Source organism: Brachymonas sp. KE5 (assembly GCF_057773645.1).
In genome coordinates this window covers 2,595,199-2,707,447 of sequence record NZ_CM173463.1, presented here as the reverse complement: position 1 = coordinate 2,707,447, position 112,249 = coordinate 2,595,199, and the positions used below count along the sequence as shown (strand labels likewise).

The following is a 112,249-nucleotide window of genomic DNA, read 5'->3' as shown; positions in this document are numbered from 1 at the left end:
TCATTAACCCTGAGATGGATCAAGAAATATTTCTGTCATCTTGTTTTTTGCCGGGGGCAGCCGCATAGTAGAGACAACGGACGGGTGGATGTGACGGCACCTCCCGCCGGGCGGCCCCGACCTTTCAGGCGGGCCGGAATTGAAGAAGTGCAAGGCCAAAAGGCCAAGGAGGACTTTATGAATCTGACCATCAGTGGACATCACCTGGAAGTGACCCCTGCCCTGCGCGACTACGTAACCACCAAGCTTGATCGCATCACCCGTCATTTCGATCAGGTCGTCGACGTTCGCGTGCTGCTGTCCATCGACAACACCAGCGACAAGGACCGCAGGCAGCGTGCCGAGTGCAATATCCGCGTCAAGGGAAGCGACATCCATGCCGAAAGCAACCAGCAGGACATGTACGCAGCCATCGACGACTTGATGGACAAGCTCGATCGACAGATCATCCGCCACAAGGACAAGCTGACCACGCATAATTCCGAGGCCCAGCGCCGCATGATCCAGGAAATGCAGCAGCAATAATCCCGGCGCAACCCAGGATGCAGCCTGATGCCGTCGCATCAGGCTGTTTTGTTTTTTCTGTACCCCACTTTGTCGCCGCATCCGCACGAAAGCGGCGTTTGACCCCGGTTGTCCGACAAGGCTTGTCGCGCATGACAGGGTTTTTACCGACCAAGGTTCTACAATGTGTGCATAATCGGGCAAAGTCTGCGTTAACCAATGAATCGTCTCGCCTCCATCCTGCCAGCCTCCCAGGTCGTCGTCGACGTCGACGTCACCAGCAAGAAGCGCGCCTTCGAAGAAGTCGGCCTGCTGTTCGAAGACCTGCACAACCTGAGCCGTGCCACCATCACCGACAGCCTGTTCGCACGCGAACGGCTGGGTTCCACCAGCCTGGGCCACGGGGTGGCGATCCCGCATGGCCGCATCAAGGGCCTGAAGGCGCCCATGGCGGCGCTGTTCCAGCTGGCCCGCCCGATCGGTTTCGATGCGCCGGACGACAACCCCGTCAGCCTGCTGATCTTCCTGCTGGTGCCCGAAACGGCCACGCAGAAGCACCTCGAAATCCTCTCCGAGATCGCCGAAATGCTGAGCGACAGCGAACTGCGCGAAAAACTCATGACCACGCACGACTCGCTGGCCCTGCACCAGCTGGTGTCCGACTGGCAGTCGATCCAGCCGAACTGATTGCGGCCAGAATCAACCGGGCGACCTGCGGGTCGCCTTTTTCATGGGCGCCTGCCCGGGATGGAGGGGGCGCGCATCCTGGCAAAACCGCTGCCGGCGCTGCTGCAGCCCGCGTGGTGCTGGGTTACATTAGGTTATCCGGCTGCGGCTGGCCATCACGGATGGGCGGCCCGGCATTTCTTCCGTTTTCCGCGATCGCCATCATGAAACACACCGTCATCAGTGCCGACGTGCTGTTCGAAGATTTCCGTACCACGCTGCGCTGGCAGTGGCTGGCAGGCCTGGGGGCCTCGGAGCGCCGCTTCGAGGAAGTGGCGGTGATGGAAGCCGCCTCCGGCGCCGACCTGGTGGGCTACCTGAACTACATCCATCCCTACCGCGTACAGGTGCTGGGCGAACGCGAGGTGCATTACGTGACCAAGGCCACGCCCGAGGACGTTGCGCGCCGCATCGCGCGCATCGTCACGCTGGAGCCGCCGGTGCTGATCGTGGCCGATGGCCAGACGCCGCCCGAGGCGCTGCTGCAGATGTGCGAGCGCGCCCAGATCCCGCTGTTCACCACCGACGAGTGCGCCGCCTACGTGATCGACCTGCTGCGCACCTACCTGTCCAAGCATTTCGCCAACCGCGACACCATGCACGGCGTGTTCATGGACATCCTGGGGCTGGGCGTGCTGATCACCGGCGAATCGGGCCTGGGCAAGAGCGAGCTGGGGCTGGAGCTGATCTCGCGTGGCAACGGCCTGGTGGCCGACGATGCGGTCGATTTCTACCGCATCAACCAGACCACCATCGAGGGGCGCTGCCCCGAGTTGCTGCAAAACCTGATGGAGGTGCGTGGCATCGGCCTGCTCGATATCCGCGCCATCTTTGGCGAGATCGCGGTACGCCGGCGCATGCGGCTGCGCATGATCGTGCACCTGGTGCGCAAGGAAACCATGGAGCGTGACTACGAGCGCATGCCGGCCGAGCCGCTCTACCAGGACGTGCTGGGCGTGCCGATCCGCAAGACGGTGATCCAGGTGGTGGTGGGCCGCAACATCGCCGTGCTGGTCGAGGCGGCCGTGCGCAACACCATTCTCGAGCTGCGCGGCATCAACACCTACGAGGAATTTGCCGCGCGCCAACGTGCCGCCATGCTCAGCGGCTTCCAGGACGACTGAGCGATTCCGGCGAATGGCTCCCTCGGCAGGGGGGCCTCGCCGCGGCCGGACCGTCCGGCCCGGCCTGCGCGCGACCTGGCTCAGCCGCGGCGCGGCGCCTGCCACATGCCGGGGTCGAGCTGGCCGGCTACTTCCGGCAGATCGCTTGCCTGGAAGTGCGGCAGCTTGCCCTCGCGTTGCTGGGCCAGATACTGGCGCAGCAGCTTCACCACCAGCCCGGACAGCAGCACGATCGCCACCAGGTTGATGCTGGCCATCATGCCCATGGCGGCATCGGCTGCGTCGAACACCACGGCCACCGTCTGTACGGCGCCCCACAGCACCATGCCCAGCGCCAGCAGGCGCAGCGTGGTGATGCCGGCAGGTGTGGCCAGCTTCAGGTAGGTGAGTGCGTTCTCGGCATAGGCGTAGTTGCCGATGATGGAGGTGAAGGCGAAGAAGAAGATGGCCACCGCAATGAAGTAGCGGCCCACGTCGCCGATGTGGGCGGTCATGGCGGCCTGCGTCAGCGCCATGCCGGTCAGGTCGCTGCCCGGCTGCAGCACGCCCGAGAGCAGGATCATCACGGCCGTGGCGGTGCACACCAGCAGCGTGTCGATGAACACGCCCAGCGCCTGCACGAAGCCCTGCGCACACGGGTGATGCGGATTGGGCGTGGCGACGGCGGCGATGTTGGGGGCAGAGCCCATGCCGGCCTCGTTCGAGAACAGGCCGCGCTTGATGCCGTTGAGCATGGCGCCGGCAATGCCGCCGGCGGCTTGCTCGAGGCCGAAGGCGCTCTTGACGATCAGCGCCAGCATGCCGGGCACGGCGTCGTAGTTCACGATCAGCACGTAGACGGCCACCAGCAGATAGGCACCGGCCATGAAAGGCACGATGTATTCGGCCACGCGCGCGATGGTGCGGATGCCGCCAAAGATGATCACGGCAGCCAGCAGGGCCACGGCGCCGCCTGTCACCAGCTTGGGCACCTGGAAGGCCCCCTGCATGGCTTCGGCAATCGAGTTGGACTGCACCGCATTGAACACCAGGCCGAAGGCCAGGATCAGGCACAGCGAGAACAGCGTGGCCGCCCACGGCGCCTTCAGGCCGCGCGCGATGTAGAAGGCCGGGCCGCCGCGCAGCTGGCCGTGCTCGTCACGCACCTTGTACAACTGCGCCAGCGTGCTTTCGGCAAAGGCCGTGGCCATGCCGACCAGCGCCACCATCCACATCCAGAAGATGGCGCCGGGGCCGCCCAGCGCAATGGCGACGGCCACGCCGGCCAGGTTGCCGGTGCCCACGCGCGAAGCCAGGCTGGTGCACAGGGCCTGGAACGGCGTGATGCCGCCGGAATCCTGCTCGGGCGAGCGCAGCACCGAACGGAAGAATTCCGGGAAATGGCGGAACTGGAGGAAGCCCAGCCGCAGGGTGAAGAACAGGCCTACGGCCAGCAGGCCGTAGATGAGGATGTATCCCCAGAAGATGGTGTTGAGAAAACCGATGATGGCGGTCATGTGCTCCCTTTCACTGGGCTTGTGGCTGCAGAAAATGGGGGGACTATAGGGGCAGAGGCCGTTTTTGTCTCAAAAAGCCGTCAAACAAATTTGATAATTTTTCATTTTCTTACGACTGCCCCATGCGCTGGAACAGCCCGCCGGGCAGCCGGCCCACCTGTCCGTCCAGTTCCAGTTCGAGCAGCCGGGCCTGCAGCGCGGCGGTGTCCAGGCCGGTGCGCGCCAGCAGCGCGTCCAGGCTGACCGGGTCGTAGCCGAGCGCGTCCAGCAAGGGATCATCGCTGGCGCGGCAGGCCACTTCGTCGGCGGCATTGCGCCGTACCAGGCCGGGCCGCAGCTCCTCCAGCACATCCTCGGCCGACTCGACCAGCTTGGCGCCCTGGCGGATCAGCGCATGGCAGCCGCGTGACTGCGGCGAGTGGATGGAGCCGGGAATGGCAAACACTTCCTTGCCCTGCTCGCTGGCCTGGCGTGCGGTGATCAGCGAGCCGGACTGCGGCGCCGCCTCCACCACCAGCACGCCATGGCTGAGCCCGGCGATGATGCGGTTGCGCTGCGGGAAATGGTGCGCCAGCGGCGGCGCGCCGAGCGGGCACTCGCTCAGCAGCACGCCGCTCTGGGCAATGCGGTGCGCCAGCTCGCGATGCTGGCGCGGGTAGACGCGGTCCAGCCCGGTGCCGACAACGGCAACGGTCGAAGGGCCGGCGTGCACGACGGCGTCAAAGCCGCTCAGGGCACCCTCGTGGGCGGCCGCATCCACCCCGAGGGCCAGCCCGGAGATCACCGTCCAGCCCAGATCGGCAAAGGCGCGCGCGAACTGGCGCGCATTGATGGCGCCCTGCGGTGTGGGGTTGCGGCTGCCGACCATGGCAATGCCCTGGCTGGCGGCCAGCCGGTCGCACTGGCCGAGCGCATACAGCAGCACCGGCGGATCGGCCATCTGCAGCAGCGAGGCGGGATAGCCGGGGCTGCCCAGCGTGAGCACGCGGCGCTGCAGGCCGTCGTCCGGCTGCTGCAGCCAGGTCCAGGTGGTGTCGATCAGGGCCAGGGTTTCGGGGGCGGGGTTACGCAGCGCTTCGGCCTGTCGGCTGCTGACCACCTGTTCCAGCGCAGGGCGCGACTGTGCCAGGATTTGTTCAGGCAGGCCGAAGGCTGCCAGCAGGCGCCGTGCGCTGTCGGGGCCGATGCCGTCGGCCTGTACCAGTTGCAGCCAGGCTGCCAGTTCTTCGCGGGTCATGGATGGGAACAGGGGAGAGAGGGATGGCGGGCAGTATCCCGCGCAGGGGCGGAGCTGTCCAGCGGCAGCAACAGGTCGCCGGGGCGGATGGCATCGGCGGCCTGCGCGATGGCGAGCAGGGCCTGGGGAGCATCGGCAGACTGGGTGCTGTCGGGAGCGGCTGCCAGTGTGGCAGTGCCAACGGGCTGGACCAGGATGCCTTGCGCGGTGGCCGCAGCCGCTGAGGTGCGCAGCTGTCCAGCTGAAGCGGGCAGGACGCGCAGGATGCGGTAGCGCGCGGTGCCTTCTCCTGCTGCATCGGTCTGGGTGGCGCAGGTACTTTCTGGCGCGATTGCGGCGCCCGGCGCGTGGGTGCCGGCGGCACCTGCCGGTTCGGTGCGAGATGCCGGCCACTGTGCCAGCACCGTGTCACCGACGCCGAGCAGGCTGTGCATCCCGCCGCTGCCGCCCACAATGCGCCCGGCTCCTGCCTGGGTGTGCGCATCGATCCAGAACGGTGCCGGCATGGCCTGCGCCGTCATGGCAGTCAGCAGACACAGACAGGAACATCCCAGGCGGAGCAACGGCCGGCGTGCCTGGAAGTTGCAGAGGTGAAAGGAAATAAAATTAGTCATAAAGAACTAATTATGCGGTATTTTCACGGCATGAAGCCGAACAAGACAACGGCGGCAACCATGTCCCCCATCCGCCTTTGCCGCCAGCCCCGGCGCGCTGCGCCAATTCGCGCGAAAATGGGGCATCCGCGCGCTCCGCGTGACGCTGCTGCATTTCCGAATCCAACCGTTTTCCGCATTCCCATGGCCCAGCTCCCCATCCTCGTCTATCCCGATCCCCGCCTCAACACGGTCGCCAAGCCCGTGGCTGCCGTGGATGACCGCCTGCGCGGCATCATCGCCGACATGTTCGACACCATGTACGAGGCCAAGGGCATCGGCCTGGCCGCCACGCAGGTGGATGTGCACGAGCGCCTGGTGGTGATCGACGTATCCGAAGAACGCAACCAGCGCATGGTGGTGATCAACCCCGAGATCGAGTGGATGAGCGAGGAACGCATCAAGGGCGACGAGGGCTGCCTGTCGGTACCGGGCATTTACGATGGCGTGGAGCGTGCCGAGCGCATCCGTGTGCGCGCGCTGGACGAGCACGGCAACAGCCGCGTGATCGAGGCCGAGGGCCTGCTGGCGGTGTGCCTGCAGCACGAAATGGACCATCTGGCCGGCAAGGTGTTTGTCGAATACCTCAGCCCGCTCAAGCGCAACCGCATCAAGACCAAGCTGGCCAAGGCCCAGCGCGAGGCCGAGCGCGAAGCGCGCGCCCAGTAATCCCGCACAAGGCAGTTCCGAAATGAAAGTCGTTTTCGCCGGTACGCCGGAGTTTGCCCAGGTAGCGCTGGAGCGCCTGCTGGCCGCCGGTTTCGAAGTGCCGCTGGTGCTGACCCAGCCCGACCGTCCCGCCGGACGCGGCATGAAGCTGCAGGCCTCGCCGGTCAAGCAGACGGCACTGGCGCACAACATCCCGGTGGCGCAGCCGCTCAGCCTGCGTCTGGATGGCAAGTATCCCGACGATGCCGCCGCTGCGCGCGAGGCGCTGCTTGCCGTGCAGCCCGACGTGATGGTGGTGGCCGCCTACGGGCTGATCCTGCCGCAGTGGGTGCTGGATCTGCCGCGCCTGGGCTGCCTCAACATCCACGCCAGCCTGCTGCCGCGCTGGCGCGGCGCCGCGCCCATCCACCGCGCCATCGAGGCGGGCGATGCCGAGACAGGCATTACCATCATGCAGATGGACGCAGGGCTGGACACCGGCGACATGCTGCTGGTGGAGCGCCTGCCAATCGCGCCGGAGGACACCACGGCCACGCTGCACGACAAGCTGGCCGCCCTGGGTGGCCGCCTGATCGTGGAGGCGCTGGAACTGGCTGCCTGCGGCGGCTTGCAGCCGGTCAGGCAGCCGGAGCAGGGCGTGAGCTATGCGCACAAGATCGAAAAGGCCGAAGCGCTGGTCGACTGGAGCCTGCCCGCCGATCAGATCGGCCGCCGCGTGCGTGCCTTCAACCCCTTCCCCGCGGCGCTCACGCATGCGCGCACCCCCGAGGGCAAGAGCGAGCCGGTGAAGATCTGGGGCGCACAGCCTTCCGCCATGGCGGTGCCGGCGGGCGCACGACCCGGGCAGGTGCTGGCGCTGGATGCCTGTGGCATTCACGTCGCTTGTGGAAGCACGCGTCTTGCAGACGAAACCAGCCGCTCTACCCTGTGCCTGACCGAACTGCAACGCGCCGGCGGCAAGCGCCTGCCGGCGGCAGACTGGCTGCGCGGCTTTGCCCTGCCGGTGGGCAGCATTCTCGGCGAACAGGCCTGAACCATGCCATCCACCACCGAAGTGCAGCAGCTGCACGGCGCCACGGTGCCGCGCGACTTCGCACTCGAGCCGCGCGTGCTCTCGCGTGCCATGCTGCGCCAGCGCGCCTTCTGGGAGGGCTCGCGCGCCTACCGTCCGCTCTGGCTCGGCATCGCCTCCTGGGGCCTGATGACCGGGGTGGCCATGACCAACTCCGGCCTGAGCCTGTTCGAGGGCCTGTTGATGACGCTGCTGGTGTTTGCCGGCACCGCGCAACTGGCTGCCATTCCGCTGATCGCCGCGGGCGCGCCGGTGTGGGTGGTGCTGGCCGCGGCCTTCTGCGTGAACCTGCGCTTCGTCGTCTTCAGCGCTCACTTGCGTGACTATGTGCGGCACCTGCCGTTCCGCGAGCGCGTGCTGTTCGGCTATCTCTCGGGCGACATCAACTACGTGCTGTTCGTGCAGCGCTATCCGCATCCGTCCGATGAGCCGCAGCTGCGCGGCGAGCAGATTGCCTGGTACGTGGGCAGCACGGCCACCAACTACGTGGCCTGGTGCACTGCCTGCACGCTGGGCGTGCTGGTGGCGCATGCCTTGCCGCTCTCGTGGGGGCTGGGCTTTGCCGGCACGCTGGCGGTGCTCGGCGTGCTGTGCGCCACGCTGGACAACCGCATGCGCATCCTCGCCACCACGCTGGCCGGCGGCGTGGCCGTGCTGGCCTGGAACCTCCCGCTCAAGCTCAACCTGGTGGCGGCCATCGTGGTGTCGGTGGCGGTCTGTCTGGCGCTGGAATACACGGTGCTGCGCCACAGCTCCGACGAGCGTGATGCACGCGAGGCCCGGCGATGAGCTTTGACACCACCCTGCCGGGCCAGACGGACTGGACCACGCTGCTCATCATCCTGGGGCTGACCGTGGTCACCATCGTCTCGCGCAGCCTGTTTTTCCTCTCCAGTCGCGAGCTGCCCATGCCGCGCTGGTTCCGCCGCGGCCTGCAGTACGCGCCTGCGGCCGCCCTGGCGTCCATTGTGATTCCGGCCATCGTGATGACGCCCGACAACCAGCTCGCCAGCTGGAACGACGCCCGCCTGTATGGCGCGCTGGCCGGTGCCGCCTGGTTCTTCTACCGCCGCAGCGTGATGGGCACCATCCTGGTCGGCATGGCCGTCTACCTGCCGCTGCACCTCGGACTGGGCTGGTAGATGTTGCAGCGAACGATCGTGCCAAATACGGGATTCTGCTGACCTTGCAACATTGAAAAACCCGGTTACACTGCGCTTCCATATTGCTTACGCGGGTGCCGGCCCAGGAGGCTTGGTGTGCGCATGGCAATAGATCCCGATACCCCCTTAGGAGACACCCCATGCAACGTTCCCTTTCCCTGAGCCTGAATGTCCTGGCTCTGGCCGCCCTGACTGCTGTCGTCGGCTGTTCCAAGCAGGAGCCGGCTGCCGGCGCCAGCGCCGGTGCCAGTGGCGCCGCCCCCGCTGCAGCGGCTGACGCCGGCGCGGTCGAAGTGCCCTTCGGCACCGTCGGCCCCATCTCCGGCGGCATTGCCCACATCGGCAAGGACGTGGAAAACGGCGTGCGCCTGGCGCTGGACGAGGCGAATGCGGCCGGCGTGAAGATCGGCGGCAAGCCGGTGCACTTCAAGATCGTGGCCGAAGACGATGCCGGCGATCCGAAGCAGGCCACGGCCGTGGCCCAGAAGATGTGCGACTCCAAGGTCGCTGCCGTGGTCGGCCACCTGCAGTCCGGCACCACCATCCCGGCATCCGACGTCTACGCCAAGTGCGGCATCCCGATGATCACCGCCTCGGCTTCCAACCCGGATCTGACCAAGCCCGGCCACAAGAACGTGTTCCGCCTGATCGCCAACGACAATCAGCTGGGTGAAGCCGTGGCCGTGCATGCCGCCAAGAACGGCGTCAAGACCGTGGCCATCGTCGATGACCGTACCGCCTTCGGCCAGGGCCTGGCCGTGGTGTTCAAAAACGCTGCCGACAAGAACGGCATGCAGGTCGTGGCCAACGAGTTCACCACCGACAAGGCCACCGACTTCATGGCCATCCTGACCGCCATCAAGGCCAAGAAGCCGGACGCCATCCTGTTCGGCGGCCTCGACGCCCAGGCCGGCCCCATGCTGCGCCAGATGGGCCAGCTGGGTCTGGACAACGTCAAGCTGTTCGGCGGCGATGCCATCTGTACCGAGAAGCTGCCCGAGCTGTCCTCCAACTCCAAGACCGTGGAGAACGTGATCTGCGCCACCGGCGGCTCTTCCGTGCAGAAGATGGACGGCGGCCCCGACTGGCTCAAGGGCTACGAAGCCAAGTATCCCAAGCAGTTCCAGATCTACAGCCCCTACGCCTATGACGCCGCCCGCGTGCTGATCGAAGCCATGAAGGCAGCCGACTCCACCGATCCGGCCGTGTACCTGCCCAAGCTGGCAGCCACCAACTTCAAGGGCCTGACCGGCGAAATCAGCTTCACCGACAAGGGCGAGCTGCAGAAGCCGGCCGTGACGCTGTACACCTACAAGGACGGCAAGCGCGTCGAAATGTAAGGCTGCAAGCGCGACGCTCCCTGCGGGCGTTGCGTGTGTATTCCTGCGCCGCACGGCGCACCCGTTCCTGGGCCCTGCTGCAGGAACCGTGGTGCACCGGGCGGTTTTTTTGTGCCCGCAATAACCCGTCCGGCAGGGTGGCCTCCCGTTGACAGGCGGATTGCACCCAATAAGATGTATATGAAATATATCTTTATCCCGTGGATCTTCAGGGAGAGCTGCCATGCGCCTTGCCACCATGACCGATTACGCCTTGCGCCTGCTGATGTACGTGGCGCAGCAGCCGGAGCGCCTGTGCACCATTGCCGAAATTGCGCATGCCTACGGGGTGTCCGAGGCACACCTGATGAAGATCACCCATCAACTCGGTCGCCAGGGCTGGCTGGAGACGGTGCGTGGCAAGGGCGGCGGCATCCGCCTGGCCGTGGCGCCGGACGACATCGGCATCGGAGCTGTGGTGCGCGGCATGGAGCCCGATTTCTACCTGGTGAACTGCCTGACGCAGGACGTGAGCTGCGCCCTGGCCGGCAGTTGCCGCCTGACCGGCATCATGAGCGGCGCCCTGCAGCAGATGCTGGACTATCTCGACGACTACACCCTGACTGACCTGCTGCCGCCCGATCCGGCCGAGTTTCCGGTGCAACCGCCCGCACCCTGGCAGCCGCCGCCTGCCATCCGGGTGCGCAACGCCCGGCGTTGACCCGCCTGCGTCCATCGCCCCTGACGGAGAGAGCCATGACCCATGTCGTAACCGAAGCCTGCATCAACTGCAAATACACCGACTGCGTGGACGTCTGTCCGGTGGATGCCTTCCGCGAAGGCAAGAACATGCTGGTGATCGATCCGGACGAGTGCATCGACTGCGCGGTCTGCATCCCGGAGTGCCCCGTGGCCGCCATCTTTCCCGAGGAAGATGTGCCGAAGGACCAGCGCAAGTACATCCCCATCAACGCCGATCTGGCGCGCAAGTGGCCGGTGATTGCGCGCACCCACGCGGCCCTGCCGGATGCGGACGACTGGGCCAAGGTGGAAGAGAAGGCGCAACTGCTGGACGAGCGCAGCGCCAGGGATCCGGACTGAACGCTCAGGCTTCGTCAGCGCCGTCCTGGCCTTCGATATCGTAATCCTCGACTTCCGGCGGCTTCACCAGCAGTACCGGCACGGGCGAGTCCTGCACCAGCTTGCTGGAGGTGGAGCCTTCCAGGGCGGTGCGCACCAGGCCCAGCGCGCGCGAACCCATCACCACCATGTCGCAGCCGTAGGACTCGATCAGTTCCAGGATGGCCGGCACCGGATCGCCGGTGAGCACAGCGGTTTCATACGGCACATTGAAGGATTCGAGCAGCCGGGCCGATGCCGCCATGCTGTCGGCACCGGCTTCGAGCGCCACGTTGGCCAGCATTTCCTGGTCGTCGCGTGCGGTCAGGCGCTCGTAGAACGAGGCGGGCTCCTGCACGTTGGCCAGCACGAACTCGGCCTTCAGACCCTCCTGCACCAGACGCAGGGCAAAACGGGTTTCATGCAGCGACAGGGCGCTGCCATCGACGGGGAGCAGGATCTTCATGGCTTGTTCCTTCCTCAACGGGATTGCGTGCCGAACCGGCGCACGTCACAAGTCCATTGTGCCAGCGTGCGGCATCAAAACGGTGCACATTGGCTTGCTCCGGCGTGGATGCTTCCTATAATCGCCGCAGTCATCCAGTTTTCATGATTTTCTGCCCACACAGGAACCCGCCATGCAATTCATCCGCTTCTCCGACCTCTGCGCCAACGGTCAGGCCAAGGGCAAACGCGTCTTCATCCGCGCCGACCTGAACGTGCCGCAGGACGATAACGGCAACATCACCGAGGACACCCGCATCCGTGCCTCGCTGCCCTGCATCCAGATGGCGCTGGACGCCGGTGCTGCCGTGATGGTCACCTCCCACCTGGGCCGCCCGACCGAAGGCGAGTTCAAGCCGGAAGACTCCCTGTCGCCCGTGGCGGCGCGTCTGTCCGAGCTGCTCGGCCGCGAGGTGGAGCTGGTGAGCAACTGGGTGGACGGCGTCGACGTCGAGCCCGGCCAGGTGGTGCTGCTGGAAAACTGCCGCCTGAACGTGGGCGAGAAGAAGAACAAGCCCGAGCTGGCCGAGAAAATGGCCAAGCTGTGCGACATCTTCGTGCACGATGCCTTCGGTACCGCGCACCGCGCCGAAGGTACCACTTACGGCATCGCCCAGTTCGCCCCGGTGGCCAGCGCCGGCCCGCTGCTGGCCGCCGAAATGGACGCCATCAGCAAGGCCCTGGCCAATCCCAAGCGCCCGCTGATCGCCATCGTGGCCGGCAGCAAGGTCAGCACCAAGCTCACCATCCTGCAGAGCCTGGCCGACAAGGTCGACGGCCTGATCGTGGGTGGCGGCATCGCCAACACCTTCATGCTGGCTTCCGGTCTGCATATCGGCAAGTCGCTGGCCGAGGGCGAGCTGGTGGAAGAAGCGAAGAAGGTGATCGAGGCCATGAAGGCGCGCGGCGCGGAAGTGCCGATCCCGGTGGACGTGGTGACGGCCAAGGAATTCAAGGCCGATGCCAAGGCCGAAGTGAAGGATGCCAAGGACGTAGCCGAGGACGACATGATTCTGGACATCGGCCCCAAGACGGCGCAGCTGCTGGCCGACAAGCTCAAGGCCGCCGGCACCATCGTCTGGAACGGCCCGGTCGGCGTGTTCGAGTTCGACCAGTTCGCCCACGGCACCGAAACCATTGCCCGCGCCATTGCAGCCAGCGATGCCTTCAGCATTGCCGGCGGCGGCGACACGCTGGCCGCCATTGCCAAGTACGGCATCGACAAGGACGTGAGCTACATCTCCACCGGCGGCGGCGCCTTCCTGGAAGTGCTGGAAGGCAAGACGCTGCCGGCCTTCGAAATCCTGGCCAAGCGCGCCAACGGCTGACGGACCGCGCGCCCCGGACTGCAAGTCCCCGCCGGGGGCTTTGCTTTTTTCAGGTTCTAGACGACTGGTCTAATTCTGTGTATACTGCCCCCATGCACAAGGATTACGCCTGCAGCCGTCAGCACATTCTGGATACGGCAGCTCCCATTATTCAAGGCAAAGGCTATGCCGCCGTCGGGCTGGCCGAGATCCTGAAGGCGGCTGGCGTGCCCAAGGGCTCGTTCTACCATTACTTCAAGTCCAAGGAAGCCTTCGGGCAGGCCCTGCTCGAAAGCTATTTCGACAGCTACCTGTCCCGCCTGCAGGCCATCCTGACCGACTGTCACGGCGGCACGGCTGCGCAGCGCCTGATGCGCTACTGGCAGCTGTGGGTCGAGACGCAATCCGCAGAAGGCACCGAGCACAAGTGCATGGTGGTCAAGCTGGGGGCGGAAGTTTCCGACCTGTCCGACCCCATGCGCCAGGCCCTGGCGCAAGGCACGGCGCAGGTCATCCGGCAGTTGCGCGACTGCGTGGACGAAGGCATCGCCGACGGCTCGCTGCCGGCGGATCTTGACGCGGCGCAGACCGCACAATCTCTCTATGAACTGTGGCTGGGCGCCACCATGCTCACCAAGGTCCGGCGCGACCGCAGTGCCCTGGAAACTGCCTTGCGTACCACGCAGCTGCTGTTGCGGCTGCCGCCTCAGCCCGCGGCATGAACCATGCTGCATGGGTGTGCCATTTTTTATGCCTCTGTTAGACGACCGGTCTACTCATAGTGTTCCCTCTCCCCTCCCAAGAAAGACTTCTCATGACTGATACGAACTCCCGGCGCCCGCACCTGAACAGCCCCACGCAGCTCGGCGCCCTGCAACTGCGCAACCGCGTCGTCATGGCGCCGCTCACGCGCAGCCGGGCCGACGCCGGCGACGTGCCCGGCGCCTTGATGGTGGAGTATTACCGCCAGCGCGCCGGCGCGGGCATGATCATCACCGAGGGCGCCCAGGTCTCGCCCCAGGGCAAGGGCTACCCCGGCACGCCGGGCATCTACAACGCCGAACAGGTGGCCGGCTGGCGTCAGGTCACCGATGCCGTGCATGCGGCGGGCGGCACCGTGGTGCTGCAGCTGTGGCATGTCGGGCGGGCTTCGCATCCCTCGGTGCAGCGGAATGCCGCCCTGCCGGTGGCCCCGAGCGCCATCCAGCCCTCCGGCCAGATCTTCACCGAAACCGGCCTGCAGCCCTTCGTGACGCCGCGGGCGCTGGAGGAGTCGGAACTGGCGGGTGTGTTGGACAGCTACCGCACTGCAGCGCGCCATGCGCGTGATGCCGGCTTCGACGGCGTTGAAGTGCACGGCGCCAACGGCTACCTGCTGGACCAGTTCCTGCGCGACGGCTCCAACCAGCGTACCGACGGCTACGGCGGAGCGGTGCAGAACCGCGCCCGCCTGCTGCTGGAAGTGGTGGATGCCGTGTGCGGCGTCTGGGGTGCAGACCGCGTGGGCGTGCGCCTGTCGCCCAACAACCCGTTCGGCGACATGCGCGACAGTGACCCCATGGCTACCTTCGGCCATGTGATCCGCGCGCTGGACGAGCGCGGCCTGGCCTATCTGCACATGGTCGAGGGCGAGGCCGGGCTGGCCGAAGTCGATCCCAACGTGCCGCATGCTGACATTCTGAGCCTGCGCCAGCTGTGGCACGGTGCCTACCTGGCCAACGACCGCTACACCGGCGAACTGGCCGAAGAAGCACTGGCCAGCGGCTATGCGCAGGCCGTATCGTTCGGCAAGGCCTTCATCGCCAACCCCGACCTGCCGGCGCGCCTGGTGCAGGGCGCGCCGCTCAACACGCCGGACACGTCCACCTTCTATGGCGGTGGCGCGAAGGGCTATACCGACTATCCCGCGCTCGCCGCCTGAGTCCCTTGTCCCCTTGATGTGAGGAGAAAACCCATGACCCCCGATTTCCAGCAGCTTCGCAACACGCAAATCCAGCTTGCCTCGCGCCCGGTGGGCGCACCCACGCCCGACAACTTCCGCCAGGTGGACGTTCCGGTCAGCGCACCGGGCGAGGGCGAAGTCCTGATCGAGCACCTGTTCCTGTCGCTTGACCCCTACATGCGGGGCCGCATGAGCGATGCCAAATCCTATGCCGCCCCCACCGCCATCGGCGAGGTCATGCCCGGAGGTACGGTAGGCCGTGTGCTGGCTTCGCGCCACCCGGACTTTCAGGAAGGCGACCTGGTGCAAGGCATGGGCGGCTGGCAGCGCTACAGCCTCTCCGACGGCAAGGGTCTGTTCAAGCTCGATCGCGACATGGCCCAGCCCTCGATGGCGCTGGGCGTGCTGGGCATGCCCGGCTTTACCGGCTACATGGGGCTGCTCGACATCGGCCAGCCCAAGGCGGGTGAAACCGTGGTGGTGGCGGCCGCCAGCGGCGCGGTGGGCAGCGTGGTGGGCCAGATCGCCAGGATCCGCGGCTGCCGCGTGGTCGGCGTGGCGGGCGGCGCAGAGAAGTGCCGCTATGTCACGGAAGAGCTGGGCTTCGACGCCTGCATCGATCACCGGGCTGCAGATTTTGCCGCGCAACTGGCTGCTGCTTGCCCCAACGGCATCGACGTGTATTTCGAGAACGTCGGCGGCAAGGTGTTCGATGCGGTGCTGCCGCTGCTGAACGTGGGCGCCCGGGTGCCGCTATGCGGCCTGATTGCGCAGTACAACGCCACCAGCCTGCCCGCCGGTCCGGACCGCCTGCCGCTGCTGATGGGTACCCTGCTGACGCGCCGCATCCGCATGCAGGGCTTCATCATTTTCGACGACTACGGCGACCGCTACCCGGCGTTTGTGCAGGAGATGGGCCGCTGGGTGCAGGAAGGGCGCGTCAAGTTCCGCGAGGACCGCGTGACCGGTCTGGAGCAGGCGCCCGAGGCCTTCATCGGCATGCTGCAGGGGAACAACTTCGGCAAGCTCGTGGTGCAACTGGGCGACGCACAATAAATGGCACGCTGGTGCTATTGCTACAGCAGAATGCCAAACCCCGGCGGCAGAAGATGCCGCCGGTTGGACATTAACAATCCGGACGGGGCCGCTCTGTACATCATCCGCAGCACAAGTCTTACCCTCCGGTTACGCCTTGGTTTTCCTGTAATACTGGCGTAATCCGGGGGAAATTCATAGAATGTAGCAGCAGTCCTATAGCGGGAAGGGCAGAATTGTGCAAAGCATTCGCCTTTCACGAGCAGGGCTGCGCCCTGCACACTGTTGTGCCTTGTTGTACCGGATATGACTGAGACTACTGCTGTACCCCCCGCCCCGATGCCGATTGGCCCCGGCGAGCCGATGCCGCACCGCAAGGTGATCCGCTCCTGGACCAACCCGTTTGCCCAGCGCGACAACTGGCACGCCTTCGTGCTGCTGGTGCTGGACTACATCCTGTTTTCCGCGCTGGTCGCCGGCGCGGTGCTGTTCGACGCCTGGTGGCTGCAGCTGCTGAGCGGTCTGGCAGCCGGCTTCGTCATCGGCCGCCTGTTCATCATCGGCCATGATGCCTGCCACATGAGCCTCACGCCCAACCGCAAGCTCAACAAGTGGCTGGGCCGCATCGCCTTCATGCCCTCGCTCACCGCCTACAGCCTATGGGACGTGGGCCACAACGTGGTGCACCACGGTTACACCTGCCTCAAGGGCGTGGACTTTGTCTGGGAACCGCTCACCAAGGAGGAGTTCGACGCCCTGTCGCCCACGCAGCGCCTGCTGCAGCGCATCTACCGCAGCGGCTGGGGCGCCGGCATCTACTACATGATCGAGATCTGGTGGAAGCGGGAATTCTTCCCGAACAAGACGCACATGCCCACCCGCCGTCCGGTCTTCTTCTGGGACAACATCCTGGTAGTGGCGTTCTGGATCGTCTGGGCCGTGGCCATCACGGCGCTGGCGCTGGCCTATGAGCAGCCGGTGTGGCAGGCCTTCCTGTTCGGCATGGCCGCTCCGCTAATGTTCTGGTTCTACATGATCGGCTTCGTGGTGTATGTGCACCACACGCACGAGAAGGTGACCTGGCAGAACGACAAGACGGCCTGGGGCAAGGCGGCACCGTTCGTGTCCACCACCGTTCACCTGACCTTCCCGTTCAAGATCGGCGCCGCCATGCACCACATCATGGAGCACACCGCTCACCACGTGGACATGAGCATCCCGCTGTACCAGCTGAAAAAGGCACAGGCCAAGCTCGAAGAGCTGCTGCCGGGCCGCATCGTGGTGCAGGCCTTCTCCTGGAGGTGGTACTTCGATACTGCGCGCAAGTGCAAGCTGTACGACTTCAAGCAGATGTGCTGGACCGACTTTGCCGGCCGCGCCACCAGTGTGCCGCGCACCGACGTGACGGTGGTGCCGGCCTGATGGTCTGCCCCTGAACGCTGCGCCGAGCGCACGCCAAGACCCGCCCGCTTGCTGCCGGCGGGTTTTTTGTTGTGGGGCGTGCTGTAAGGGATTCCGCCATGTGCCTGTCACATCCATCATGCAAGAATGGACCTCTGCACGCCTTGCCCTGAGCAGGGCTTTCCACATACTTCCGGATTCACCATGCGCCACCACGCCACCAAGATCGTCGCCACCATCGGCCCCGCATCCAGCACGCCCGAAATGCTGGAGGCAATGATCCAGGCGGGGGTGAGCGTGGTGCGTCTCAACTTCAGCCACGGCACCGCGCAGGACCATATCGACCGCGCCCGCATGGTGCGCGAAGCGGCGCAGAAGGCAGGGCGCGAAGTGGCCATCATGGCCGATTTGCAGGGCCCCAAGATCCGCGTCGGCAAGTTTGCCGATGGCAAGGTGCAGCTCGAAACCGGCCAGCCTTTCATGCTCGACGCCGGCCGCCACGAACCGGGCGATATCGAAGGCGTGGGGCTGGATTACAAGGAACTGCCGAATGACGTGAAGTCAGGCGACGTGCTGCTGCTCAATGACGGCCTGATCACGCTGAAGGTGGATGCCGTGCGCGGCCAGGCGGTGCACACCACGGTGCTGGAGGGCGGCGAGCTGTCCAACAACAAGGGCATCAACAAGCAGGGCGGCGGCCTGTCCGCGCCGGCGCTCACCGGCAAGGACATGGAGGACATCAAGACCGCCATGGCGTTCGAGGCCGACTATGTGGCGGTGAGCTTTCCGAAAAGCGCCACCGACATGGAAATGGCGCGCCAGCTCTGCCATGTGGCGGGTGCCGGGTTGGGTCACCGGCCGTTCCTGATCGCCAAGATCGAGCGCGCCGAGGCCATTCCGCGGCTCGAATCCATCCTGCAGGCCAGCGACGGCATCATGGTGGCGCGCGGCGATCTGGCTGTGGAGGTGGGCAATGCGGCCGTGCCGGCGCTGCAGAAGCACATGATCCGCCTCGCCCGCCAGCTCGACAAGGTGGTGATCACGGCCACGCAGATGATGGAGAGCATGATCAGCAACCCCATCCCCACGCGCGCCGAGGTGAGCGATGTGGCCAATGCGGTGCTGGACGGCACCGATGCGGTGATGCTCTCTGCCGAGACGGCGGCCGGCAAATATCCGCTGCAGACGGTGCGCGAAATGGCGCAGATCTGCGAGGCGGCCGAGCGCTTCGACCCGGCCATGAATACCGATGCGGACTTCACCGGGCAGAACTTCACCCGCATCGACCAGTCGATCGCGCTGGGTGCGCTGTTCACGGCGCAGCATCTGGGTGCCAAGGCGATCGTGGCGCTGACCGAATCGGGTTCCACCGCGCTGTGGATGAGCCGCCATCGCGTCAACATCCCCATCTACGCGCTCACGCCCAAGGTGGCCTCGCAACGCCGCATGGCGCTGTACCGCAACGTGCAGACCATGCTGATGGACACCCATGCCGACCGCGACACCGTGCTGCACCAGGCCGAACGCCAGCTCAAGGCCGGCGGGGTGCTGCAGAGCGGCGATATCTACGCCATCACCTGCGGCGAGCCGATGGGCGCGCCGGGCGGCACCAATATGCTGAAGATCTGCCGCGCGGCCTGAAGTGTGCGGGCTGCCCGGTGCAGCTTGCGCCAGCGCAAGGGGCGCGCACTTGTCCCTGCTGCGCCCTGCGACAAGGGTGCCCGAATCGCCCCGGCAGGCTAAAATGGCGCAAATTTCATCGCAATGACATCCAGGCCTGCCCCGGAGGGCGGGTTGTATCGCTTTTCAACTTCTGAGGGGACTCTTCCATGGCACTCGTTTCCATGCGCGAACTGCTGGACCACGCCGCCGAAAACGGCTACGGCATCCCGGCTTTCAACGTCAACAACCTGGAGCAGGTGCAGGCCGTGATGTCTGCCGCCGATGAAGTCGGCGCCCCCGTGATCCTGCAGGCCAGCGCAGGCGCGCGCAAGTATGCCGGCGAGCACTTCATCAAGTACCTGATCCAGGCCGCCGCCGAAGCCTATCCCCACATTCCGCTGGTGATGCACCAGGACCACGGCACCAGCCCCGCCATCTGCCAGGGCGCGCTCGATCTGGGCTTCGGCTCCGTGATGATGGACGGCTCGCTGCGTGAAGACGGGAAGACCCCCGCCGATTTCGCCTACAACGTGGACGTGACCAAGCAGGTCGTGGCCATGGCGCACAAGATCGGCGCCACCGTCGAAGGCGAGCTGGGTTGCCTGGGCAGCCTGGAAACCGGTGAAGCCGGTGAGGAAGACGGCGTGGGCGCCGTCGGCAAGCTGGACCACAGCCAGATGCTGACCGACCCCGAGGAAGCCGCACAATTCGTGGCCGCCACCCAGCTGGACGCACTGGCCATCGCCATCGGCACCAGCCACGGCGCCTACAAGTTCACCCGTCCGCCCACGGGCGACGTGCTGGCCATCAGCCGCGTGAAGGAAATCAACGCCCGCATTCCCAACACGCACCTGGTGATGCACGGCTCCTCCAGCGTGCCGCAGGACCTGCTGGACATCATCAACCAGTACGGCGGTGCCATGAAGCAGACCTACGGCGTGCCGGTGAAGGAAATCCAGGAAGCCATCAAGTACGGCGTGCGCAAGATCAACATCGACACCGACATCCGCATGGCGATGACCGGTGCGGTGCGCAAGTTCATGCACGAGAACCCCTCCAAGTTCGACATGCGCGAATGGATGAAGCCGGCGCGTGAAGCCGCCAAGGCCGTGTGCAAGCAGCGTTATCTGGAATTCGGCTGCGAAGGCCAGGGCGCAAAGATCAAGGGCATCCCGATGAGCGTGATGGCCGAGAAATACGCCAGGGGCGAGCTGGCGCAGCAGGTGCGCTGAGCGGTGGGGGGCGCCGCCTGACGGCGCTTGCTGCTGAACAAAAAAGTGCCACCGGAGACTCGGGAGAGTCTTGCGGTGGCTTTTTTTCGTGTGGCCGCGTTCCAGCGCAGGAAGGCGATGAACCATTCAGTCCGGACTGATGGCGGGCTTTTTCATGTGGGCAAGCGCCCCTGCACCGCCCGGCTTTCCTTCCACGCCTGGTGCACGAACGGATCGGTGATCGCATACAGCCCGTGCGCCTTGCGCAGCACGATGTTTTCATCGAGCATGGCATTGATGGTGGGCTGCACCTCTTCCATGCGCACGGGGCGGTGCAGGTGTTCGCCATAGGCAGTCAGGGCATCGGGCGTGAACAGGCCCTTGGATTCGCCGGCTTCGGTGGCGGCGATGCGGGCGAAGATGGCTTCGGCCAGGCCGCCCAGGCTTTCCAGCCGGCGCAGTTCCTCGCCGGCCAGGGCATTGCGCAGGGTGGAGGCAACTACCGGAAACACCTCATCCGGCTTGAGCTGCGGCTGCTCCTGCAGCGCCACCAGTTGCTGGCGCAGGGCGCGCAGCATTTCCTCCGGGCGCTGGCCCAGCGTCTGGAAGGCGTGCCAGGCCACTTCGGGCGAAGGCATCTGCGGGCCGAGCCCGCCATCGGCGGCCTGCCGCAGCAGGTGCTCCACATAATCGCGTCCCAGCAAGGGAAACGGCACGCTCACGGCGCCGGCAAAGGCCTGGTTGCGTCGCGCCGTCAGCTCGTTGACCATGGCGCGGTGCGAGCCGGTGCCGACGAAGTAGAAGCGCCCCTGCGACTGCGGATTCTGGTTGATGGCATCGCGCGCCGCCTTGAGCGCCAGCAGCAGGCCGTGGCCGTTTTCGGAGGTGATGGCGTGCTGCACCTCGTCGATGATCAGCACCACATCGGTCTGGGCCTGTTCCACGATGGCGGCAATGGCCTGCGCCAGCGTGGTGCCGTCTTCCTTGCCCAGGCTGTCGAGCGAGAAGCCGAACTTGAAGCCCAGCGCGCCCACCTCGGCGCCCTTCACGCGCGCCAGGGTCTTGCGCATGCGCGAGCCCTGGTTCTGCAACTCGGCCAGCGCCTGCTTTACGGCGGCATGCACCAGCGAAGTGGGCGAGGCCTGTACATCGCTCCACAGGTCCACATAGATCACCAGCGCACCCATGGCCTCCAGCGCGGGAATGAGGTCGTGCTGCAGGAAGGTGGTCTTGCCGGTGCGGCGCTGGCCGGAGAGGAACAGGCCGGATTGCAAGGACGCATCCAGCGGGCCGGGGCGCAGCAGCTGTGTGGCCATCTGGCGGCCAAGGTCGGGGCGAGGGTAGACGCTGGACATGGCGATTTACCAAAAATTATGAAATTCGAATAATTATATGGATTGCATAAAAATTTTAATAGCCCTCATGGAAAACCAGAGCCGCCGGGAAAATCCCCAATGAAACCTCCGTGCAGAGCATGCACAGTGGATGGTGTCCTACCTTTGCCGGTGCGCGTTCTGCGTACAGTCTGGCCTGTTGTCCATTCCCGCCATGCTGCCTGTGTCGATCTTCAAGCCTTCCTCTCCTGCGCCCAGCGTGCTCTGGGTGGTGCGCCACGGCCAGAGCGCCGGCAACGTGGCCAGCGATCTGGCCAACTCGCGCCAGCTGCCCATGCTCGATATCGGCACGCGCGACATGGACACGCCGCTATCGTTGCTCGGAGAGCGCCAGGCCGATGCGCTCGGGTACTGGTTCAGTACGCTGCCACCGGAGGAACAGCCGGATGTGCTGTTGTGCTCGCCCTATCTGCGCGCTGCAGAAACGGCGCGCCGCATGCTGCAGGTGAGCGAGATGCCGACCACGCTGCGCATGGACGAGCGCCTGCGCGAAAAGGAGTTCGGCGTGCTCGACCGCTACACGCGCTTCGGCATTCAGCAGAAGTTTCCGGACCTGTTCGAGCAGCGCGCCCAGGTGGGCAAATTCTATTTCCGGCCGCCTGGCGGTGAGAGCTGGTGCGATGTGATCCTGCGCCTGCGCAGTTTCATGGAGATGACGGCGCGCGAATACGATGGCCAGCGCGTGCTGGTGGTGGGCCACCAGGTGATCGTGAGCTGCCTGCGCTATCTGCTGGAAGGGCTGGCCGAACAGGAGATTCTGGCGATCGACCGAGAAGGCGATGTGCCCAATTGCGGCGTGACGTCGTACCACTTCCATGCGGAGGGGTTCCGCGACGGCAAGCTCATGCCGCGGCTGGTGAACTTCACGGCGCCGCTGGAGCAGGCCGGCACGCCGGTGACGGCCGCCAAGGATGTGCCAGTGGCTCCCAAGGCGTAAGCCATCAGGGCGACCTGATGGCTTCCCCAACGCCAAGGCCAAGGCCCAGGCAGCGCAAGGCAAGGTGCCGGGCCGCACCGTGGGCCCGGTGGGCTATCTGGCGCGGGAACTCTCGCACGAGTTTCCTGCGCTGCTCAAGGAGCTGCAGACCGGGGGCTGAATCATGCCCCGGGCGGGCTTATTTGCCCCACACCTGCGGCAGCTTGTAGCCGGGGAAGCGCTTGACGGCATAGGCCTTGAACGCGGGCGACTGGTAGGCGGCAATCACGTCGCGCGCCCAGGGCTTGTTCACGTCAGCCGTCCTGATCACGCCCACGTTCACATAGGCGTTGCTCTTTTCCTGGTACAGCGCCGTGGTCAGCTTGATGCCGCTGCTCACCGCATAGTTGCCGTTGATCACGGCAAAGTCCACATCGGCGCGCGAACGCGGCAGTTGGGCCGCTTCCAGAGGGCGCAGCACCAGCTTGCGCGGGTTGGCGGCAATATCGCGCTCGGAAGCCGTCACCGGGTTGATGCCGGGTTTGAGCGAAATCCAGCCCAGATCGGCCAGCATCACCAGCGCGCGTGCCAGGTTGCTGGGGTCATTCGGCAGGCTGACGGAGCTGCCCGGCTTCACGTCGGCCAGCGCCTGGCGCTTGCCGGCGTAGATGCCCAGCGGGGCCGTCGGTACCTGGAATACCGGCGTCAGGTGCAGCTTGTGCTGGGCGCTGAATTTGTCCAGATAAGGGCGGTGCTGGAACACGTTCAGGTCCAGCGAGCCCTCCTGCAGCGCCAGGTTGGGGCGCACGTAGTCGGTGAACTCGACCAGCTTGACCTTGTAGCCCTGCTTCTCGAGGAGCGGGCGGATGCTCTGCCTGACCTGGTCGCCGAAGTCGCCGACGGTGGTACCGATGACGATCTGCTGCTTGGCCGGATCGGCGGCAAGAACGGCGCCGCTGGCCGCCAGGGCCGTGGCGAGCAGGGCGGACTGGATCAGGATGCGCTTGGATTGCTGCATGGGATTCTGTCTTTCTTTGTGGGAAATGGACGAAAAAAACGGGGATGGGCGCTTCAGCGCTTGTCGAGCCGGGCGGCGGCGTAGTTGCCGGCCAGCTGGATGAGTTGCACCAGCACGATCAGCAACAGCGACATGGCCACCAGCACCACTGTGTCGTAACGCTGGTAGCCGTAGCGGATGGCCAGATCGCCAATGCCGCCGCCGCCCACCACGCCGGCCACGGCCGAGTAGCTCAGGAAGCTGATGGTGAGTATGGTGAAGCCCGCAATCAGGCCGGCGCGTGCCTCCACCAGCAGCACCTTCACGATGATCTGCAGCGGGCTGGCACCCATGGCCTGCGCTGCCTCCAGCACGCCGCGCGGAATCTCGCGCAGCGACTGCTCGGCCAGCCGGGCAAAGTAGGGGATGGCGGCAAACGACAGCGGCACGGCGGCGGCCAGCGGGCCGATCGAGGTTCCCGCCACCATGCGGGTGAAGCCGCTCAACACCACCATCAGGATGATGAAGGGGAAGGAGCGCACCAGGTTCACCACCCAGCTCAGCAGGCCATGCAGCCAGCGGTTGTCGGCCATGTTGCCGCGGCGCGTGAGATAGAGCAGCACGCCCAGCGGCAGTCCGAACAGCAGCGCCGCACCCAGACCGATGCCCAGCATCAGCGCGGTCTCGATGGCGGCCTGCACGATCTCGTCCTGCATGTCGGCCAGATGTTCCCAGGCGCCGGCCCAGGTGATGGGCGTCTCTTCGTCCAGGGTGCCAATTACTTCGTCTTCCATGCTCATGCCTCCTCGAGCAGTGCGCGCGTTTGCGGATGGTGGGTAGTGATGTCGCGGTCCTGCACCTCCACCACATCGACGACGCGGCCGGCCGACAGCACGGCGGCCCGCTGGCACAACGCACGCACCACCTGCATCTCGTGCGTGACGATGACGATGGTGACGCCGAAGCGCTGGTTGATGTCCTTCAGGCAGTCGAGCACGGACTGGGTGGTCTGCGGATCCAGCGCGGACGTGGGTTCGTCAGCCAGGATGACGGCGGGATGCGGCGCCAGCGCGCGCGCGATGCCCACACGCTGCTTCTGTCCGCCCGAGAGCTGGGCCGGATAGTGCTGCGCGCGCTCGGTAAGGCCCACGATCTCCAGGCATTCGGCCACGCGGGCGCGGATGCGTTCGGCGCTCCAGCCGGCGACTTCCAGCGGAAACGCCACATTGCCCGCCACGGTGCGGTTGGCCATCAGGTTGAACTGCTGGAACACCATGCCGATCTTCTGGCGCATCTGGCGCAGGGCACGGGCATCGAGCTGCATCAGATCCTGCCCGTCGATGCGCACGTGGCCGGCATCGGGCCGCTCCAGCAGGTTGATCAGGCGCAGCAAGGTGGACTTGCCCGCGCCCGACTGGCCGATCAGGCCGAAAATCTCGCCTTGCGCAATGCGCAGGCTGGTGGGATGTACCGCATCGAACCATCCACCGCCCTGTGGGGCCGGATAGCGCTTGCGTACCGATTCCAGTTCAATCATTTGCCGACTTCTTGGTGTGCAGGAGCCGGCTTGCGGCCGGCCAAACGGACTATGGGGTAAACCCGAAGTTGGGATTATGGTCCGGACGGAAAGTTATATGCTTATTTTTGTATAAAAAATTTTTTCTTATGCTTTTTAAAGAAATTGCATAAGGCTTGTACGAGCGCTTCAACGTGCCCTGCCACGGAGGCTTGCGGGGGGTGTGGCGGCATAAAATAGGACAGCCCGATTTTTCTCCTCCCTGCGAAGGAAACGCCCGCATGAGCAACGCACTCCACACCTCTTCCATCACCTCGCTGCCGCTGCTGGCTCGCGGCAAGGTGCGCGACAACTACGCCGTGGGCGACGACCGCATCCTGATGGTGGCCAGCGACCGCATCAGCGCGTTCGACGTCATCATGGGCGAGCCGATTCCCGGCAAGGGCGCGCTGCTCACGCAGATGGCGCTGTTCTGGTTCGACAAGCTCAAGGACATCGTGCCCAACCACCTGACCGGCGATGCTCCCGAAAGCGTGGTGGCCCCCGAGGAAGTGGCCCAGGTGCAGGGCCGCAGCATGCTGGTGAGGCGCCTCAAGCCCCTGCCGGTGGAGGCTGTGGTGCGCGGCTACCTGGCCGGCAGCGGCTGGGCCGAGTACCAGCAAAGCCGCAGCGTGTGCGGCGTGCCCCTGCCCGAAGGCCTGAGCAATGCCGCCAAGCTGCCCGAGCCCATCTTTACCCCGGCGGCCAAGGCCGAAGTGGGCGAGCATGACGAGAACATCAGCTACGAGCAGGTGGAAAAAACCATCGGCCCGGCACTGGCGGCGCAGATGCGCGACGTGAGCATTGCGCTGTACAAGGCCGCGGCCGACTATGCGCTGACCAAGGGCATCATCATCGCCGACACCAAGTTCGAGTTTGGTCTGGACGCCGACGGCAAACTGACCCTGATGGACGAAGTGCTGACGCCCGACAGCTCGCGCTACTGGCCGCTGGATGGCTACGAGGCTGCCTACAAGGCCGGCAAGAATCCGCCGAGCTATGACAAGCAGTATCTGCGCGACTGGCTGGAGACGGCGCAGGTGGATGGCAAGCCGTGGGGCAAGACGGCGCCTGCGCCGGTGTTGCCGCAGGAGGTTAGCGAGGGGACCAGTGCGAAGTATCGGGAGGCGTTGGAGAGGTTGACGCGCTGAGCCGAGCCCTGGAGCAAAAAAGATGAAAGCCCGGCACTGCCGGGCTTTCCATTTGGTGCATCTTTCAGCTTGTTAGCGTCCAGAGCTCATTTCCCAATAAGCTGGTGGAATCATTGTACGCTTGATTTGGTTTATATTGCAATAAATTAGTTCAAGATTGCGAGGGGGAGGCAATGGCGGGAACCAAAACGATGTCGTATAGGTTGGCGATAGACCTAGGTTCTACCTCTTTGGGGTGGGCGGTACTTAAACTGGCTCCAGCTCAGGTTGAAGGATATAGACTGCGTCCTACTGCCATTGTCAAGGCCGGCGTGAGAATTTTCAGTGATGGCCGAAACCCTAAAGATGGGTCTTCATTGGCCGTCACCCGGCGTAATGCGCGCGCCATGCGTAGACGTCGGGATCGGCTCCTGCGTCGCAAAGTCAGGCTGATGGAAAAGTTGGTCGACTACGGATTTTTCCCCGCTGATGCGCGCGAGCGTAAGAAACTCGAATTGCTTAACCCGTATGAGCTAAGAGCAAGAGGGTTGCGTGATCCGCTTTCCGCAGGAGAGTTCGCACGTGTCCTTTTTCATATCAACCAGCGGCGTGGCTTCAAGAGCAATCGAAAAACCGACAAAAAGGAGACTGACAGCGGTGCACTGAAGGCGGCAATAAACGGGTTGCGCCAAGCCTTGATGGATCAAGGTTGTCAAACAGTCGGCGAACTGCTTTATCGTCGACTGACGGATTCGAGCAAGCCTTCGCATGAGCGTACCGTTCGTGCGCGCTACCGCGAGACGCGCATTCCACGAGAGGACGGCAAGACAAAAATCGAAAAAAGCTACGACCTCTATATTGATCGACAGATGATCGCCGAAGAGTTTGATGCACTCTGGGCAAAACAATCAGAGTTCAATCCAGCTCTTTTCAACGAGGTTGCTCGTGCGGATTTGCGGGATACCTTGTTGTATCAACGCAAATTGCGTCCAGTCAAGCCGGGCCGTTGCACTTTGCTGCCAGAAGAAGAGCGTGCGCCCCTAGCTTTGCCTAGCACCCAGCACTTCCGCATTTTGCAGGAGGTGAACAACTTACGCATCTTGGGCCAAGACCTGCAAGATCGCCCACTGACAGAAGCGCAGCGTGACCTGATTGTCGATGCACTGGAAAACAATACCAAGGTGACCTTCAAGCGGATGCGAAAGCTTCTCCAGTTGGGCAGTCTGGGCCAGTTCAACCTGGAAGACGAGAAGCGCACAGAGCTCAAGGGGAATGCCACTACGGCATCGCTCGCTCGAAGCGAGCATTTCGGTGACGCGTGGTTCGACCTTGATGCGGAAACGCAGGACGAAATCGTCTGGAAGCTCTTGAATGAAGAGAGCGAACCATTTCTTGTGGAGTGGCTACGAGCACGTACTGGTATCGACGAGGTCAACGCTCTCCGCATCGCCAATGCCGGCTTGCCTGAAGGATACGGAAGCTTGAGTCGCAAAGCGCTCACGTTGATCCTCCCTGCGCTACGCGAATGCGACTTGCTTGACGGTGGGAGCGTGCCGCGAACTTATGACAAGGCAGTACTGGCCGCTGGATTTGCGCACCATAGCAAGCTTGGATTCGATTTTGACTTTAACGATGCAGACGTTGAGCACGCCGTTGATCCAGACACTGGCGAGATCACACCAGTGTTTCAACAGTTGCCGTACTATGGCAAAGCCTTGCAGCGCCACGTAGCCTTTGGATCGGGAAAATTGGAAGATCCGGAAGAGAAGCGATACGGCAAGATTGCCAATCCCACCGTGCACATCGGTCTGAATCAAGTTCGCACCGTGGTGAATGCATTGATTCGCAGGTATGGCCGACCTACCGAGATCGTCGTGGAGTTGGCGCGCGATCTGAAACAAAGTCGGGAGCAAAGGCAGGAGGCGCACAAGCGACAAGCTGAAAACCAGAAGCGTAACGAAGGCATCCGTAAAGAAATCGCAGCGATTCGTGGCATTCTTGAGCATAACGTTAAGCTCGCGGATTTGCAAAAGTGGATTCTTTGGGAGGAGTTAAGCTCTGATGTGGCTGATCGTCGCTGTCCGTATAGCGGTGAGCAAATCAGTGCGGCGATGCTGCTGAGCGATGAAGTCGAGATGGAACATGTATTGCCGTTCTCATCGACTTTGGACGATACGCTAAACAATCGCGTCGTGTGCATGCGCCGGGCAAACCGGGTCAAAGGAAATAGAACACCCTGGCAGGCCCGTGAAGACTTCGAGGCCCAAGGCTGGAGTTATGACGGGATACTGCTGCGCGCTGAGCGCATGCCCAAGAACAAGCGCTATCGCTTTGCAGCGGATGGTTATGAGCAGTGGCTACGGGATGACAAGGGATTCCTGGCCCGGGCATTGAATGACACGCGCTATCTGTCGCGCGTTGCCAAACAGTATCTGAACCTGGTGTGTCCAGGTAGTGGTGTCCGCGTTATTCCAGGACAGATGACCGCACTGCTTCGCGCAAAGTTCGGCTTGAATGACGTGCTCGGTCTGGATGGAGAGAAAAACAGGAACGATCATCGTCACCATGCCGTGGATGCTTGTGTAATTGGCGTGACGGACCAAGGGTTGCTGCAACGATTCGCCATTGCAAGTGCGGATGCGCGCAACAAAGGATTGGGACGCCTGGTCGATAACATGCCACTCCCATGGTCAACCTATCGCGATCATGTGGAGCGAGCGGTTCGACAGATTCGGGTCAGTCATAAGCCTGACCATGGCCATGAAGGAGCTATGCATAACGACACCGCTTATGGTTTGCTCGGTGAGGGCAAGGTATTTGTGCACAAGCGAGTTGAAAACAGGCGCGAGCGAGTGGAAGAGAATCTTAAAGTGTTGCGGTTCTCCAATCGCAAGGCAGTGCATGCCACGAACCGACCATGGTTTGGATCGAGCCACAACCAGCCGGAAGACGCATACAAAGGCTACAAGGGTGACAGCAACTATTGCATCGAGATAGTCCGTAATGGCAAAGGTAAATGGGAGGGAGAAGTCATCTCTACCTTCGACGCCTATCAACTCGAGCGAAAGTTGATCGCAGACTTCCGTGCGACTCACGGCAGGTCAGTGCGAGTGCCTGGGTTCCTGTCTCTGCTTAGCCAAACTGAGTCACTGAGCGGCAAGCCGCTTGTGATGCGATTGATGCGGGATGACTTTGTCAAGCTGTTGGCAGAGACGGGGGAGGTTGTTTTGTTGCGCGTCAATACGATCAAGGGTAGTGGCGAGATCCTGCTTGCGCCTCATGATCAAGCCAATGTGGATGCTCGCAATCGAGACAAGGAGGACAGTTTCTCCTATATATCGAAACGAGCAGGATCCTTGCAGAAGGCCCATGGCCGTCATGTCACCATCTCCCCGATTGGCGAAGTTCGCGATCGGCGTTATCCGGGTTAAATGAGCTCGGCATGATTGGCCGCATTGTCGAAATCGCCGATGACAAGCGGCATCTGTTCGTAAATCGCGGCTTTCTGGTTGTGCGTGACACGGATGGCGAACGGAAGGAATTGGGTCAAATACCGTTGGACGACATTGCAGCGGTGATCGCAAACGCACATGGCATCACTTATACCAACAACCTCCTCGTAGCATTGGCGGAGCGCGGCGTGCCATTCGTGCTTTGTGCGCCGAATCACAATGCGGTTGGTATGCTGCTTACCCTCGATGGTCATCACGTCCAGTCGAAAAGGATAGAGGCTCAGCTGAAGGCATCACAGCCTACCCATAAACGCCTGTGGGCAGCCGTAGTCAGATCGAAGCTGGAACAGCAGGCTGCCGCATTGGAAGCGGCTGGTGGGCCCGTCGCACCGCTTTCCGCACTGGTAAGCAAGGTGCGAAGTGGCGACCCTGAAAATCTTGAAGGGGTGGGCGCTCGGCGCTATTGGCGGTTGCTCTTCGGTGAAGATTTCAGGCGTGATCAGGATGCTGGTGGTGCGAATGCACTTCTGAATTATGGGTACACGGTTGCTCGCGCTTCGACGGCCCGTGCTGTGGTGGCGGCCGGATTGCACCCGAGTATTGGCTTACATCACAGCAATGATGCAAATCCACTGCGACTTGTGGATGATCTGATGGAGCCGTTTCGGCCCATCGTGGATCTGAAGGTTTGGCAGTTGGTTCGTAACGGTGAGGGGCAGGTGACGCCAGATACCAAACGTGCGCTGGTGAGAACGCTATACGACGACATGCAAACCAGTGTAGGGGCTACACCTGTAATGGTGTGCATGCAGAAGCTGGCTACTTCGCTCGCTCAAGTTTATCTGGCGGAACGAGACAAGCTGGACTTACCGTTTCCAGGGTTGCCCATTGCATTGGCAAGTAGCCTGGGGACTGACTGATCATGCTTACAGGGTATCGGCTCATGTGGATGCTCGTCATGTTTGACCTTCCGGTGCTCGAAAAGGCAGAGCGGAAAGCCGCAACCGATTTCCGTAAGTCGTTGCTGGATATGGGGTTTGAGATGAGTCAGCTGAGCGTTTACATGCGCTTTTGTACGAGTCCTGCACAGATCGACACCTACGCCAAACGCGTGGAAAGCTGCCTGCCGCAAGGTGGTAAAGTGAACATCCTTCAGTTCACTGACAAGCAGTACGAGCGTATCGTCACCTACCATGGGCAGACCAAGCAAGCACCCAAAAAAACTCCGGATCAGTTCGACCTCTTCTGATGGATTGCAATGATTTCTGACCTCCGAAAAGCACAAAACCCCATGATAAATCAAGGGGTTAGTGCAGCTAGAGTCTAGCTTATTGGGAAATGAGCTCTGGCCGGAACCAACGAAATCGACCATGAAGGGCTGTTCGCAGTCTAGCTTATTGGGAAATGAGCTCTGGCCGGAACTGATTCAGGCTCCTTTCAGCGTGTGTTGGGAGTCTAGCTTATTGGGAAATGAGCTCTGGCCGGAACAAGTGGCCCAAGAAATGGCCTTGTCGATCCAGTCTAGCTTATTGGGAAATGAGCTCTGGCCGGAACCTTCTCCAGCTTGGCCCGACCGCCACGCTTAGTCTAGCTTATTGGGAAATGAGCTCTGGCCGGAACATGCACGGCAATGCGCACCGGATTGCCGTCAGTCTAGCTTATTGGGAAATGAGCTCTGGCCGGAACGTCTGAGGTGACGCATGACTGAAAAGACAAAGTCTAGCTTATTGGGAAATGAGCTCTGGCCGGAACTCCGCATCGATGCAAACATCGTCACACAAGAGTCTAGCTTATTGGGAAATGAGCTCTGGCCGGAACTGCATGGACTGTGGCGAGTTTTCAAAGGGCAGTCTAGCTTATTGGGAAATGAGCTCTGGCCGGAACCCCAGCGCCACGCGCCTCGAGCGCGCCATGAGTCTAGCTTATTGGGAAATGAGCTCTGGCCGGAACCCATTGATTGACCGGCAGCAGATTGCCACCAGTCGTAAGCGCGCGGTGATCCCATGTTGACCGCCACCGGCGGACGTGGCTGAGACTTAGATGGCGCCTGGTTGCCAGCGGTGCGGCAAGAGTTCGTCGATGCGACTGGCTTTGTGCGTGGGCAGCCGCGTGAGCACTTCCTTGAGGTAGGCATACGGGTCGTGCCCGTTCATGCGCGCCGACTGGATCAGGCTCATGACGGCGGCGGCCCGCTGGCCCGCGCGCAAACTACCGGCAAACAGCCAGTTGTTGCGACCGACGGCAATGGGCCGGATCTGGTTCTCGATCCAGTTGTTGTCCACGGGCAGTTGTCCGTCACCCACGAATCGGGTCAGCGCATCCCATCTTCGCAGGCTGTAGTCCAGCGCCTTGGCGGTTGCCGATCCGTCGGGCACCTGTCGCCGTTGCAGTGTCATCCACTCGTGCAGGGCATCCAGGATGGGCCTTGTCTGCTGCTGTCGAACGATTTGCCGTTGTTCGGCGCCCAGATCCTTGACCTCGCGCTCGATGTCATAGACCCGGGCGAACTGTTGCAGGGCGAGCTCGGCGATCTGGCTCTGGTTGGCCGCGTGCAGATCGTAGAACTTGCGCCGGGCATGCGCCAGGCAACCCACCTCGGTCACGCCGCTGGCGATCAGGGCCTTGTAGCCACTGAAGTCGTCGCAGGTCAGACTTCCCTTCCAGGCCTTGTCGGTGCCATGGCCCAGGAAGCGCCGGGCATGCTCGCCCGAGCGAGACTCGCAGAAGTCGTAGACCACGGCCTTGATGTCTTCAAACGCCCCCGGCGCATAGGCCCAGAGGTAGGCGCGGTGCGTCTTGCCATCACCGGGCTTGAGCATGGCCACCGGAGTCTCATCGGCGTGCAGCACCCGGTGGCTGAGGATCTCGTCCTTCAAGGCATCGACCAGCGGCTGCAACCGCACGCCGCAGGTGCCTACCCATTGCGCCAGGGTCGAGCGCGGGATGGCCAGGCCGGCGCGGCCGAAGATCGCCTCCTGCCGGTACAGCGGCAGGTGATCGGCGTACTTGCCCACCAGCACCTGGGCCAGCAGGCCGGCGGTGGGGATGCCTTTGTCGATGACGTGCGCGTCGACCGGCGCCTGTTGAATGCTCTGGCACTGGGCGCATGCCCACTTGCCGCGGATGTGGCGTTCGACGCTGAACACGCCAGGCACGTAGTCCAGCTTCTCAGCCACGTCCTCCCCGATGCGTTTCATCTGGCAGCCACACGAGCAGGTGGTGGACGCGGGCTCGTGGCGGATCTCGCGACGTGGCAGGTGGGCGGGCAGTGGCAAGCGCTTGGCTTGTTTCTTCTCGGGGGTAGTCGGCGTTTGCGCCTGCGACAGCCCGTCGATCTCGCTGGCCACGGCCGCCAGGTCCGCTTCGATCTCGTCGTCGAGCAGGCTCTTCTGCTCAGGGCTGAAGCGCTCTGACTGGGCGGCGAACTTCATGCGCTTCAAGAGCGCGTTCTCGTGCGTGAGCTTGTCGATGAGGGTCTGCTTGAAGGCCAGTTCCTGGTCCTTGGCAGCAGCGGCTTGCAGCATGGACAGCAGCGCCGAGCGCAGTTGCTCGGGACTCAGACTATCAAGGGATTGCGGCTCGACCACCATGGGCATGACTGTGCCAGCGCCGGCAACGCCACGCCATTGGCACATGCACCGATTGGCAGGCAGCAGGCCTGCGATCAGATTCAGAGCATGGTGATGACGCCACCATCGCCCAGGCGCTGCCAAGGCAACCCGAGCACCAGAGCGTCGAACTGCGAGCGGCTGAGATTGGCGATCAATGCCCCCTCACGCGGCCAGACGAATTTGCCGCTATTCAGGCGCCGCGCCGCCAGCCACACACCAATACCATCGTGCACCAGAACCTTCATGCGGTTGGCTCTCCGGTTGGCAAACAGGTAGGCGTGATGCGGGCGTGCAGCACCGAAGACCGCCACCACGCGGGCCAGAGCCGATTCCGTTCCGGCGCGCATGTCCAGCGGCTCGGTGGCCAGCCAAAGGGCATCAATACGGATCATCGCAGCAACTCACGCAGTGCCTGGGCGCATTGAGCAGCCACCGTCACCGGCCAGGTAATCGTGATGGTGGCGCCGGTACGCTGCAGTTCGATACGAATGAACTCGCCCTCCGCGCCCGAGGCAGCCCCTGCCGTCTGAGCAACGCGAACATCGCTGACGCCCGTCGGAACAGGTAGGGCAACGAAGGCCGGCAGTTGCTGCTGGACGTGTGTACCCGTCAAGCGCTCTTCGCGTAACCAGCGGTGCACCATATTCGGGTGCAGGCCGTGACTCAAGGCTACACCGGCCACAGATGCACCCGGCCCACGGGTTTGAGCCAACACCAGCGCCTTGAAATCAGCGCTGTACTCGCGCCGCAGTCGGCGCTGTCCATCGATCAATCGTTCCATCGTCCCCACGATCTCCTTCGTGGGGACGATCGTCGATTACCGTCCTCGACTCAAGATGGGTTCACCGAACGCATACCACCAGTCTAGCTTATTGGGAAATGAGCTCTGGCCGGAACTGCGCTGCGCCTCCACGCATACCAGCCAGCAGTCTAGCTTATTGGGAAATGAGCTCTGGCCGGAACATGCCATCCCCGAACCAGAACAGCTCTATGAGTCTAGCTTATTGGGAAATGAGCTCTGGCCGGAACTGCACGGCGATGCTGTTCTGGGTCATGTTCAGTCTAGCTTATTGGGAAATGAGCTCTGGCCGGAACTGCTTGTTGCTGCCATGCTTTTTCTCGACTAGTCTAGCTTATTGGGAAATGAGCTCTGGCCGGAACTGACTTCTTCGGCGGCATCGCCGGGGGCATAGTCTAGCTTATTGGGAAATGAGCTCTGGCCGGAACGCGAACCATCCGCAGACGCTGCACTACACGAGTCTAGCTTATTGGGAAATGAGCTCTGGCCGGAACCCATGCCGTGCGTGCTGCAGGGCTGCCGCGAGTCTAGCTTATTGGGAAATGAGCTCTGGCCGGAACCCCGTCCATGACGCTGTTCTATGCGGACGAAGTCTAGCTTATTGGGAAATGAGCTCTGGCCGGAACTATGTGACCGTGGCAACTGGCGCAGCATCCAGTCTAGCTTATTGGGAAATGAGCTCTGGCCGGAACTATACCAGCAAGCTGTATAAGGCGCTCCCCAGTCTAGCTTATTGGGAAATGAGCTCTGGCCGGAACATCCCCATCGTCAAGTGGTCGGATGCGAGCAGTCTAGCTTATTGGGAAATGAGCTCTGGCCGGAACGTCAAGCAGAGCATCGTGCTGCAGGCCAACAGTCTAGCTTATTGGGAAATGAGCTCTGGCCGGAACCCGACAGTCTGGGTGCGGCCGCGATACAGCAGTCTAGCTTATTGGGAAATGAGCTCTGGCCGGAACTGGACCGAGAAGCCCTGCCCGAGCAGTTCGAGTCTAGCTTATTGGGAAATGAGCTCTGGCCGGAACGCCTCCAGCGACTCTCCCAACGGCATATATAGTCTAGCTTATTGGGAAATGAGCTCTGGCCGGAACGACCCGCTTCAACTCCACCTCCGTGGTGTAAGTCTAGCTTATTGGGAAATGAGCTCTGGCCGGAACGGTTGCCGACGCGAGGCGCTGCGGCATTGAAGTCTAGCTTATTGGGAAATGAGCTCTGGCCGGAACGCGCACATCAAAGACAGTGAACGTCAGGCCAGTCTAGCTTATTGGGAAATGAGCTCTGGCCGGAACCGTGCTGGCCGGTGATGACGTTGCATCCACAGTCTAGCTTATTGGGAAATGAGCTCTGGCCGGAACGGAAGTGACAGAGGGGTATTCCGCTCCCTAAGTCTAGCTTATTGGGAAATGAGCTCTGGCCGGAACCCATGCCGTGCGTGCTGCAGGGCTGCCGCGAGTCTAGCTTATTGGGAAATGAGCTCTGGCCGGAACCTGCCGAAGACGCAAGAAAAGCTGATCGCGAGTCTAGCTTATTGGGAAATGAGCTCTGGCCGGAACGGGCTTGTGCTCGTACTCGCAGCGGTAGCCAGTCTAGCTTATTGGGAAATGAGCTCTGGCCGGAACCCGCGTATCGGTGACGCAAGACGCCATGACAGTCTAGCTTATTGGGAAATGAGCTCTGGCCGGAACCACGCATTCGGTTGGTAGATGGACATTGCCGAGTCTAGCTTATTGGGAAATGAGCTCTGGCCGGAACCGTTTCATGGCGATCAGGCCATCCACGCTGAGTCTAGCTTATTGGGAAATGAGCTCTGGCCGGAACAAGACGAGGGTGCAACGCGAAGCGCTGGACAGTCTAGCTTATTGGGAAATGAGCTCTGGCCGGAACCTCTACAAAAGCCGTAAAGAGGGCACGCCCAGTCTAGCTTATTGGGAAATGAGCTCTGGCCGGAACACGGCGCGCCATGGTCCGCATCGCAAGCCAAGTCTAGCTTATTGGGAAATGAGCTCTGGCCGGTATGCGTTCGGTGAACCCATCTTGAGTCGAGGACGGTAATCGACGATCGTCCCCACGAAGGAGATCGTGGGGACGATGGAACGATTGATCGATGGACAGCGCCGACTGCGGCGCGAGTACAGCGCTGATTTCAAGGCGCTGGTGTTGGCTCAAACCCGTGGGCCGGGTGCATCTGTGGCCGGTGTAGCCTTGAGTCACGGCCTGCACCCGAATATGGTGCACCGCTGGTTACGCGAAGAGCGCTTGACGGGTACACACGTCCAGCAGCAACTGCCGGCCTTCGTTGCCCTACCTGTTCCGACGGGCGTCAGCGATGTTCGCGTTGCTCAGACGGCAGGGGCTGCCTCGGGCGCGGAGGGCGAGTTCATTCGTATCGAACTGCAGCGTACCGGCGCCACCATCACGATTACCTGGCCGGTGACGGTGGCTGCTCAATGCGCCCAGGCACTGCGTGAGTTGCTGCGATGATCCGTATTGATGCCCTTTGGCTGGCCACCGAGCCGCTGGACATGCGCGCCGGAACGGAATCGGCTCTGGCCCGCGTGGTGGCGGTCTTCGGTGCTGCACGCCCGCATCACGCCTACCTGTTTGCCAACCGGAGAGCCAACCGCATGAAGGTTCTGGTGCACGATGGTATTGGTGTGTGGCTGGCGGCGCGGCGCCTGAATAGCGGCAAATTCGTCTGGCCGCGTGAGGGGGCATTGATCGCCAATCTCAGCCGCTCGCAGTTCGACGCTCTGGTGCTCGGGTTGCCTTGGCAGCGCCTGGGCGATGGTGGCGTCATCACCATGCTCTGAATCTGATCGCAGGCCTGCTGCCTGCCAATCGGTGCATGTGCCAATGGCGTGGCGTTGCCGGCGCTGGCACAGTCATGCCCATGGTGGTCGAGCCGCAATCCCTTGATAGTCTGAGTCCCGAGCAACTGCGCTCGGCGCTGCTGTCCATGCTGCAAGCCGCTGCTGCCAAGGACCAGGAACTGGCCTTCAAGCAGACCCTCATCGACAAGCTCACGCACGAGAACGCGCTCTTGAAGCGCATGAAGTTCGCCGCCCAGTCAGAGCGCTTCAGCCCTGAGCAGAAGAGCCTGCTCGACGACGAGATCGAAGCGGACCTGGCGGCCGTGGCCAGCGAGATCGACGGGCTGTCGCAGGCGCAAACGCCGACTACCCCCGAGAAGAAACAAGCCAAGCGCTTGCCACTGCCCGCCCACCTGCCACGTCGCGAGATCCGCCACGAGCCCGCGTCCACCACCTGCTCGTGTGGCTGCCAGATGAAACGCATCGGGGAGGACGTGGCTGAGAAGCTGGACTATGTGCCCGGCGTGTTCAGCGTCGAACGCCACATCCGCGGCAAGTGGGCATGCGCCCAGTGCCAGAGCATTCAACAGGCGCCGGTCGATGCGCACGTCATCGACAAAGGCATCCCCACCGCCGGCCTGCTGGCCCAGGTGCTGGTGGGCAAGTACGCCGATCACCTGCCGCTGTACCGGCAGGAGGCGATCTTCGGCCGCGCCGGCCTGGCCATCCCGCGCTCGACCCTGGCGCAATGGGTAGGCACCTGCGGCGTGCGGTTGCAGCCGCTGGTCGATGCCTTGAAGGACGAGATCCTCAGACACCGGGTGCTGCACGCCGATGAGACTCCGGTGGCCATGCTCAAGCCCGGTGATGGCAAGACGCACCGCGCCTACCTCTGGGCCTATGCGCCGGGGGCGTTTGAAGACATCAAGGCCGTGGTCTACGACTTCTGCGAGTCTCGCTCGGGCGAGCATGCCCGGCGCTTCCTGGGCCATGGCACCGACAAGGCCTGGAAGGGAAGTCTGACCTGCGACGACTTCAGTGGCTACAAGGCCCTGATCGCCAGCGGCGTGACCGAGGTGGGTTGCCTGGCGCATGCCCGGCGCAAGTTCTACGATCTGCACGCGGCCAACCAGAGCCAGATCGCCGAGCTCGCCCTGCAACAGTTCGCCCGGGTCTATGACATCGAGCGCGAGGTCAAGGATCTGGGCGCCGAACAACGGCAAATCGTTCGACAGCAGCAGACAAGGCCCATCCTGGATGCCCTGCACGAGTGGATGACACTGCAACGGCGACAGGTGCCCGACGGATCGGCAACCGCCAAGGCGCTGGACTACAGCCTGCGAAGATGGGATGCGCTGACCCGATTCGTGGGTGACGGACAACTGCCCGTGGACAACAACTGGATCGAGAACCAGATCCGGCCCATTGCCGTCGGTCGCAACAACTGGCTGTTTGCCGGTAGTTTGCGCGCGGGCCAGCGGGCCGCCGCCGTCATGAGCCTGATCCAGTCGGCGCGCATGAACGGGCACGACCCGTATGCCTACCTCAAGGAAGTGCTCACGCGGCTGCCCACGCACAAAGCCAGTCGCATCGACGAACTCTTGCCGCACCGCTGGCAACCAGGCGCCATCTAAGTCTCAGCCACGTCCGCCGGTGGCGGTCAACATGGGATCACCGCGCGCTTACGATACGCCGGCTACTCGGATGTCAATCGGTGTCGCGCCCCGTGCGGGCGCGTGGATTGAAACTCGGCCACTACCCGCCGATGGCAATGGTGCGTGACCGGTCGCGCCCCGTGCGGGCGCGTGGATTGAAACAGCAGCACATCCTGGCCGCCGGTGGCGTGGCGTCCGTCGCGCCCCGTGCGGGCGCGTGGATTGAAACTCGAAGTTGCGCATGTGGCTCACGGTAGGCCAGGCCGGTCGCGCCCTATGCGGGCTCATGCATTTGATCAAAGCGATTTGCCGAATGCCCCTCAGCCTGTTCGCGCACTTTGTATTACCGAACAGGTAGAAAAAAGCAGATGCTGAGCGTAGATTCCATTAGGGTAGGTTTGTCAATCAACTGTTTTGAAGGAGACACCGTGTCCAAAACCCCAACTTCCGCCACCAAGCACCCCCCAACACCGCCCAGGTCGCCAATAACACCAACAAACAAGGCGACAAGCCCCCCACCCAGCTCAATCAGCCCCAGCGCACACCGGAAAGCCGGAATGACCGAGAATCCCTCCTAGGCGGCAACAACCAGTCGCAGTCGCGACGCGGTGCCTACTCCAGCAACCCCTGATCGATTCTCCACCCCATGCCCCAACTCTTCGACACCTACCCCCTAGCAGGCCGCACCCTCCCCAACCGCATCGTCATGGCCCCCATGACCCGCGCCCGCTCCCCCAGCCACGTCCCCGACGAGCTGCTCGCCACCTACTACAGCCAGCGCGCCAGCGCCGGCCTGATCGTGACCGAGGGTGTGCCGATATCGCCCGCAGCGCACGGCGTGCTGTATGTCCCCGGCCTCTACACCCCCGCGCAGATCGCCGGCTGGCGCACAGTCACCGAAGCCGTGCATGCCGAAGGCGGCACCATCTTTGCCCAGCTCTGGCACGTGGGCCGCGCCTCGCACGCCTCGCTGCAGCCCAATGGCCAGGCCCCGCTCAGCTCCACCAGCCAGGCCTCCGACAAGATCATGACCTTCGCCCTGGATGCCGAAGGCAAGCCCGGTTTCGTGCCCGCCACGCCCCCGCGCGCCATGACCACGGGCGAGGTGCAGCAGACCGTGCAGGACTTCGCCCAGGCCGCCGCCAACGCCATCGAAGCCGGCTTTGACGGCATCGAGATCCACAGCGCCAACGGCTATCTGCTGGAGCAGTTTCTCAACCCGCACGTCAACGACCGCACCGACCAGTACGGCGCCGACACGCTGGAAAACCGCTGCCGCTTCGTGCTCGAGGTGGTGGATGCCATCATCGAGCGCATTGGCGCGCAGCGCACCGGCATCCGCTTTTCGCCCTGGGGCAACTTCAACGACATGCCGCCCTACGACGAAACCGCCCAGACCTACCTCTATCTGGCCGGCGAAATGGCCAACCGCGAGGTGGCCTATATCCACCTGATGGACCAGCACCTGGGCCAGGGCCGCGAGGACGTGTCGGGCATCAACCTGGATTTTCTGCAGCTCATGCGCGCGGCCTATCCGCGCGGCGCGCTGATTCTGGCCGGCAACATGACGCTGGAAACCGGCAACCGCCTGCTCGAAGCCGGCGTGCTCGATCTGGTCGGCTTTGGCCAGCCTTTCATCAGCAACCCCGATCTGGTGGCGCGTCTGCGCAATGGCTGGCCGCTGGCCCAGCCGGACCGCAAGACCTATTACGGCGGTGGCGCCGAAGGCTATACCGACTACCCCGTCTGGAATCCGGCCGCAGTCTGACGACTGCTGGCAACACGGGCGGGTGCGGGGTATGCTCTGCAGGAGTCTGCCAGACACGAGGAGATTGCCATGCCTCCCCCTTTCCGTCCTGATCGCCCCCGGGCCGTCCAGCTGCTTGCCGGTGCCGCCTTGCTGTCCGGAGCCAGCGTAGCGCAAGCGCAAACGCTCGCTGCCCCGGTGCCCGCGCCGCAGGCCGCCGTGGCCGAAACCGTTGCCACCGGCCTGGAGCACCCCTGGGCCGTGGCCTTCTTGCCCGAAGGTCGCTTCCTCGTCACCGAGCGCCCCGGCCGCATGCGGATCGTGCAGGCCGATGGCCGCATCAACCCGCCGCTGCAGGGCGTGCCGGAGGTGGCCGCCGGCGGCCAGGGCGGCATGCTCGACGTGATCACCGACAGCGATTACGCGCGCAACCGCACCATCTACTTCTGCTACGCCGAACCCGGCCCGGGCCGCAGCAACAGCACGGCGCTGGCACGCGCGAGGCTCTCCAATGACGGCCGCAGCCTGGAGCAGCTGCGCGTGCTGTTCAGCCAGAAACCCAAGTACGCCAGCAGCGCCCATTTCGGCTGCCGCATCGTCGAGCGCAAGGTGGGTGGCAAGCCCGATGGCACGCTGTTTCTCACGCTGGGGGACCGCTTCAGCCGGCGCGACGACGCCCAGACGCTGGACAACCACCACGGCAAGATCGTGCGCGTGGGCAAGGACGGCAGCATCCCCAAAGACAACCCCTTCGCCGGCAAGCCCGGCGCGCTGCCCGACATCTGGAGCTACGGCCACCGCAATGTGCAGGGCGCCACGCTGGCCCCCGACGGCACGCTCTGGACGCACGAGCACGGCCCGCGCGGCGGTGACGAGATCAACCTGCCGCAACCCGGCCGCAACTACGGCTGGCCGGTCATCACCTACGGCAAGGAATACAGCGGCGCCACCATCGGCCGCGGCCTGCGCACGCAGGCGGGCATGGAGCAACCGCTGTACTACTGGGATCCGTCCATTGCCCCTTCAGGCATGGCTTTTGTCACCAGCGAGCGCTATCCGGGCTGGAAGGGCGACCTGATGGTGACAGCGCTCAAGTTCCAGTACCTGGCACGGCTGCAGCTGAAGGACGGCAAGGTGGTGGCCGAGCACAAGCTGCTGCCCGACGTGGGTCAGCGCCTGCGCGATGTGCGCCAGGGGCCGGATGGCTGGCTCTATCTGGTGACCGACAGCAGCGAGGGCCGCCTGTTGCGCGTCAAGCCGCGCTGAGCCGGTCTGCAACGCCGGTGCGGGGGCAGGATGTTGGCCCGCCCCATGGCGATCAGTCCGCCGGCGGGCTGAAGGTGTGCACCCGCACCTCCGGCCCTTGCGGCGGCGGCACCGCATCGCCCAGCCGCAGGCCATAGGCCACCAGCGGTGGTCCCAGCGTTTCCAGGATCGCGACCGCCGCCAGCACAATGGCACTGACCTCGGTGGCGATATGCGGGGCCATCGCATTGGTGGTCTGCACCAGGCCGATGGCCAGCCCGGCCATGGGAATCAGCGTGAGGCTGATGGCGAAGGACTGGTTCCACGGATAGCCGAAATAGCGCGCCCCCGCCACCACGCCCACGCCCTTGCTCAGGCTCCGTACGGCCACCAGCGCCAGCGCAAACGGCGCATAGCGGATCACGTCGGTGATGTTGAGCTTGGCCCCGGCATAGACGAACAGCACGATGAAGAACAGGTCGGCCCCGCTGCCCAGGTCGGTATTGGCCAGGCGCGCGCGGCGCTGCAGGCCGCGGCAGGCGATGCCCAGCGTGAGGTTGGCAAACAGTGGCGATACGCCAAACGCCACTGACAGGCCCAGCACCAGCATCACCGCGCCCACGATCAGCGCAAAGCGGTAGTGCGCATCGTCGCTCTGCGTGAAGCGGCCGATGCTGGTCACCAGCACCGCCACCAGCAGGCCCAGCACCATGGCGCCCAGCATCTGGTAGGCGGGCAGGCCGATGGCTACCAGCCAGCTGGTTTCGCTGTTCCACAGCGCCACCGGCATGGCCAGCGAATACAGCACGAAGGCGAACACGTTGTTGAGCGCCACCAGCGCCTTGGCCGCATCCACCACGAAGCCGCGCGCATGCAGTTCGTGCGCCACGTGGATCAGCACGGCGGGCGAGGAGGAGACGGCAATGGCCGCTGCAATCACGGCCGCCAGCGGGCTGGTGCCCAGCCACACCATCAGGCCGAATACGCTGGCGAAGGTGAGCAGGCTCTCGGCCAGGCTGGTGACGATCAGCTTGGGCGTGCGGATCACCATCCAGGGGTGCAGCGCAGTGCCCAATTTGAACAGGATCAGGCCCAGGGCCACATCGACCAGCACCTGCGTCTGGCCCAGCATGTCGTAGCTGAGCAGGCCCAGGCCGCTCGGGCCCATCAATGCCCCCACCGCCATGAAGCCGGTGATGGTGGGCAGCCAGCGCACGCGCTTGGCCAGCAGCCCGCCCAGCGTGCCGATCAGCAGCAACAGGCCGAACAGCGCGGCGGTGTGCAGCGGCGGCCAGCTGGCGGGCAGAAAGGGGATCACCGTATTCATCGGCGGTGCTTGCTGCGTATGGCCCCGTGCGCGCCACCGGGCCGGCGCGCAGCAGCGGGGACGCTTCGTCCGCTCAGCTCAGTACCACGCTGCTCAGGCGGCGACGGTAGGTGGCGATGACGGGGTCCTCGGGTGGAATTTGGCCTTCGGCCACGGCCACCTTGGGCGGCTCCATGATGTCGAGGATGGCGATATAGGTCTTGCGTGCCTGCTCCTCGTTCCAGCTCTTGTCGCGCATCAGGATTTCGAGCAGTTCGTCCATGGCGTCCGTCCACTGCTGCTGTGCCATCAGCGCCTGAGCGCGGGCAAAGCGGGCGGCAAAGTCGCGCTTGTTGGCGGCGATGGCGGCGTCGAGCGCGGCCAGATCGACGTTGTCGCTGGCGTCGATGGCGTCCATCCAGCGCTGCAGGCTATCCAGGCGGCGCACGCCGGCGGCCTTGGCGATCACCGGGGCAAACGCCACCTTTGCATCGTCCGTGCGGCCGAGCTGCAGCAACAGTTTGACATAGTCGAAGCGGGTGTCGTCATTGGCCGGGTCGGTGGCGACGGCATGCTGCAGCTTTTCCAGCGCGGTGTCGGTGTCGCCGGCTTCCAGCGCCTGCTGGGCCTCGTCTTCTTCCTGCGCGGCTTCCACCTGCTCGGGGCTGGGCAGGTTCTTGTCGAGGAAGGCGCGTACCTGGCCTTCGGGCAGGGCGCCCATGAAACCGTCCACCGGCTGGCCATTGACCATCAGCACGCAGGTGGGGATGCTGCGCACGCCGAACATGCCGGCAATCTGCTGCTCCTCGTCGGAGTTGATCTTGGCCAGGATGAAGCGGCCGGCGTATTCCGCTTCGAGCTTTTCCAGCACCGGGCCGAGCGACTTGCACGGGCCGCACCAGGGGGCCCAGAAGTCCACCAGCACCGGGGTGGTGGCAGAGGCCTGGAGTACGTCGATTTCGAAATTGGCTGCGGTGATGTCGATCATGTCGGTGTGGTGCGTATTCGGTGGAACGGTTGGCCGCTGGCGGGCCGAACCTTACAATACCAGCATTGCCGGCTCTCCATCCTTTGTTGGGCCGTAAGCAGATATTTCAAGGCGGGCGCTTCCGTGCGGAGCGCGCCGCCGGTTGCGCGTTGCCGCAACCCCTCACACATTCAAGGAAAAGGAACACGCTCATGGCAGAGGTGCAAGTCGGCGTCATCATGGGGTCGAATTCGGATTGGGACACCATGCAGCACGCGGTAGAGATCCTGCAGGGCTTTGGCGTGCGCTTCGAGGCGCGCGTGGTATCGGCCCACCGCATGCCCGACGACATGTTCGCCTACGCCGAAACCGCGGCCGAGCGCGGCCTGCAGGCCATCATCGCAGGTGCCGGCGGTGCTGCCCACCTGCCGGGCATGGTCGCCGCCAAGACGCCGGTGCCGGTGCTGGGCGTGCCGGTGGCCAGCCGCCACCTGCAGGGCGTTGATTCGCTGCACAGCATCGTGCAGATGCCCAAGGGCGTGCCGGTGGCCACTTTCGCCATTGGCGCGGCCGGTGCGGCCAACGCGGCGCTGTTTGCCGTGGCCCTGCTCTCCAACAACGACCCGGCCTTGCGCCAGAAGCTGATCGACTTCCGCGCCCGCCAGACCGAGGCCGCGCGCGGCATGACGCTGCCCGTGAACGAAGCGGGAGCGGCTTGATGCAGGAAGCGCCAACATCGGCAGCGCCGGCGCTGCACACCGTCCGCTCCGCTACGGATACCGACAGCCTGCATACCACGCTGGGCGTGCTCGGCGGCGGCCAGCTCGGCCGCATGCTGGTGCATGCCGCGCAGCGCATGGGCTATGCCACCGTGGTGCTCGATCCGGCGCCCGACAGCCCGGCCGGGCAGGCCAGCCACAATCAGATCGTGGCCGCCTACGATGACCAGGCCGGCTGGAACCAGCTGGCCGAGGCCTGCGATGGCCTGACCACCGAATTCGAGAACGTGCCCGCTGCCGCGCTGGAGTATCTGGCCACGCGCAAGCCGGTCTCGCCACCGGCGCAGGCCGTGGCCAAGGCGCAGGACCGCATCGAGGAAAAGCGCCATTTCAGCGCCTGCGGCGTGCGTTGCGCGCCCTGGCTGGCGGTGCAGCAGCAAGCCGATCTGGACGCCGCCGCAGCGCTGCTGCCCGGCATCCTCAAGACGGCGCGCCTGGGCTATGACGGCAAGGGCCAGGCCGTATGCCACACGGCCGACGAGCTGCGCCAGGCCTGGGACGGCATGGGCCGCGTGGCCTGCGTGCTGGAGCAGAAGCTGGCGCTGGCGCTGGAGTGTTCGGTGATCGTGGCACGCGGCGCCGACGGCCAGATCGTCAATTTCCAGCCGCAGCGCAATGTGCACCATGGCGGCATCCTGGCCACCACCTACGCCTTTGCCGGCGCCGTGCCGGTCGCGCTGGCCGATGCGCTGGTCGAGGCCACGCGCCGCATCGCCGAAGGGCTGGAGTATGTGGGCGTGCTTTGCGTCGAATACTTCGTGCTGCAGGACGGCAGCTGGGTCGTCAACGAGATGGCGCCGCGCCCGCACAATAGCGGCCACTACACCATCGACGCCTGCGAGCACAGCCAGTTCGACCTGCAGGTGCGCACCACCATGAACCTGCCACTGGTACAACCGCGCCACCACAGCCCCTCCATCATGCTCAACCTGCTTGGCGATGCCTGGTATCTGCACGGCGAGCGCATCATCCCGCCGTGGGAGCAGATCCAGCAACTGCCGGGTGTGCAATTGCACCTCTACGGCAAGCAGGATGTGAAGCCGGGGCGCAAGATGGGGCATGTGACCATCACCGCAGCCACGGTGGACGAGTTGCAGGACAAGGCGGCGCAGGTGGCCCAACTGCTGCGCCTGCCGTTCGAGCGGCTTGCCGTGGCGTGAGAGTGCCTGCAGGGCGCTCATTGTGAGAAATTGAAGACCTCGCCCCTTGCCGGATGCGGGGGGCGTTTTCGACAGGTTTCTCCGCACGGAGGATGTGCGGAGATACGGATAAATGGAGTCAGGATGCTGCTGGATGCCACACTTTGGGCGACCGATGCCACGCGCGATGCCGCCATCGCCGAAGGTGCACGCCTGCTGGCAGCTGGCGAACTGCTGGGGCTGCCCACCGAAACCGTCTATGGCCTGGCCGCCCGCGCCGACCAGGACGCTGCGGTGGCGAAAATCTTCGCCGCCAAGGGCCGCCCGGCCGACCATCCGCTGATCGTGCATGTGCCGGATCGCGCCGGGGCCGAGCAGTTCGTGGCCGAGGGCTTTCTGCAGCAGATGCCGGACCATGCGGCGCGCCTGATGGATGCGTTCTGGCCCGGGCCGCTCACGGTGATCGTGCCGCGCCGCCCGGGCGTGGGCGCGGCTGCCGCAGGAGGCCAGGATTCGGTCGGCCTGCGCTGCCCCTCGCATCCGGTCGCGCTGGCCGTGCTGCGCGCCGCCGCCGCCCTGGGGGTGCCCGGCGTGGCAGCGCCGAGCGCCAACCCGTTTGGCCGTATCAGCCCGACCACGGCACAGCACGTGGCGCAGGAGTTTGGCGACAGTCTGACCGTGCTCGATGGCGGCGCCTGTCAGGTCGGCATCGAATCCACTATTGTGGACTGCACCCGCGGCCAGCCGGTGCTGCTGCGACCCGGCATGATCAGTATCGAGAAGATTGCCGAAGTTACGGGGATTTCGGTGCTGTTGCCGGCAGAAGTGACTGAAAAGAAGGCGGCGCCGCGCGCTTCGGGCACGCTGGAATCGCACTATGCACCGCGCGCCAGGGTGCGACTGATGACGGCCGAGGCTCTGCAGGCAGCGCTGGATGCGCTGACGCAGGCGAGCACGGCGCACCAGCCCCCGCCTGTCGCCGTCTGGAGCCGGACGCCCCTGCGCAGCGCCGCGTCTGCAGCCACCCTCCACGCCATGCCCACCGATCCCGAACAGGCCGCGAAGATGCTGTTCGCCCAACTACGTGCCTTCGATGACGCTGGCGCGCAGGAAATCTGGATCGAAAGCGTACCGACCAGCGCCGCCTGGGCCGGCGTGGCAGACCGCCTGCGCCGCGCGGCAGCCTGATTCGCGCCATATTCAGTTCGCCCTCGCCCGCTATTCAGCTCGCCCCCGGGCTATCCATGGGGCGCGTGTGAGCACAGTACGCAAGCAGCAAGGCAGCAGCTTGCCAGCTTCACCCGCCGAGCACCGGAAAAATCTTCTTCAGCCCCTCGCTCATCACCTCCACGCCCAGCGCGGCCAGGATCAGGCCCATCAGGCGCGTCATCACGTTGATGCCGGTCTGGCCCATGGCGCGGGCAATGCGCGGCGCGGCCATGAAGCTCACGTACACCGCCATGGCCACGATCACGGCATAGCCGATCAGCTGTGCCATCTGCACCCAGTTGGCCGTGCGTTCGGCAAAGATCACCATGGTCGACATGGTGGCCGGGCCGGTGAGCAGTGGAATGCCCAGCGGCACCACGCCGATGCTGGCCTGGCGCGCCGCGTAGGAGGTTTCGCTGGCGGTGGTGCGCGCCTCGGCCGGCTGTGCGTTCAGCATCTGCAGCGCGCTGATCAGCAGCAGCATGCCGCCGCCCACCTGGAAGCTGGCCAGGGAGATATTGAAGAATTCCAGGATCTGCATGCCCAGCAGCGCGCCCGTCGCCAGCACCGTCAGCACCGTGAGCGTGGCGGCGCGGATGGTGCGCATGCGCTGCTCGTCGCTGAAGCTTTGCGTGTAGTGGATGTAGAACGGCAGGATCGCCAGCGGATTGACCAGCGCCAGCAGCGTGATCAGGGGCTTGAGACTGAGCAGGGTGGGGAGAGTCATGGTGACGGCGGAGCAGGGCAGTGCGCAGTCTAGCAGCCCGTGCCGGATCGGGCAGGGACCGCTGCGTGAAATCCTCTCAAACGCCGGGTCAGGATTTGCTGCCGCTCGATGCCACCGGCTGCGTGATGATCCACTCCATCAGCGCCTGGAAGGCCGGCCGCGCCGACTGGGCATTGGCACCATTGGCCATCGCCACCATCACGTAACGCCGGCCCGTGTCGGACAGCACATAGCCGGCCAGCGCCGAGGCATCCTTGAGCGTGCCGGTCTTGAGATGGGCGTTGCCCTTGTACGCGGTGTGCGTGTGGCGCAAAGTGCCATCCACGCCGGCAATCGGCAGCGAGGCGACGAACTCCGGCATGCCCGGCGTGCGCCACACGCGCTGCAGCATGGCGCCAAGCGAAGAGGCACTCACGCGGCCATCGCGCGACAGGCCGGAACCATTCTGCACCGCCGGCAGCGGCGTATCGCCCAGGCGGTGCTGCCACCACTGGGTGAGCGCCTCGTTGGCACTGGCCAGACTGCCCACGCCCGAATGCTCCAGCCCCAGCGTCAGAAACACCTGCTGCGCCATCACGTTGTTGCTGAACTTGTTGATGTCGTGCACCACCTCGGCGACCGTGGGCGAGGCACTGTCGGCCACCGGGCGGCGCTTGCGCACCGCTTCGGGCACGGCGCCATCGCGGATGCTGCCCTGCAGCTCGCCACCAAGCGCCTTCCACATGCCGGCCACGGCGCGTGGTGCGAACTGTTCCGGAGCCGGGTGCGCCAGTGTCAGTTGCTGGATGCCGCAACTGGCGGGATAGGGATCGGCCGGCAGCACCAGATTGCGGTCCTTCAGCGTGTCCGCTGCGAGCTTGTTGAGCCAGGGGGCGCACTTCCCTTCGGCCAGCGGCAGGCTGGGCGGCAGCGTCACGCCTTCCAGCGGCGGCTCCAGGCCGACATGTGCCAGCTTCTGGCTCTCATCGGGCGTTATCTGCAGCGTAAATGCCTTGAAATTCACCAGCAGCGCGTCGGGGCGCGCATTGTACGGACGCAGCGGGTCGTTGTCGAAACTGCCGGGATCGACCGGCGGCACGTCGAAGGCGCTGCGGTCCAGCACGATGTCGCCGCCGATGCGGCGGATGCCGGCATGCTGCAGTTCGCGCATCAGCAGCCACAGCCGCTCCACCACCAGCTTGGGATCGCCGCGGCCCTGCACATAGACATTGCCGTTAAGCGTGCCGTTCTGCAGCGTGCCGTCGGTCCAGATGCGGGTATGCCAGCGGTAGGACGGGCCGAGCAGGTCCAGCGCGGCGGCCGTGGTGATCAGCTTCATCACCGAGGCCGGATTCATCTGCTCGGCCGTGCGGTGGTTGACCAGCGGCGGGCCGCCATCGACCGGCACCACCAGCAGCGCCACGTGCTCGGGCGAGACCTTGGCCTTGTCCAGTTCCTGCTGCACGATGGGCGGAATGGTGGTGCTGGCTGCCTGGGTGGCCAGCGACGGCGTCGGGTCGCGCGGCTCTGCCAGCAGCGCCGATGCGGCGGCCACGGGGCTGGAGGCGGCGCTGTCGGCCGTCGATGTCAGGCCGGCGCCGGAGGCCGCCTCCTCGGGCGTGCCGGATTTCTGGCAGGCCGTCAGGGTGGACAGGCTCAGCGCGAGCAGCAGGGCAGGCCAGCCGGCGCGGCGGGCAAACAGGGATGGGGGGAGAGGGGCGGGCATGGACGGTGGCAGGAAGGCAGGCGAGCAGTCTACTGCAGCGCGTCGCAGACACCCCTCGGGATTTGCATCCATCTGTGAACGGCTTGTGGAACAATGCTGCCATGTCTGCAAGCCAGCCCGAAATTTCACCTGATTCTTCCCTCGCCAGCATCCCTGCGCCGCATGCCGGTGCGCCTGCCGTCGCCTGGCGGCCGGATGCCGCCCTGCACCTGCTGGCCATGGATACCAGCACCAGTGAAATGTCGGTCGCGGCAGGGCGCTGGCCTGCGGGGGCTGCCGCACAGGGCGCTGCCCCGCAGCAGCGGGATTACACCGGCGCGGGCGCAGCGCAATCCTCCGCCACGCTGATCCCCACCGTCCAGCGCCTGCTGGACGAGGCCGGGCTGGGCCTGGCGCAGCTCGATGCCATCGTGTTCGGTGCGGGGCCGGGCTCGTTCACCGGCCTGCGCACCGCCTGTGCAGTGGCACAGGGGCTGGCCCTCGGCGCGGAGCGCCAGGTGCTGCCCATGGACACCTTGCTGGCCGTGGCCGAAGACTGGCGCAGCCGCCAGCCGGCATTGGAGCGCGGTACCCTCGTCTGGGCCCTGCTCGATGCGCGCATGGACGAGATCTACGTCGCCGGCTGCCGCTGGCAGCCGCGCGGCGGCATGCCGGCCTGGGAACTGGCGCAGCCGGCCGTGCTGGCACGCCCGGAAGACCTGCTGCAGGTGCCCGGCTTGACGCCGGATGCCGTCTGCGCCGGCAATGTGCAGCCCGTGTATGGCGAGCGCCTGCCGGTTACCGTGGCGGCCGCCATGCCCAGCGCCAGTGCCATGCTGCGGCTGGCGCCGGCTCTGTTGCAGGACGGCGCCGCCATCGATCCGGCCCTGGCATTGCCGCGCTACGTGCGCGACAAGGTGGCGCAGACCACGGAAGAGCGCGAGCAAGCCAAATTGCAGGCTGCGCAGGCCCGGCAGCCATGAAAGGCGCTCCCGTGCTGCCGGCCACGGGCGGCCCGCTGGCGCGCCTGCAGCCCGCCACCGTGCACGACGTGGACGCCATCATGGCGCTGGAGCAGGCCGCCTACCCCCTGCCCTGGACTCCGGGCAACTTCCGCGACATCCTGCTGGACCAGACCGGCCGCTACTGCATGCAGCTGCTGCAGTTGCAGCAGGCCGGCGGCCGCTGGGAGCTGGCGGGCTACTTCGTTGCCCTGCTCGGGGTGGAAGAGGCGCATCTGCTGAACGTGGCAGTGCATCCGCAATACCAGGGGCAGGGCTGGGCGCGTCTGCTGCTGGAACAGCTGCGGCTGTGGGCCATGAGCCAGGGCGCCGAGCAGATCTGGCTCGAAGTGCGCCTGAGCAATCCGCATGCGCGCCAGGTGTACGAGCGCTTCGGCTTCGTCCTGATGGGTCTGCGCAAGAACTACTACCCGGCTGTGGGCGGCGGGCGCGAGCATGCCGAGGTGATGTGCCTGCGGCTCAAGGATGCGGCCGGCAACTGGGCCGGTTCTTTGCGACAATAGCCCTTCCATGCCGATCCGGACCGATTCTTCCTGCCGCCTTGCCTGCGGCCTGCTGCCATGACGCTGCACCTCGATGCGCGCCGCCGCGCCATGCTGGCGGAGATGGGCGTGCGCGTCTGGTTGCCAGCGCCGAAGGAGGTGCCTGTTGTGGTGGATGCGGGGGCGCAGGCTGTGCAGGCAGCACAGGCAGAGCCGCTGGCGCCGATCCGCACTGCGCCAGCGCGTTTTGCGGGCGCCCCGGTGCCGGATGCCGCTGCCAGCACTGCCGCAGAAATTGCCGAGCAGCAGGCAGAGCGCGAGGCGCCGCCGGTGGTCCAGCCGATGGCAGCAGCCCCGCAGCCGCGTGGTACACCGCCCCAGCCGATGACTGCCTCGACGGAGCCGGAAGCGCTGCCCCGAGCGCCGCACCAGGACACCGCAGGCGCACCAGCCCTGTCCCTCACCCGCCTGAACTGGCCCGCCCTGCAACAGGCTGCGGCCAGCTGCACTGCGTGCACCCTGCACAGTGGCCGCCAGCACAGCGTGTGGGATGCCAGTGCCGCCAGCGAGCCCGACGGCCTGCCGCGCTGGCTGTTCGTGCTCGACCCTCCCGGCACCGCCGAAAACGCCACGGGCCAGCCGCTGCAGGGTGAGGCCGGCACGCTGCTGGTCAACATGGCCGCCGCCATCCGGCTGCAGCCGGCGCAGGTGCTGCGCAGCCACGCCACGCGCTGCGCGCCTTCCGGCCGGCCGGCCACATTGCCCGAAGTGGCGCAATGTGCCGCCTTCCTGCGCCGCGAAATCGCGCTGCTGCGCCCGCAGGTGGTGGTGGCCCTGGGCCGCAACGCCGCCTGGAGCCTGCTGCAGCGCACCGAACCGCTCGGCCAGCTGCGCGGGCAGTTGCACCACATCGCCGTGCCGGAGGCAGAAGCCGACCTGCAGCCGCTGCTGGCACCGGTCCCGGTCATCGTCAGCTACCCGCTGGACTACCTGCTGCGCAACCCGCCCGCCAAGGCGCGCGCCTGGGAAGACCTGTGTCTGGCTGCCTCGCATGTGGCGGCCTGAAAACCCCTCGCAACGGGCGCCAGCGCCTACAATTCGGGCATGACTTTCCTCGACATGCTTGGCGCGGCGGAACAGCGCAACCAGTCCCTGCTGTGCGTGGGGCTGGACCCCGATCCGAAACGTTTTCCCGGCGCCATGCAGGGCGATGCCGGCCGCATTTTCGATTTCTGCGCGGCCATCGTCGAGGTCACGGCGGATCTGGCACTGGCCTTCAAGCCGCAGATCGCCTACTTCGCCGCCCACCGTGCCGAGGACCAGCTCGAACGCCTGGTGCAGCACATGCGCCAGGTCGCGCCGCACGTGCCGGTGATCCTGGACAGCAAGCGCGGCGACATCGGCAGCACGGCCGAGCAGTACGCCATCGAGGCCTTCGAGCGCTACGGCTGCGATGCGGTCACGCTGTCGCCCTTCATGGGCTTCGATTCGGTCGAGCCCTATCTGCGCCGCCACGGCAAGGGGGCCTTCCTCTTGTGCCGCACCTCCAACCCCGGCGGCAACGACTTGCAGGCGCAGCCGCTGCGCGACGTGGAAGGCCAGCCGCTGGTGTACGAGCATATCGCCCGCCTGGCGCAAGGCCCATGGAACCTGAACGGCCAGCTCGGCCTGGTGGTGGGCGCCACCTACCCGCAGGAACTGGCCCGCGTGCGCGAACTGGCGCCGACCGTGCCGCTGCTGATCCCCGGCGTGGGAGCCCAGGGCGGCGACGCGGCTGCCACCGTGCGCTCCGGCTGGCGCGGCACGCGCACGGCGGACGGCAAGGTGCAGAGCAGCGGCTTTGCCATCGTCAACTCCTCGCGCGCCATCCTCTACGCATCTTCGGGCGAGGATTTCGCTGCAGCCGCGCGCCAGGAAGCCGAGCACACCCGCACCACGCTGGCGGCTGCGCAGCAGGCATAAGGCGGACACAAGGGCGGCAAGCCCTGTTGCGGCCACCGGGAAAAACCGTTTTGCTGGCAGCACGGCAACCCGCCGCCGGCTCCCGCGAGGCGCGTAGGACGACGCCGACACGCCAATGCGGGAAAGTCCTATGCACACAGTCCTGCAGCAGGCATACAGTGAAGTCGTGCCCTGAATGCAAGGCCGTCAAGACGGACCAACGCATGCTTGGAAAGCCAGTCATACCCTGCAATTGCAGCCACGACCAGCAAGGCCAACGGGGACGGAGGATCGAAGCACACCATCTTCTGAGGATAGGGACGCTGCTTCACAAGATCGGAAGTCCGGCCAAGATGCTGATCGATAACGGCTGATAGCTGCAGAAGCAAGACACAGGTTTCCGAATCATGCAAGTCGGTACCAGTTTTCTCCGCCGCATTCAGGGCATTCCCGTTTCTGCTTCCCGGTTCCGGCAAGGCGGCCGAAGAAATCGCTGCTGTCCTACAGGCGAGCCCCTGCTACTGCCCGATACTGTCTGCATGTCAATGCGCGGCCCGCGTGCCAGGCGCCCGGGCATGAAGACAGACCAACAACGGGAGGACATCATGGAACTGCTCTACTTCCTGCTTATCGGCCTGATCGCCGGCTGGCTGGCCGGGCTGCTCGTCAAGGGCGGCGGCTTCGGCATCGTGGGGGATATGGTGATGGGCGTGCTCGGCGCCTTCCTCGGCGGCTTCCTGTTCAACTCTCTCGGCCTGTCTGCCGGCGGCGGCATGCTCGGCTCCATCATCGTGGCCACCATCGGTGCCATCGTGCTGATCCTGCTGCTGCGCCTGATACGGCGCGCCTGAATCTGCGCCGCGCAGCCGCTGCACGGTGGCGGCTTGGCGGCCCCCAGGTCTCCAAGGTGGTTGCGAACATGGTCCAACCTCCGAATTGGCTCCGCTTGCGGAGCCTTTTTTGCGACCGACACCCCTGCAAGCCGCCTGCCTGCGCGCTTTCCCGGCCTGCGACGTCCTTGCGGGCAGCTTACAATGCCTGAATCAAGCACTGGCCCCGGAGATGGGCCACACGGGAGTGGAAGGCATGCGGATCCTGATTGCGGAAGATGACCATGTACTGGCCGACGGGCTGATGCGCAGCCTGCGTGCTGCCGGTGCAGCAGTCGATCATGTCAGTACCGGCAGCGAAGCCGAGGCCGCCCTGCTCACCAGCCAGGAGTTCGACCTGCTCATCCTCGATCTGGGCTTGCCGCGCCTACATGGTCTGGATGTGCTCAAGAACCTGCGCGCGCGCGGCTCCAACCTGCCGGTGCTGATCCTCACCGCCGCCGACAGCGTGGAAGAGCGCGTCAAGGGGCTGGACTACGGCGCCGACGACTACATGGCCAAGCCTTTCAGTCTGCAGGAACTCGAAGCGCGCGTGCGCGCCCTGGTGCGCCGCGGCATGGGCGCCGCCAGCACCGTGATCCGCCACGGCCCGCTCAGCTACGACCAGACCGGCCGCGTCGCCACCATCGACGGCAAGATGATCGACCTGTCAGCGCGCGAACTCGGCCTGCTCGAGGTGCTGCTGCAGCGCAGCGGCCGCCTGGTCAGCAAGGACCAGCTGGTCGAGCGCCTGTGCGAGTGGGGCGAAGAGGTGAGCAACAACGCCATCGAGGTCTATATCCACCGCCTGCGCAAGAAGATCGAAAAGGGTCCGATCCGCATCGCCACCGTGCGCGGCCTGGGCTACTGCCTCGAGAAAATCCCCGGCTGAGGAGGCCGCACGCACGCCATGGGCATTTTCCGGCGCGAGCAACGGTCGCTGTTCGGGGAGATCCTCGACTGGATGCTCACGCCATTGCTGCTGCTGTGGCCGATCAGCCTGGCCCTGACCTGGCTGGTGGCGCAGGGCATTGCCAACAAGCCGTTCGACCGAGCGCTGGTCTACAACGCGCAGGCGCTGGCGCAACTGGTGCAGATGCGCGACGGCAAGATCCAGCTCTCGCTGCCGCAACAGGCCAGCGAGATGCTGCGCGCCGACGATACCGACCAGGTGTTCTTCCAGGTCATGGGGCCGCGCGGCGAACTGCTGGGCGGCGAGCGCCTGTTCCCGGCCAACCGCATCGATTACGAGGTACCGACGGAGCAGGACTACGTGCTGCGCGACGACACCCTGCGCACGGCCCAGGGCCAGACGCTGGATGTGCGCGTGGTGATGCTGCGCGTGCTGGCCGGCGAATACACGCTCGGCCCCTACGCCACGCCCGGCGAGCGCGCCGACCGGACCGTCACCATCCAGGTGGCCGAAACGCGCGAGAAGCGTTCCGTGCTGGCCACCGAGATCATCAAGGGCGTGATGCTGCCCCAGTTCATCATCCTGCCCATCACCGTGCTGCTGATCTGGCTGGCGCTGGCGCGCGGCATCCGCCCGCTGAGCGAACTGGAAGAGCGCATCCGCGCGCGCAACCCCGACGACCTGAGCCCGCTCGACCAGATGGCCGTGCCGATGGAAGTGTCGCCCCTGGTGGGTTCGGTCAACGAGATGATGGAACGCCAGAAACAGGTCGCCGAAAACCAGAAGCGCTTTCTGGCCGATGCCGCGCACCAGCTCAAGACGCCGCTGGCCGGGCTGCGCATGCAGGCAGACCTGGCCCAGCGCACCGATGCCAGCGCCGATGACCTCAAGCGCTCGCTGCAGCAGATCGGCCTGTCCAGCGTGCGCGCCACGCACTCGGTGAACCAGCTGCTGGCCATGGCGCGCGCCGAGGGCGGCACCATGGTGCGCGAATACTGCAACATGCCGCGGCTGGTGCAGGAGGTGGTGCAGGACTGCTTCCCGCGCGCACTGGCCAAGCGCGTGGACCTGGGTTACGAGGGCGCCTATGCGCACGACGCCGGCGTCTGGGTGCTGGGCAACCCGATCCTGCTGCAGGAGATGCTGCGCAATCTGGTCGACAACGCCATCAACTACACCCCTTCGAGTGCCGACGGCATGCCGGCCATGGTGACGGTGCGCGTGCTCGCCGATGCCTATGGCGAGGTGCTGATCGTGCAGGTGGAAGACAACGGCCCCGGCATCGCGCCGGGCGAGCGCGACCAGATTTTCAAGCCCTTCTACCGCACGCTGGGCACCGATGCCGACGGCTCCGGCCTGGGCCTGCCCATCGTGCAGGAGATCGCGCGCCGGCACGATGCCGTCATCACGCTGGAAGACGCGCAGCCACGTGCGCGCCGCAAGGGGGCGCTGTTCTCGGTGCGCTTCCACTCGGTGCCGCCACCCGAAGAAAACGCTCCCGGCGCGTGAGGGCGTCTCCGCGGCCGGCTACACTGGCACCGGCGCCGCAGCAATGTGGCAAGGATGCACAGGCGGGCGCATCTGCATCTGGACAGCGCCCCCGCGCCGGCGCATAGTTAACCATCCACAACAAGAAGGACGCATCGACCGCTCTGCGCCGTTCCCGTGGCAACACGGGCGGGTGGGGATGTGTGGGCGAAGTACTTTGGACAAACACCACCCTCAAGTCGGCAGGTCCACGCTGGGCGCACTGGTCCTTGGCGCCATCGGCGTCGTGTTCGGCGACATCGGCACCAGCGTGCTGTACTCGGTCAAGGAAGTGTTCGGATCCGGCCATGTGCAGTTCACCATCGACAACGTCTACGGCATCCTGTCCATCTTCTTCTGGACGCTGACCATCATCGTCTCGCTCAAGTACGTGACGCTGGTGCTGCGCGCCGACAACAACGGCGAGGGCGGCCTGGTGGCCATGCTCACGCTGGCTTCGCAGGCGGTGCAGGACCGGCCCCGGCTGCGCAAGGTGATGCTGCTGGTGGGCGTGTTCGGCACCTGCCTGTTCTATGGCGATGGCGTGATCACCCCGGCCATTTCGGTGCTCTCGGCGGTGGAAGGCCTGGAAGTGGTCTCACCCACCTTCAAGGAATACGTGATCCCGCTCACCCTGCTGGTGTTGTTCCTGCTGTTCTGGGTGCAGAAGCACGGCACGCATGGCATCGGCAGGTTCTTCGGCCCCATCATGGTGCTGTGGCTGATCGCCATTGCCTCGCTGGGCGTGCTGCACATCGCCGGCCATCCGGAGATTCTCTGGGCCGTCAGCCCGCACTATGCGCTGAGCTTCATGTGGAACTACCCGGGCACCACCTTCATCATCCTCGGTGCCGTAGTGCTGTGCGTGACCGGTGGCGAGGCGCTGTACGCCGACATGGGCCACTTCGGCAAGAAGCCGATCCGCGTCTCCTGGTTCTTCATCGTGATGCCGGCGCTGGTGCTCAACTATTTCGGCCAGGGCGCGCTGCTGCTGGAGAACCCCGAAGCCGTGAAGAACCCCTTCTTCATGCTGGCTCCCAAATGGGCGCTGCTGCCCATGGTCGGTCTTGCAACCGCGGCTACGGTGATCGCCTCGCAGGCGCTGATCTCCGGTGCCTTCAGCGTCACCAAGCAGGTGATCCAGCTCGGCTACCTGCCGCGCCTGCAGGTGCAGCACACCAACGTGCATGAAACCGGCCAGATCTACATCCCCTTCGTCAACTGGGGCCTGTTCGTGCTGATCGTGCTGGCGGTGGTGCTGTTCCGCTCCTCCAGCAACCTGGCGGCGGCCTACGGCATCGCGGTGACGACCGACATGCTGATCACCACGGTGCTGACCTTCTTCGTCATCCACTACGCCTGGCGCATGCCGCTGGTGCTGGCGCTGGCCGCCACCGGCTTCTTCTTCGTGGTCGACATCGCCTTCTGGGGCTCCAACCTGCTCAAGCTGGTGCACGGCGGCTGGTTCCCGCTGGTGATCGCCTCCTCGATCTTCCTGCTGATGGTGACCTGGCGCGATGGCCGGGCGCTGCTCAACCGCAAGCTGGTGTCGGAAGGGCTGGACCTGAAAAGCTTTCTGGAGGCGGTGTTCTTCAGCCCGCCGGCCCGCGTGGAGGGCACGGCCGTGTTCCTGACGGCCAACATCGACAACGTGCCCAATGCGCTGATGCACAACCTCAAGCACAACAAGGTGCTGCACAGGCAGAACGTGTTCGTCACCGTGCGCAGCCACGAGGTGCCCTGGGTCGAGCCCGAAGAGCGGCTGTCGGTCGCGCCCATGGGCAATGACTGCTGGACCGCGGTGGTGAACTACGGTTTCATGGACGACCCCAACCTGCCGCGCGCGCTCGAGCCGCTGCAGCAGCACGGCTGCAAGCTCGATCCGATGCAGACCAGCTACTTCCTGTCGCGCGACAGCGTGGTGCCGACGCTGGGTGAAGGCATGGCGCCCTGGCGCGAGAAGCTGTTTGCCCAGATGCACCACAACGCCAGCGGCGCGGCCGACTTCCTGGGGCTGCCGAGCAATGCGGTGGTGGAGCTGGGGTCGAAGGTCGAGATCTGATCGCGGGGGGCTGCCTGCTTACAGCCCTTGCTGCTCGCAATGCCGCCGCAAGGCCTGCAGCGCAATGCCCCACTGGTGGTTGCAGAAACCGAGATAGGGGCTGGTCTCGTCCCAGCCGCTGTGGCGGAAATCCAGCGTGGTGTCCGGGGCGCCGTTGGGTGCGTGCAGCTCGAAGCGCAGCAGCGTGTCGGTCCAGGCCGAGGCGGGCGAGCTGGCAGCGTGGTGGCTGGTGCAGCGCCACAGCACCATCTGTTCGGGCTGCGTCTGCAGCACCTGCATGGTGAGCACGCCATGCCCCGGGCCGGGGCGAAAGGCCCATTCCGGCGTGCGGCCTTCCTGCAGCAGCAGCTGCGGCCGGTCCCACCAGCTGCCGATGCCGTCTTCCGTCGTCAGTGACTGGTAGATCACGGCCGGAGCCGCCTTGATCTGGAGCTGGTGGTACAGGGTGGCCATGCGTGCTCTCCTCGTGGGCGTGGGGGGCGATGCCAAAATGGCGCATTATCCGGCGCGATGTTGACAGGGCTGTGTCAGCTGCCACAAGGGCGTGCAGCCGCAAGGGCATCGAATTGCCGCACAATGTCGGCTTGTGCAGCGCGGCATTGGTAGCGCGCTGCGAGTTGCCAGCCAGGAATTGCACCGTGACGCAAGTTTCGACCCAAGGGGATGCCGCCGGCACCCGCATGACGCCTTCCGAGCGCCGCTCCAGCCTGGGGCTGGCGCTGATCTTTGCCCTGCGCATGCTGGGCCTGTTCCTGGTGGTTCCGGTTTTCGAGCTGGAGGCCAGCCATTACGCTGGCGCCAACCCGGCCAGCATCGGCATGGCCATGGGCGTGTACGGCCTGACGCAGGCCGTGCTGCAACTGCCGCTGGGCATGGCGAGCGACCGCTGGGGCCGCAAGCGCCTGATTGCGCTCGGGCTGCTGGTGTTTGCCGTGGGCAGCGTGATCGCCGCCATGGCCACCAGCATCGACGGCCTGCTGTGGGGCCGTGCCATCCAGGGTGCCGGTGCCGTGTCGGCCGCGGTGACGGCGCTGCTGGCCGACCAGACGCGCGACGTGGTGCGCACCAAGGCCATGGCCATGATCGGCGCCAGCATCGGGCTGGTGTTTTCGCTGGCACTCATCGTCTCGCCCCTGCTGGCTGGCTGGGTGGGGCTTTCGGGCATGTTCTGGCTGGTGGCGGTGCTGGCGGTGCTGGCCGTGGTGGCGATTTTCGTGATGGTGCCGCCAGAACCGGCGCTGCACCGTGACGCCGTGGGCGGCTCGCTGGCCGAGGTGCTGGCGCATCCGGCGCTGCTGCGCCTGCACGTGGGCGTGTTCGTGCTGCATGCGGTGCAGCTGGCCATGTGGATGGTGCTGCCGCGCATGCTGGTCGAGGCCGGCCTGCTGAAGGAACACCATTGGTATGTCTATCTGCCGGCCGTGCTCGGTTCCTTCCTGGTGATGGGCGGTGTGCTGTTCCGCATGGAGCGCAAGGGCAAGCTCAAGCAGGTGTTCCTCACCTCCATCGTGCTGGTGGGCCTGACGCAACTGGCCCTGTGGTGGATGAGCGGCAGCGGGGTTGCGGCGCCCTCGCTGTGGGTGCTGGGCCTGCTGCTGCTGGTGTTCTTCAGCGGCTTCAACATGCTGGAAGCTTCGCAGCCCAGCCTGGTATCGCGCCAGGCGCCGCCGCAGGCGCGCGGCATGGCGCTGGGCGTGTACAACACGCTGCAGTCACTCGGCCTGTTTGCCGGCGGCGCGGTAGGTGGCATCCTGCTCAAGCATTCCGGTCCGCAGGCGCTGTTCCTGGCCAGCGGCGTGCTGACGCTGCTGTGGCTGCTGGTGGCACTGGGCATGACGGCGCCGGGCCGGCAGGCATCCGCCTGATATAAATAAATAGTATTAAATACGCAACATCGGGTCTGACCCTGATGCAGGGTGCCGTGCACGCGGTATCATTCGTATCCGGTGCAGCGCATGCGTGTCTGCACCGCTTTCATCAACCCCCTGTGCCACCGTCAGACGCAACTGGCAAGGGTCAACCAAGGACATATTCCATGGCTTCCGTCAACAAGGTCATTCTCGTCGGCAACCTCGGCCGCGATCCCGAAATCCGCACCTTCCCCAGTGGCGACCAGGTCGCCAACGTCACCCTCGCCACGTCCGACCGCTGGAAGGACAAGCAGAGCGGCGAAATGCGCGAGCACACCGAATGGCACCGCTTGGTATTCAACGGCCGTCTGGCCGAAATCGCCGGCCAGTACCTGCGCAAGGGTTCGCAAATCTATGTGGAAGGCAGCATCCGCACGCGCAAGTGGCAGGACCAGGCCACTGGCCAGGACCGCTACGCCACCGAAATCCGCGTGGACCAGATGCAGATGCTGGGCAAGCGCGAAGGCATGGGCGGCTCCGGCGGCGCTTATGGCGATGACGACAGCTTCGGCGGCGGCGGTGGCGGCTACGGTGCCCCGCGCAGTGCCGCTCCGGCCCCGCGTGCACCCGCTCCGCAGCGTGCCCCGGCCCCTGCTCCGGCCCCGGATGCCGGCGGCTTTGGCGACATGGATGACGATATTCCGTTCTGACCGGCGCGCCGAAAGCGTAAGCAAACCCTCGCTCTTGTCATGCACAGGCGAGGGTTTTTTCATGCAGCGATGCCGTGCACCGCAGCAGCTGGGGCGCCTGCTGCGGGGAGTTTTTTGGCTGAAGCCGCAGGGCCTGTGCTTTTACATGTGTTCACACACTGGCACCGGTTTTACGGGCTTTCCCGGGGCGAAGCAGCGATGTCCGACGCTAAGATGACATCACTCCGTCACACAGGAGGCGCTTCCAGCCAAGGGAGGCGGCGGCAGGGCCATCAGGCCCCCGCGCGCAGGGCATGCTGCGGAATTCATGCCAGCTTTTTCAGCCGCACCATAGCCAGGTGCCGCATTAAACCCCGGCGCGGTGTATGACCTGCCGGGGTTTTTCATTGGGCGCTGCCGTGCGGCTTAGCGGCCGTCACCGTCAGCATCGCCCGGCAGGGCTTCCTCGACACGGTGCCAGGCGGAGCGGGCGGAGGCCTTGGCCTCTTCCCAGGTCAGGCGGGAGTCGCCCTTGATGGTGTCCCAGTCGCGCGCCAGGTCGGCTTCCGATTCGTCCCAGCTGCGGCCGGCGTAGACGCCGCGGCCCTGGTAGCCCAGACGGTAGGCGGGGCTGTAGTCGCGCGTGTAGTCGTAGTCGGCACGGTAGCCGGGCTGGCTCTGGTAGCTGTCTTCCCAGTAGGCATAGTTGGGGTCGGCCGAATCCACGGCGGTGTAGCCGACCACGCCACCGGTCAGCGCGCCAATCACGCCACCGGCGATCACGCCGACGGGGCCGGCAGCCGCAGCGCCGATGGCTGCACCTGCAGCGGCACCAGCCAAGGCGCCACCGGCCATGCCGACGGTGCTGGCTTCTTCCCGGGCGTCCTGCGGGGTTTCGGGAACGTTATGGGGGTTGTTGGGGGTGTTCATGCGTATCTCCTGTCGGGTTGGGGGGCATGCAGCTCTTTCCGGCTGCATGGGCTCCATTGTGGAAACACAGCCGGGGGCGCTTCGTGGGAGAGCAGGGCGAGGCGCTGTCAGCCCGCGGACGACGCAGGAGTAGGCCGCAGGCGACCTTAATCGAGGCTCTTGCGCAGGTGCGCCGGGGGGATGCGCAGCTGCTCGCGGTACTTGGCGACGGTGCGGCGCGCGCACTGGATGCCGCGCTCCTGCAGCAGCTCGCACAGGCGGCTGTCGCTGAGCGGCTTGCGCGCTGGCTCCTCGGCGATCCATTGCGCGATCAGCGTGCGCACCGCGGTGCTGCTGGTGCTGCTGCCGTCCTCGCTGGCCAGGCCGGAGCCGAAGAAGTGCTTCAGCTCGAAGGTGCCCCATGGCGTGGACAGGTACTTGCCGCTGCAGACGCGGCTGATGGTGGATTCGTGCAGGCCCAGCGTGTCGGCAATCTCGCGCATCACCAGCGGTTGCATGGCCAGCGGGCCTTCGGCCAGGAAGCGGGCCTGCCGCTGCACGATGGCCTCGCTCACGCGTAGCAGCGTGTCCTGGCGCTGTTGCAGGCTGCGCACCAGCCAGCGCGCCTCGTTGAGCTGCTGCTGCAGGGCCTCGGCGCTGCCGTCGCGATGCTGGCGCAGCAGGGCGGCATAGCGTTCCTGGACCTGCAAGCGCGGCAGGGCTTCGGCGTGGAGCTGCACCTGCCAGCCTGTCATGCCCGCGCGCGCGGGCAGGCGATGCACCACGGCATCGGGCACGATGAATTCGCGCTCGGCCGGGGCGAAGCGGCGCGCCGGTTGCGGCTCCAGCGTGGCGATCAGCTGCAGGGCGGCCTTGACGGAATCGGCCGGGCTGCCGGTCTGGCGCGCCAGGCTGCGGATGTCGCGGCGTGCCAGCAGGTCCAGCGGCTGCGCCAGCACGGCGCGCGCGGTGCTGGCGGCAGGGTGGGCGGCCAGACGGTCCGTCGCCAGCTGCAGGCGCAGGCACTCGGCCAGGTCGCGTGCGCCCACGCCGGCCGGTTCCATGGCCTGCAGCAGGCGCAGTGCCATGGTGAGCAGGTGCAGCAATTCCTCGCGCTGTTCCTCGATGGTGCTGCTGTCGTCCGCCAGCTGCGGCAGCAGGGAGTCGGCCAGCTCGTCCAGCGAATCGGCCAGCCAGCCGCGCTCGTCGAGCGAATCGATCAGGCATTGCAGGGCGGCCTGCTCCTGCGGATCCAGACGTAGGGCGTGGGCCTGCTGTTCCAGGTGCTCGGTCAGGCTGGTGGCGGCCTGCAGGCGGTCCTGCCAGTCGTCGTCGCCGCTGGCGGGGGCGGAGGGGTAAGGAGTGTCGGTTTCCCAGCTGTCGCGCGATTCGGAGGCGGCTGCATCCCCGGTTTCGGGGGCGTCGCTGCCGGAATCCTGTCCGTGTTGCCACAGAGCCTCGTCGCCCTCCTCGGCCGGGCCGGCGCTGCCTGGGGCGGCATCATCGGCCAGCACGCTGGCGGCGTCGTTGAGCGCGGAGGAACTGGCGGTAGTTTCATTGTCGTAGGCATCGGCCCCGGAAGCAGCCGCTGCTTCCGCGCGGAAATCCCCGCTCGCGAATGCGTCGGCCGGTTCAGCCTGGGTGTCATCGTCGCCCGAAGCGGACTCGGGAAGGGAGCCTTCCCCATCTTCCAGCAACTCCAGAAACGGGTTCTCGGCCAGCGCCTGCTGCAATTCCTGCTGCAGCTCCTGCGTGGACAGTTGCAGCAGCCGGATCGACTGCTGCAGTTGCGGCGTGAGCGCCAGCCCCTGGGCGGTGCGCAGCTGCAGGCCGGGCTTCATGCCGTCCTACATGCGGAAGTGTTCGCCCAGATAGACGCGGCGCACCTCGGGGTTGGCGACGATTTCTTCGGGCGTGCCTTCCATCAGGACGGTGCCGTCGCTGATGATGCAGGCATGATCGCAGATACCCAGCGTTTCCCGCACGTTGTGGTCGGTGATGAGCACGCCGATGCCGCGCTGCTTCAGGAACTGGATGATGCGCTGGATCTCGAGCACGGCGATCGGGTCGATGCCGGCAAAGGGTTCGTCCAGCAGGATGAAGCGCGGCTGCGTGGCCAGGGCGCGGGCGATCTCGACGCGGCGGCGCTCGCCGCCGGACAGCGCCAGCGCAGGCGATTCGCGCAGTTGTGCAATGTGCAGGTCTTCCAGCAGCGCGTTGAGCTGGCTGTCGATGTCGTTGCGGCCCAGCTTGCGGCCGCGTTCGTCCACCTGCAGTTCGAGCACGGCGCGGATGTTTTCCTCCACCGTGAGCTTGCGGAAGATGGAGGCTTCCTGCGGCAGGTAGGACAGGCCCATGCGCGAGCGGCGGTGGATCGGCATGTCCTCGATCGGCTCGCCGTCGATGGAAATGGTGCCGCCATCGGCGCGGATCAGGCCGACGATCATGTAGAAGGACGTGGTCTTGCCGGCGCCGTTGGGGCCGAGCAGGCCGACCACTTCGCCCTTGCGCACGGTGAGCGAGACGTCCTTGACCACCTTGCGCCGGCCGTAGGTCTTCTGCAAATGGCGCACCACGAGCTGGCTGCCGGTATCGGTGGCCGTCAGAGCGTCGGCCGCGCCGGTGGCAGCGGCCAAAGCGGGCTCGCGGAGTTCGGCGGCGGCGGTCATTGGCGGTTCCCGATGGCGCTGCTCGGGCGCAGCGTGGTGCCGGTGCGAGGGGCGGCAGGTGCGGTGGCCGCCGGCTTGGAGCCGGGCACGACGCGGCTGCCACCCGGGCCGACTGGCACGATGGTGGCCCGCACGCGGCCTGCCGGCACGGCACCGGCAGCCGCGCCGCCCGCCGCGGTGGACGGGCCGCCCACCACGTTGTAGGTCTCGGTCACTTCGTTGTAGACGATGGTGTCGCCCACCACTTCATCCGCCAGCGTGTTGCCGACCAGGCGACGCAGCTTGGCGTTGCCGATAAGACGGGTGATCTGGCTCAGCTCATCACGCTCGATACGTGCGCCTTCGCCCTCGAAGAACTCGTTCAGGCCTTCGCGTTTCTGGCGCATGAAGACGGGTCGCTTCCCGTCACTGATGGCGAGCGTATGCTGGTTCCCCTGGGCATCCTGTCTTACCTCGACTTTGCCGGCGCGCAGGATGATGGTGCCCTTGGTCGCCACCACGCGGCCGGTGAAGGTGCTGATCTTGTTCAGGTCGTCGTACTGCATGGCGTCCGCTTCCACGTTCATGGGCTTGTTGCGGTCGGCCAGTTCGGCGTGCGCGGGCAGCAGCATGGTGCTGCACAGCAGGGCGACGACGCTGGAAAGCAGGACTTGTTTCATGGAGTGTCGTTGGGCCGGTGCACAGGCACCGGCAAGAGGGGATGCAGCCATTGTAGCGAGGCGGCCGGGGCGGCCGCCAGCGCCGGTCAGCCCTTGGCCGCCTGGAGGGCCAGGGTCGTGGCGATCTGCAGGCCGCGGGTCAGGCCCTTGGCGGTTTCGCCATCGATGTAGAACTTGCCGGCCACGCCCAGCGAGGGCACGCCCTCGATGCCATAGTCCATGGCCAGCTGGTTGGCACGGCGCAGCTTGGCGTCCATGCCGAAGGATTTGTAAGCCTGTTCGAAGCGGCCCTTGAGTTCGGGCTGCTGGGCCGCCCAGGCCAGTATGTTGGCGTCCGTCATCAGGTTGATGCGCTGCTTGTGGATGGCATCGAACACGCGGCCGTGCATCAGGCCGACATAGCCCAGCGTTTCCAGCGCATAGAACATGCGCTGCAGCGGTGCCATTTCGGGACGGAAGGCCACGGGCACGCGGCGCACCACCACCTGCGGCGGCACCTGCTTGAGCCAGGCGTTGAACTCGGGCTCGAAGCTGTGGCAGTGCGGGCACCAGTAGCCGAAGAATTCGGCGACTTCGGCCTTGCCCTTGGGGGCATCCGTGCTGGCGGGCTTTTTCAGGACCATGTAGTCCTTGCCGGCCACGGCCTGCGCCGGAGCTTGCTGGGCGTTGGCCTGCAGGCCCATGCCGGCCAGGCCTGCCACTGCGGCGGTGCCGGCTGCGCCGGCGATAGCGAATTCGCGTCGTTTCATTCGGATGCTCCAGGGTCGAATACGGACTGCGCCCGGGGCGCAGATGTCAGTCAGACCACGATGCTAGGGCAAAGTTGCAGGGCTGCGCTGCCCGGTTGTAACAAACAGCGCGCCTTTGCAGGGAATTCAGCGCTGCACGCGCACCAGTGCGGCTTCCATGCCGTTGCCTTCCACGCGGCTGCGTGCAGAATCGGCGTCGGCCTTGCTGGAGAAGGGGCCCAGGCGCACGCGGTAGATGGTGCGGCCGGCCTGGTCGCGCTCGGTGATGCGTGCGTTCATGCCCAGCAGGGACAGGCGGGCGCGCTGGGCGTCGGCCTCGTTCTGGTTGCGGAAGGCGCCGGCCTGCACGAAGTAGACGAAGGGCTCGCTGCCGCTGGTGGCCGCAGGCTTGGGTGCCGGGGCGGGCGCGGCCGGCTTGGCCGTGCGCGATTCCACCAGGGCGCCGATCGGGTCGGTGGAGGCGTTGGCGCGCTCGGCCTTGGCTTTTGCCTCGGCATCGGCCTTGGCCCTGGCTTCGGCACGGGCCTTGGCGCGGGCTTCTTCCTGGGCCTTCAGGTCGGCCTGGGCCTTGGCAGCAGCGTCTTCACGCGCCTTGGCCAGCTCCTGTTCGCGGTCGCCCAGTACTTCAGGGTGGTTGTCGGTCTTTTCAGGGGTAGGCTGGGCCTTGGGCTCTTCGACGGGTGCCTTGTCCGGCTCGGGTGCCGGCTCTTCCTTGGGCGATTCCTGCGCGGGCGGGGGCGCAGCGCCCTTCTTGCCCTGCAGGCCGGCGTTGGGATCCCAGTTCTTCAGGCGGGCATCCTCTTCCGCCTGCTGCTGGGCCGAGCGGCCGACGGCCTTGTCGGTGAAGGGCGTGGGCACCTTGGTGACGTATACCGCCACGGCGAGCGCCACGGCCAGGCCGACGACGATGCCGACGATGAAGCCAAGCACACCGATGCCGCGCTGGCGTGCGGGCAGCGTGGAGCGGACGGGACGGGCAGAGGGACGGACTGCAGCCATAGGTCTCTTTGAAATCGTTACATTTTCTCGGGCGCGGAGACGCCGAGCATGGACAGGCCGTTGGCCAGCACCTGGCGGGTGGCCGCCACCAGCGCCAGACGCGCCAGGCGCACAGCGGCATCATCCACCAGGATGCGTTCGGCATCATAGTAGCTGTGATAGCTGGCCGCCAGTTCGCGCAGGTAAAAGGTTACATCATGCGGGGCAAAGTCGGCAGCCGCGCCGGCAAGCATGTCGGGATACTGTGACAACTTCAACAGCAGGGCCTGGGCGGCGGGCGTGTCGAGGGCGGCCAGGTTGGCGCCGGCCAGATCGGCGAGCTTGCCGCCGTCCTTCTCCTGCCACTGCGCCAGCACCGAGCAGATGCGCGCATGGGCGTACTGCACGTAGTAGACCGGGTTCTCGTTGTTCTTCTGCACGGCCAGGTCGACATCGAAGGTGTACTCGGTGTCGGGCTTGCGGCTGAGCAGGAAGAAGCGCACGGCATCGGCGCTGGTCCATTCGATCAGATCGCGCAGCGTGACGTAGCTGCCGGCGCGCTTGCTGATCTTGACCTCTTCGCCGCCGCGCACCACGCGCACCATGGTGTGCAGCACGTAGTCGGGATAGCCCTGCGGGATGCCGACATTGGCGGCCTGCAGGCCGGCGCGCACGCGGGCGATGGTGCCGTGGTGGTCGGTGCCCTGGATGTTGATGGCCCTGGTGTAGCCACGCTCGAACTTGGCGATATGGTAGGCCACGTCCGGCACGAAGTAGGTATAGCCGCCGTCGCTCTTGCGCATGACGCGGTCCTTGTCGTCGCCGAAATCGGTGGTGCGCAGCCACAAGGCGCCGTCCTGCTCGTAGGTGTGGCCGTTGGCCACCAGCTTCTGTACGGCAGATTCGACGCGGCCGCTGGTGTACAGGCTGCTTTCGAGGTAGTAGTTGTCGAACTTCAGGCGGAAGGCTTGCAGGTCCTTGTCCTGCTCGTTGCGCAGGTAGGCCACGGCGAACTGGCGGATGTTGTCATAGTCGTCCGCGTCGCCGTTGGCGGTGAATGCGCGGTCATCGGCGTGTACGGTCTTCTTCGCCAGGAAGTCGTTGGCGATGTCCTGGATGTAGTCGCCGTTGTAGAAGGCCTTGCTGTCCGGGTTCTCGGGGTCGGTCGGCCAGCAGGCGTCGCCCGGCTTGAATCCCTTGGCGCGCAGCTGCGTGCTCTTGGTCAGCGTGTCGATCTGCACGCCGGCATCGTTGTAGTAGAACTCGCGGTAGACCTGTATGCCCTGGGTGGCCAGCAGCTTGCAGATGGCGTCACCCAGCGCGGCCTGGCGGCCGTGGCCCACGTGCAGCGGGCCGGTGGGGTTGGCGCTGACGAATTCGACCAGCACCTTTTCGGCACCCTGCGGCTTGCTGCCGAAGGACTCGCCGGCGGCCAGTACTTCGCGCACCACCTGCTGCTTGGCCTCGGGCTTGAGGCGGATGTTGAGGAAGCCGGGGCCGGCAATGTCGATGGCAGACACCCACTGCTGGTAGGCGGGTTGCGCCTCGAGCGCGGCCTTGAGCTGTTCGCCCAGCGCGCGCGGGTTCTGCTTGAGCGGCTTGGCCAGCTGCATGGCGGCGTTGGTGGCCCAGTCGCCGTGCGCGGCCTGCTTGGGTTGTTCGAAAGCAGCCTTGGCACCGGCGCCAGGGCTGAGTTGTTCCAGCTCGGCGGCGAGGGCGGCGAGCAATTCCTGTTTGACTTGGAGCATGGGGGCTATTGTAAAGGCGGGCGTGTGTCCGGGAGATTGCTGCAGATGACGGTCCGGTTGCGAAGGCCGGCCGTGATGTGCGCAGGCCGTCCGTCCATAAATCCGTCGTTACTGCGACGCACAACCCGGACGAAACGTTCGATCTTGCTACGCATGTCCATGCACCTGCCGGGGGTTTGACTTATTCTGGTTTTCCACTAGTGTGCCAATCAAATCAATGGCTTGCGACAGGTTTTGGCGTGTTCTCGAAAACTGGCACGCATCCTGCTGGATAAATGGCGAGCACATGGGGTGTTCGCACATAACAGTCAGGAGACATCTATGGAGACCAAGGTTCAGGTGATGGGCATCGATGCCGGGGGCACGATGACCGATACGTTCTTCGTTCGCGGGGACGGGCGCTTTGTGGTGGGCAAGGCGCAGAGTAATCCGCAGGATGAATCGCTCGCCATTTTCAATTCGTCCGAAGACGCGCTGGCGCACTGGAAGCGCACCGTGGATGATGTGTATCCCGAACTGGTGACTTGCGTTTTCAGTGGTACCGCCATGCTCAACCGGGTGGTGCAGCGCAAGGGCCTGGATGTGGGCCTGATCTGCAACAAGGGCTTCGAGCATGTGCACTCCATGGGTCGTGCCATCCAGAGCTATTTGGGCTATGCGCTGGAGGAGCGCATCCACCTGAATACGCACCGCTACGACGAGCCACTGGTTCCGCTGAAACGCACGCGTGGGGTGACCGAGCGCACCGATGTGCAAGGCACCGTGGTTATTCCGGTGCGCGAGGCCGAAGTACGCAAGGCGACGCGTGAGTTGATTGACGAAGGCGCCAAGGCGATCGTGATCTGCCTGCTGCAATCGCACAAGAATGGCGATAACGAGCGAATGGTGCGCGACATCGTCAAGAGCGAACTGGAAAAGCTCGACGTTGAGGTGCCAGTGTTTGCCAGCGTGGATTACTACCCCGCGCGCAAGGAAAGCCACCGCATGAACACCACCATTCTGGAGGCATATGCGGCCGAGCCTTCGCGCCAGACGCTGAAGAAGGTGAGCGACCGCTTCAAGAAGCATGGCGCCAAGTTCGACTTGCGCGTGATGGCGACGCATGGCGGTACCATTTCCTGGAAGGCATCCGAACTGGCGCGTACCATCGTTTCGGGCCCTATTGGCGGGGTGATCGGCTCCAAGCTGCTCGGGGAGACGCTGGGCTACGACAACATTGCCTGTTCCGACATTGGCGGCACGTCGTTCGACATGGCGCTGATTACCAAGGGAAACTTCGCCATTGCCTCCGATCCGGACATGGCACGCCTGGTGCTGTCGCTGCCGCTGGTGACGATGGACTCCGTGGGTGCGGGTGCGGGATCGTTTGTGCGCATTGATCCGTACAGCAACTCCATCAAGCTAGGCCCGGATTCTGCCGGCTATCGTGTCGGTACCTGCTGGGCGGATAGTGGTTTGGATACCGTGTCCGTGTCCGACTGCCACGTGGTGCTGGGCTACCTCAATCCGGACAACTTCCTCGGGGGCGCCATCAAGCTCGATGTGGAGCGGGCGCGTCAGCACGTCAAGGCGCAGATTGCCGATCCGCTGGGATTGAGCGTGGAAGATGCAGCGGCGGGCGTGATCGAACTGCTGGATTTGCAACTGCGTGAGTACCTGCGCTCCAACGTGGCTGCCAAGGGCTATAGCCCGACCGACTTCGTCTGCTTCAGCTATGGCGGTGCCGGCCCTGTGCACACTTATGGCTATACCGAAGGGCTCGGCTTCAAGGACGTGATCGTGCCGGCCTGGGCGGCGGGCTTCTCCGCCTTTGGCTGTGCCTGTGCCGATTTCGAGTATCGCTACGACAAGTCCGTCGATCTGGCCGTGCCACAGGATGGTTCGCCCGAAGACAAGCGCGAAGCAGCCCGTGCCATCCAGCAAGGCTGGGAGGAACTGGCGGCCAAGGTGGTGGAGGAATTCAGGATCAATGGCTTCGAGGCCAAAGATGTGATTCTGCGCCCGGGCTTCCGCATGCAGTACATGGGGCAGTTGAACGATCTGGAGATCGTGTCCCCGATCCACATGGCAGCCAGCGAAGGCGACTGGGACAAAATGGTCGAGACCTTCGAGGACACCTACTCCCGCGTGTATGCCAGTGCGGCGCGTTCGCCGGAACTGGGTTTCTCGGTGACCGGCGTGATCATGCGCGGCACCGTCGTGACGCAGAAACCCGTGCTGCCGGAAGATCCGGAAGAGGGCAAGGAGCCCCCGGCAGCCGCCATGCTCGGCACGCGCAAGTTCTATCGCCACAAGAAGTGGGTCGATGCCGTGCTGTGGAAGATGGAGGACCTCAAGCCTGGCAACGAAATCACTGGCCCCGCCATCATCGAATCCGATGCCACCACTTTCGTCGTGCCGGACGGCTTTGCCACCACGCTCGACAAGCACCGCCTGTTCCACCTGCGCGAAACCGGCAGCAAGGCCCGCCACTAAGTCCCACCATCGAACACAAGGAGACAACACATCATGAATGCTGTACTCAAACCCCAATTTGCCGACCTGCTGGGCAACGGCCAGACCCTCAAGCAATTCCGCGACGGCATCCTGGAGCGCACTGCCAACACAGGGCACTACGATGGCCTGAGCAGGCTGGAACTGCGCGAGAGCGATCCGATCAAGTACGAAAAACTGTTTTCCAAGCTGCGTGGTGGCTTGGTGCATGCACGTGAAACGGCCAAGAAGATTGCCGCGAGCCCGATCGTGGAGCAGGAAGGCGAACTGTGCTTCACGCTTTACAACGCCGCCGGCGACTGCGTGCTGACGTCCACTGGCATCATCATCCACGTGGGCACCATGGGCGCGGCGATCAAGTACATGATCGAGAATGACTGGGAGAACAACCCCGGCATCAACCCGGGCGACATGTTCACCAACAACGACTGCGCCATCGGCAACGTGCACCCCTGCGATATCGCCACCATCGTGCCGATTTTCGTCAAGGGCAAGCTGATTGGTTGGGTCGGTGGCGTGACGCACGTGATCGATACCGGTGCTGTAACGCCGGGTTCCATGTCCACCGGCCAGGCACAGCGCTTTGGTGACGGCTACATGATCACTTGCCGCAAGACCGGTGCCAACGACCAGCCGTTCCGTGACTGGCTACACGAATCCCAGCGTTCGGTGCGTACGCCCAAGTACTGGATCCTGGACGAGAAAACCCGTATCGCCGGCTGCCACATGATCCGTGACCTGATCGAGGAAGTGGTGGCGGAAGAAGGGCTGGAGGACTACCTGAAGTTCAGCCACGAGGTAATCGAGGAAGGTCGTCGGGGCCTGGGCACACGCATCAAGGCGATGACGCTGCCGGGCAAGTACCGCAAGGTGTCGTTCGTGGACGTGCCCTACAAGCATGAAGACGTGCAGACTTCCAACGCGTTTGCCAAGCTGGATTCGATTATGCACTCGCCCTGCGAGATGACGATCAGAAGCGATGGCAAGTGGCGGCTCGATTTTGAAGGCGCCAACCGCTGGGGCTGGCATACCTTCAACGCGCACCAGGTGGCCTTCACGTCCGGCATCTGGGTGATGATGTGCCAGACGCTGGTGCCGACGCAGCGCATCAACGATGGCGCTTACTATGGCACCGAGTTCCACCTGCCCAAGGGTGCTTGGTGCAATCCGGATGACCGCCGCACCGGCCACGCCTATGCCTGGCACTTCTTGGTTTCCGGCTGGTCGGCGCTGTGGCGCGGACTGGGACAAGCCTACTTCAGCCGCGGCTATCTGGAAGAGGTCAACGCCGGCAACGCCAATACGTCGAACTGGCTGCAGGGCGGCGGTATCAACCAGGATGGCGAAATCCATGCCGTAAACAGTTTCGAGGCCTCGAGCTGCGGTACCGGGGCCTGTGCCATCAAGGACGGCCTGAACCACGCTGCCGCCATCTGGAATCCCGAAGGCGATATGGGCGATATCGAGATTTGGGAAATGGCGGAACCGTTGCTGTACATGGGGCGCAACATCAAGAAGAACTCCGGGGGCTACGGCAAATACCGTGGCGGCAACGGTTTCGAGACGCTGCGCATGGTTTGGAACGCCCAGGACTGGACCATGTTCTTCATGGGCAATGGCTACATGAATAGCGACTGGGGCATGATGGGCGGCTACCCGTCTGCCACTGGCTACCGCTTCGAAGCGCACAAGACCGGCCTGAAGGACCGCATTGCCAAGGGCCTGAGCCTGCCCCTGGGTGGCGACAGCAATCCGGACGATGGCGAGTACGAAAAGCACCTGTCCCGCGGTGCCGTGGTCAAGCGCGACAACCAGTGCATGACGACTGAGGACTGCTACGACAACTACGACCTGTACCTGAACTATTTGCGCGGTGGCCCGGGTTTTGGCGATCCGATTGATCGTGAAGTGGATGCAATTGCGAAGGATCTGAATGGTGATTGCCTGCTGCCCGAGTATGCCGAAAAGGTCTACGGCGCTGTCTGCAGTCAGGACGAGAAAGGCATCTGGCATGTCGACGCGGAAGCGACAAAAGCCCGCCGTACCGAAATGCGCAAGGAGCGTGTGGCCCGCTCGAAGCCCGTGAAGGAGTGGATGAAGACAGAGCGCGAACGCATTCTGCGCAAAGATGCCGCCACGCCGGTGCAGCACATGTATGCCACCAGCTTCGGCCTGTCCAGCAAGTTCCTGGATGAGTTCCGCAGCTTCTGGACGCTGCCGCCCGAGTGGGTGCTGGACGAGAGCGAACTGGATGTTCCCAGCTATGGCTCCAAGTTCCGCATGGACCTGAGCAAGATGCCCGACGTGACGGTCGTGACGCTGGTAGAGGAATAAGCCCCTGCTGGACACGTAGCTCGCCCCGGCTGTCGCGCATCCCCTGCACGGCCTGCTTCCAGGTCAGCGCCGGCTGCCGGGACACCCTCTGAGATTCGAGTACACCTTATTTTCTGGAGACAACCATGAGTCAGTACACACAGGAACAAATTAGCAATATGGTCGACGGTCGCCTGGACTGGGACACCACGATGCGCATGCTCTCCATGCCCAAGGATGGCGAGCGCTTTCAGATGTATGTGAAGGCCTTGCAGGAAAAAACCGGCATGAAGGATCACATCGTGCTGCCGCTGGGTCCGCACCTTTATATCGTCAGCGATGCCAAGACCAGGAAGTGGGAAACCAAGTGTGACTGCGGCCATAGCTTTGGTGACTACCGCGAGAACTGGAAGCTGCAGGCCAATGTCTACGTGCGCGAGACCAAGGATGCCATGGGCGAGATCTACCCCGAACTGATGTCGCCTGACACCCAGTGGCAGGTCTACCGCGAGTACTACTGTCCCGAGTGCGGTACGATGCACGACGTGGAGGCACCCACGCCCTGGTACCCAGTGATCCACGACTTCGAGCCGGATATCGAAACCTTCTACAAGGAGTGGGTGAATTTGCCGTTGCCGGCACGCGCCTGAGGGAGTTTTTCGTCCTTCGCACTGGGCCAGCATTGCCTTGGCCAACCGCCCGGACCCGGGCGGTTTTTTTTTGGAAGCGTCCGAAAATCGAACGAGGTGTAAGTGATTGCGAGAATTGACGGCGGATGGGCCCGATTTCGCTAGGGAAAGTTGGCATTGTCCCGCAGGGACGTTCATTGAAGAATCGACTCCCTACCAATTCATTATGGTTGTCATGCAAGTATGGAGACGCACTTGAAAGCAGGCGGTTTGCGGCCAGCCCGCATGCCGAGTGGAGAGAGGATATGGTGATCCAGTTCGAGCAGTTGTTTGCCGACCCGCGACTGGAAAGCGCGGTGCGCAACGCCTGGGAATCCTTTGTACGTGGCGATCCCGAGGGGCGCAAGCAATTGCGCAGCCTGGTGGACATGTCCTGGCAGCGCTGCCGCAAGGCCAATGTGGACCCGCACCGCATATCTGGCCCGACGCCAGTCTCGGATGACGACCTGGTGTTGCTGCGCACCAATCTGGGCGACATGCTCGAAGCGAGCGCGCCCATCATGGCGCAGGCACGCGACCTTCTGGCGGAAACCGGGTCCATGATGCTGCTGGCGGATACCTCCGGCACCATTCTGAATGCCGAAGGGGATCTGCGCACCCAGGACGCAGCCGCTTCGATCCACCTGATGCCCGGTGCGAACTGGAGCGAGGCGCTGTGCGGCACCAATGCCATCGGCACGGCACTAGCGGTGGAACAGCCTGTGCAAATCCATTCGTCGGAGCACTTCTGCGCCGGCATCAAGAACTGGACCTGCTCGGCGACCGTGGTGCGGCATCCGCTGGATGGAGACATCGTGGGGGTGGTGGACGTTTCCGGTCTGAGCAGCAGCTACAGCCCGCAAAGCCTGGCGTTGGCGGTGACGACTGCCAGTCGCATCGAAAGCCGCATGCGCCTGAACGAGTTGGAGCGCCGCTATCGCCTGCTGGAGCAGGTGATGGGGCACTGGCGTTCCGACGGACGCACGGCGATCGCCTTGTTCGACCGACGCGGCGGACTGGTGAAGGCGAACGAGCTTGCTCAGTCCGTGGTGCTGGAAGGCGGGCGGACCATGGACCTGACGGCCGTGCGTCGCTTGCCGGCATTGGCGCTTGGACAGGGGCTGGTTCAGGCCCGATCGTCGTTGCCGGACTGGCTGAAAGCCGAATGGCTGGAGCCGTTGCAGGTCGGGGGCAAAAAGATCGGCACTCTGGTGATCATTCCGCAGGCAGCGGCGGCCAGATCGTCCTGGTTGCCGCCCGCGGGGGGCTCTGTTGTCACCGGCCAGCAGTCCGACGCTGCGCACTCCTGGCGAACGCCACCTTCGGACAACTTCGCCCATGTTCTCACCGAGGATGCAGGCATGCGGGAGGTGCTCGAGCGTGCCGAACTGCTTGCGCGCTCCCGGTCGGCAGTGCTGCTCCTGGGCGAAACCGGGGTTGGCAAGGAGGAGTTTGCCAAGGGCATTCATGCCAGCCATGGTCCCTATGTGGCGCTCAATTGCGGCGGCCTGTCACGTGAGCTGTTAGTCAGTGAGCTGTTCGGCTACGGCGAAGGCGCGTTTACCGGGGCGCGCAAGGGAGGCATGACGGGCAAGGTGGAGGCTGCAGCAGGAGGCACGCTGTTTCTGGACGAGATTGGCGAAATGCCGCTCGACCTGCAGCCCCAGCTGCTGCGCGTGCTTGAGCAGGGTGAATACTATCGTCTCGGCGAAACCACGCCGCGCAAGGCGAGCTTCCGCCTGATTGCGGCTACGCATCGCGACTTGCGGCAGGAAGTGGCAGCGGGGCGCTTCCGCATGGATCTGTACTACCGCATTGCCGTGACCACATTGCGCATCCCGCCACTGCGGGCGCGGACTCGCGACATTGTGCTGCTGGCAGAGCGCTTCCTGCAACGCAGCCTGGAGCAACATGGGCGTGTGCCGGGGCAGTTGTCGGTACGTGCAAGGCAGACACTGCAGGCTTACACTTGGCCAGGCAATGTCCGTGAGTTGCGCAATGTGATCGAAGGCAGCGTGCTGATGAATCTTCGGGATGCGGTGGGCGACTACGACGTCGATATCGACCAGCATTCCCTGGATATTGTGACGGATACGTCTTCCCGCGGCGCTGAGCCGGCAGATGAGCGCATCGTACCCAGCATGGCAGAGAGCGAGGAGGTGCTTATCGCGCGCGCGGTGCGTGCGAGCCACGGCAACTTCACCGAAGCGGCTCGGCGCTTGGGCATTGCCAAGAGCACGCTCTACGCGAAGATGGAACGTTACGGGCTGTCCCGTGGCGATATTATCGGCGGCCGCTGAGGGGCGCCCCTTCCAGATCCTCACAGGTCGCGGTGGCGTCCGACACAGGCTCGTCGAATTGCCGTGCTACAAAACAGGTTCCTACTTAACAGGCAATGCGCATAAAACAAGATGTAATAATGCTTATTATTACGAATGTATAGTTGATCTCCTGGATCAAAGCAGGATGGTCGACGATTCTGCAACAAAGGTGGATCAGGCGCGTGGGGGCGCCGAACAGGCAAGGGGGCGACGGTGGACGATGCATGGATGGCGCAGGCACACCGGCGTTGCCTGCAACGCACGCTGGCGGCCATGCTGCGCGAAGGGATGTTGCCGCAAGACCGGTTGACCTACCGGGAAGGTTCAGCCTGGCTGCCGCTCGATGATGCACGCACGCTGCAGTTGACCCGCATGCGCCCGAATGCAGCCTGCGACGACCTCTGGCAAGCGCCTGAAGCCGTGGTCTGCCACAGTCGGCATGAACATGCCGTAACGATGGAAACCGCAGCCGCGCTGCTGCGGCTGGTGGCGCCCTTGCACGACAAGATCGATCCAGCTGCCGTCGATCGGCTGGAGCTGGAGCTGGACAACAGTGTTGCCAATGATGCGCTGGCGATGGCGCACCGCAAGTGCTGGGGCAGGAAGCTGAGGGCTGACTATGCCGGGGCGACGTCAAGCCGTTTTCTCGGTGCCTTGCGTGAGATCGATGCTGCCCGCGCCTTGCTGCTGCTGGAACAGTGGGGCACGCAGGGCCACCCGACCCATCCCACCTACAAGGCCAAAGGGGGCCTGACCGCCCAGCAGGTGCTGGCTTGGTCCCCCGAATTCGGAGCGCGGCTGGCGCTGGTGCTGGCCGCCTTGCGCATTGAGCGTGCCAACGTGACACAGGTGCCGGAGATTGCCGATTACCGGGACTGGTTTGGCCAGCAGTGGCCGCAGGTCGCCCTAGCCTGGCAGCATGCGCTGGCGCGGCGCGGGATGCGTGCCGGTGACTGGCTGCCCATGCCGTTGCATCCCTGGCAAGCCAGGTACAGCGTGTCCCAGCGCTTTGCCCGCCTGCTGGAAGAAGGGGATTTGATACTGCTGGAGGAAGTGCACTGGCCAGCGGCGCCGACCATGTCCTTTCGTACCGTGAGCTGCGAGCAGGGTGCAGCCGTACCGCACATTAAGCTCCCGGTCTCGTTATGGCTGACATCGGCTGAGCGCACCGTTTCACCCAAGTCGACGGTGATGGGGCCACGCCTGACCGTGTTGCTGCGCGATGTGCTGGCGCGTGAGCCGGAGATTCGCCGGCACCTGGCCTGTGTCGATGAGTTGGCGGGGTTGCATTACCGACACCCCGAGGGCAATGACGACGTATCCCGTCACCTGAGCGTGCTGTATCGTCGTCATCCGGTCACGTTGACCGCCGCTGGCGAGCAGACCGTGCCAGTGGGGGCATTGTTTGCCCCGTCGCCGTTCGACGGGCGCTTGCTGGTGACCGATGCCGTGGCGCAGGGCTATGGCGACCATGCAGAAGGCGCGCGGGCCTTTTACCTGGCCTATGTGGAGATGGCGCTGCAGGCAGTACTGCAGCTGTATCTGATCTATGGCATTGCTCTAGAAGCGCACCAGCAGAACAGCTTTGTCGTGCTGGATGCGCGCGGCCAGCCGAGTCGGCTGCTGGTGCGTGATTTCGGTGATGTACGCGTGCATGCGCCGACGCTGCAGGTTCAAGGTTTGCGCCTGCAGCCTTACCGGGCGGGTTTGACCTTGTACGAGGAGGTGCATCCGGTACGCGACAAGGTCATGCACGCCTTCCTGCTGTGCCATCTCATCGAGCTGGCGCGCGCGCTGGCTGCTGTCTACGGGCAGTCCGCGCAATCCTATCTGGCCCTGCTGCAGCAGGGCCTGGAGCGCCTGTTCATGCGGCTGCAGCCACGGGTGGATCCCCGACGCTGGCAGGACGAGCGCGATGCCATCCTGCGCCATCCCTGGCCGGCCAAATCCTTCCTGCGCATGCGCCTGAACAACAGTTCGGACGACGTGGTGCTGCGCATGCCCAATCCCCTGCGGGGCTCCTGACAGCCGAATGTGCCCCGGCCGGGGCGCACCTGTGGCGTTGGCACGTCTGGCTGCCGCATGCATGGGCGCTTTGCGAAGGCGCCAGCGGCGCGCGAAGGTCTGATCAGCCCTTGATAGTCTGCTCCAGCACATGCAGCTGCTGGTTCAGATCCGGATCGTTGGCGCGCTCGCCGCCGATCTTGCGCACCGCATGCAGCACCGTGGTATGGTCGCGCCCGCCGAACATCTCGCCGATTTCGGGCAGGCTCTTCTGAGTCATTTCCTTGGCCAGATACATGGCAATCTGGCGCGGGCGGGCGATGTTGGCCGGGCGCTTCTTGCTGTGCATGTCGGCGACCTTGATCTTGTAGAAATCCGCCACCGTCTTCTGGATGTTCTCCACGCTGATCTGGCGGTTCTTGATCGACAGCAGGTCGCGCAGCGCCTCGCGCACCAATTGAATGTCAATCGGCCGGCCGCTGAAGCGCGAATAGGCCAGGATGTTCTGCAGCGCGCCTTCCAGCTCGCGCACGTTGGCGCGCACGTTCTTGGCGACGAAGAAGGCCACGTCCTCGGGCAGCTCGCGCCCTTCGGCCTGTGCCTTGTTCATCAGGATGGCCACGCGCATTTCCAGCTCGGGCGGCTCGATCGCCACCGTCAGGCCGGAGTCGAAACGCGACACCAGACGCTCGGTGATGTTGGCCAGGCCCTTGGGATAGGTGTCGCTGGTCATCACGATATGGCTGCGCTTGGACAGCAGCGCCTCGAAGGCATTGAAGAATTCTTCCTGCGTCTTGTCCTTGCCGGCAAAGAACTGCACGTCGTCGATCATCAGCAGGTCGAGCGAGTGGTAGCGCGACTTGAATTCGTCGAAGGTCTTGCGCTGGTAGGACTTGACCACGTCCGACACGAACTGTTCGGCGTGGGTGTAGAGCACGCGGGCGTTGGGCTTGAGCTCCAGCAGCTTGTTGCCCACGGCCTGCAGCAGGTGCGTCTTGCCCAGACCGACGCCGCCGTAGATGAACAGCGGGTTGTACAGCTGGCCCGGCGTGCTGGCCACGTGCATGGCGGCGGCACGTGCCATGCGGTTGGCGCTACCCTCGACCAGATTCTCGAAGGTGCGGGCCGGATCGAGGCGGGTGGCCTGGGGGGGCGGCTGCAAGGCGGCGACGGGATCGACGCTTTGCCAGATGTCGTGCTGGTAGGCGTTGCCGCCATAAGCGCCCTGCGGCGCTGCGGCCGGGGCGCCGCCATTGCGGTACTCGGCCGTGGGGGCGGGCGCGGCAGCCATGGCGGCAGCACGCAGCGCGGTGCGGGCCACGGCAGGGCGCGCCTGGCGCGCGGCAATCGTCAGCTCCAGCGCCACCGGCTGGTCGGCCAGCTGGTCCAGGATCTGCTGGATGCGCGGCAGGTACTGCGCACGGATCCAGTCCAGCTTGAAGCGGTTGGCCACCTCCACCACCAGCGCCTCGCCCTGCGCGCGCGCCTGCAGCGGGCGGATCCAGGTGTTGAACTGCTGGGCAGGCACATCCTGGGCCAGCACATCCATGCAGGCCTGCCACAAGGCCGTATCAGGCACACTGGCGGGTTCAAGGGCTTCGGCAGACATCAGAGGCAATGGGGGCGCGGAAAGGCAAAAAACGGGGGGAAGCAGGCTGCTATCGGCATCCGGGCGCAAGGCCGGACTGCACGCTTGTTCGGAACTGGCAGCGGGACCTTCCATTCTAGGCCAGGCGGCCCCGTGGGTGGTATTTTTGCCGCCACATACGTGACTGGGGCAGTAAGTGATTGATCAAGCGCGAAATTTTTGTGATAATCACGAGCTTTCCCGAAATTTTACGGGAGAACAGGGGCTGGGCAGGCGGTGTGAGCAGCGCTGCTGCAGTCAGGCCGGTGCGCTGTGCGCACTTGGCAAGCTGCCTCGCAGCCCCGACATAACAACACGACTTCCCGAGGATTTTTCCCATGAAACGCACCTACCAGCCTTCCAAAACCCGCCGCGCCCGTACCCACGGTTTCCTGGTCCGCATGAAGACCAAGGGCGGCCGCGCCGTCATCAACGCACGCCGCGCCAAGGGCCGCAAGCGCCTGGCTGTCTGATCCCAGCCGGCCGGATTGCCGCCTTCGCCGGTTGCGCAATCCCCACGCCCGCCACGCCACTGCGCCGCCGTTGATGCAATCCTTGCAGACCAGCGCCCAGTTCCAGGCCGTGATGCAGGGCAACATCGTGGGGCGAACGCCCCATTTTGTTTTGCATGCCTTGCACTGGCAGCCGGCCCCCGCCACAGAGGAAGGGGTCGGCCTTGTTGCGCCGGTACAGCGCCCGCTGTTTGCGCCGGGCCGCCATTGCGGCGTGCTGGTGCCCAAGCGCTGGGCGCGCCGCGCCGTCACGCGCAGCACCATCAAGCGCCAGATGCGCGCCGTGGCCGCTGCCCATGTGGCGCAGATTCCCGAGCAGACCGCCCTGGTGATCCGCCTGCGCAGCGAGTTCGACCGCAAGCGTTTCATCAGCGCCACGTCCGACGCCCTGCGCGTGGCCGTGCGCACCGAGCTGCAACAGCTGTTTGCGCGGGTTGCCTGGCAGGAGCTGCGGCCATTGCCCCGGGTGCCATTGCACACGGCCGGCGCGCGCGCCAGGACTGCCGCCTCCGATGCGGCCGGTGCTCCGGGCCACGCCGCATCTGCTCCGGCTGCCGCCAGCGCGCCGAATCCACCGGCGACAACGCCTTCTGGCACAATGCGCGCTGCACCATGAAACAGCTTCTGATCTCCGGCGTCAAGGCCTACCGACTGCTGCTCAGCCCCTGGCTGGGCTCGTCGTGCCGCTTCGAGCCGACTTGTTCGGCCTATGCCCTGCAGGCGCTGGAGCAGCATGGCGCACTGGCTGGCAGCTACCTCACCGTCAAACGGCTGGGCCGCTGCCATCCCTGGTGCGCCGGCGGCTGCGACCCGGTGCCCGCCGAAAAACCGCGCCTGTTCAGCAGCCTGCTGGGCAAGCCCGCGACGGGGGACGCCGTCCCTTCCGACGACTCCCTGTCTTCAACCAAGCATTCTTCATGAACGATATCCGCCGCTCCATTCTGTGGGTCATCTTTGGCTTTGCGCTGATCCTGCTGTGGGACCAGTGGCAGGTCCACAACGGCCGACCCGCCACCTTCTTCCCGAGCCAGGCGCCTGCGGTGGCCGCTTCCGGCGCAGCCAGCGGCACGGTTCCGGCTGCCACGGCCGCCGCCACGGCAGCTTCTGCCGCAGCCAGTCCCGCCGGCACCGTCACGGCCGGCCAGCGCACCGAGATCAGCACCGACGTTTACAAGCTGACCTTCGACAGCAATGGCGGCACCCTGGTGGGCGCGCAGCTGCTCAAGTACCCGGAAGACTCCAAGAACGCCAAGAGCCAGCCCATTGTGCTGCTGCAGGACACGCCCAGCCACCAGTATCTGGCCCAGACCGGCCTGGCCGGCGGCAACCTGCCCAGCCACCTGACGCCCATGCAGCTCGCCACTCCTGAACGTGCCCTGGCCGACGGCCAGAAGAGCATGCAGGTGCGCTTCGAATCCGAGCCCGTGGGTGGCGTGAAGCTGGTCAAGACCTACACGCTGACGCGCGGCAGCTATGCCATCGGTGTGCAGCATGACGTGGTCAACACCGGCAGCACGGCTGTCACGCCGCAGCTGTACCAGCAGTTCGTGCGCGACGGCAGCAAGCAGGCCGGCAGCATGTTCTATTCCACCTTCACCGGCCCTGCGTTCTACAGTGACGAAGGCAAGTACCAGAAGGTCGAGTTTGCCGACGTGGACAAGGGCAAGGAGCTGAAGTTCCAGCGCAATGCACCGGACGGTTACGTGGCCATGGCCCAGCACTACTTCACCAGCGCCTGGCTGCCGCCGGTCGGCCAGCAGCGCGAGAATTTCGTGCGCAAGGTGGGCAACCTGTATGCGGCCGGACAGGTGTTCAACCTGGGCAGCATCGCTCCGGGTGCCACCAAGACATTCACCAGCACCCTGTTCGTCGGCCCGCAGGACGAAAAGCTGATGAACGCCGTGGCACCCAACCTGGACCTGGTCAAGGACTACGGCTGGCTCACCATCCTGGCACGCCCGCTGTACTGGCTGCTCACTTTCCTGCACGGCTTCCTGCACAACTGGGGCTGGGCGATCGTGGCGCTGGTGGTGCTGCTCAAGGCCGCCTTCTACTGGCTTAACCACAAGGCCTACGCCAGCATGGCCAAGATGAAGGCCGTCAACCCCAAGGTGCAGGCTCTGCGCGAGCGCTACAAGGAAGAGCCGCAGAAGATGCAGCAGGAGATGATGCGCATCTACCGCGAGGAAAAGGTCAACCCGCTGGGTGGCTGCCTGCCGATCATGGTGCAGATTCCGGTGTTCATTGCACTGTACTGGGTGCTGCTGTCCAGCGTCGAGATGCGCGGTGCGCCCTGGATTCTGTGGGTGAAGGACCTGTCCACGCCCGATCCCTACTTCATCCTGCCGATCCTGATGACGGCCACCAGCCTGCTGCAGGTGTGGCTCAACCCCACGCCGCCGGACCCGATGCAGGCCAAGATGATGTGGATCATGCCGCTGATGTTCAGCGTGATGTTCTTCTTCTTCCCGGCCGGCCTGGTGCTGTACTGGCTGACGAACAATATTCTGTCGATTGCACAGCAGTGGTTCATCAACAAGCGACTCGGCGTGAGCTGATCGGGCTTGTGGTCTGAATGCGAAATGGGGCGCCTGCGGGCGCCCCATTTGCTTTGGGAGCATGCGCCAAGTTGCCGGCGCGACGTTGAGTCAGCCCGGTGCCTGTCTGGCAAACGCCAGCAGCAGATTGTTGGCCGGCATGGTCACGCGCTGCTGCAGCTGCAGGCCGGCGGCTTCGGCTTCCCGCGCCACATCGGCCAGCTGGCGGATGCCCCAGTCGGGATCGCGCCGGCGCAGGTCGGCATCGAAGGCCAGATTGCTCGGGGCGGTGGGGATGGCATCTTCCAGATAGGGGCCGTAGGTGACGAGCAGGCCGTCCTGTGCGAGGTGGCGGGCTGCGCCCTGCATCAGGCCGGCACAGCACTCCCAGGGGGCGATGTGCAGCATGTTGGCGCAGTAGATCAGGTCGAACTGCGGCACTGCAGGGGTATCCGGATCCGCCTGCGGATCGGCCTCCACGGGGGCAACCGGGCCGGGCAGCTCCCAGTGCGGGGCGCGGACGTCGAGCAGCACGGGCGGAAAGATGCGGTCCAGGCCGGCCTGCGCGCTGCGCTGGCGGATGGCTTCGAACAGCGTGTTGTCGAGATCGCTGGGCTGCCAGTGCCAGCCGGGCAGGGACTGCGCGAAGTGCACGATGTGCTGGCCGGTGCCGCTGGCAATTTCGAGCGCCTGGCCGGTGGGGCCGAGCCAGCTGTGCAGCACTTCGAGAATGGGCTGCTTGTTGCGCTCGCTGGCGGGGCTGGAGGGGAGCTGGGACTGCATCATGCGCCCATTCTGCCTGTTGGGGCAGGAGGGGTCCAGCAGTGCAAGCGTACATCCTGTACCGGGGGCGGCACCGAGGGCTTGATGGCAGAGCTACCGACCCGGATGCTTCATACCGCAATACGCCGCGCCACCAGCCGGTTCAGCCAGTCCGGCGTGATTGCGGTCAGCTTGTACAGCAGCGAGGCCTGGGCGCCGACCGGCCAGTGCACCTTGCCCCAGCCGGGGTGCTGCGCGGCTTTCCAGATCACGGCGGCGACGTCCTCAGGCGTCAGGTGCACGCCGAGGCGGCGGATGCTTTGCGCGTTCATGTCGTCGACCATGGCGGTGCGCACGAACAGCGGCATGATGTCGCGCACGCGGATGTCGTGGTCCTGCCATTCGATGTTGAGCGCCTCGGTCAGGCCACGCACGTAGAACTTGGTGGCGGAATAGTTGGCGAGCGAGGCCTGGCCGTAGAAGGCGGCGCTGGAAGCCAGGTTGATGACTTGCGCGCGCGGCGTGGAGGCCAGATAGGCAAAGCCGGCATGGCAGCCATACAGCACGCCCTTGACGTTGATGTCGATCTGCGCGTTGTGCCGGCTCAGGGTGTTGTCCTGCAGCGGGCCGGAGATCAGGATGCCGGCGTTGTTGACCAGCAGGTCGAGCCGGCCGGTGCGGGCGTGGAAGGCGGCTAGCGCGGCATGCCAGTCGTCGGGGCTGCGCACGTCCAGCGGCAGCGCCATGGCCTTGTCGGCGCCGAGTTCGGTTACCAGTTCGGCCATGCCGGCTTCGTCGATATCGCCCATGCCGACGAACCAGCCGCGGGCAGCGAACAGGCGCGTGGTGGCGCGACCGATGCCGGCGGCGGCGCCCGAGATGAACAGGCAGGGGCGGGTGGCTGGCGATGGCGGCATGGACGGCTCCGGATGGGGCTTGGGTGTGGAGGCCCCGGACTGGGCGTCATGGTGACGGAGCGGGACCGGGTGCTGTGCAGGGTGGCGGGACGCTGGCATGGGGAGCTCCATCAGGGCGGTCATGGGAATCTGCGGCAGCGGGAGGTGGCGCAGACGGCTGGTTGGCGGACGGCTGGACCACGGCCCGGGCGAAAGCGCCCAGCCGCCGCAGCGCGTGCCGCGCCGAGGCGAGCTGAAAGGCCTGCAGCTGGAACACGTGCCAGCGTCCGGCGTATTGCTCGTACTGGCAGGGCACGCCGTCACGCCGGGCCAGTTCGGCCAGCCGCTGCGCATCGGACAGCAGCACCTCGTCCTCGCCGACCTGCAGCAGCAGGGGCGGAAAGCCCTGCAGGCCGGCTTCGAGCGGGCGGTGGTCGAGTGCTTCGGGCGGGCAGGCGTACCAGCGCACGGCCTGCTGCAGCCAGTCGGGATGCAGCATGGGGTCACGTGCGGCATGGGTCTGCATGCTGGGGCCGGAAAACGACGGATCGGTGACGGGGGAGAGCAGCATCATGCCGGCGGGCAGGGGCTGCGCCTGCGCGCGCAGGCGCAGCAGCAGGGCCAGTGCCAGCATGCCGCCGGCGGAGTCGCCCGCCACCACGATCTGCTGAGCCTGCAGACCCTGATCCAGCAGGGCCTGCCAGGCGGCAAGTGCATCTTCGAGTGCTGCGGGGTAGGGGTGCTCGGGTGCCAGACGGTAGTCCAGCATCCACGTGGTCAGGCCGGAATAGACGGCCAGCCGGCTGCCGATGCTGCGGTGCGAGTCGGGGCCGCCGATGCAGAAGGCGCCGCCGTGCAGATAGAGCAATGCGCCGGGTGGACTCTCGCCGTGTGGGGTTGCCTCTGTGGCGAACGGCCCGTGCCTGGGGGCGGGTTTCTGCGTTGCATCATGCACTGGGACCGGATGGTCACCGCTGAAGCCATCGCGTCGTGCCAGACGCTCGGCGGGGATGCCTCCGAGACTGGCCCGCTCGCGCCGGATGCCGCGCACGCCGGGCGTGAGCGGGCCCAGCAGGGCGATGATGCGGCGCTGGAAGTCAATCCCGCGCGGCGGGCCGATCAGCCCGCGAAAGCACAGGCGCAGAAAGCCGCGCAGGAAGGCGGCATGCAGGTCTTCCAGCGGTGAGCCCGGCTGCAGCACGCGCTCGGCGCTCGGCAGGCCGGGAATGGGCTGCGTGAAGCGGTAGGCCTGCAGACTGGACCAGCGCGTGCGCCAGCGGTAGCCCAGGGTGAATCCCGGCCAGTTGGTGCTGTTGCGGCCGCGTGCATCCAGGTACCAGCTCTGGCAGCCCTGCCAGGCCGTGTGCTGCAGGGCCTGCTGCACGCGCCGCTCATGCTGGTGGTAGCGCTCGGCATCGACCTCGATCGCGCTGGCGCCACTGCCGCGCAGCGCCTTCAGGCAGCGCATCACGTGGGCGATCTGGCTTTCCAGCATGTAGACGATGGAGCTGTGGCCCAGGTTGGTGTTGGGCCCGTAGAGCATGAAGAAATTGGGGAAGCCCGGCACCGTCATGCCGAGATAGGCGCTGGCGCCGTCCTGCCAGACCGTGTTCAGGTCGATGCCGCCGCGGCCGGTGATGCGCATCGGCGCCAGGAATTCGGTGGCGGTAAAGCCGGTGCCGTAGATCAGCACGTCGGCGCGGTGGAACGTGCCATCCTCCGTTTCCACGCCTTCGGGCACGATGCGGCGGATGGGGGTACACACCAGGGCCACGTTGGGGCGTGCCAGTGTGGCGAGGTAGTCGCTAGAATGCAGGATGCGCTTGCAGCCGATCGGGTAGTCGGGCGTGAGTTGCCGGCGCAGCGCGGGATCCGGCACCTGCTCGCGCAGCAGTTGCCGGAAAGGGCGGCCCACGGCGGGCTGCAGCAGGCTGCGGAATCGGGTGAAGCCCAGGGCGCGGACTTCATGGTGCAGGTAGATGCCGGCGCGGTGCAGCCGCATGCGCCAGGGCTGGGCGGCGAAGCGGGCCTGTGCGTCGGCGCTGTAGGCGTGGTCCGGGCGCGGCAGGATATAGGCCGGGGAGCGCTGGAATACCGACAGCTGCGCCACCTGGCCGGCAATGGCGGGCACGAACTGGAGCGCCGAGGCGCCGGTGCCGATCACGGCCACGCGCTTGTCCTGCAGCGCGCAACCGTGATCCCAGCGGGCGGAGTGGAAGGCCGGTCCGCCAAAGGTGTCGATGCCCTCGATCCGGGGCAGGAGCGGCCGGCTGAGCTGGCCGGTGGCGCTGATCAGCAGGCGGCTGTGCAGGGTTTCGCCATTCTGCAGCGTGACCCGCCAGCGCTGCGCAGCCTCGTCGAAGCGGGCCTCGCGCACTTCGGCGCCGAAGCGCAGATGCGGCAGCAACTGGTACTTGCGGGCGCAGTGCTGCAGGTAGGCGAGGATTTCCGGTTGCTGCGCAAAGTGGCGCGACCAGTTTGGATTGGGCTCGAACGAGAAGGAGTACAGGTGCGAGGGCACGTCGCAGGCGGCGCCGGGATAGGTGTTGTCGCGCCAGACGCCGCCAACGTCGTGCGCCTTTTCCAGCAGCAGGAAATCGCTGATGCCCTGCTTGCGCAGCGCGATCGCCATGCCCAGGCCGCCGAAGCCGCTGCCGATGATGAGCGCGGAGAGGGTTTCTGCGGTCGGGCCCGCATGCGTTCGGGACGACGCTGCGCCGGACGGATCAGTGGGTGCCGGCATGGACGCTCTCTCCGTGGTGTGGGACGCCCGGCCGGATCCGCGACTGTCCCCGGATCAGGTCCACAGCCTTTTCGGCAATCATGATGGTCGGGGCGTTGGTATTGCCGCCGATCAGGGTAGGCATGATGGAGGCATCGACCACGCGCAGACCCTGCAGGCCGTGCACGCGCAATTCGGCGTCGACCACTGCGTCGGCATCGGTGCCCATGCGGCAGGTGCCTACCGGGTGGTAGATGGTTTCGGCGCGCTGGCGGATGATGGCGCGGATGCCTTCGTCGTCGCGCACGTCGGGGGTGAACATGTCGCGCGTGTAGAGCTCGGCCAGCGCCGGTGCCTGCATCAGCCGCTGGGTGATGCGGTAGCCGGCCACCATGTCTTCGAGGTCTTGCGGATGCGAGAGATAGGCAGGGTCGATGCGCGGCGGCAGGGCGGGATCGGCACCCTGCAGGCCGACGCTGCCGCGGCTTTGCGGCCGCAGCAAACAGACGTGGCAGGACAGGCCGTGCCCCCAGTGCAGCTTGCGCGCATGGCTGTCGACCAGCGCAACGACGAAATGCAGTTGCAGGTCGGGGACGGGCAGTTCCGGCCGCGACTTAAGAAAACCGCCGCCTTCGGCAAAGTTGGTGGTGAGCATGCCGCGCCGCGCCCGGCGGAATTGCAGCAACTCGCGCAGCATGCGCCAGCTGCCACGCGAAGAAAACCCGAAGCTGTCCACGCCGCGCACGTTGTAGCCGAAGGTGAAGTCCAGGTGGTCCTGCAGATTGCGGCCGACGCCGGGCAGGTGGTGCACGCTGGCGATGCCATGCTGCTGCAGCAGCGCGCCATCGCCTACGCCGGACAGCATCAGCAGTTGGGGGGATTGCAGGGCGCCTGCGCTCAGCAGCACCTCGCGTCGGGCGTGCAGCCGGTGGCGCTGGCCCTGCAGCAGCACGTCCACTCCCACGGCGCGCCGGCCCTCGAACACGATGCGCTGCACCGCTGCCCGCGTGTGCACGGCGAGGTTGGCGCGCTGTCCGATATGCGGCAGCAGGTAGGCACGCGCCGCGCTCCAGCGTTCGCCGTCCTTCTGCGTGACCTGGTACAGGCCCACACCTTCCTGCTCGGCGCCGTTGAAGTCGCCCGCCAGCGGCAGTCCGGCCTGCCGCGCCGCTTCGAGGTAGCGTGCATGGAACGGGCTGTCGCTGCGCAGATCGCTCACGTGCAGCGGCCCGCTGTTGCCGTGCCAGCGGTCACGGTAGCGCTCGTTGTTTTCGCTGAGGATGAAATAGGGCAGCACATCGTCATACGACCAGCCGGCGTTGCCGAGTGCAGCCCAGTGGTCGTAATCGTGGCGGTGGCCGCGGATGTAGATCATCGCGTTGATCGCCGAGGAGCCGCCCAGGCACTTGCCGCGCGGCTGGTAGGCACGGCGGCCGTTCAGGCCGGGTTGGGGCACACTCTCGAAGGCCCAGTTGTTATAGCGCGTGGGCAGCATGGTGACGGCGCCGCAAGGGATGTTCACCGCCGGACCGCTGCCGCCGCCACCGGCTTCAAGCAGGCATACGCGGGTGCCGGCGTGCTCGCTCAGGCGCCCGGCCAGCACCGAACCGGCCGAGCCGCCGCCGACCACGATGTAGTCAAAATCCGTTTCCATGGCGCGTGCCTGTCTCCCGTTGGGCGGGCGCTCCGACCCGATAAGAATCGCACGCCCGTTCGCTTGTTTTGCGCATGCTACCTTGCCTGCCATGCGCTGTGGGAGTGCGGCACGGCATTTGCGGGAAAGCCCTCACGCCAAGGCGGCTTGCGCACCAGGGTTGCGATGGCGTAGTGCTGGGGGATACTTGCCGGCGTCCGGCGTCCGGCGTCCGGCGTCCGGCGTCCGGCGTCCGGCGTCAGCGGCGTGGCTGGCGGGGCCAACTTACAATGCCCTCAGTTCCTCCATCGATTCGTTTGCCGCCATGTTGACCCAGCACGCCCAGCCCATTGCCGCCATCGCCACCGCAGCAGGACGCGGCGCCGTCGGCATCGTGCGCCTGAGCGGCAAGGGCCTGGCGCCGCTGATAGAGCAGCTGCTGGGCAAGCTGCCGGTCGCGCGTATGGCAAGTTACATGCCGTTTCCGGATGCCGACGGCCAGCCCATCGACCACGGCCTGGCGCTGTGGTTTCCGGCGCCACACAGCTACACCGGCGAGGACGTGCTGGAACTGCAGGCCCACGGTGGCAGCGTGGTGCTGCAGATGCTGCTGGCGCACTGCCTGCAGCAGGGCGAATCGCTGGGCCTGCGCGTGGCGCGTCCGGGCGAATTCACCGAGCGCGCCTTCCTCAACGGCAAGCTGGACCTGGCCCAGGCCGAGGCCGTGGCCGACCTGATCGACGCCAGCACCGAAACTGCCGCCCGCAGCGCCAGCCGCTCGCTCAGTGGCGTCTTCAGCGAGCAGGTGCACACCCTGCGCGATGCGCTGGTACACCTGCGCATGCTGGTCGAGGCCACGCTGGATTTTCCCGAAGAAGACATCGACTTCCTGCAGCAGGCCGATGCGGCGGGCCAGCTGGCGCGCATCGAGGCGCAACTGCATGGCATCCAGAAGCAGGCGCAACAGGGCGCGCTGCTGCGCGAGGGCATCAAGGTGGTGATCGCCGGCCAGCCCAACGCAGGCAAGAGCTCGTTGCTCAATGCGCTGGCCGGGGCCGAACTGGCCATCGTCACGCCGATTGCCGGCACCACGCGCGACAAGGTGACGCAGACCATCCAGATCGAAGGCGTGCCGCTGCACGTGATCGACACGGCCGGCCTGCGCGACACCACCCTGGCCGAGGTGGATGAGGTGGAGAAAATCGGCATCCACCGCGCCTGGGACGAAATCGGCCAGGCCGATGCCGTGCTGTTTCTGCACGACCTGACGCGCGTGGGCGATGCGGACTACGACGCAGCCGATGCCCTGATTGCCGAGCGCCTGCAGGCGCAATTGCCGCCCGCCGTGCCGGTGCTGCACATCGCCAACAAGGCCGATGCCGTGGGGCCGCTGCTGGAGGGCGATGACACCCATCTGGCGCTGTCGGCCAAGACCGGCGCGGGGCTGGATGCGCTGCGCCAGCGCCTGCTGCAGATCGTCGGCTGGCAGTCTGCGCCCGAAGGGGTGTTTATCGCGCGCGAACGCCATGTGCACGCGCTGCGCCGCGTGGCCGGGCATGTGGAACTGGCCAGCGCGCACCTCAATACGCCGATGCCGGCGCTCGACATTTTGGCCGAAGAGCTGCGCCTGGCGCAGAACGCGCTCAACGAGATCACCGGCGAATTCACGCCGGATGATTTGCTGGGGGAGATTTTCGGGAAGTTTTGTATTGGGAAGTGAGTGACAGGGAGTTGCCCGTCATCCAGGAGAACAACGCTTCAAAGAGCGTGCCCCGCAAGCTTGGAGCGATCTTTGGCCGCGCGTCCCAATCAGGAAAAACTCGCCTGGTAGGTCACTGGGTCGAGTATGCAGTGGTCATTCAGTGCACCGGGCAGCTCGAATAGTTTCGGGGATGCGCGAAATTCGAAGAGCCGGTACAGATGAAACTGGTCGCTGAACGCTTTCGAGAAACCAAGCTCGCCGCGTGACACAAAAAAAGGCGTTTCCTTGTTGAAGGTCGTGGTCTTGACTTCAATGAATCGCTCGCGTCCGCTCTCGTCGAAGGATAGTATGTCGTAGCCCAGGCCGTCGCCCTTGTTCACGGAAACATGTTCGACTTTGTCCGCAAGTCGAGGGGCTCCAGAACGAATCAATCTCCAGTGTTCAAATTTGAGAACGAACTGTTCTCCGGCCAGGCCAAGCGAGGCATTGCGGCTCTCCTGTGCAAGATAGTCTCTCTTGACGCCTTCGGAGGCGAAATACTCCTCCGTTTCCTGTGCACGACGCGACACCTTCGGGGCTACAGCCAGCACCTTGGAAAAATCCACATGCGAAGGCGCGGTGGCGGGCAACTGCACTGCGGCCGAGGCCGCGGCATCCACCGGGCTCAATTTCCTGAACCGCTCTTCGACGACTTCGGCCAGGAGTTTCTGATAGTTCGCCCGAGCCAGATATCCCCGGATGCCGGGAATGCCCAGTTTTGCCAGAACCGCACTGATATTTCCATGCTTGAACTCGATGGACGCTTCTGAACGGTTATTGAGCAAAGGCAAGAGCCGTCTTCTGTGATCCGCCTTGCTGTATGCCTGGCCGCTCAATTCGAGCGTCAGCATGTGAAGGTAATCAGCAACAATGGCCTCTATCTCTTCGCGCGTCCATTCCATTGTTGGCCTCCGTTGATCGTAATACGTATGGGTCGCAGCCGTCCGCGACGCCATGTCGAGCCCCGACTGCTCGCGATGGGAGTTTACCTGGATGCCTGAGCCGGCCGCCGCCGATACGCCCCCGGCGCACTCCCCGTCCACTGCCGGAACGCCCGCTGAAAGCAGGTCGCATCCTCGAATCCCACGCGCTGCCCGATCTGCGCCACCGCCAGCCGGCTTTGCGTCAGCAGCTGGATCGCCACGTCGCGCCGCAACTCATCCTTGACTGCCTGGAAGCTGGTGCCTTCCGCCTGCAGCTTGCGCGCCAGCGTGCGTACGGAAAAGTGCAGCGCATCCGCCACTGCAGCGATGGTGACGGGCTGCTCCAGCCGCTGCTGCAGATGCTCGCGCACGCGGTGGCTCACGATGCGCTCGGCAAAGGAGACGAACATCCAGTCCGCCGGAGCGCGCGCCAGAAACGCGGACACCGATTGCTGCCCCTGCCGGATCGGCGTCTGCAACTGCTCCAGATCGAACCAGAGTGCCATCTCCGGCTGCTCGAAGCGCTGCGGCCCCGGATAGAGAAAGACATACTCCGATCCCTGTTCCGGCCGCGCGTGGGTGAAATCGACCTGCGCCAGCGGGATCTTGTGCCCCGCCAGCCAGGACGCCACCCCGTGCACCAGCTTGAGCATCATCTTCTGCGCAAAGGTGTTCTGCCGCACCGCCTCCGTGCGCGGCACCAGTGCCACCTGAACACGCGAGCCCTGCGTACGCAGCACGAAAAGCAGGTCATCCAGCAGCAGCCGGAAGTATTGCGTGAACCGGTACAGCGCCGTCACCAGGCTGGGTGAACCGATCAGGCTCAGGCACAGGAACTTGAGCGTACCGCCGCGCAGCGGGCGCGCAAACATGCCGGGGGTTTCGTCATCGCACTGCTGGGCCAGCAGGCGATACAGGCCGGCGAACTGTTGGTTGGTCACGCGGGCGCCCGCCTGTTGCAGCAAGGCCGGCGCAATGCCGGCACGCAGCACACAGGCCGCCTGCTGGTGCGAATCCAGTGCCGCGCCTTGCAGCAGATCGCGCACGAAATCGATGGGGATGGTGGGAAGGGAGTTTTGCATCACGGTTGGCTGATTATGCAAACTTTTCGGCCAGACTGGCCACTGTCATGCAAAGGCAGCGTGCCTAGAATTGATCCGGTTTTCCTGAAGAAAATCAGGTATAAGTGAAAACCCTTAGCGTGTGCAGCCAGCGGAAACACAGTGCTTCTCATTGGCGCACATTGTCAATATCGACCTTGAACAAGGCAGCGCAGGCTGCCCCTGACCAGATGCATTTCGCCCTTACCGATGAACAGCGCATGATCCAGCAACTCGCCCGCGAGTTCGCCAGCCAGGAGATTGCGCCCTTGTCCGCACAGCACGATCGCGAGCTGAGCTTTCCCTTGCAGGTGCATGCCAAGGCGCTGGAACTCGGCTTGCTCAACATCGCCCTGCCCGCCGAGTTTGGCGGCGCCGGCCTCGGGGCGCTCGAGGTGGCGCTTGTCACCGAGCAGCTCTGTCGCGCCTGCCTCGGCATCGGCACCGCGTTGTGCGTGAATGCGCTCGCGGCCGAGCCCATCCTGCTGGCCGGTACGCCGGAGCAGAAGCAGGCCTGGCTGCCCCGATTCGCAGCCGGCCAATTCGCCAGTTTCGCCCTGACCGAGCCCGGCGCCGGCTCCGACGCCGCCGGCATCCGCAGCACCGCCACCCGCGACGGCAGCGACTACATCCTCAACGGCAGCAAGATGTGGATCTCCAACGCCTCGCTCGCCAGCTTCTTCGTGGTGTTTGCCAAGACCGATCCCGCCGCCGGCCACAAGGGCATCAGCGCCTTCATCGTCGAGCGCGACAGCCCCGGCCTGACCGTGGGCGAGCCGCTGGGCAAGCTCGGCCAGCGCGCCGCACCCACCTGCGAAGTGTTTTTCGATGGCGTGCGCGTGCCGGCGCAGCAGCGTCTGGGCGCTGAAGGCGAGGGCTTTGCCATCGCCATGCGCACCTTCGACCAGTCCCGCCCCATGGTGGCGGCCTTCGGGCTCGGGCTGGTGCAGCGCTGCATCGACGAGGCGCTGCCTTACGCCACCGAGCGCAAGTCCATGGGCCAGCGCCTGATCGACCACCAGGCCGTGGCCCACCATCTGGCAGAGATGCAGATCCGGCTCGAAGCCTCGCGCCTGCTCACCTACCAGTCGGCCTGGCTGGCCGACCAGGGCCAGCGCAACACGCTGCAGGCCTCTGTCGCCAAGGCCTACAGCTCCGACGCCGCCATGTGGGCCGCCACGCAGGCGATCCAGGTGCTGGGCGGCATGGGCTACAGCACCGAATACCCGGTCGAGAAGCTGTTCCGTGATGCCAAGGTGCTGCAGATTTACGAAGGCACCAGCGAGATCCAGCGCAGCATCATCGCGCGCGAGATGGAGCGCGCCCTCGCCAGCGGCGCTTGAAGCCGAAAGCCGACTGACGTCAACCGCAAGGAATTCCCATGACCATCTCTCCCAACGACCCCGTCATCCTCTCCGCCGTGCGCACGCCCTTCGGCAAGCGCAAGGGCGCCCTGCGTGACACCCGCCCCGACGAACTGCTGGCCGGAGTGCTGCAACAGGCGCTGGCGCGCGCCGCCGTGCCTGCCGCGAGAATCGGCGACGTGATTGCCGGCTGTGTCAGCCAGGCCGGCGAGCAGGGCGCCAACATCGCGCGCCAGGCCGTGCTGCTGGCCGGCTTGCCGGAAACCATTCCCGGCGTCAGCCTCAACCGCATGTGCGGCTCCAGCCAGTACGCCGTGCATGCTGCGGCGCAGGCGATTGCCGCCGGCGATCTGGACTTTGCCATCGGCTGCGGCGTGGAAAGCATGAGCCGCGTGCCCATGTTCCTGGATCTGACGCTGGGCCAGCGTGATTTCACCGGATTTGACAATCTGCATCCGCGCATCCTCGAACGCTTTGCCATCCCGCACCAGGTCGAAAGCGCCGAACGCATTGCCGAACACTGGCAGCTCAGCCGCGCTGACTGCGACGCCTTTGCCATCGAAAGCCACCGCCGCGCCCATGCCGCGCGCCAGGCCGGCCTGCATGCCGAAATCACCCCGCTGCCCGGCGTGGACAAGGACGGCAATGCCATGCAGCTCGACCATGACGAAGGCGTGCGTGCCGTGGTCGACCGGGAGCGCATGTCCGGCATGCAGCCGGTGTTCCGCAGCATGGAGGAGGGTGTGGTGACGGCAGCCAACGCCAGCCAGATGTCCGATGGTGCCTCGGCCGTGCTGCTGGCCAGCCGCACCGCGGCCGATGCCCACGGCCTGAAGCCGCGTGCCCGTTTTCGCGCCCGCGTGGTGGTCGGCTCCGATCCGGTGCTGCAGCTCACCGGCGTGATTCCGGCCACCCATGCCGCGCTCAGGCAGGCCGGGCTCAGCCTGGCCGACATGGACTGGATCGAGGTGAACGAGGCTTTTGCCAGCGTGGCGCTGGCCTGGGCGCGTGAATTCAATGCCGATATGGACAGGCTCAACCCCTGGGGCGGCGCCATTGCCCATGGCCACCCGCTGGGCGGCACCGGCGCCGGCCTGCTGGCCAAGATGCTGTCCGGGCTGGACCATGTGGATGGCCGCTTCGGCCTGCAGGTCATGTGCATCGGCCACGGCATGGCCACGGCCACCATCATCGAGCGCCTGCCCGATTGATGGCAGGTGCTTGCGACATAGCCCGGGCGATGCCATCCGATACACAGCCCCAAGTGCAAGCCCAAAACCACAGCGCCATGGAGCGCAATAAAAAAGACTGGAGACACCCATGACCCAATCCCTTTCCCCCGCCATCCGCCGCACCATCCGCAATACCCTGGGTGATGCGCTGCAGCGCGCCGTGCGCCGCTCCCCGAACAAGGAGGCACTGGTGTTCGGCGAGCGCCGCTGGACCTACCAGGACCTGAATCAGGCCGTCAACCGCGTCGCCCATGCGCTGCTGGCGCAAGGCTTGCAGCCCGGCGACCGTGTGGCCGCCTACGGCAAGAACTCCGACGCCTACGTGCTGCTCTGGCTCGCCTGCAACCGCGCCGGCCTGGTGCACGTGCCGGTCAACTTCGCGCTCACCGAAGGTGAACTGCGCTACATCGTCGAGCAGTCCGGCGCGCGTGCGCTGATCCATGACGTCAGCATGCAGGCCCACGTGGAACAGGTCCGCACCAGCCTGCCATGCGCCGTCTACGGCAGCTTCCATGGCGGCAGCGAGTTGGACGTGCTGGCCCTGGCCCAGGGCAACGGCCCGACCGAGGCGCCGGACGTGGACATCGACGAGAACGCCGTCTGCCAGATCCTCTACACTTCCGGCACCACGGCCGCCCCCAAGGGTGCGATGATGACGCACCGCTCGCTGCAGGCCGAATACGCCAGCTGCATCGCCGCGCTCGAGCTGAAGGCCTCCGACCGCTCGCTGGCCTCGCTGCCGCTCTACCACTCTGCGCAGATGCATGTGTTCCTGATGCCGCACCTGCTGGTCGGAGCCACCACGGTGCTGATTCCCGCACCCACGCCCGATGCCTGCTTCGAGGCCATCGCGCAGCACGGCATCACCTCCTTCTTCGCTCCGCCCACGGTCTGGATCGCGCTGCTGCGCCATCCGGGCTTCGCCAGGCACGACCTGTCCAGCCTGCACAAGGGCTACTACGGCGCATCCATCATGCCGGTTCCGGTACTGGAGGAATTGCGCCAGCGTCTGCCGCGCGTGCGCCTGTTCAACTGCTACGGCCAGAGCGAGATCGCCCCACTGGCGACCGTGCTGTCACCCGAAGAGCACGCCATTCAGCCCGCCTCCGCCGGCCGTCCGGTACTCAACGTGGAAACCCGCGTGGTGGACGACCAGATGCAGGACATGCCGCCGGGCGAAATGGGCGAAATCGTGCACCGCTCGCCGCAGGCCATGATCGGTTACTGGGACAAGCCCGATCAGACCGAGGAGGCCTTCGAGGGCGGCTGGTTCCATTCCGGCGACATGGGCTATTTCGACCAGGACGGCTTCCTGTTCGTGGTCGACCGCGTCAAGGACATCATCAATACCGGCGGTGTCGTCGTCTCCAGCCGCGAGGTGGAAGAGTGCCTGTTCACCCATCCTGCCGTGTCCGAAGTGGCGGTGATCGCCCTGCCTGACGAGCGATGGATCGAGGCTGTGACGGCGGTCGTGTGCCTGAAGGACGGCTTCAGCACCACCGAGGAGGAATTGATTGCCTACGCGAAGGAGCGCATGGCGCACTTCAAGGTGCCAAAGAGCGTGCACTTCGTGGATGATCTGCCCCGGAGTACGGCAGGAAAGCTGCTCAAGCGGGAACTTCGCAAGCAATTTGCCGCTGCCTGAAATCCCTCAAGGCAGCGAAGAGCAACTCGGGCCGCAAACAGGATCCTGTCCCGCAAGGGCAGGATACTGCCTGCCGGTTGGGCAGCCCTGCCTCAGGCCCCGCGCAAGGGCCCCCGGTCAATCCCCGACAGCCCGGTATTCACCGAAAACAGCTTGGCATTCACATGCGGAATGCCAAAGCTCTTGAGCCGCGCCGTGTGCATGGCCAGATAGGCCTCGGCACTCTGGCGGTCGGAGAACAGGTAGATGCCGCCCGCTTCCTGCGTCTGCTGGTTTTCGGTCCAGATCTTCCAGATCAGTCCCGCTTCCTGCGCGATGGATTCGGCCAGCCCGCGCATGGCGGTGTGCATGTCTTCGCCCCAGGGCCCCTGGTACGGAAAATCGACTTGCAGCAGGGTAGGCATCAGCGCGCGTCCGGCAGTTCGATCTTCACTTCCAGCACTTCCAGGTTGTCCTGGCGATCCAGCTGCACCTTCAGGTCGTCGGGGTTGATCTTCACGTACTTGGAGATCACTTCGACCAGTTCGCGCTGCAGGGCCGGCAGGTAGTCCGGCTCGGCGGCGCTGCGGCCGCTGCGTTCGTGCGCCAGGATGATCTGCAGACGCTCCTTGGCCACACTGGCCGTCTTCTTCTTTTCGCCGAGCAGGAAGGACAGGAAAGATGCCATGGCTTAGCGACCTCCGAACAGGCGTTTGAAGAAGCCCGGTTTTTCCGCATCGGTAAAGCGCATCGGCTTGTCCTGGCCCAGGAAGCGGTCGATCACGTCCGAGTAGGCCTCGGCCACGTCCGTGCCCTTGGAGTGGATGGCAGGCAGGCCCTGGTTGGACGCCTGCAGCACCGCTTCGGATTCCGGGATCACGCCGATCAGCTTGATGCGCAGGATGTCCTGGATGTCTTCCAGGCTCAGCATCTGGCCATCCGCCACGCGGTTCGGGTTGTAGCGCGTGATCAGCAGGTGCTCCTTGATCGGTTCGGCACCGTCGATGGCGCGTCGCGTCTTGCTGCCCAGCATGCCCAGGATGCGGTCGGAGTCGCGCACCGAGGAGACTTCGGGGTTGGTCACCACCAGCGCCTCGTCGGCAAAGTGCATGGCCATCATGGCGCCACCCTCGATGCCGGCGGGAGAGTCGCACACGATGTACTCGAAGCCCATGCCGTCCAGGTCCTTCAGCACCTTCTCCACGCCCTCGAGCTTGAGCGCATCCTTGTCGCGCGTCTGGCTGGCGGCCAGCACGTACAGGTTGTCGCACTGCTTGTCCTTGATCAGCGCCTGCGTCAGGTTGGCTTCGCCCTGGATCACGTTGATCAGGTCGTACACCACGCGGCGTTCGCAGCCCATGATCAGGTCCAGGTTGCGCAGACCGACGTCGAAGTCGATCACGGCAGTCTTGTGCCCGCGCAGGGCGAGGCCGGCAGCGAAGCTGGCACTGGTGGTGGTCTTGCCCACGCCACCCTTGCCGGAAGTCACGACGACGATTTTGGCCATGTTTGCAGTTTCCTCTGGTTGAATACGTATTTGGTTGGTACAGGGTGTCAGTTCAGGGGCTCGATCAGCAGTTTTTCGCCGTCGAGCCGCACCTGCGCCGGCTTGCCGGCCACTTCGGCGGGCAGCTCGGTTTCGGTGGTCCGGTAGATGCCTGCGATGGACACCAGCTGCGGCTCCATGCAGGTACTGAAAATGCGTGCCTCGGTGTTGCCGCGGGCGCCGGCAATGGCGCGGCCGCGCAGCGGGGCGTAGACGTGGATGTTGCCATCGGCAATCACTTCCGCGCCAAAGCTGACCACGGCCATCACAACCAGATCGCCGCCGCGCGCGTACACCTGCTGGCCCGAGCGCAGCGGCTTGTCGATGACGATGGTGCCGGGAGCGGGGGCAGGTATTTCGCGTACCACTTCCACTTCGCGCACCACTTCCCGCACCTCGGGGGCGGGCGCTGCCGCCACCGGGGCCGCCGCGCGCACTGGCAGTTCCTCGGGCGCCGCCGCCAGGCCGGCCGCCAGCGCCGCCGCCATCTGCTGCTCGCTGCCGCCGCGCACCGCCACTGGCAGCGTGCGGTACTGGCGCAGCAGCGCCACGATGGCCGCGAAATCGATTTCCGCATCGCTCTCGCGCACGGTAGCCAGATCGATCAGCAGGGCATCGTTGTCGAAGAAGTCGGGGTCGTTGGCCAGCTGGGCGGCCAGGTCGGAAGCGAGCGCGCCGGTATCGGCGGTCTTGAGGGCGAGGGCCACCACGGACAGGAAGGCGCTCTTGAATTCAAAGCTGGTGCGGCTCTGGGCCGGCGTTTCGACGGACATGGGTGGCGTTTGAGACAGATCGGCGGTAGCAGGCAGTGTCGCCTGCAAATGCCAAAGTGTACCGCGCGTAACGCAACATCCTGTATCAGCGCGTATCGAAGCGGTGCAGGCGGCACAATCGCTGACGACATTCCCCGGAAAATGGCGCTGCGCCCGTGCCGCGTGGAACAATGTAGCAGGCAGGCCGCAGGTGCTCCGGCGCAGGCTGGCGGGGAACTTCCTGGCATGGTACGGGTCAGCCATGGAGGCGCATGCATGCGCCGCGCTCCCGCAGCAACTGTGGCTGCCTCATCCGATTCGAACAACACACGCACGACAACATGTGGAAAAAAATCAAGGCTCATCCCTGGTGGACGGTGCTGGCACTGGTGCTGCTGGCACTGGCAGGCTGGCTTGTTTATGCGCAATGGTTTGCCAAGCCGCCGGCGCCCCCGCTCATCACCGCGCCGGTGGAGCGCGGCGACATCGAGGATGCGGTACTCGCCTCCGGCACCATCCAGGCGGCCCGTCTGGTGAACGTGGGTTCGCAGGCGTCCGGCCAGGTCAAGAAACTGCACGTCAAGCTCGGTGACGTGGTGCAGGTGGGGCAGCATATTGCCGATATCGACGCCACCACGCAGCAGAACAACCTGAAGGATGCCCAGGCGGCACTCACGTCGGCGCGGGCCCAGCGCGGTGCACGCGAGGCGGCGCTGGTGAAGGCGCGTGCCGAGTTCACGCGCCAGAAGTACATGTACGAGCGCGACGCTGCCAGCAAGGCCGACTACCAGGCGGCCCAGCAGACCCTCGCCGTGGCCCAGGCCGACCTGAAGGCGGCCGATGCCCAGATCGCCCAGTATGCGGTGCGCGCACAGACGGCCCAGGCCAACGTCGGCTACACCCGCATCACTTCGCCTACCACGGGCACGGTGGTGGCCATCGTCACCGAAGAAGGCCAGACGGTGAACGCCAACCAGACGGCGCCCACCATCGTCAAGGTGGCCCAGCTCGACACCATGACCATCCAGGCGCAGATTTCCGAGGCCGACGTGCCGCGCGTCAAGCCCGGCATGAGCGCCTACTTCACCATTCTCGGCGAGCCGGACCGCAACTACCCGGCCACGCTGCGCAGCGTCGAGCCCGGCCCGATCGACATGACCAGCTACGAGGGCAAGGCCACGGCGAGCACCAGCAGCAATGCCGTGTACTACAACGGCCTGCTCGATGCCCCCAACGCCGACGGCAAGCTGCGCATCCAGATGACGGCACAGGTCACCATCGTGCTGCAGCAGGCGAAGAACGTGCTGGCGATCCCGGCCGGCGCGCTGGGCAAGCGCGTCAAGGGCCAGGAGCGCACGTATACGGTGCGTGTGGCCACCGGCGCCAAGGGCGCGCAGACCGTGCAGGAGCGCCAGGTGAAGATCGGCCTGAACAACCGCGTGCAGGCCGAGGTGGTTTCGGGCCTGAAGGAGGGCGAGCAGGTGGTGGTGGGTGATGCCAGCGGCGGCAAGGCCAGCGGCCAGCTGCGCGGCCCGAGGATGTTCTGATGATGGCGCCGGGCGACGCATTGCAAACCGCCTCCCCGGAGGCCCTGGAAGGCCATCCGCTGCTGACGCGCGACGTGGAGCCGACCGTGGCCCAGGGCGTCGAGGGTGCGCCGGTGCCGCCTCCCGTCCGGTCGGGAGAGCCGCTCATGCGCGTGCGCAATGTGGTGCGCGAATACCCGGCCGGCGACGATGTGGTCGCCGTGCTGCAGGACGTGAACCTCGACATCCATGCCGGCGAGATGGTGGCCATCATCGGCGCTTCCGGTTCGGGCAAGTCCACGCTGATGAACATCCTCGGCTGTCTGGACCGGCCCACGCGCGGCAGTTACCAGGTCGAGGGCCGGGAAACCGGCCGCATGGATCCGGACGAGCTGGCGCGCCTGCGGCGCGAGCACTTCGGCTTCATCTTCCAGCGCTACCATCTGATGGGCGACCTGCACGCCGTCGGCAACGTGGAGATTCCTGCCATCTACGCCGGCGTGCCTCCTGCGGAACGCCACGAACGCGCGCGCCGCCTGCTGACCCGGCTCGGCCTGGCCGAACGCCTGGGCAACAAGCCGGGCCAGCTCTCCGGCGGCCAGCAGCAGCGCGTCTCCATCGCGCGCGCGCTGATGAATGGCGGCGATGTGATCCTGGCCGACGAGCCCACCGGCGCGCTCGACCAGGCCAGTGGCCACGAGGTGATGAACATCCTCAAGGAACTGCACGCCGACGGCCATACCGTCATCCTGGTCACGCACGACGCGAGCGTGGCGGCACACGCCCAGCGCATCGTCGAGCTCAGCGACGGGCGCATCGTCTCCGACCGGCTCAATCCCGGCGCCAATACCGAGCTGGCCGTCAAGGACGACTCCGACGTGCCGCAGCAGAAGAACAGCTGGGCCGCCGCCTGGGGCCGCTTCGGCGAGGCGGCGCAGATGGCCGTGCGCGCCATGATCGGCCACAAGATGCGCACGCTGCTCACCATGCTCGGCATCATCATCGGCATTGCCTCGGTGGTCTCGGTGGTGGCGCTGGGCGAGGGCTCGCGCCAGAAGATCCTCAGCGACATCAGCGGCATGGGCACCAACACCATCGACATCATGCCGGGCTCCGGCTTTGGGGACCGCACCTCCGGCCGCATTCGCACCCTGGTGCCTTCCGATGCGCAGGCCATGCTGCGGCTGCGCTATGTCGACAGCGTCTCGCCCAACGTCAGCACCACGCGCACGCTGCGGCGCGGCAACCTCGACAAGACGGCCACCATCAATGGCGTGGGCGAGCAGTTCTTCCGCGTGCGCGGCTACACGGTGGCCGATGGCGCGCTGTTCGACGAGGACAGTGTCCGGCGCCAGACCCAGGATGCGGTGATCGATTCCAATACCTACGAGGCCTTCTTCCAGCCGGGCGAGCATGCCGTGGGCAAGGTGCTGCTGATCGGCACCGTGCCAGTGCGCGTGATCGGCGTGACGGAGAAGAAGGAGAGCCCCTTCGGCAACCCCGATGCGCTGAACGTCTGGCTGCCCTACACCACGGTGATGGGCCGGCTGATGGGTACCAGCCACCTGCGTTCCATCACGGTGCGCGTACGCGACGACGCCGACAGCACGGCGGCCGAATCCGGCATCACGCAGATGCTGACGCAGCGCCACGGCAAGCAGGACTTCTTCACCATGAACTCCGACAGCATTCGGCAGACCGTGGAAAAGACCACGGCCACCATGACGCTGCTGGTGTCCGCCATTGCGCTGATCTCGCTGGTGGTGGGCGGCATCGGGGTGATGAACATCATGCTGGTGTCGGTCACCGAGCGCACGCAGGAAATCGGCGTGCGCATGGCCGTGGGAGCGCGCCAGGGCGATATCCTCAAGCAGTTCCTGATCGAGGCGGTGCTGGTCTGCCTGATCGGCGGCGTGCTGGGCATTGCGCTGGCGCTGCTGATCGGCTGGGCGTTCGACTATCTCAGCGGCGGCAACTTCAGCATGGTGTTCTCGGTGGCTTCCATCATCGCTGCCTTCTCCTGTTCCACCCTGATCGGCGTGCTGTTCGGCTATCTGCCGGCCAAGCGCGCGGCCCAGCTCGATCCGGTGGATGCCCTGACCCGACAATGAGCACTCGCATGGCTTCCCTTCGTCCTGTTCCCGTTTTCCGTCCGGCACTGCAGCGTGGCCTGGCGGCCCTCGCTGCAGCCGGCGTCCTGGCCGGCTGTGCCAGCACCGCAACGCCCACTCCGGCAGTGCAGGTGCCGGCGCAGTGGCAGCACGCCCGCGGCGCCACCCCAGGCCAGGCCTTGCCGGACCGCTGGTGGCAGGCCTTCGGCGATCCGCAGCTGGACCGTCTGGTCGAACTGGCATTGCAGCGCAATGCCAACCTGGCACAGGCGGCGTACAAGGTGCGCAATGCCCAGCTGCAGGCCGGCAATGCCGCCGACAACCGCCTGCCCACGCCCAGTGCCAGTGTCAACACCAATGCCAGCCGCCCGCTGGATGGCGATGGCGGCACCAACCGCAACTACAGCGCCAGCCTGGGCGTAAGCTGGGAGGCCGATCTGTGGGGCAAGCTCGCCACGCAGCAGCGCATGGCCGACTGGGAAGCCGTTGCCACCGAGCAGGACCGCCAGGCGGCAGCCCATGCGCTGGTCGCCACAGTTGCCAGGACCTGGTGGCAGCTCGCCGTGAACGAGAACAAGCTGGCCAGCCAGCGCCAGAGCCTGGCGCGTGCCGGCAAGACGCTGCAGCTGGCCGAAGTGCAATACCGCGCGGGCGCCATCTCGGGGCTGGATCTGGCGCAGGCACGCCAGTCGCAGGCTAGCCAGCAGGCTGCCATCCACCAGCTGGAGCAGCAGGGCACCGAGTTGCGCAATGCCCTGGCCATCCTGTTCGACCAGCCGCCGGGCCAGCTGCCGCCCGAGGTCGGTAAGCCGCGCCTGCCCAATCTGGCGCGCCTGCCCGTGGTTCCGGCCGGTGTGCCGGCCGAGCTGCTCGGCCGCCGCCCCGACCTGCAGGCGGCCGAACTGCGCCTGCGTTCCTCGCTGGCCAACGTCGATGCCGTGCGCAAGAGCTACTACCCCACGCTCAGCCTCACAGGCAGCCTGGGCGGCAGCAGCAATGCGCTGTCGCAACTGCTGAGCAATCCGGTCGGCACACTGGGCGCCGGCCTGATCCTGCCGTTCCTGAAGGCAGGCGAGATGCAGCGCAATACGTCCATTGCGCAGAACAGCTACGAGCAGGCCGTGCTCGGCTTCCGCCAGACGCTGTACCAGGCCTTTGCCGACGTGGAGAATGCCCTGTCCGGCCGCACCAACCTGCAGCAGCAGGCCGCGCAGCTGCAGCAGGCGCTGGCCCAGGCCGAACGGGCCGAGCAGCTGATGGAAGTACGCTACCGCGCCGGCGCCGTGCCGCTCAAGTTCTGGCTGGATGCGCAGGAAACGCGCCGCAGCGCCGCGCTGGCGCTGCAGGACGTGCAACTGGCGCGGCTGGTGAACCTGGTCACGCTGTACCAGGCGCTGGGCGGCAGCCCGCTGCTGGCGCCGGTGCCGCTGGAACAGGCGCCCCTGCGCACGCAGCCGGCGGAGACTGCCACCATCGGCGCCTGACGGCGCTGGTTTTCCCTGCCATTGCGCCGGCTTGCGTCCGGTCAGGCGTGGAGCGCGCAAGCCTACACTACAATAACAGGCACATTTGCCGGCCTGTGCCCGCAGAAGGTGCACCGGTTTTTCGCATGCGGCGCCGCATCCGTCCATTGACACACAGAGACATCCCAACACCATGCAAGTCTTGAAAGCACCCCAGGCCCAGGTCCTCACTGCCCTGCAATCGGTGGCCGGCATCGTCGAACGCCGCCACACGCTGCCGATCCTGGCCAACGTGCTGCTGCGCAAGCATGGCGAGATGATCCAGCTCATCACCAGCGATCTGGAAATCCAGATCCGCACCACCGCCCAGCTCGGCGGTGACGAGGGCGACTTCAGCACCACGGTCGGCGCGCGCAAGCTGATCGACATCCTGCGCACCATGCCGGCCGACCAGATCGTCAGCCTCGAATCCAGCCAGAACCGCCTGATTCTCAAGGGCGGCAAGAGCAAGTTCACGCTGCAGACCCTGCCGGCCGAAGACTTCCCGCTGGTGCAGGAAGCGGCCAGCTTCGGTCCCTCCTTCAGTGTGCCGCAGAAGGTGCTCAAGCAACTGCTGTCGCAGGTGTCTTTCGCCATGGCCGTGCATGACATCCGCTACTACCTCAACGGCATCCTGTTCGTGGCCGAAGGCAAGAAGCTCAGCCTGGTCGCCACCGACGGCCACCGCCTGGCCTTCACCAGCGCCACGCTGGATGTGGAAGTGCCCAAGCAGGAAGTGATCCTGCCGCGCAAGACCGTGCTCGAGCTGCAACGCCTGCTGTCCGACGCCGAAGGCGCGATCGAGATGCAGTTCGCCAACAACCAGGCCAAGTTCGGTTTTGGCGGCATGGAGTTCGTCACCAAGCTGGTCGAGGGCAAATTCCCCGATTACAACCGCGTCATCCCCAAGGACCACCGCAACCAGGTCACGCTGGGCCGCGCGCCGCTGCTGGCGGCGCTGCAGCGCACCGCGATTCTGACCAGCGAGAAGTTCAAGGGCGTGCGCCTCAACTTCGATGCCAACACCCTGCGCGTGGCCTGCAACAACGCCGAGCAGGAAGAGGCAGTGGATGAACTCGACATCGACTACAGCGGCGATCCGATCGAGATCGGCTTCAACGTCACCTACCTGATGGATGCCCTGGGCAACATGGGCCAGGACATGGTCAGCGTGGCCCTGCAGGACAGCAACAGCTCCGCGCTGGTCACCATCCCCGAGAACGAGCAGTTCAAGTACGTCGTGATGCCCATGCGCATCTGATACGCATGGGTGGCAGGCGTCATGCTGCAATGCAGCATGACGTTTAATTGTCGCATCCGGGACATTTATCCCTGAAAACGACGGGATTTGGCTTCCTTTTGTCGTGAAACTGTTTGTAGAATAGCGCAAAACATAGGGTTTACCCTGAACTTACCCGGTTCAGGGGTCAGCGTCATGGCGGTACTGATCCGTGTCCTGTCGCTCCTGCGTGCACAGCGCGGGGCCGGGCACGGCGGTTGATCACCTTGCCGCCTTGCGTGCGCATCCTTCCCAGTTTCGGTATCACATGGACGGGAGGGTGCATGGCTGTTTTCTCTCCCATTCAGGTCTTTCCATGTCTACCGAATCCCGCGTACTCCATCCCGCCTTCCGTCAGAAAATCATGAGCGCCGAGCAGGCCGCTGCCCACATCATGCCCGGCGACAACATCGGCATGAGCGGCTTCACCGGCTCCGGCTCACCCAAGCTGGTGCCGATCGAGCTGGCCAAGCGCATCGAGGCGGCCCATGCCCGCGGCGAAAACTTCCGCGTCGGCGTCTGGACCGGTGCCTCCACCGCGCCCGAACTGGACGGCGCGCTGGCCAAGGTCAACGGCATCGAGATGCGCCTGCCCTACCAGTCCGACCCGATCTGCCGTACCAAGATCAACGAAGGCACCATGCAGTACGCCGACATCCACCTGTCGCACGTGGCGCAGTACGTGTGGTTCGGCTTCTATGGCAAGCTGAACGTGGCCGTGGTCGAAGTGACGGCCGTGCTCGAAGACGGCTCGCTGGTGCCCTCCACCTCCATCGGCAACAACAAGACCTGGCTGGACCAGGCCGACAAGATCATCCTGGAAGTCAACAGCCGCCAGAGCATGGCGCTGCAGGGCATGCACGACATCTACTACGGCACCCAGGTGCCGCCGCATCGCCTGCCGATCCCGATGACGCACAGCGACAACCGCATCGGCACGCCCTATCTGCGCGTGGATCCGGCCAAGGTGGTGGCGGTGGTGGAAACCGACCACAGCGACCGCAACACCGCCTTCAGCGCGCCCGATGCCGAATCCGAGCAGATCGCTGCCCACCTGCTGGAGTTCTTCCAGCACGAGGTGAAGCTGGGCCGCCTGCCCTCCAGCCTGCTGCCGCTGCAATCCGGCGTGGGCAACATCGCCAACGCCGTGCTGGCAGGCCTGAACAAGGGCCCGTTCAACAACATGACGGCCTACACCGAAGTGCTGCAGGACGGCATGCTGGACATGATCGCCTCCGGCAAGCTGCGCCACGCGTCCGCCACGGCCATCAGCCTGAGCGAGAACGGCCTGAAGTATTTCGAGGAAAACATCGAGGCCCTGCGCAGCCGCATCCTGCTGCGCCCGCAGGAAATTTCCAACCACCCCGAGCTGATCCGCCGCCTGGGCATTCTGGCCATGAACGGCATGATCGAGGCCGACATCTACGGCAACGTGAACTCCACGCACATCATGGGCACGCGCATCATGAACGGCATCGGCGGTTCCGGCGACTTTGCGCGCAACGCCTACATCTCGGTGTTCATGACGCCGTCCACCGCCAAGGGCGGCAACATCTCCTGCATCGTGCCCATGGTAAGCCACGTGGACCACACCGAGCACGACGTGCAGGTGCTGGTGACGGAGCAGGGCCTGGCCGACCTGCGCGGCCTGGCGCCCAAGGCGCGCGCCAAACTGGTGATCGAGAAGTGCGCGCATCCGAGCTTCAAGGACCAGCTCACCGACTACTACGAGCGCGCACTGCGCGAGTCGCCCGGCAAGCACACGCCGCACATCCTGACCGAGGCGCTGTCCTGGCACCAGCAGTTCGAGGAAACCGGCACGATGAAGCGCGGCTGATCCGGCTGGAATCCGGGAGTGTAGCAAGGCTTCCGGCATCCGCTGCCTGCCGCGCCTCGTGGGGCGCTGCGGCAGATCCAGAAAAGGGCAGGGCGGACAATGTCTGCGCCTGTCCTTTTTTCTTGCGCTTGCGCCGGCCCCGGTCACTCCGGGGCAGAACTGCTGTGCTGGGCGCGTTATCATCGACCTATCTTTACCTGCAACGAGCCGTAACATGCAACGACGTACTTTCGCAACCCGCACCGCCCTTTCCCTGATCGCCGCTTCCGCCCTGCTGTGGGGCTGCAGCAAGTCCGCGCCCGAGCAGGCCGCCAGCGCTGCTGCCAGTGCCGGCGCCGCCGCCGCTGCCAGCTACACCAAGGTGGTGGTGGGCCTGGACGACAACTTCCCGCCCATGGGCTTCCGTGACGAGAAGGGCGAGCTGGTCGGCTACGACATCGACATGGCACGCGAGGCCGGCAAGCGCCTGGGCATCGAGATGGAATTCAAGCCGATTGACTGGAGCGCCAAGGAGGCCGAACTCAACGGCAAGCGCGTGGACATGCTGTGGAACGGCATGACCATCACCGAAGAGCGCAAGAAGAACGTCGCCTTCACCAAGCCCTACATGCAGAACCACCAGATCATCATCGTGACCGCCAAGTCGCCGGTGCAGGCCAAGGCGGACCTGTCCGGCAAGGTGGTGGGTGTGCAGGATGGCAGCAGCGCCGTCGATGCCGTGGCCAAGGAAGCCGATCTGGCCAAGTCGATGAAGGAAATCAAGAAGTTCGGTGACAACGTCGCCGCGCTGATGGACCTGAACACCGGGCGCCTCGATGCCGTGGTGGCGGACGAGGTGGTGGGCCGCTACTACACCAGCAAGAAGCCGGGCGAATACCGGGTGCTGGAAGAGAACTTCGGCAGCGAGGACTACGGCGTGGGCCTGCGCAAGGAAGACACCGAGCTGCTGGCCAAGCTGGACAATGCGCTCGACGCGATGAAGACCGACGGCACGGCGCAGAAGATCTACGCCAAGTGGTTCGAGGAAGCCAAGAAATAAAGGGGAAGCACGGCGGCCTCTGCAGGAAGGAGGCCGCCTGCCATCAACGCGTGGCCGTAGCGGCGCTGGCGGAATCGAGCGCAAACAGGCGCTGCAGTTGCGCCATGGCGATGTCGTACGGATCGATCTGCATTTCCGCCCGGCACAGCACGATGGCACCCTGCACGGTGGACAGGAACAGCATGACGAACTCCTCCGGCGCAGCCATGCCCGAGCGTTTCATGGCTCGTACCACGGCCGCGTGCAGGCGGGCAAAGGCGAGGCGGTTGACTTCGTCCAACTGCATGCCGGCATTCGAAAGCACCGCGGCGGCAATGGCGCAGCCGGCCTCGCAATCGTTGCTCAGCAGCTTGTTGCGCCAGAGCAGGACCAGTTGCTCCAGCATGGCCGCCGGCGTACTGGCGCGCAGCTCGTTCAGGGCGTTCTCGAGCTGGTCGGCGAACCAGTCCAGCGCCGCCTCGATCAGTTCCTGCTTGCCGCCGGGAAAATGGTGGTAAATGGAGCCCCGGGAGGCTCCGGTCAGCAGCAGCACCTCCGCGAAGGAAGTGCCCGGCACGCCCCTACGCGCCACAACCTGGGCAGCGCATGCAATCATGCGATCGCGCATACTGGGCTGCGACATGAATGGTGTCTCCAATCTCTGGTGGTCTGAATGCTGGAACCGTGTGCTCTCGCGTGAAATTCTCCACACACTGATTGAGTATATCGACCGGTTTTCCGGTGGCTATGCCGGCCGGCATACTCGCTTGGGAGAATGGGAGTGCTGCATGTGTTCCCGATAGGGAAGGCCGCGCAGCGATGACCAGAACCGGCGGAAAATCAAACTCCGCAGGCGCGAATCAGGCTATCATTTCAGGTTGCCGGGTTCATTGCCCGCTTCCCTGCCCAATAGCACCCCATGGATTCCCTCATCGCGATGCTGCCCCCCCTGATGGAAGGGGCCGGCACCACGCTCAAACTGTTCTTCATCACGCTGCTGCTGTCCATCCCGCTCGGGCTGGCGCTGGCGCTGCTGCGCCTGTCGCGCTGGGCGGCGGTACGGCAGGCCGTGAGCGGCTACATCTGGCTGATGCGCGGCACGCCGCTGATGCTGCAGCTGCTGTTCATCTACTTTGCGCTGCCCTTCGTGCCGGTGATCGGCATCAGGCTGCCCGATTTTCCGTCGGCGGTGGTGGCGTTTTCGCTCAACTTCGCGGCCTATTTCGCAGAGATATTCCGCGCCGGCATCCAGAGCGTGGACAAGGGCCAGTACGAGGCGGCCAAGTCGCTCGGCATGAGCTACAGTCAGACCATGCGCCGCATCGTGCTGCCGCAGATGGTGCGCCACATCCTGCCGCCCATGAGCAACGAGACCATCACGCTGGTCAAGGACACGGCGCTGATCTACGTGCTGGCCCTGAATGATTTGCTGCGTGCCGCGCGCAACATCGTGCAGCGCGAATTCACCGTCACCCCCTTCCTCGTGGCGGCGGCCTTCTACCTGATCATGACACTGGTGCTCACCTGGGTGTTCCAGCGCATGGAGCGACACTATGCCCGACAGGACCAGTAATCCCGCACCCGCCCTGCGCCTGCACGAGGTGCACAAGCGCTTCGGCAGCAATGCCGTGCTGCGCGGCGTGTCGCTGCAGGTGGCGCCGGGCGAGGTGATCGCCATCCTCGGCTCCTCCGGTTCGGGCAAGTCCACGCTGCTGCGCTGCATCAACCATCTGGAAACCATCGAGCGCGGCGGTATCGAGATCGCCGGCGAAACCCTGGTGCAGAACGATGCCGCCGGCCATGCGCGCTATGCCGACGAGCGTTCGGTGCGCCGCCTGTGCGCGCGCACCGGCATGGTGTTTCAGCACTTCAACCTGTTCCCGCACATGACGGTGCTGGAGAACCTGATCGAGGCGCCGATGACGGTGAAGGGCACAAGCCGTGCGCAGATCGTGCCCAAGGCCGAGGAACTGCTGCGCAAGGTCGGCCTGCAGGACAAGCGCGATGCCTATCCCGGGCGCCTTTCCGGCGGCCAGAAGCAGCGCGTGGCGATTGCCCGCGCGCTGGCCATGGAGCCGGAAATCATGCTGTTCGACGAACCTACCAGCGCGCTCGATCCGGAGCTGACCGGCGAGGTGCTGCGCACCGTGCGCCAACTGGCGGCCGAGCACATGACCATGCTGGTGGTGACGCACGAGATGGCGTTTGCGCGCGAAGTGGCGCACCGCGTGCTGTTCATGGACCAGGGCGTGATCGTGGAAGACCGGCCGGCGCAGGATTTCTTTGCCAGCCCGCAGCATCCGCGCGCGCAGGCATTCCTGCAGCATATGCTCTGATCGGTGAGGACGGCAGCGAAAGCTGCAACCAAAGCCCTGGGGCGTGAACGCTGGCGTGTACGTTCAGTCAATCGCGCAGCGAGGCGTGCTGCGCCAGCAGCACATACTCTTCCACCGGTACTTCCTCGGCCCGGCGCTGCAGGTCGAATTCACCGGAAAATTTCTTGTCTTCCAGCCAGTGCCCCAGCGTATGGCGCAGCAGCTTGCGGCGCTGGCTGAAGGCCGATTGCACCAGCGAGCCAAACCGGGGCACATCCAGCTCCGGCGGCGCGGCCAGCGGCACCATGCGCACCACGGCGCTGTTCACTTTGGGGGGCGGATCGAAACTTTCGGGCGGCACGAACAGCACCTGCTCCATGGCGTAGCGCCATTGCAGCATCACGCTCAGGCGGCTGTAATCACCGTGGGCGGGCGTGGCCACCATGCGGTCGATCACCTCCTTCTGCAGCATGAAGTGCTGGTCCTGCACCACGTCCACATGGTCCAGCAGGTGGAACAGGATGGGGGTGGAAATGTTGTAGGGCAGGTTGCCGACGATGCGCAGTTTCGGCCAGTCGCGCTCCGCCGCAAGCAGGGTGAAATCCACCTTGAGCACGTCGGATTCGATCACGTCGAGTTGCGGATGCAGGCGCAGGCGCGCCGCCAGATCGCGGTCCAGCTCGATCACCGTCATGCGGCCGGTACGCTCGACCAGTGGCTGCGTCAGCGCTGCCAGGCCGGGGCCGATCTCGACCAGGCGCTCGTCCGGCTGCGGGTCGATGGCCCGCACGATGCCGTCGATGATGCCCTGGTCCTGCAGAAAGTTCTGGCCGAAACGCTTGCGTGCCACATGGCCGCCACCACCGGCCACCGCGCGCGGCTTGCGCACGCCCTGCGGCGGGCGGGACGGAGTGCGGCGCGGCGTGCTCAACGCGGCTCCGCGCGCATTTCGATATAGGCGCGGTTGCGGATCTCGTTTTCCCACTGCTGCAGGGCCTGGGCGGCCTTGCGCTCACGCAGCGCGGCGCGGGCCACGGCGATCTGCTGGGCTTCGTTCATGGGTTCGGTACGGCGTTCGATCAGCTGCACCAGATGCGCACCGAAGCGCGACATGAAGGGCTGGCTCATCTGGCCGGGCTTGAGGCGGTCGAGCTGCTGCTCGAACTCGGGCACGAACTGGCCGGCCGGCGCCCAGCCCAGGTCGCCGCCGGCGCTGGCGCTGCCGTCCTGCGAGAGCTCGCGCGCGGCGCTGGCGAAGTCGGTCTTGCCGGAGGCGATGCTGGTGCGCACCGCCGCCAGGCGGGCCAGCGCCTGCTGTTCGCTCAGGTTTGGTGCCGGGCGCAGCAGGATGTGGCGGGCATGGCTTTGCTCGGCCATGAGCGTGGCACCGGTCTTGCGCTGCTCGTCGCGCAGCAGCTGCAGGGCCTCGACGTCGCTGATGCGGGCCACTTCGGCGTTGATGCGGGCGTCGCGCACGCGCTCGAGCAGGATCTGGTCGAGCAGGCTCTGGCGGTACTGGCTGGCGGTGATGCCGCGCTCGGCGATGATGCGCTTGCGGAAC

Annotated in this window: 98 protein-coding genes and 2 CRISPR repeat arrays (1 of these 100 cut by a window edge); of the genes, 61 read left to right on the top strand and 37 right to left on the bottom strand. The window is 65.1% G+C overall.

The annotated features are described in order from the left end of the window. Positions 1 to 177: 177 nt before the first annotated feature. The 3 genes from hpf to hprK all read left to right on the top strand — a co-directional run bounded on the left by hpf (position 178) and on the right by hprK (position 2,354). Entirely contained in the window at positions 178 to 525 is a 348-nt protein-coding gene (hpf, locus tag ACX36O_RS12815) for a ribosome hibernation-promoting factor, HPF/YfiA family (RefSeq protein WP_213362094.1), read from the top strand. Positions 526 to 723: 198 nt separating this feature from the next. Beyond that, positions 724 to 1,191 carry a PTS sugar transporter subunit IIA gene (locus ACX36O_RS12810; RefSeq protein ID WP_213362093.1) on the top strand — a complete coding sequence of 156 codons (468 nt, stop codon included), beginning with the start codon at positions 724 to 726 and terminating at the stop codon, positions 1,189 to 1,191. 203 nt (positions 1,192 to 1,394) lie between these two features. Next, positions 1,395 to 2,354, top strand: coding sequence for an HPr(Ser) kinase/phosphatase (gene hprK / locus ACX36O_RS12805; protein WP_213362092.1), 960 nt, complete (start codon positions 1,395 to 1,397; stop codon positions 2,352 to 2,354). Between the two features lie 80 nt (positions 2,355 to 2,434). On the opposite strand, the gene ACX36O_RS12800 is transcribed toward hprK, so the two are convergent. The 3 genes from ACX36O_RS12800 to ACX36O_RS12790 form a co-directional block, all read right to left on the bottom strand. Then, positions 2,435 to 3,850, bottom strand: a complete 1,416-nt coding sequence (locus ACX36O_RS12800) for an alanine/glycine:cation symporter family protein (protein WP_371686788.1) — start codon at positions 3,848 to 3,850, stop codon at positions 2,435 to 2,437. A 109-nt stretch (positions 3,851 to 3,959) separates the two neighbouring features. Continuing rightward, positions 3,960 to 5,087, bottom strand: a complete 1,128-nt coding sequence (dprA, locus tag ACX36O_RS12795) for a DNA-processing protein DprA (protein WP_371686789.1) — start codon at positions 5,085 to 5,087, stop codon at positions 3,960 to 3,962. Then, positions 5,084 to 5,608, bottom strand: coding sequence for a hypothetical protein (locus ACX36O_RS12790; RefSeq protein WP_371686790.1), 525 nt, complete (start codon positions 5,606 to 5,608; stop codon positions 5,084 to 5,086). The genes dprA and ACX36O_RS12790 overlap by 4 nt, the downstream gene beginning before the upstream one ends. A 276-nt stretch (positions 5,609 to 5,884) precedes the next feature. Between ACX36O_RS12790 and def the strand changes: the two genes are divergently transcribed. From def to fdxA, 7 genes are all read left to right on the top strand, one after another. After that, complete coding sequence (def, locus tag ACX36O_RS12785; protein ID WP_347255534.1) at positions 5,885 to 6,409, top strand: peptide deformylase; 525 nt, start codon at positions 5,885 to 5,887, stop codon at positions 6,407 to 6,409. A gap of 22 nt (positions 6,410 to 6,431) precedes the next feature. Further along, entirely contained in the window at positions 6,432 to 7,442 is a 1,011-nt protein-coding gene (gene fmt / locus ACX36O_RS12780; RefSeq protein WP_371686791.1) for a methionyl-tRNA formyltransferase, read from the top strand. Positions 7,443 to 7,445: 3 nt separating this feature from the next. Continuing rightward, the gene (locus ACX36O_RS12775) at positions 7,446 to 8,270 is read left to right on the top strand and encodes an AzlC family ABC transporter permease (protein ID WP_250131067.1); all 825 of its coding nucleotides are present in this window, start codon (positions 7,446 to 7,448) and stop codon (positions 8,268 to 8,270) included. Continuing rightward, the gene (locus tag ACX36O_RS12770; protein ID WP_213362084.1) at positions 8,267 to 8,623 is read left to right on the top strand and encodes an AzlD domain-containing protein; all 357 of its coding nucleotides are present in this window, start codon (positions 8,267 to 8,269) and stop codon (positions 8,621 to 8,623) included. Before ACX36O_RS12775 ends, ACX36O_RS12770 begins: the two co-directional genes overlap by 4 nt. Positions 8,624 to 8,784: 161 nt before the next feature. Further along, positions 8,785 to 9,984, top strand: a complete 1,200-nt coding sequence (locus ACX36O_RS12765) for a branched-chain amino acid ABC transporter substrate-binding protein (RefSeq protein ID WP_347255538.1) — start codon at positions 8,785 to 8,787, stop codon at positions 9,982 to 9,984. 223 nt (positions 9,985 to 10,207) lie between these two features. Continuing rightward, positions 10,208 to 10,684, top strand: a complete 477-nt coding sequence (locus ACX36O_RS12760; protein ID WP_488359863.1) for an RrF2 family transcriptional regulator — start codon at positions 10,208 to 10,210, stop codon at positions 10,682 to 10,684. 35 nt (positions 10,685 to 10,719) lie between these two features. After that, entirely contained in the window at positions 10,720 to 11,064 is a 345-nt protein-coding gene (fdxA, locus tag ACX36O_RS12755) for a ferredoxin FdxA (RefSeq protein WP_213362079.1), read from the top strand. A gap of 4 nt (positions 11,065 to 11,068) precedes the next feature. Here the strand turns inward: fdxA and ACX36O_RS12750 are convergent, their stop codons facing one another. After that, on the bottom strand, positions 11,069 to 11,548 hold the full coding sequence (locus tag ACX36O_RS12750) for a universal stress protein (protein ID WP_371699118.1): 480 nt from the start codon (positions 11,546 to 11,548) through the stop codon (positions 11,069 to 11,071). Positions 11,549 to 11,720: 172 nt separating this feature from the next. On the opposite strand from ACX36O_RS12750, the gene ACX36O_RS12745 reads away from it, so the two are divergent. The 7 genes from ACX36O_RS12745 to fba all read left to right on the top strand — a co-directional run bounded on the left by ACX36O_RS12745 (position 11,721) and on the right by fba (position 20,165). Continuing rightward, on the top strand, positions 11,721 to 12,914 hold the full coding sequence (locus ACX36O_RS12745) for a phosphoglycerate kinase (protein WP_488359862.1): 1,194 nt from the start codon (positions 11,721 to 11,723) through the stop codon (positions 12,912 to 12,914). A gap of 92 nt (positions 12,915 to 13,006) precedes the next feature. Continuing rightward, complete coding sequence (locus ACX36O_RS12740; protein ID WP_488359861.1) at positions 13,007 to 13,615, top strand: TetR/AcrR family transcriptional regulator; 609 nt, start codon at positions 13,007 to 13,009, stop codon at positions 13,613 to 13,615. Between the two features lie 92 nt (positions 13,616 to 13,707). After that, complete coding sequence (locus ACX36O_RS12735) at positions 13,708 to 14,814, top strand: alkene reductase (RefSeq protein WP_488359860.1); 1,107 nt, start codon at positions 13,708 to 13,710, stop codon at positions 14,812 to 14,814. Between the two features lie 33 nt (positions 14,815 to 14,847). After that, entirely contained in the window at positions 14,848 to 15,891 is a 1,044-nt protein-coding gene (locus ACX36O_RS12730) for an NADP-dependent oxidoreductase (protein WP_488359859.1), read from the top strand. A 285-nt stretch (positions 15,892 to 16,176) separates the two neighbouring features. After that, a complete protein-coding gene (locus tag ACX36O_RS12725; RefSeq protein ID WP_250131066.1) occupies positions 16,177 to 17,292 on the top strand; it encodes a fatty acid desaturase in 1,116 nt (371 codons plus the stop codon). Positions 17,293 to 17,475: 183 nt separating this feature from the next. After that, positions 17,476 to 18,912: a pyruvate kinase gene (pyk, locus tag ACX36O_RS12720; protein ID WP_488359858.1), complete on the top strand. Its 1,437-nt coding sequence runs from the start codon at positions 17,476 to 17,478 to the stop codon at positions 18,910 to 18,912. Between the two features lie 188 nt (positions 18,913 to 19,100). Further along, a complete protein-coding gene (fba, locus tag ACX36O_RS12715) occupies positions 19,101 to 20,165 on the top strand; it encodes a class II fructose-bisphosphate aldolase (RefSeq protein WP_213362070.1) in 1,065 nt (354 codons plus the stop codon). A gap of 152 nt (positions 20,166 to 20,317) precedes the next feature. Here the strand turns inward: fba and ACX36O_RS12710 are convergent, their stop codons facing one another. Beyond that, positions 20,318 to 21,499 carry an AAA family ATPase gene (locus tag ACX36O_RS12710; protein ID WP_371698889.1) on the bottom strand — a complete coding sequence of 394 codons (1,182 nt, stop codon included), beginning with the start codon at positions 21,497 to 21,499 and terminating at the stop codon, positions 20,318 to 20,320. A gap of 193 nt (positions 21,500 to 21,692) precedes the next feature. Here ACX36O_RS12710 and ACX36O_RS12705 point away from each other — a divergent pair, with 193 nt between their 5' ends. Next, on the top strand, positions 21,693 to 22,475 hold the full coding sequence (locus ACX36O_RS12705) for a histidine phosphatase family protein (protein WP_213362068.1): 783 nt from the start codon (positions 21,693 to 21,695) through the stop codon (positions 22,473 to 22,475). Between the two features lie 178 nt (positions 22,476 to 22,653). Here the strand turns inward: ACX36O_RS12705 and ACX36O_RS12700 are convergent, their stop codons facing one another. The 3 genes from ACX36O_RS12700 to ACX36O_RS12690 form a co-directional block, all read right to left on the bottom strand. Then, positions 22,654 to 23,472 carry a MetQ/NlpA family ABC transporter substrate-binding protein gene (locus ACX36O_RS12700; RefSeq protein WP_213362067.1) on the bottom strand — a complete coding sequence of 273 codons (819 nt, stop codon included), beginning with the start codon at positions 23,470 to 23,472 and terminating at the stop codon, positions 22,654 to 22,656. Between the two features lie 53 nt (positions 23,473 to 23,525). Next, entirely contained in the window at positions 23,526 to 24,167 is a 642-nt protein-coding gene (locus ACX36O_RS12695) for a methionine ABC transporter permease (protein ID WP_213362776.1), read from the bottom strand. Between the two features lie 80 nt (positions 24,168 to 24,247). Next, positions 24,248 to 24,988 (bottom strand): methionine ABC transporter ATP-binding protein, encoded by a 741-nt coding sequence (locus ACX36O_RS12690; protein ID WP_213362066.1) that lies wholly within the window; start codon positions 24,986 to 24,988, stop codon positions 24,248 to 24,250. 260 nt (positions 24,989 to 25,248) lie between these two features. Here ACX36O_RS12690 and ACX36O_RS12685 point away from each other — a divergent pair, with 260 nt between their 5' ends. The 4 genes from ACX36O_RS12685 to cas2 all read left to right on the top strand — a co-directional run bounded on the left by ACX36O_RS12685 (position 25,249) and on the right by cas2 (position 30,837). Beyond that, positions 25,249 to 26,157, top strand: a complete 909-nt coding sequence (locus ACX36O_RS12685) for a phosphoribosylaminoimidazolesuccinocarboxamide synthase (protein ID WP_488359857.1) — start codon at positions 25,249 to 25,251, stop codon at positions 26,155 to 26,157. A 173-nt stretch (positions 26,158 to 26,330) separates the two neighbouring features. Beyond that, complete coding sequence (gene cas9 / locus ACX36O_RS12680; protein ID WP_422540941.1) at positions 26,331 to 29,567, top strand: type II CRISPR RNA-guided endonuclease Cas9; 3,237 nt, start codon at positions 26,331 to 26,333, stop codon at positions 29,565 to 29,567. Between the two features lie 11 nt (positions 29,568 to 29,578). Further along, a complete protein-coding gene (cas1, locus tag ACX36O_RS12675; protein WP_488359856.1) occupies positions 29,579 to 30,508 on the top strand; it encodes a type II CRISPR-associated endonuclease Cas1 in 930 nt (309 codons plus the stop codon). 2 nt (positions 30,509 to 30,510) lie between these two features. Next, on the top strand, positions 30,511 to 30,837 hold the full coding sequence (gene cas2 / locus ACX36O_RS12670) for a CRISPR-associated endonuclease Cas2 (RefSeq protein ID WP_488359855.1): 327 nt from the start codon (positions 30,511 to 30,513) through the stop codon (positions 30,835 to 30,837). Between the two features lie 71 nt (positions 30,838 to 30,908). Continuing rightward, a CRISPR array of direct repeats spans positions 30,909 to 31,538; the repeat unit is 36 nt; unit sequence AGTCTAGCTTATTGGGAAATGAGCTCTGGCCGGAAC. Positions 31,539 to 31,624: 86 nt separating this feature from the next. Here cas2 and tnpC (ACX36O_RS12665) read toward each other — a convergent pair. From tnpC (ACX36O_RS12665) to tnpA (ACX36O_RS12655), 3 genes are all read right to left on the bottom strand, one after another. Then, on the bottom strand, positions 31,625 to 33,178 hold the full coding sequence (gene tnpC, locus ACX36O_RS12665) for an IS66 family transposase (protein WP_488360242.1): 1,554 nt from the start codon (positions 33,176 to 33,178) through the stop codon (positions 31,625 to 31,627). A gap of 80 nt (positions 33,179 to 33,258) precedes the next feature. Next, positions 33,259 to 33,591, bottom strand: a complete 333-nt coding sequence (gene tnpB, locus ACX36O_RS12660) for an IS66 family insertion sequence element accessory protein TnpB (RefSeq protein WP_213362054.1) — start codon at positions 33,589 to 33,591, stop codon at positions 33,259 to 33,261. Further along, positions 33,588 to 33,980 (bottom strand): IS66-like element accessory protein TnpA, encoded by a 393-nt coding sequence (gene tnpA, locus ACX36O_RS12655; RefSeq protein ID WP_488359854.1) that lies wholly within the window; start codon positions 33,978 to 33,980, stop codon positions 33,588 to 33,590. Before tnpA (ACX36O_RS12655) ends, tnpB (ACX36O_RS12660) begins: the two co-directional genes overlap by 4 nt. Before the next feature lie 80 nt (positions 33,981 to 34,060). Continuing rightward, a CRISPR array of direct repeats spans positions 34,061 to 36,011; the repeat unit is 36 nt; unit sequence AGTCTAGCTTATTGGGAAATGAGCTCTGGCCGGAAC. 72 nt (positions 36,012 to 36,083) lie between these two features. Between tnpA (ACX36O_RS12655) and tnpA (ACX36O_RS12650) the strand changes: the two genes are divergently transcribed. The 5 genes from tnpA (ACX36O_RS12650) (at position 36,084) to ACX36O_RS12630 (ending at position 41,473) form a co-directional block, all read left to right on the top strand. After that, positions 36,084 to 36,476 carry an IS66-like element accessory protein TnpA gene (gene tnpA / locus ACX36O_RS12650; protein WP_488359854.1) on the top strand — a complete coding sequence of 131 codons (393 nt, stop codon included), beginning with the start codon at positions 36,084 to 36,086 and terminating at the stop codon, positions 36,474 to 36,476. After that, a complete protein-coding gene (tnpB, locus tag ACX36O_RS12645; protein WP_213362054.1) occupies positions 36,473 to 36,805 on the top strand; it encodes an IS66 family insertion sequence element accessory protein TnpB in 333 nt (110 codons plus the stop codon). Before tnpA (ACX36O_RS12650) ends, tnpB (ACX36O_RS12645) begins: the two co-directional genes overlap by 4 nt. Before the next feature lie 80 nt (positions 36,806 to 36,885). Next, positions 36,886 to 38,439, top strand: a complete 1,554-nt coding sequence (tnpC, locus tag ACX36O_RS12640) for an IS66 family transposase (protein WP_488360241.1) — start codon at positions 36,886 to 36,888, stop codon at positions 38,437 to 38,439. Positions 38,440 to 39,106: 667 nt separating this feature from the next. Further along, a complete protein-coding gene (locus ACX36O_RS12635; RefSeq protein ID WP_488359853.1) occupies positions 39,107 to 40,228 on the top strand; it encodes an alkene reductase in 1,122 nt (373 codons plus the stop codon). Between the two features lie 69 nt (positions 40,229 to 40,297). Continuing rightward, positions 40,298 to 41,473: a PQQ-dependent sugar dehydrogenase gene (locus tag ACX36O_RS12630; protein WP_488359852.1), complete on the top strand. Its 1,176-nt coding sequence runs from the start codon at positions 40,298 to 40,300 to the stop codon at positions 41,471 to 41,473. A 52-nt stretch (positions 41,474 to 41,525) separates the two neighbouring features. Here ACX36O_RS12630 and ACX36O_RS12625 read toward each other — a convergent pair whose 3' ends face one another. Both ACX36O_RS12625 and trxA read right to left on the bottom strand, forming a co-directional pair. Further along, entirely contained in the window at positions 41,526 to 42,779 is a 1,254-nt protein-coding gene (locus ACX36O_RS12625) for a cation:proton antiporter (protein WP_213362049.1), read from the bottom strand. Between the two features lie 73 nt (positions 42,780 to 42,852). After that, positions 42,853 to 43,746: a thioredoxin gene (gene trxA, locus ACX36O_RS12620; RefSeq protein WP_371687056.1), complete on the bottom strand. Its 894-nt coding sequence runs from the start codon at positions 43,744 to 43,746 to the stop codon at positions 42,853 to 42,855. Positions 43,747 to 43,937: 191 nt separating this feature from the next. Between trxA and purE the strand changes: the two genes are divergently transcribed. The 3 genes from purE to ACX36O_RS12605 all read left to right on the top strand — a co-directional run bounded on the left by purE (position 43,938) and on the right by ACX36O_RS12605 (position 46,831). Then, positions 43,938 to 44,444 (top strand): 5-(carboxyamino)imidazole ribonucleotide mutase, encoded by a 507-nt coding sequence (gene purE / locus ACX36O_RS12615; RefSeq protein WP_213362047.1) that lies wholly within the window; start codon positions 43,938 to 43,940, stop codon positions 44,442 to 44,444. Further along, positions 44,444 to 45,664 (top strand): 5-(carboxyamino)imidazole ribonucleotide synthase, encoded by a 1,221-nt coding sequence (locus tag ACX36O_RS12610; RefSeq protein ID WP_371687055.1) that lies wholly within the window; start codon positions 44,444 to 44,446, stop codon positions 45,662 to 45,664. The genes purE and ACX36O_RS12610 overlap by 1 nt, the downstream gene beginning before the upstream one ends. Before the next feature lie 123 nt (positions 45,665 to 45,787). Beyond that, positions 45,788 to 46,831, top strand: a complete 1,044-nt coding sequence (locus ACX36O_RS12605) for an L-threonylcarbamoyladenylate synthase (protein WP_213362045.1) — start codon at positions 45,788 to 45,790, stop codon at positions 46,829 to 46,831. Between the two features lie 109 nt (positions 46,832 to 46,940). Here the strand turns inward: ACX36O_RS12605 and ACX36O_RS12600 are convergent, their stop codons facing one another. Beyond that, on the bottom strand, positions 46,941 to 47,579 hold the full coding sequence (locus ACX36O_RS12600; protein ID WP_213362044.1) for a MarC family protein: 639 nt from the start codon (positions 47,577 to 47,579) through the stop codon (positions 46,941 to 46,943). A gap of 88 nt (positions 47,580 to 47,667) precedes the next feature. Beyond that, entirely contained in the window at positions 47,668 to 49,284 is a 1,617-nt protein-coding gene (dacB, locus tag ACX36O_RS12595; protein WP_371687054.1) for a D-alanyl-D-alanine carboxypeptidase/D-alanyl-D-alanine endopeptidase, read from the bottom strand. 101 nt (positions 49,285 to 49,385) lie between these two features. Between dacB and tsaB the strand changes: the two genes are divergently transcribed. The 8 genes from tsaB to ACX36O_RS12555 all read left to right on the top strand — a co-directional run bounded on the left by tsaB (position 49,386) and on the right by ACX36O_RS12555 (position 58,079). Next, positions 49,386 to 50,246, top strand: a complete 861-nt coding sequence (gene tsaB, locus ACX36O_RS12590; protein ID WP_371687053.1) for a tRNA (adenosine(37)-N6)-threonylcarbamoyltransferase complex dimerization subunit type 1 TsaB — start codon at positions 49,386 to 49,388, stop codon at positions 50,244 to 50,246. Next, entirely contained in the window at positions 50,243 to 50,788 is a 546-nt protein-coding gene (rimI, locus tag ACX36O_RS12585) for a ribosomal protein S18-alanine N-acetyltransferase (RefSeq protein WP_213362040.1), read from the top strand. Before tsaB ends, rimI begins: the two co-directional genes overlap by 4 nt. Positions 50,789 to 50,845: 57 nt before the next feature. Beyond that, complete coding sequence (locus ACX36O_RS12580; RefSeq protein WP_371687052.1) at positions 50,846 to 51,832, top strand: uracil-DNA glycosylase; 987 nt, start codon at positions 50,846 to 50,848, stop codon at positions 51,830 to 51,832. A 39-nt stretch (positions 51,833 to 51,871) separates the two neighbouring features. After that, positions 51,872 to 52,729: an orotidine-5'-phosphate decarboxylase gene (pyrF, locus tag ACX36O_RS12575; RefSeq protein ID WP_371687051.1), complete on the top strand. Its 858-nt coding sequence runs from the start codon at positions 51,872 to 51,874 to the stop codon at positions 52,727 to 52,729. A 584-nt stretch (positions 52,730 to 53,313) separates the two neighbouring features. Beyond that, a complete protein-coding gene (locus tag ACX36O_RS12570; protein ID WP_213362772.1) occupies positions 53,314 to 53,559 on the top strand; it encodes a GlsB/YeaQ/YmgE family stress response membrane protein in 246 nt (81 codons plus the stop codon). Between the two features lie 235 nt (positions 53,560 to 53,794). Then, positions 53,795 to 54,469 carry a response regulator gene (locus ACX36O_RS12565; protein ID WP_213362036.1) on the top strand — a complete coding sequence of 225 codons (675 nt, stop codon included), beginning with the start codon at positions 53,795 to 53,797 and terminating at the stop codon, positions 54,467 to 54,469. An 18-nt stretch (positions 54,470 to 54,487) separates the two neighbouring features. Continuing rightward, positions 54,488 to 55,999, top strand: a complete 1,512-nt coding sequence (locus tag ACX36O_RS12560) for a sensor histidine kinase (RefSeq protein ID WP_213362035.1) — start codon at positions 54,488 to 54,490, stop codon at positions 55,997 to 55,999. Positions 56,000 to 56,195: 196 nt separating this feature from the next. Then, a complete protein-coding gene (locus ACX36O_RS12555) occupies positions 56,196 to 58,079 on the top strand; it encodes a potassium transporter Kup (protein WP_250131065.1) in 1,884 nt (627 codons plus the stop codon). An 18-nt stretch (positions 58,080 to 58,097) separates the two neighbouring features. On the opposite strand, the gene ACX36O_RS12550 is transcribed toward ACX36O_RS12555, so the two are convergent. Next, on the bottom strand, positions 58,098 to 58,532 hold the full coding sequence (locus ACX36O_RS12550; RefSeq protein WP_371687050.1) for an SRPBCC family protein: 435 nt from the start codon (positions 58,530 to 58,532) through the stop codon (positions 58,098 to 58,100). Between the two features lie 227 nt (positions 58,533 to 58,759). Between ACX36O_RS12550 and ACX36O_RS12545 the strand changes: the two genes are divergently transcribed. Beyond that, the gene (locus ACX36O_RS12545; protein ID WP_371687058.1) at positions 58,760 to 59,944 is read left to right on the top strand and encodes an MFS transporter; all 1,185 of its coding nucleotides are present in this window, start codon (positions 58,760 to 58,762) and stop codon (positions 59,942 to 59,944) included. A 170-nt stretch (positions 59,945 to 60,114) separates the two neighbouring features. Next, positions 60,115 to 60,639, top strand: coding sequence for a single-stranded DNA-binding protein (gene ssb, locus ACX36O_RS12540; RefSeq protein ID WP_213362032.1), 525 nt, complete (start codon positions 60,115 to 60,117; stop codon positions 60,637 to 60,639). A gap of 405 nt (positions 60,640 to 61,044) precedes the next feature. Here ssb and ACX36O_RS12535 read toward each other — a convergent pair whose 3' ends face one another. The 7 genes from ACX36O_RS12535 to argS form a co-directional block, all read right to left on the bottom strand. After that, on the bottom strand, positions 61,045 to 61,548 hold the full coding sequence (locus ACX36O_RS12535; protein WP_213362031.1) for a hypothetical protein: 504 nt from the start codon (positions 61,546 to 61,548) through the stop codon (positions 61,045 to 61,047). 146 nt (positions 61,549 to 61,694) lie between these two features. Next, positions 61,695 to 63,368 (bottom strand): RNA polymerase factor sigma-54, encoded by a 1,674-nt coding sequence (gene rpoN, locus ACX36O_RS12530; RefSeq protein WP_213362029.1) that lies wholly within the window; start codon positions 63,366 to 63,368, stop codon positions 61,695 to 61,697. A gap of 6 nt (positions 63,369 to 63,374) precedes the next feature. Then, on the bottom strand, positions 63,375 to 64,196 hold the full coding sequence (gene lptB, locus ACX36O_RS12525) for an LPS export ABC transporter ATP-binding protein (protein ID WP_213362028.1): 822 nt from the start codon (positions 64,194 to 64,196) through the stop codon (positions 63,375 to 63,377). After that, a complete protein-coding gene (lptA, locus tag ACX36O_RS12520; RefSeq protein WP_488359851.1) occupies positions 64,193 to 64,855 on the bottom strand; it encodes a lipopolysaccharide transport periplasmic protein LptA in 663 nt (220 codons plus the stop codon). The genes lptB and lptA overlap by 4 nt, the downstream gene beginning before the upstream one ends. An 86-nt stretch (positions 64,856 to 64,941) precedes the next feature. Next, a complete protein-coding gene (locus tag ACX36O_RS12515; protein ID WP_213362026.1) occupies positions 64,942 to 65,604 on the bottom strand; it encodes a thiol:disulfide interchange protein DsbA/DsbL in 663 nt (220 codons plus the stop codon). 126 nt (positions 65,605 to 65,730) lie between these two features. After that, a complete protein-coding gene (locus ACX36O_RS12510; protein WP_488359850.1) occupies positions 65,731 to 66,603 on the bottom strand; it encodes an SPOR domain-containing protein in 873 nt (290 codons plus the stop codon). Between the two features lie 17 nt (positions 66,604 to 66,620). Further along, complete coding sequence (gene argS, locus ACX36O_RS12505; protein ID WP_213362024.1) at positions 66,621 to 68,330, bottom strand: arginine--tRNA ligase; 1,710 nt, start codon at positions 68,328 to 68,330, stop codon at positions 66,621 to 66,623. A 321-nt stretch (positions 68,331 to 68,651) separates the two neighbouring features. Here argS and ACX36O_RS12500 point away from each other — a divergent pair, with 321 nt between their 5' ends. The 5 genes from ACX36O_RS12500 (at position 68,652) to ACX36O_RS12480 (ending at position 78,150) form a co-directional block, all read left to right on the top strand. After that, positions 68,652 to 70,805: a hydantoinase/oxoprolinase family protein gene (locus ACX36O_RS12500; protein WP_371687045.1), complete on the top strand. Its 2,154-nt coding sequence runs from the start codon at positions 68,652 to 68,654 to the stop codon at positions 70,803 to 70,805. A gap of 33 nt (positions 70,806 to 70,838) precedes the next feature. Then, positions 70,839 to 73,157 (top strand): hydantoinase B/oxoprolinase family protein, encoded by a 2,319-nt coding sequence (locus ACX36O_RS12495; RefSeq protein ID WP_371687044.1) that lies wholly within the window; start codon positions 70,839 to 70,841, stop codon positions 73,155 to 73,157. A gap of 125 nt (positions 73,158 to 73,282) precedes the next feature. Next, positions 73,283 to 73,786, top strand: coding sequence for an acetone carboxylase subunit gamma (locus ACX36O_RS12490; RefSeq protein ID WP_488359849.1), 504 nt, complete (start codon positions 73,283 to 73,285; stop codon positions 73,784 to 73,786). A 284-nt stretch (positions 73,787 to 74,070) separates the two neighbouring features. Beyond that, positions 74,071 to 76,104 (top strand): sigma-54-dependent Fis family transcriptional regulator, encoded by a 2,034-nt coding sequence (locus tag ACX36O_RS12485; protein WP_371687043.1) that lies wholly within the window; start codon positions 74,071 to 74,073, stop codon positions 76,102 to 76,104. A gap of 249 nt (positions 76,105 to 76,353) precedes the next feature. Further along, a complete protein-coding gene (locus ACX36O_RS12480) occupies positions 76,354 to 78,150 on the top strand; it encodes an IucA/IucC family protein (RefSeq protein ID WP_371698746.1) in 1,797 nt (598 codons plus the stop codon). Positions 78,151 to 78,253: 103 nt separating this feature from the next. On the opposite strand, the gene dnaA is transcribed toward ACX36O_RS12480, so the two are convergent. After that, positions 78,254 to 79,738, bottom strand: coding sequence for a chromosomal replication initiator protein DnaA (gene dnaA / locus ACX36O_RS12475; protein WP_213362015.1), 1,485 nt, complete (start codon positions 79,736 to 79,738; stop codon positions 78,254 to 78,256). Positions 79,739 to 80,094: 356 nt separating this feature from the next. Here dnaA and rpmH point away from each other — a divergent pair, with 356 nt between their 5' ends. From rpmH to yidC, 4 genes are all read left to right on the top strand, one after another. After that, positions 80,095 to 80,229: a 50S ribosomal protein L34 gene (gene rpmH, locus ACX36O_RS12470; protein ID WP_012207856.1), complete on the top strand. Its 135-nt coding sequence runs from the start codon at positions 80,095 to 80,097 to the stop codon at positions 80,227 to 80,229. 73 nt (positions 80,230 to 80,302) lie between these two features. Further along, on the top strand, positions 80,303 to 80,884 hold the full coding sequence (locus ACX36O_RS12465) for a ribonuclease P protein component (protein ID WP_213362014.1): 582 nt from the start codon (positions 80,303 to 80,305) through the stop codon (positions 80,882 to 80,884). Further along, the gene (yidD, locus tag ACX36O_RS12460) at positions 80,881 to 81,189 is read left to right on the top strand and encodes a membrane protein insertion efficiency factor YidD (protein ID WP_488359848.1); all 309 of its coding nucleotides are present in this window, start codon (positions 80,881 to 80,883) and stop codon (positions 81,187 to 81,189) included. Before ACX36O_RS12465 ends, yidD begins: the two co-directional genes overlap by 4 nt. Then, positions 81,186 to 82,826: a membrane protein insertase YidC gene (gene yidC, locus ACX36O_RS12455; protein ID WP_213362012.1), complete on the top strand. Its 1,641-nt coding sequence runs from the start codon at positions 81,186 to 81,188 to the stop codon at positions 82,824 to 82,826. The genes yidD and yidC overlap by 4 nt, the downstream gene beginning before the upstream one ends. 90 nt (positions 82,827 to 82,916) lie before the next feature. On the opposite strand, the gene ACX36O_RS12450 is transcribed toward yidC, so the two are convergent. From ACX36O_RS12450 to ACX36O_RS12435, 4 genes are all read right to left on the bottom strand, one after another. Further along, positions 82,917 to 83,591 carry a DUF938 domain-containing protein gene (locus ACX36O_RS12450; RefSeq protein ID WP_488359847.1) on the bottom strand — a complete coding sequence of 225 codons (675 nt, stop codon included), beginning with the start codon at positions 83,589 to 83,591 and terminating at the stop codon, positions 82,917 to 82,919. A gap of 107 nt (positions 83,592 to 83,698) precedes the next feature. After that, the gene (locus ACX36O_RS12445; protein WP_213362010.1) at positions 83,699 to 84,484 is read right to left on the bottom strand and encodes an SDR family oxidoreductase; all 786 of its coding nucleotides are present in this window, start codon (positions 84,482 to 84,484) and stop codon (positions 83,699 to 83,701) included. A gap of 46 nt (positions 84,485 to 84,530) precedes the next feature. Next, the gene (locus ACX36O_RS12440) at positions 84,531 to 87,206 is read right to left on the bottom strand and encodes a flavin-containing monooxygenase (RefSeq protein WP_488359846.1); all 2,676 of its coding nucleotides are present in this window, start codon (positions 87,204 to 87,206) and stop codon (positions 84,531 to 84,533) included. Continuing rightward, positions 87,190 to 88,839 carry a GMC family oxidoreductase gene (locus ACX36O_RS12435; protein ID WP_371687038.1) on the bottom strand — a complete coding sequence of 550 codons (1,650 nt, stop codon included), beginning with the start codon at positions 88,837 to 88,839 and terminating at the stop codon, positions 87,190 to 87,192. The genes ACX36O_RS12440 and ACX36O_RS12435 overlap by 17 nt, the downstream gene beginning before the upstream one ends. A gap of 304 nt (positions 88,840 to 89,143) precedes the next feature. Here ACX36O_RS12435 and mnmE point away from each other — a divergent pair, with 304 nt between their 5' ends. Then, positions 89,144 to 90,538 (top strand): tRNA uridine-5-carboxymethylaminomethyl(34) synthesis GTPase MnmE, encoded by a 1,395-nt coding sequence (gene mnmE, locus ACX36O_RS12430; protein ID WP_488359845.1) that lies wholly within the window; start codon positions 89,144 to 89,146, stop codon positions 90,536 to 90,538. A gap of 89 nt (positions 90,539 to 90,627) precedes the next feature. On the opposite strand, the gene ACX36O_RS12425 is transcribed toward mnmE, so the two are convergent. Then, positions 90,628 to 91,461, bottom strand: coding sequence for a protein NO VEIN domain-containing protein (locus ACX36O_RS12425; protein ID WP_488359844.1), 834 nt, complete (start codon positions 91,459 to 91,461; stop codon positions 90,628 to 90,630). 83 nt (positions 91,462 to 91,544) lie between these two features. Further along, positions 91,545 to 92,564 (bottom strand): AraC family transcriptional regulator, encoded by a 1,020-nt coding sequence (locus ACX36O_RS12420; RefSeq protein WP_213362006.1) that lies wholly within the window; start codon positions 92,562 to 92,564, stop codon positions 91,545 to 91,547. A 209-nt stretch (positions 92,565 to 92,773) separates the two neighbouring features. On the opposite strand from ACX36O_RS12420, the gene ACX36O_RS12415 reads away from it, so the two are divergent. The 3 genes from ACX36O_RS12415 (at position 92,774) to ACX36O_RS12405 (ending at position 96,823) form a co-directional block, all read left to right on the top strand. Then, positions 92,774 to 93,925, top strand: coding sequence for an acyl-CoA dehydrogenase family protein (locus tag ACX36O_RS12415; RefSeq protein ID WP_213362005.1), 1,152 nt, complete (start codon positions 92,774 to 92,776; stop codon positions 93,923 to 93,925). A gap of 38 nt (positions 93,926 to 93,963) precedes the next feature. Then, positions 93,964 to 95,157, top strand: coding sequence for a thiolase family protein (locus tag ACX36O_RS12410; RefSeq protein ID WP_213362004.1), 1,194 nt, complete (start codon positions 93,964 to 93,966; stop codon positions 95,155 to 95,157). Between the two features lie 109 nt (positions 95,158 to 95,266). Then, positions 95,267 to 96,823 (top strand): acyl-CoA synthetase, encoded by a 1,557-nt coding sequence (locus ACX36O_RS12405; protein ID WP_371687013.1) that lies wholly within the window; start codon positions 95,267 to 95,269, stop codon positions 96,821 to 96,823. A 92-nt stretch (positions 96,824 to 96,915) separates the two neighbouring features. Here ACX36O_RS12405 and ACX36O_RS12400 read toward each other — a convergent pair whose 3' ends face one another. From ACX36O_RS12400 to minC, 4 genes are read right to left on the bottom strand one after another with little or no spacing between them, the layout of a single operon-like run. Then, entirely contained in the window at positions 96,916 to 97,227 is a 312-nt protein-coding gene (locus tag ACX36O_RS12400) for a monooxygenase (protein ID WP_488359843.1), read from the bottom strand. Next, positions 97,227 to 97,490, bottom strand: a complete 264-nt coding sequence (gene minE / locus ACX36O_RS12395; RefSeq protein ID WP_213362001.1) for a cell division topological specificity factor MinE — start codon at positions 97,488 to 97,490, stop codon at positions 97,227 to 97,229. The genes ACX36O_RS12400 and minE overlap by 1 nt, the downstream gene beginning before the upstream one ends. Positions 97,491 to 97,493: 3 nt before the next feature. Continuing rightward, entirely contained in the window at positions 97,494 to 98,309 is an 816-nt protein-coding gene (gene minD / locus ACX36O_RS12390; RefSeq protein WP_091812675.1) for a septum site-determining protein MinD, read from the bottom strand. Between the two features lie 47 nt (positions 98,310 to 98,356). After that, the gene (gene minC / locus ACX36O_RS12385; protein ID WP_371687014.1) at positions 98,357 to 99,121 is read right to left on the bottom strand and encodes a septum site-determining protein MinC; all 765 of its coding nucleotides are present in this window, start codon (positions 99,119 to 99,121) and stop codon (positions 98,357 to 98,359) included. A 320-nt stretch (positions 99,122 to 99,441) separates the two neighbouring features. Between minC and ACX36O_RS12380 the strand changes: the two genes are divergently transcribed. From ACX36O_RS12380 to ACX36O_RS12355, 6 genes are all read left to right on the top strand, one after another. Then, entirely contained in the window at positions 99,442 to 100,647 is a 1,206-nt protein-coding gene (locus ACX36O_RS12380) for an efflux RND transporter periplasmic adaptor subunit (protein ID WP_213361997.1), read from the top strand. Between the two features lie 146 nt (positions 100,648 to 100,793). Further along, complete coding sequence (locus ACX36O_RS12375) at positions 100,794 to 102,737, top strand: MacB family efflux pump subunit (protein ID WP_213362767.1); 1,944 nt, start codon at positions 100,794 to 100,796, stop codon at positions 102,735 to 102,737. Between the two features lie 8 nt (positions 102,738 to 102,745). Next, complete coding sequence (locus ACX36O_RS12370) at positions 102,746 to 104,221, top strand: efflux transporter outer membrane subunit (RefSeq protein ID WP_488359842.1); 1,476 nt, start codon at positions 102,746 to 102,748, stop codon at positions 104,219 to 104,221. A gap of 172 nt (positions 104,222 to 104,393) precedes the next feature. Then, positions 104,394 to 105,500 (top strand): DNA polymerase III subunit beta, encoded by a 1,107-nt coding sequence (dnaN, locus tag ACX36O_RS12365; RefSeq protein ID WP_371687016.1) that lies wholly within the window; start codon positions 104,394 to 104,396, stop codon positions 105,498 to 105,500. A 334-nt stretch (positions 105,501 to 105,834) separates the two neighbouring features. Continuing rightward, positions 105,835 to 107,355, top strand: coding sequence for a succinyl-CoA:acetate CoA-transferase ScpC (scpC, locus tag ACX36O_RS12360; RefSeq protein ID WP_371699031.1), 1,521 nt, complete (start codon positions 105,835 to 105,837; stop codon positions 107,353 to 107,355). Between the two features lie 214 nt (positions 107,356 to 107,569). Further along, complete coding sequence (locus tag ACX36O_RS12355; RefSeq protein ID WP_213361986.1) at positions 107,570 to 108,394, top strand: amino acid ABC transporter substrate-binding protein; 825 nt, start codon at positions 107,570 to 107,572, stop codon at positions 108,392 to 108,394. Between the two features lie 43 nt (positions 108,395 to 108,437). On the opposite strand, the gene ACX36O_RS12350 is transcribed toward ACX36O_RS12355, so the two are convergent. Further along, positions 108,438 to 109,016 carry a TetR/AcrR family transcriptional regulator gene (locus ACX36O_RS12350; RefSeq protein ID WP_371687018.1) on the bottom strand — a complete coding sequence of 193 codons (579 nt, stop codon included), beginning with the start codon at positions 109,014 to 109,016 and terminating at the stop codon, positions 108,438 to 108,440. A 276-nt stretch (positions 109,017 to 109,292) separates the two neighbouring features. Here ACX36O_RS12350 and ACX36O_RS12345 point away from each other — a divergent pair, with 276 nt between their 5' ends. Both ACX36O_RS12345 and ACX36O_RS12340 read left to right on the top strand, forming a co-directional pair. Continuing rightward, on the top strand, positions 109,293 to 109,946 hold the full coding sequence (locus ACX36O_RS12345; protein WP_213361984.1) for an amino acid ABC transporter permease: 654 nt from the start codon (positions 109,293 to 109,295) through the stop codon (positions 109,944 to 109,946). Further along, positions 109,927 to 110,709 carry an amino acid ABC transporter ATP-binding protein gene (locus ACX36O_RS12340; protein WP_371687019.1) on the top strand — a complete coding sequence of 261 codons (783 nt, stop codon included), beginning with the start codon at positions 109,927 to 109,929 and terminating at the stop codon, positions 110,707 to 110,709. The genes ACX36O_RS12345 and ACX36O_RS12340 overlap by 20 nt, the downstream gene beginning before the upstream one ends. Before the next feature lie 67 nt (positions 110,710 to 110,776). On the opposite strand, the gene rsmA is transcribed toward ACX36O_RS12340, so the two are convergent. Together rsmA and ACX36O_RS12330 are read right to left on the bottom strand one after the other, a co-directional pair. Further along, complete coding sequence (gene rsmA, locus ACX36O_RS12335; protein WP_213362765.1) at positions 110,777 to 111,559, bottom strand: 16S rRNA (adenine(1518)-N(6)/adenine(1519)-N(6))-dimethyltransferase RsmA; 783 nt, start codon at positions 111,557 to 111,559, stop codon at positions 110,777 to 110,779. A 56-nt stretch (positions 111,560 to 111,615) separates the two neighbouring features. Beyond that, positions 111,616 to 112,249 carry the 3' portion of a peptidylprolyl isomerase gene (locus ACX36O_RS12330; protein ID WP_488359841.1) on the bottom strand. It continues 431 nt past the right edge of the window, so the window shows 634 of its 1,065 coding nt (coding positions 432–1,065); its start codon lies off the right edge, out of view — the gene reads right to left on this strand; it ends in the stop codon at positions 111,616 to 111,618.

Excerpts from the sequence above, each read along its gene's own strand:
- ACX36O_RS12340 (WP_371687019.1), top strand. The coding sequence starts at position 109,927 with ATGCCCGACAGGACCAGTAATCCCGCACCCGCCCTGCGCCTGCACGAG.
- minE (WP_213362001.1), bottom strand. The coding sequence starts at position 97,490 with ATGGCATCTTTCCTGTCCTTCCTGCTCGGCGAAAAGAAGAAGACGGCC.
- lptA (WP_488359851.1), bottom strand. The coding sequence starts at position 64,855 with ATGAAACAAGTCCTGCTTTCCAGCGTCGTCGCCCTGCTGTGCAGCACC.
- ACX36O_RS12735 (WP_488359860.1), top strand. The coding sequence starts at position 13,708 with ATGACTGATACGAACTCCCGGCGCCCGCACCTGAACAGCCCCACGCAG.
- ACX36O_RS12625 (WP_213362049.1), bottom strand. The coding sequence starts at position 42,779 with ATGAATACGGTGATCCCCTTTCTGCCCGCCAGCTGGCCGCCGCTGCAC.
- tsaB (WP_371687053.1), top strand. The coding sequence starts at position 49,386 with ATGTCTGCAAGCCAGCCCGAAATTTCACCTGATTCTTCCCTCGCCAGC.
- ACX36O_RS12510 (WP_488359850.1), bottom strand. The coding sequence starts at position 66,603 with ATGGCTGCAGTCCGTCCCTCTGCCCGTCCCGTCCGCTCCACGCTGCCC.
- ACX36O_RS12725 (WP_250131066.1), top strand. The coding sequence starts at position 16,177 with ATGACTGAGACTACTGCTGTACCCCCCGCCCCGATGCCGATTGGCCCC.
- ACX36O_RS12405 (WP_371687013.1), top strand. The coding sequence starts at position 95,267 with ATGACCCAATCCCTTTCCCCCGCCATCCGCCGCACCATCCGCAATACC.
- lptB (WP_213362028.1), bottom strand. The coding sequence starts at position 64,196 with ATGACCGCCGCCGCCGAACTCCGCGAGCCCGCTTTGGCCGCTGCCACC.
- ACX36O_RS12345 (WP_213361984.1), top strand. The coding sequence starts at position 109,293 with ATGGATTCCCTCATCGCGATGCTGCCCCCCCTGATGGAAGGGGCCGGC.
- ACX36O_RS12450 (WP_488359847.1), bottom strand. The coding sequence starts at position 83,591 with ATGATGCAGTCCCAGCTCCCCTCCAGCCCCGCCAGCGAGCGCAACAAG.
- ACX36O_RS12410 (WP_213362004.1), top strand. The coding sequence starts at position 93,964 with ATGACCATCTCTCCCAACGACCCCGTCATCCTCTCCGCCGTGCGCACG.
- ACX36O_RS12810 (WP_213362093.1), top strand. The coding sequence starts at position 724 with ATGAATCGTCTCGCCTCCATCCTGCCAGCCTCCCAGGTCGTCGTCGAC.
- tnpB (WP_213362054.1), top strand. The coding sequence starts at position 36,473 with ATGATCCGTATTGATGCCCTTTGGCTGGCCACCGAGCCGCTGGACATG.
- ACX36O_RS12605 (WP_213362045.1), top strand. The coding sequence starts at position 45,788 with ATGCTGCTGGATGCCACACTTTGGGCGACCGATGCCACGCGCGATGCC.
- scpC (WP_371699031.1), top strand. The coding sequence starts at position 105,835 with ATGTCTACCGAATCCCGCGTACTCCATCCCGCCTTCCGTCAGAAAATC.
- ACX36O_RS12440 (WP_488359846.1), bottom strand. The coding sequence starts at position 87,206 with ATGCCGGCACCCACTGATCCGTCCGGCGCAGCGTCGTCCCGAACGCAT.
- ACX36O_RS12700 (WP_213362067.1), bottom strand. The coding sequence starts at position 23,472 with ATGCAGCAATCCAAGCGCATCCTGATCCAGTCCGCCCTGCTCGCCACG.
- ACX36O_RS12500 (WP_371687045.1), top strand. The coding sequence starts at position 68,652 with ATGGAGACCAAGGTTCAGGTGATGGGCATCGATGCCGGGGGCACGATG.
- tnpA (WP_488359854.1), top strand. The coding sequence starts at position 36,084 with ATGGAACGATTGATCGATGGACAGCGCCGACTGCGGCGCGAGTACAGC.
- tnpA (WP_488359854.1), bottom strand. The coding sequence starts at position 33,980 with ATGGAACGATTGATCGATGGACAGCGCCGACTGCGGCGCGAGTACAGC.
- fdxA (WP_213362079.1), top strand. The coding sequence starts at position 10,720 with ATGACCCATGTCGTAACCGAAGCCTGCATCAACTGCAAATACACCGAC.
- ACX36O_RS12705 (WP_213362068.1), top strand. The coding sequence starts at position 21,693 with ATGCTGCCTGTGTCGATCTTCAAGCCTTCCTCTCCTGCGCCCAGCGTG.
- ACX36O_RS12580 (WP_371687052.1), top strand. The coding sequence starts at position 50,846 with ATGACGCTGCACCTCGATGCGCGCCGCCGCGCCATGCTGGCGGAGATG.
- minC (WP_371687014.1), bottom strand. The coding sequence starts at position 99,121 with ATGTCCGTCGAAACGCCGGCCCAGAGCCGCACCAGCTTTGAATTCAAG.
- pyrF (WP_371687051.1), top strand. The coding sequence starts at position 51,872 with ATGACTTTCCTCGACATGCTTGGCGCGGCGGAACAGCGCAACCAGTCC.
- def (WP_347255534.1), top strand. The coding sequence starts at position 5,885 with ATGGCCCAGCTCCCCATCCTCGTCTATCCCGATCCCCGCCTCAACACG.
- rpmH (WP_012207856.1), top strand. The coding sequence starts at position 80,095 with ATGAAACGCACCTACCAGCCTTCCAAAACCCGCCGCGCCCGTACCCAC.
- purE (WP_213362047.1), top strand. The coding sequence starts at position 43,938 with ATGGCAGAGGTGCAAGTCGGCGTCATCATGGGGTCGAATTCGGATTGG.
- ACX36O_RS12630 (WP_488359852.1), top strand. The coding sequence starts at position 40,298 with ATGCCTCCCCCTTTCCGTCCTGATCGCCCCCGGGCCGTCCAGCTGCTT.
- ACX36O_RS12560 (WP_213362035.1), top strand. The coding sequence starts at position 54,488 with ATGGGCATTTTCCGGCGCGAGCAACGGTCGCTGTTCGGGGAGATCCTC.
- ACX36O_RS12600 (WP_213362044.1), bottom strand. The coding sequence starts at position 47,579 with ATGACTCTCCCCACCCTGCTCAGTCTCAAGCCCCTGATCACGCTGCTG.
- ACX36O_RS12745 (WP_488359862.1), top strand. The coding sequence starts at position 11,721 with ATGCAATTCATCCGCTTCTCCGACCTCTGCGCCAACGGTCAGGCCAAG.
- rimI (WP_213362040.1), top strand. The coding sequence starts at position 50,243 with ATGAAAGGCGCTCCCGTGCTGCCGGCCACGGGCGGCCCGCTGGCGCGC.
- ACX36O_RS12380 (WP_213361997.1), top strand. The coding sequence starts at position 99,442 with ATGTGGAAAAAAATCAAGGCTCATCCCTGGTGGACGGTGCTGGCACTG.
- fmt (WP_371686791.1), top strand. The coding sequence starts at position 6,432 with ATGAAAGTCGTTTTCGCCGGTACGCCGGAGTTTGCCCAGGTAGCGCTG.
- ACX36O_RS12550 (WP_371687050.1), bottom strand. The coding sequence starts at position 58,532 with ATGGCCACCCTGTACCACCAGCTCCAGATCAAGGCGGCTCCGGCCGTG.
- ACX36O_RS12425 (WP_488359844.1), bottom strand. The coding sequence starts at position 91,461 with ATGGAATGGACGCGCGAAGAGATAGAGGCCATTGTTGCTGATTACCTT.
- dnaN (WP_371687016.1), top strand. The coding sequence starts at position 104,394 with ATGCAAGTCTTGAAAGCACCCCAGGCCCAGGTCCTCACTGCCCTGCAA.
- ACX36O_RS12400 (WP_488359843.1), bottom strand. The coding sequence starts at position 97,227 with ATGCCTACCCTGCTGCAAGTCGATTTTCCGTACCAGGGGCCCTGGGGC.
- ACX36O_RS12690 (WP_213362066.1), bottom strand. The coding sequence starts at position 24,988 with ATGATTGAACTGGAATCGGTACGCAAGCGCTATCCGGCCCCACAGGGC.
- pyk (WP_488359858.1), top strand. The coding sequence starts at position 17,476 with ATGCGCCACCACGCCACCAAGATCGTCGCCACCATCGGCCCCGCATCC.
- ACX36O_RS12710 (WP_371698889.1), bottom strand. The coding sequence starts at position 21,499 with ATGTCCAGCGTCTACCCTCGCCCCGACCTTGGCCGCCAGATGGCCACA.
- ACX36O_RS12635 (WP_488359853.1), top strand. The coding sequence starts at position 39,107 with ATGCCCCAACTCTTCGACACCTACCCCCTAGCAGGCCGCACCCTCCCC.
- dprA (WP_371686789.1), bottom strand. The coding sequence starts at position 5,087 with ATGACCCGCGAAGAACTGGCAGCCTGGCTGCAACTGGTACAGGCCGAC.
- ACX36O_RS12465 (WP_213362014.1), top strand. The coding sequence starts at position 80,303 with ATGCAATCCTTGCAGACCAGCGCCCAGTTCCAGGCCGTGATGCAGGGC.
- ACX36O_RS12355 (WP_213361986.1), top strand. The coding sequence starts at position 107,570 with ATGCAACGACGTACTTTCGCAACCCGCACCGCCCTTTCCCTGATCGCC.
- ACX36O_RS12375 (WP_213362767.1), top strand. The coding sequence starts at position 100,794 with ATGCGCGTGCGCAATGTGGTGCGCGAATACCCGGCCGGCGACGATGTG.
- ACX36O_RS12730 (WP_488359859.1), top strand. The coding sequence starts at position 14,848 with ATGACCCCCGATTTCCAGCAGCTTCGCAACACGCAAATCCAGCTTGCC.
- tnpC (WP_488360241.1), top strand. The coding sequence starts at position 36,886 with ATGGTGGTCGAGCCGCAATCCCTTGATAGTCTGAGTCCCGAGCAACTG.
- dacB (WP_371687054.1), bottom strand. The coding sequence starts at position 49,284 with ATGCCCGCCCCTCTCCCCCCATCCCTGTTTGCCCGCCGCGCCGGCTGG.
- ACX36O_RS12495 (WP_371687044.1), top strand. The coding sequence starts at position 70,839 with ATGAATGCTGTACTCAAACCCCAATTTGCCGACCTGCTGGGCAACGGC.
- ACX36O_RS12480 (WP_371698746.1), top strand. The coding sequence starts at position 76,354 with ATGGCGCAGGCACACCGGCGTTGCCTGCAACGCACGCTGGCGGCCATG.
- ACX36O_RS12545 (WP_371687058.1), top strand. The coding sequence starts at position 58,760 with ATGACGCCTTCCGAGCGCCGCTCCAGCCTGGGGCTGGCGCTGATCTTT.
- cas1 (WP_488359856.1), top strand. The coding sequence starts at position 29,579 with ATGATTGGCCGCATTGTCGAAATCGCCGATGACAAGCGGCATCTGTTC.
- ACX36O_RS12370 (WP_488359842.1), top strand. The coding sequence starts at position 102,746 with ATGGCTTCCCTTCGTCCTGTTCCCGTTTTCCGTCCGGCACTGCAGCGT.
- minD (WP_091812675.1), bottom strand. The coding sequence starts at position 98,309 with ATGGCCAAAATCGTCGTCGTGACTTCCGGCAAGGGTGGCGTGGGCAAG.
- tnpC (WP_488360242.1), bottom strand. The coding sequence starts at position 33,178 with ATGGTGGTCGAGCCGCAATCCCTTGATAGTCTGAGTCCCGAGCAACTG.
- ACX36O_RS12740 (WP_488359861.1), top strand. The coding sequence starts at position 13,007 with ATGCACAAGGATTACGCCTGCAGCCGTCAGCACATTCTGGATACGGCA.
- ACX36O_RS12610 (WP_371687055.1), top strand. The coding sequence starts at position 44,444 with ATGCAGGAAGCGCCAACATCGGCAGCGCCGGCGCTGCACACCGTCCGC.
- ACX36O_RS12765 (WP_347255538.1), top strand. The coding sequence starts at position 8,785 with ATGCAACGTTCCCTTTCCCTGAGCCTGAATGTCCTGGCTCTGGCCGCC.
- ACX36O_RS12445 (WP_213362010.1), bottom strand. The coding sequence starts at position 84,484 with ATGCCGCCATCGCCAGCCACCCGCCCCTGCCTGTTCATCTCGGGCGCC.
- rpoN (WP_213362029.1), bottom strand. The coding sequence starts at position 63,368 with ATGAAGCCCGGCCTGCAGCTGCGCACCGCCCAGGGGCTGGCGCTCACG.
- ACX36O_RS12485 (WP_371687043.1), top strand. The coding sequence starts at position 74,071 with ATGGTGATCCAGTTCGAGCAGTTGTTTGCCGACCCGCGACTGGAAAGC.
- ACX36O_RS12685 (WP_488359857.1), top strand. The coding sequence starts at position 25,249 with ATGAGCAACGCACTCCACACCTCTTCCATCACCTCGCTGCCGCTGCTG.
- cas2 (WP_488359855.1), top strand. The coding sequence starts at position 30,511 with ATGCTTACAGGGTATCGGCTCATGTGGATGCTCGTCATGTTTGACCTT.
- ssb (WP_213362032.1), top strand. The coding sequence starts at position 60,115 with ATGGCTTCCGTCAACAAGGTCATTCTCGTCGGCAACCTCGGCCGCGAT.
- ACX36O_RS12415 (WP_213362005.1), top strand. The coding sequence starts at position 92,774 with ATGCATTTCGCCCTTACCGATGAACAGCGCATGATCCAGCAACTCGCC.
- ACX36O_RS12790 (WP_371686790.1), bottom strand. The coding sequence starts at position 5,608 with ATGACGGCGCAGGCCATGCCGGCACCGTTCTGGATCGATGCGCACACC.
- ACX36O_RS12750 (WP_371699118.1), bottom strand. The coding sequence starts at position 11,548 with ATGAAGATCCTGCTCCCCGTCGATGGCAGCGCCCTGTCGCTGCATGAA.
- ACX36O_RS12490 (WP_488359849.1), top strand. The coding sequence starts at position 73,283 with ATGAGTCAGTACACACAGGAACAAATTAGCAATATGGTCGACGGTCGC.
- ACX36O_RS12535 (WP_213362031.1), bottom strand. The coding sequence starts at position 61,548 with ATGAACACCCCCAACAACCCCCATAACGTTCCCGAAACCCCGCAGGAC.
- yidD (WP_488359848.1), top strand. The coding sequence starts at position 80,881 with ATGAAACAGCTTCTGATCTCCGGCGTCAAGGCCTACCGACTGCTGCTC.
- ACX36O_RS12695 (WP_213362776.1), bottom strand. The coding sequence starts at position 24,167 with ATGCAGGACGAGATCGTGCAGGCCGCCATCGAGACCGCGCTGATGCTG.
- ACX36O_RS12775 (WP_250131067.1), top strand. The coding sequence starts at position 7,446 with ATGCCATCCACCACCGAAGTGCAGCAGCTGCACGGCGCCACGGTGCCG.
- tnpB (WP_213362054.1), bottom strand. The coding sequence starts at position 33,591 with ATGATCCGTATTGATGCCCTTTGGCTGGCCACCGAGCCGCTGGACATG.
- ACX36O_RS12760 (WP_488359863.1), top strand. The coding sequence starts at position 10,208 with ATGCGCCTTGCCACCATGACCGATTACGCCTTGCGCCTGCTGATGTAC.
- dnaA (WP_213362015.1), bottom strand. The coding sequence starts at position 79,738 with ATGTCTGCCGAAGCCCTTGAACCCGCCAGTGTGCCTGATACGGCCTTG.
- ACX36O_RS12565 (WP_213362036.1), top strand. The coding sequence starts at position 53,795 with ATGCGGATCCTGATTGCGGAAGATGACCATGTACTGGCCGACGGGCTG.
- ACX36O_RS12515 (WP_213362026.1), bottom strand. The coding sequence starts at position 65,604 with ATGAAACGACGCGAATTCGCTATCGCCGGCGCAGCCGGCACCGCCGCA.
- trxA (WP_371687056.1), bottom strand. The coding sequence starts at position 43,746 with ATGATCGACATCACCGCAGCCAATTTCGAAATCGACGTACTCCAGGCC.
- yidC (WP_213362012.1), top strand. The coding sequence starts at position 81,186 with ATGAACGATATCCGCCGCTCCATTCTGTGGGTCATCTTTGGCTTTGCG.
- mnmE (WP_488359845.1), top strand. The coding sequence starts at position 89,144 with ATGTTGACCCAGCACGCCCAGCCCATTGCCGCCATCGCCACCGCAGCA.
- ACX36O_RS12770 (WP_213362084.1), top strand. The coding sequence starts at position 8,267 with ATGAGCTTTGACACCACCCTGCCGGGCCAGACGGACTGGACCACGCTG.
- ACX36O_RS12420 (WP_213362006.1), bottom strand. The coding sequence starts at position 92,564 with ATGCAAAACTCCCTTCCCACCATCCCCATCGATTTCGTGCGCGATCTG.
- ACX36O_RS12800 (WP_371686788.1), bottom strand. The coding sequence starts at position 3,850 with ATGACCGCCATCATCGGTTTTCTCAACACCATCTTCTGGGGATACATC.
- ACX36O_RS12435 (WP_371687038.1), bottom strand. The coding sequence starts at position 88,839 with ATGGAAACGGATTTTGACTACATCGTGGTCGGCGGCGGCTCGGCCGGT.
- cas9 (WP_422540941.1), top strand. The coding sequence starts at position 26,331 with ATGGCGGGAACCAAAACGATGTCGTATAGGTTGGCGATAGACCTAGGT.
- hprK (WP_213362092.1), top strand. The coding sequence starts at position 1,395 with ATGAAACACACCGTCATCAGTGCCGACGTGCTGTTCGAAGATTTCCGT.
- hpf (WP_213362094.1), top strand. The coding sequence starts at position 178 with ATGAATCTGACCATCAGTGGACATCACCTGGAAGTGACCCCTGCCCTG.
- argS (WP_213362024.1), bottom strand. The coding sequence starts at position 68,330 with ATGCTCCAAGTCAAACAGGAATTGCTCGCCGCCCTCGCCGCCGAGCTG.
- fba (WP_213362070.1), top strand. The coding sequence starts at position 19,101 with ATGGCACTCGTTTCCATGCGCGAACTGCTGGACCACGCCGCCGAAAAC.
- ACX36O_RS12570 (WP_213362772.1), top strand. The coding sequence starts at position 53,314 with ATGGAACTGCTCTACTTCCTGCTTATCGGCCTGATCGCCGGCTGGCTG.
- ACX36O_RS12350 (WP_371687018.1), bottom strand. The coding sequence starts at position 109,016 with ATGTCGCAGCCCAGTATGCGCGATCGCATGATTGCATGCGCTGCCCAG.